This window comes from Pseudomonas sp. 9.3L (assembly GCF_058536285.1).
In genome coordinates this window covers 1696354-1811696 of sequence record NZ_JBZUBK010000001.1, presented here as the reverse complement: position 1 = coordinate 1811696, position 115343 = coordinate 1696354, and the positions used below count along the sequence as shown (strand labels likewise).

General features: G+C 61.6%; 89 protein-coding genes and 3 pseudogenes (1 of these 92 running past the window's edge). 48 read left to right on the top strand and 44 right to left on the bottom strand.

Translation table 11 applies throughout. From position 1 onward, the window contains the following. The 5 genes from AC4LE2_RS08215 to sdhC form a co-directional block, all read right to left on the bottom strand. Window positions 1-52 carry the start of a 2-oxoglutarate dehydrogenase E1 component gene (locus AC4LE2_RS08215; protein ID WP_491825286.1) on the bottom strand. It extends 2780 nt beyond the left edge of the window, so the window shows 52 of its 2832 coding nt (coding positions 1-52); it begins with the start codon at window positions 50-52; its stop codon lies off the left edge, out of view. A gap of 243 nt (window positions 53-295) precedes the next feature. Then, window positions 296-1000, bottom strand: a complete 705-nt coding sequence (locus AC4LE2_RS08210; RefSeq protein WP_491828089.1) for a succinate dehydrogenase iron-sulfur subunit — start codon at window positions 998-1000, stop codon at window positions 296-298. 14 nt (window positions 1001-1014) lie between these two features. Next, window positions 1015-2787, bottom strand: coding sequence for a succinate dehydrogenase flavoprotein subunit (sdhA, locus tag AC4LE2_RS08205; protein WP_491825285.1), 1773 nt, complete (start codon window positions 2785-2787; stop codon window positions 1015-1017). A gap of 3 nt (window positions 2788-2790) precedes the next feature. Further along, window positions 2791-3159 carry a succinate dehydrogenase, hydrophobic membrane anchor protein gene (sdhD, locus tag AC4LE2_RS08200; protein ID WP_491825284.1) on the bottom strand — a complete coding sequence of 123 codons (369 nt, stop codon included), beginning with the start codon at window positions 3157-3159 and terminating at the stop codon, window positions 2791-2793. Then, window positions 3153-3539: a succinate dehydrogenase, cytochrome b556 subunit gene (gene sdhC, locus AC4LE2_RS08195; protein WP_491825283.1), complete on the bottom strand. Its 387-nt coding sequence runs from the start codon at window positions 3537-3539 to the stop codon at window positions 3153-3155. Before sdhC ends, sdhD begins: the two co-directional genes overlap by 7 nt. Before the next feature lie 349 nt (window positions 3540-3888). On the opposite strand from sdhC, the gene gltA reads away from it, so the two are divergent. Then, a complete protein-coding gene (gene gltA, locus AC4LE2_RS08190; RefSeq protein ID WP_491825282.1) occupies window positions 3889-5175 on the top strand; it encodes a citrate synthase in 1287 nt (428 codons plus the stop codon). 73 nt (window positions 5176-5248) lie between these two features. On the opposite strand, the gene AC4LE2_RS08185 is transcribed toward gltA, so the two are convergent. The 6 genes from AC4LE2_RS08185 to AC4LE2_RS08160 form a co-directional block, all read right to left on the bottom strand. Then, the gene (locus AC4LE2_RS08185) at window positions 5249-5854 is read right to left on the bottom strand and encodes an START domain-containing protein (protein WP_491825281.1); all 606 of its coding nucleotides are present in this window, start codon (window positions 5852-5854) and stop codon (window positions 5249-5251) included. Window positions 5855-5884: 30 nt separating this feature from the next. After that, window positions 5885-6148: a YkgJ family cysteine cluster protein gene (locus AC4LE2_RS08180; RefSeq protein ID WP_491825280.1), complete on the bottom strand. Its 264-nt coding sequence runs from the start codon at window positions 6146-6148 to the stop codon at window positions 5885-5887. Window positions 6149-6261: 113 nt separating this feature from the next. Continuing rightward, on the bottom strand, window positions 6262-6837 hold the full coding sequence (locus AC4LE2_RS08175) for a translation initiation factor 2 (RefSeq protein WP_491825279.1): 576 nt from the start codon (window positions 6835-6837) through the stop codon (window positions 6262-6264). A gap of 86 nt (window positions 6838-6923) precedes the next feature. Further along, window positions 6924-8369 carry an aminotransferase-like domain-containing protein gene (locus AC4LE2_RS08170; protein ID WP_491825278.1) on the bottom strand — a complete coding sequence of 482 codons (1446 nt, stop codon included), beginning with the start codon at window positions 8367-8369 and terminating at the stop codon, window positions 6924-6926. A 154-nt stretch (window positions 8370-8523) separates the two neighbouring features. After that, window positions 8524-9339 (bottom strand): OmpA family protein, encoded by an 816-nt coding sequence (locus AC4LE2_RS08165; protein ID WP_491825277.1) that lies wholly within the window; start codon window positions 9337-9339, stop codon window positions 8524-8526. After that, entirely contained in the window at window positions 9336-9686 is a 351-nt protein-coding gene (locus tag AC4LE2_RS08160; protein ID WP_491825276.1) for a DUF4398 domain-containing protein, read from the bottom strand. The genes AC4LE2_RS08165 and AC4LE2_RS08160 overlap by 4 nt, the downstream gene beginning before the upstream one ends. 395 nt (window positions 9687-10081) lie before the next feature. Here AC4LE2_RS08160 and AC4LE2_RS08155 point away from each other — a divergent pair, with 395 nt between their 5' ends. From AC4LE2_RS08155 to AC4LE2_RS08125, 7 genes are read left to right on the top strand one after another with little or no spacing between them, the layout of a single operon-like run. After that, complete coding sequence (locus AC4LE2_RS08155; RefSeq protein ID WP_491825275.1) at window positions 10082-10819, top strand: FadR/GntR family transcriptional regulator; 738 nt, start codon at window positions 10082-10084, stop codon at window positions 10817-10819. After that, on the top strand, window positions 10816-11823 hold the full coding sequence (locus tag AC4LE2_RS08150) for an ABC transporter ATP-binding protein (RefSeq protein WP_491825274.1): 1008 nt from the start codon (window positions 10816-10818) through the stop codon (window positions 11821-11823). Before AC4LE2_RS08155 ends, AC4LE2_RS08150 begins: the two co-directional genes overlap by 4 nt. Beyond that, window positions 11820-12965 carry an ABC transporter ATP-binding protein gene (locus tag AC4LE2_RS08145; RefSeq protein WP_491825273.1) on the top strand — a complete coding sequence of 382 codons (1146 nt, stop codon included), beginning with the start codon at window positions 11820-11822 and terminating at the stop codon, window positions 12963-12965. Before AC4LE2_RS08150 ends, AC4LE2_RS08145 begins: the two co-directional genes overlap by 4 nt. Continuing rightward, window positions 12962-14461, top strand: a complete 1500-nt coding sequence (locus tag AC4LE2_RS08140; protein ID WP_491825272.1) for an ABC transporter substrate-binding protein — start codon at window positions 12962-12964, stop codon at window positions 14459-14461. The genes AC4LE2_RS08145 and AC4LE2_RS08140 overlap by 4 nt, the downstream gene beginning before the upstream one ends. Before the next feature lie 28 nt (window positions 14462-14489). Further along, window positions 14490-15434: an ABC transporter permease gene (locus tag AC4LE2_RS08135; protein WP_491825271.1), complete on the top strand. Its 945-nt coding sequence runs from the start codon at window positions 14490-14492 to the stop codon at window positions 15432-15434. After that, the gene (locus AC4LE2_RS08130) at window positions 15434-16318 is read left to right on the top strand and encodes an ABC transporter permease (RefSeq protein WP_491825270.1); all 885 of its coding nucleotides are present in this window, start codon (window positions 15434-15436) and stop codon (window positions 16316-16318) included. The genes AC4LE2_RS08135 and AC4LE2_RS08130 overlap by 1 nt, the downstream gene beginning before the upstream one ends. A 23-nt stretch (window positions 16319-16341) precedes the next feature. Then, on the top strand, window positions 16342-17937 hold the full coding sequence (locus AC4LE2_RS08125; RefSeq protein ID WP_491825269.1) for a gamma-glutamyltransferase family protein: 1596 nt from the start codon (window positions 16342-16344) through the stop codon (window positions 17935-17937). Here AC4LE2_RS08125 and AC4LE2_RS08120 read toward each other — a convergent pair. The 3 genes from AC4LE2_RS08120 to AC4LE2_RS08110 form a co-directional block, all read right to left on the bottom strand. Further along, a complete protein-coding gene (locus AC4LE2_RS08120; RefSeq protein WP_491825268.1) occupies window positions 17931-18743 on the bottom strand; it encodes a substrate-binding periplasmic protein in 813 nt (270 codons plus the stop codon). The genes AC4LE2_RS08125 and AC4LE2_RS08120 overlap by 7 nt on opposite strands. A gap of 91 nt (window positions 18744-18834) precedes the next feature. After that, the gene (locus AC4LE2_RS08115; RefSeq protein WP_491825267.1) at window positions 18835-19764 is read right to left on the bottom strand and encodes an electron transfer flavoprotein subunit alpha/FixB family protein; all 930 of its coding nucleotides are present in this window, start codon (window positions 19762-19764) and stop codon (window positions 18835-18837) included. Further along, window positions 19764-20513: an electron transfer flavoprotein subunit beta/FixA family protein gene (locus AC4LE2_RS08110; protein ID WP_491825266.1), complete on the bottom strand. Its 750-nt coding sequence runs from the start codon at window positions 20511-20513 to the stop codon at window positions 19764-19766. Before AC4LE2_RS08110 ends, AC4LE2_RS08115 begins: the two co-directional genes overlap by 1 nt. A gap of 486 nt (window positions 20514-20999) precedes the next feature. Here AC4LE2_RS08110 and AC4LE2_RS08105 point away from each other — a divergent pair, with 486 nt between their 5' ends. After that, on the top strand, window positions 21000-22655 hold the full coding sequence (locus AC4LE2_RS08105; protein ID WP_491825265.1) for an electron transfer flavoprotein-ubiquinone oxidoreductase: 1656 nt from the start codon (window positions 21000-21002) through the stop codon (window positions 22653-22655). Window positions 22656-22725: 70 nt separating this feature from the next. After that, window positions 22726-23868, top strand: a complete 1143-nt coding sequence (locus AC4LE2_RS08100) for a hypothetical protein (protein WP_491825264.1) — start codon at window positions 22726-22728, stop codon at window positions 23866-23868. 57 nt (window positions 23869-23925) lie between these two features. Here the strand turns inward: AC4LE2_RS08100 and AC4LE2_RS08095 are convergent, their stop codons facing one another. From AC4LE2_RS08095 to AC4LE2_RS08055, 9 genes are all read right to left on the bottom strand, one after another. After that, window positions 23926-26076, bottom strand: a complete 2151-nt coding sequence (locus tag AC4LE2_RS08095) for a TonB-dependent siderophore receptor (protein WP_491825263.1) — start codon at window positions 26074-26076, stop codon at window positions 23926-23928. A 159-nt stretch (window positions 26077-26235) separates the two neighbouring features. Continuing rightward, entirely contained in the window at window positions 26236-27969 is a 1734-nt protein-coding gene (locus AC4LE2_RS08090; RefSeq protein ID WP_491825262.1) for a S8/S53 family peptidase, read from the bottom strand. 49 nt (window positions 27970-28018) lie between these two features. Beyond that, window positions 28019-28795, bottom strand: coding sequence for an IclR family transcriptional regulator (locus AC4LE2_RS08085; protein WP_491828088.1), 777 nt, complete (start codon window positions 28793-28795; stop codon window positions 28019-28021). A gap of 69 nt (window positions 28796-28864) precedes the next feature. After that, window positions 28865-30178 carry an MFS transporter gene (locus AC4LE2_RS08080; RefSeq protein ID WP_491825261.1) on the bottom strand — a complete coding sequence of 438 codons (1314 nt, stop codon included), beginning with the start codon at window positions 30176-30178 and terminating at the stop codon, window positions 28865-28867. A 55-nt stretch (window positions 30179-30233) separates the two neighbouring features. Then, window positions 30234-31382 (bottom strand): galactonate dehydratase, encoded by a 1149-nt coding sequence (gene dgoD, locus AC4LE2_RS08075; protein WP_491825260.1) that lies wholly within the window; start codon window positions 31380-31382, stop codon window positions 30234-30236. 44 nt (window positions 31383-31426) lie between these two features. Then, window positions 31427-32047, bottom strand: coding sequence for a 2-dehydro-3-deoxy-6-phosphogalactonate aldolase (locus AC4LE2_RS08070; protein WP_491828087.1), 621 nt, complete (start codon window positions 32045-32047; stop codon window positions 31427-31429). Window positions 32048-32070: 23 nt separating this feature from the next. Beyond that, the gene (locus tag AC4LE2_RS08065; protein WP_491825259.1) at window positions 32071-33009 is read right to left on the bottom strand and encodes a 2-dehydro-3-deoxygalactonokinase; all 939 of its coding nucleotides are present in this window, start codon (window positions 33007-33009) and stop codon (window positions 32071-32073) included. A 109-nt stretch (window positions 33010-33118) separates the two neighbouring features. Beyond that, window positions 33119-34009: a 1-aminocyclopropane-1-carboxylate deaminase/D-cysteine desulfhydrase gene (locus tag AC4LE2_RS08060; RefSeq protein ID WP_491828086.1), complete on the bottom strand. Its 891-nt coding sequence runs from the start codon at window positions 34007-34009 to the stop codon at window positions 33119-33121. A gap of 5 nt (window positions 34010-34014) precedes the next feature. Further along, window positions 34015-36051, bottom strand: coding sequence for an FAD-dependent oxidoreductase (locus tag AC4LE2_RS08055; protein WP_491825258.1), 2037 nt, complete (start codon window positions 36049-36051; stop codon window positions 34015-34017). 169 nt (window positions 36052-36220) lie between these two features. Between AC4LE2_RS08055 and AC4LE2_RS08050 the strand changes: the two genes are divergently transcribed. Together AC4LE2_RS08050 and AC4LE2_RS08045 are read left to right on the top strand one after the other, a co-directional pair. Then, complete coding sequence (locus AC4LE2_RS08050; protein WP_491825257.1) at window positions 36221-37261, top strand: carbon-nitrogen hydrolase family protein; 1041 nt, start codon at window positions 36221-36223, stop codon at window positions 37259-37261. Then, on the top strand, window positions 37258-38322 hold the full coding sequence (locus tag AC4LE2_RS08045) for an AraC family transcriptional regulator (RefSeq protein WP_491825256.1): 1065 nt from the start codon (window positions 37258-37260) through the stop codon (window positions 38320-38322). The genes AC4LE2_RS08050 and AC4LE2_RS08045 overlap by 4 nt, the downstream gene beginning before the upstream one ends. A gap of 14 nt (window positions 38323-38336) precedes the next feature. On the opposite strand, the gene AC4LE2_RS08040 is transcribed toward AC4LE2_RS08045, so the two are convergent. Next, window positions 38337-39044, bottom strand: coding sequence for a DUF2242 domain-containing protein (locus AC4LE2_RS08040; RefSeq protein ID WP_491828085.1), 708 nt, complete (start codon window positions 39042-39044; stop codon window positions 38337-38339). 177 nt (window positions 39045-39221) lie between these two features. On the opposite strand from AC4LE2_RS08040, the gene gcvA reads away from it, so the two are divergent. Further along, on the top strand, window positions 39222-40121 hold the full coding sequence (gene gcvA / locus AC4LE2_RS08035) for a transcriptional regulator GcvA (RefSeq protein WP_491825255.1): 900 nt from the start codon (window positions 39222-39224) through the stop codon (window positions 40119-40121). 7 nt (window positions 40122-40128) lie between these two features. On the opposite strand, the gene AC4LE2_RS08030 is transcribed toward gcvA, so the two are convergent. Beyond that, window positions 40129-41175, bottom strand: a complete 1047-nt coding sequence (locus AC4LE2_RS08030; protein WP_491825254.1) for an SDR family oxidoreductase — start codon at window positions 41173-41175, stop codon at window positions 40129-40131. Window positions 41176-41335: 160 nt separating this feature from the next. On the opposite strand from AC4LE2_RS08030, the gene AC4LE2_RS08025 reads away from it, so the two are divergent. After that, window positions 41336-42391 carry a permease gene (locus tag AC4LE2_RS08025; RefSeq protein ID WP_491828084.1) on the top strand — a complete coding sequence of 352 codons (1056 nt, stop codon included), beginning with the start codon at window positions 41336-41338 and terminating at the stop codon, window positions 42389-42391. Window positions 42392-42417: 26 nt separating this feature from the next. Here the strand turns inward: AC4LE2_RS08025 and mnmH are convergent, their stop codons facing one another. Together mnmH and selD are read right to left on the bottom strand one after the other, a co-directional pair. Next, a complete protein-coding gene (gene mnmH / locus AC4LE2_RS08020; RefSeq protein ID WP_491825253.1) occupies window positions 42418-43518 on the bottom strand; it encodes a tRNA 2-selenouridine(34) synthase MnmH in 1101 nt (366 codons plus the stop codon). After that, window positions 43518-44552, bottom strand: a complete 1035-nt coding sequence (selD, locus tag AC4LE2_RS08015) for a selenide, water dikinase SelD (protein WP_491825252.1) — start codon at window positions 44550-44552, stop codon at window positions 43518-43520. Before selD ends, mnmH begins: the two co-directional genes overlap by 1 nt. 138 nt (window positions 44553-44690) lie before the next feature. On the opposite strand from selD, the gene AC4LE2_RS08010 reads away from it, so the two are divergent. The 3 genes from AC4LE2_RS08010 to AC4LE2_RS08000 are packed head-to-tail and all read left to right on the top strand — an operon-like array spanning window position 44691 to window position 47595. Then, window positions 44691-45509, top strand: coding sequence for a substrate-binding periplasmic protein (locus AC4LE2_RS08010; RefSeq protein WP_491825251.1), 819 nt, complete (start codon window positions 44691-44693; stop codon window positions 45507-45509). Then, window positions 45506-46846 carry a GGDEF domain-containing protein gene (locus AC4LE2_RS08005; RefSeq protein ID WP_491825250.1) on the top strand — a complete coding sequence of 447 codons (1341 nt, stop codon included), beginning with the start codon at window positions 45506-45508 and terminating at the stop codon, window positions 46844-46846. The genes AC4LE2_RS08010 and AC4LE2_RS08005 overlap by 4 nt, the downstream gene beginning before the upstream one ends. Next, on the top strand, window positions 46837-47595 hold the full coding sequence (locus AC4LE2_RS08000; protein ID WP_491825249.1) for a type 2 periplasmic-binding domain-containing protein: 759 nt from the start codon (window positions 46837-46839) through the stop codon (window positions 47593-47595). The genes AC4LE2_RS08005 and AC4LE2_RS08000 overlap by 10 nt, the downstream gene beginning before the upstream one ends. On the opposite strand, the gene AC4LE2_RS07995 is transcribed toward AC4LE2_RS08000, so the two are convergent. Further along, window positions 47592-47936, bottom strand: coding sequence for a hypothetical protein (locus AC4LE2_RS07995; protein ID WP_491825248.1), 345 nt, complete (start codon window positions 47934-47936; stop codon window positions 47592-47594). The two genes, AC4LE2_RS08000 and AC4LE2_RS07995, sit on opposite strands and share 4 nt — an antisense overlap. Window positions 47937-48027: 91 nt before the next feature. Here AC4LE2_RS07995 and gstA point away from each other — a divergent pair, with 91 nt between their 5' ends. Next, complete coding sequence (gene gstA / locus AC4LE2_RS07990; RefSeq protein ID WP_491825247.1) at window positions 48028-48639, top strand: glutathione transferase GstA; 612 nt, start codon at window positions 48028-48030, stop codon at window positions 48637-48639. A gap of 86 nt (window positions 48640-48725) precedes the next feature. Here the strand turns inward: gstA and AC4LE2_RS07985 are convergent, their stop codons facing one another. Further along, window positions 48726-49934, bottom strand: a complete 1209-nt coding sequence (locus tag AC4LE2_RS07985) for a sugar transporter (protein WP_491825246.1) — start codon at window positions 49932-49934, stop codon at window positions 48726-48728. 380 nt (window positions 49935-50314) lie between these two features. Here AC4LE2_RS07985 and AC4LE2_RS07980 point away from each other — a divergent pair, with 380 nt between their 5' ends. Both AC4LE2_RS07980 and AC4LE2_RS07975 read left to right on the top strand, forming a co-directional pair. Continuing rightward, window positions 50315-50620, top strand: a complete 306-nt coding sequence (locus AC4LE2_RS07980) for a hypothetical protein (protein WP_491825245.1) — start codon at window positions 50315-50317, stop codon at window positions 50618-50620. Window positions 50621-50782: 162 nt separating this feature from the next. Further along, complete coding sequence (locus tag AC4LE2_RS07975) at window positions 50783-51010, top strand: hypothetical protein (RefSeq protein WP_491825244.1); 228 nt, start codon at window positions 50783-50785, stop codon at window positions 51008-51010. Between the two features lie 37 nt (window positions 51011-51047). Here the strand turns inward: AC4LE2_RS07975 and AC4LE2_RS07970 are convergent, their stop codons facing one another. After that, the gene (locus tag AC4LE2_RS07970; protein ID WP_491825243.1) at window positions 51048-51557 is read right to left on the bottom strand and encodes a ferritin-like domain-containing protein; all 510 of its coding nucleotides are present in this window, start codon (window positions 51555-51557) and stop codon (window positions 51048-51050) included. 121 nt (window positions 51558-51678) lie between these two features. Next, window positions 51679-51903 carry a DUF2188 domain-containing protein gene (locus AC4LE2_RS07965; RefSeq protein ID WP_491825242.1) on the bottom strand — a complete coding sequence of 75 codons (225 nt, stop codon included), beginning with the start codon at window positions 51901-51903 and terminating at the stop codon, window positions 51679-51681. A 432-nt stretch (window positions 51904-52335) separates the two neighbouring features. Between AC4LE2_RS07965 and mqo the strand changes: the two genes are divergently transcribed. The 3 genes from mqo to AC4LE2_RS07950 all read left to right on the top strand — a co-directional run bounded on the left by mqo (window position 52336) and on the right by AC4LE2_RS07950 (window position 57706). Next, the gene (mqo, locus tag AC4LE2_RS07960) at window positions 52336-53973 is read left to right on the top strand and encodes a malate dehydrogenase (quinone) (protein ID WP_491825241.1); all 1638 of its coding nucleotides are present in this window, start codon (window positions 52336-52338) and stop codon (window positions 53971-53973) included. Between the two features lie 179 nt (window positions 53974-54152). Next, window positions 54153-55448: a Gfo/Idh/MocA family protein gene (locus tag AC4LE2_RS07955; RefSeq protein WP_491825240.1), complete on the top strand. Its 1296-nt coding sequence runs from the start codon at window positions 54153-54155 to the stop codon at window positions 55446-55448. Between the two features lie 182 nt (window positions 55449-55630). Then, entirely contained in the window at window positions 55631-57706 is a 2076-nt protein-coding gene (locus AC4LE2_RS07950; RefSeq protein WP_491825239.1) for a hybrid sensor histidine kinase/response regulator, read from the top strand. 157 nt (window positions 57707-57863) lie between these two features. Here AC4LE2_RS07950 and AC4LE2_RS07945 read toward each other — a convergent pair whose 3' ends face one another. Then, window positions 57864-58538, bottom strand: coding sequence for a polysaccharide lyase family 7 protein (locus AC4LE2_RS07945; RefSeq protein ID WP_491828083.1), 675 nt, complete (start codon window positions 58536-58538; stop codon window positions 57864-57866). Between the two features lie 635 nt (window positions 58539-59173). On the opposite strand from AC4LE2_RS07945, the gene AC4LE2_RS07940 reads away from it, so the two are divergent. Further along, entirely contained in the window at window positions 59174-59842 is a 669-nt protein-coding gene (locus tag AC4LE2_RS07940) for a polysaccharide lyase family 7 protein (protein ID WP_491825238.1), read from the top strand. Between the two features lie 333 nt (window positions 59843-60175). Then, window positions 60176-61063 carry a manganese catalase family protein gene (locus AC4LE2_RS07935; protein ID WP_491825237.1) on the top strand — a complete coding sequence of 296 codons (888 nt, stop codon included), beginning with the start codon at window positions 60176-60178 and terminating at the stop codon, window positions 61061-61063. A 135-nt stretch (window positions 61064-61198) separates the two neighbouring features. Here AC4LE2_RS07935 and AC4LE2_RS07930 read toward each other — a convergent pair whose 3' ends face one another. Further along, window positions 61199-61720 carry a CinA family protein gene (locus AC4LE2_RS07930; protein ID WP_491825236.1) on the bottom strand — a complete coding sequence of 174 codons (522 nt, stop codon included), beginning with the start codon at window positions 61718-61720 and terminating at the stop codon, window positions 61199-61201. A 264-nt stretch (window positions 61721-61984) separates the two neighbouring features. Between AC4LE2_RS07930 and AC4LE2_RS07925 the strand changes: the two genes are divergently transcribed. The 3 genes from AC4LE2_RS07925 to AC4LE2_RS07915 all read left to right on the top strand — a co-directional run bounded on the left by AC4LE2_RS07925 (window position 61985) and on the right by AC4LE2_RS07915 (window position 66786). Then, window positions 61985-63157, top strand: coding sequence for a zinc-dependent alcohol dehydrogenase (locus AC4LE2_RS07925; RefSeq protein WP_491825235.1), 1173 nt, complete (start codon window positions 61985-61987; stop codon window positions 63155-63157). A gap of 176 nt (window positions 63158-63333) precedes the next feature. Then, the gene (locus AC4LE2_RS07920) at window positions 63334-65145 is read left to right on the top strand and encodes an ABC transporter ATP-binding protein (RefSeq protein WP_491825234.1); all 1812 of its coding nucleotides are present in this window, start codon (window positions 63334-63336) and stop codon (window positions 65143-65145) included. Window positions 65146-65211: 66 nt separating this feature from the next. Next, window positions 65212-66786, top strand: a complete 1575-nt coding sequence (locus AC4LE2_RS07915; RefSeq protein WP_491825233.1) for a sensor domain-containing diguanylate cyclase — start codon at window positions 65212-65214, stop codon at window positions 66784-66786. Between the two features lie 19 nt (window positions 66787-66805). Here the strand turns inward: AC4LE2_RS07915 and AC4LE2_RS07910 are convergent, their stop codons facing one another. From AC4LE2_RS07910 to AC4LE2_RS07900, 3 genes are all read right to left on the bottom strand, one after another. Then, complete coding sequence (locus AC4LE2_RS07910; protein ID WP_491825232.1) at window positions 66806-69445, bottom strand: excinuclease ABC subunit UvrA; 2640 nt, start codon at window positions 69443-69445, stop codon at window positions 66806-66808. Window positions 69446-69541: 96 nt separating this feature from the next. Next, the gene (locus AC4LE2_RS07905) at window positions 69542-69805 is read right to left on the bottom strand and encodes a hypothetical protein (RefSeq protein ID WP_491825231.1); all 264 of its coding nucleotides are present in this window, start codon (window positions 69803-69805) and stop codon (window positions 69542-69544) included. Between the two features lie 301 nt (window positions 69806-70106). Next, complete coding sequence (locus AC4LE2_RS07900; protein WP_491825230.1) at window positions 70107-71552, bottom strand: FAD/NAD(P)-binding protein; 1446 nt, start codon at window positions 71550-71552, stop codon at window positions 70107-70109. Window positions 71553-71697: 145 nt separating this feature from the next. Between AC4LE2_RS07900 and pnuC the strand changes: the two genes are divergently transcribed. Further along, window positions 71698-72282 carry a nicotinamide riboside transporter PnuC gene (pnuC, locus tag AC4LE2_RS07895; protein WP_491825229.1) on the top strand — a complete coding sequence of 195 codons (585 nt, stop codon included), beginning with the start codon at window positions 71698-71700 and terminating at the stop codon, window positions 72280-72282. Here the strand turns inward: pnuC and AC4LE2_RS07890 are convergent. Genes AC4LE2_RS07890 through AC4LE2_RS07875 form a run of 4 tightly spaced genes read right to left on the bottom strand, consistent with a single transcriptional unit; the run spans window position 72279 to window position 77548 of the window. Next, on the bottom strand, window positions 72279-74024 hold the full coding sequence (locus AC4LE2_RS07890; protein WP_491825228.1) for an ABC transporter ATP-binding protein: 1746 nt from the start codon (window positions 74022-74024) through the stop codon (window positions 72279-72281). The two genes, pnuC and AC4LE2_RS07890, sit on opposite strands and share 4 nt — an antisense overlap. Continuing rightward, the gene (locus AC4LE2_RS07885; RefSeq protein WP_491825227.1) at window positions 74021-75193 is read right to left on the bottom strand and encodes a beta-glucosidase; all 1173 of its coding nucleotides are present in this window, start codon (window positions 75191-75193) and stop codon (window positions 74021-74023) included. The genes AC4LE2_RS07890 and AC4LE2_RS07885 overlap by 4 nt, the downstream gene beginning before the upstream one ends. After that, window positions 75180-76385: a UDP-galactopyranose mutase gene (gene glf, locus AC4LE2_RS07880; RefSeq protein WP_491825226.1), complete on the bottom strand. Its 1206-nt coding sequence runs from the start codon at window positions 76383-76385 to the stop codon at window positions 75180-75182. The genes AC4LE2_RS07885 and glf overlap by 14 nt, the downstream gene beginning before the upstream one ends. Then, entirely contained in the window at window positions 76373-77548 is a 1176-nt protein-coding gene (locus AC4LE2_RS07875; protein ID WP_491825225.1) for a glycosyltransferase family 1 protein, read from the bottom strand. The genes glf and AC4LE2_RS07875 overlap by 13 nt, the downstream gene beginning before the upstream one ends. A gap of 292 nt (window positions 77549-77840) precedes the next feature. Between AC4LE2_RS07875 and galE the strand changes: the two genes are divergently transcribed. From galE to AC4LE2_RS07840, 7 genes and pseudogenes are all read left to right on the top strand, one after another. After that, window positions 77841-78911 carry a UDP-glucose 4-epimerase GalE gene (galE, locus tag AC4LE2_RS07870; protein ID WP_491825224.1) on the top strand — a complete coding sequence of 357 codons (1071 nt, stop codon included), beginning with the start codon at window positions 77841-77843 and terminating at the stop codon, window positions 78909-78911. A gap of 140 nt (window positions 78912-79051) precedes the next feature. Further along, a pseudogene (locus tag AC4LE2_RS07865) lies at window positions 79052-79968 on the top strand (SLC5/6 family protein). An 83-nt stretch (window positions 79969-80051) separates the two neighbouring features. Further along, entirely contained in the window at window positions 80052-80543 is a 492-nt protein-coding gene (locus AC4LE2_RS07860; RefSeq protein WP_491825223.1) for a GNAT family N-acetyltransferase, read from the top strand. A 113-nt stretch (window positions 80544-80656) separates the two neighbouring features. Then, window positions 80657-82249: an ABC transporter substrate-binding protein gene (locus AC4LE2_RS07855; RefSeq protein ID WP_491825222.1), complete on the top strand. Its 1593-nt coding sequence runs from the start codon at window positions 80657-80659 to the stop codon at window positions 82247-82249. A 94-nt stretch (window positions 82250-82343) separates the two neighbouring features. Further along, on the top strand, window positions 82344-82586 hold the full coding sequence (locus AC4LE2_RS07850) for an AbrB/MazE/SpoVT family DNA-binding domain-containing protein (RefSeq protein WP_491825221.1): 243 nt from the start codon (window positions 82344-82346) through the stop codon (window positions 82584-82586). After that, window positions 82586-82924 (top strand): endoribonuclease MazF, encoded by a 339-nt coding sequence (gene mazF / locus AC4LE2_RS07845; protein WP_491825220.1) that lies wholly within the window; start codon window positions 82586-82588, stop codon window positions 82922-82924. The genes AC4LE2_RS07850 and mazF overlap by 1 nt, the downstream gene beginning before the upstream one ends. A 132-nt stretch (window positions 82925-83056) precedes the next feature. Next, on the top strand, window positions 83057-84355 hold the full coding sequence (locus tag AC4LE2_RS07840; RefSeq protein WP_491825219.1) for an APC family permease: 1299 nt from the start codon (window positions 83057-83059) through the stop codon (window positions 84353-84355). Here AC4LE2_RS07840 and arfB read toward each other — a convergent pair whose 3' ends face one another. Then, the gene (gene arfB / locus AC4LE2_RS07835; protein WP_491825218.1) at window positions 84356-84769 is read right to left on the bottom strand and encodes an alternative ribosome rescue aminoacyl-tRNA hydrolase ArfB; all 414 of its coding nucleotides are present in this window, start codon (window positions 84767-84769) and stop codon (window positions 84356-84358) included. Window positions 84770-85008: 239 nt separating this feature from the next. Here arfB and AC4LE2_RS07830 point away from each other — a divergent pair, with 239 nt between their 5' ends. From AC4LE2_RS07830 to AC4LE2_RS07815, 4 genes are all read left to right on the top strand, one after another. Next, window positions 85009-97563 carry a BapA/Bap/LapF family large adhesin gene (locus tag AC4LE2_RS07830; protein WP_491825217.1) on the top strand — a complete coding sequence of 4185 codons (12555 nt, stop codon included), beginning with the start codon at window positions 85009-85011 and terminating at the stop codon, window positions 97561-97563. 64 nt (window positions 97564-97627) lie between these two features. Continuing rightward, entirely contained in the window at window positions 97628-99061 is a 1434-nt protein-coding gene (locus AC4LE2_RS07825; protein ID WP_491825216.1) for a TolC family outer membrane protein, read from the top strand. Further along, the gene (locus AC4LE2_RS07820; protein ID WP_491825215.1) at window positions 99058-101217 is read left to right on the top strand and encodes a type I secretion system permease/ATPase; all 2160 of its coding nucleotides are present in this window, start codon (window positions 99058-99060) and stop codon (window positions 101215-101217) included. The genes AC4LE2_RS07825 and AC4LE2_RS07820 overlap by 4 nt, the downstream gene beginning before the upstream one ends. Continuing rightward, complete coding sequence (locus AC4LE2_RS07815; protein WP_491825214.1) at window positions 101214-102401, top strand: HlyD family type I secretion periplasmic adaptor subunit; 1188 nt, start codon at window positions 101214-101216, stop codon at window positions 102399-102401. The genes AC4LE2_RS07820 and AC4LE2_RS07815 overlap by 4 nt, the downstream gene beginning before the upstream one ends. 28 nt (window positions 102402-102429) lie before the next feature. On the opposite strand, the gene AC4LE2_RS07810 is transcribed toward AC4LE2_RS07815, so the two are convergent. Beyond that, window positions 102430-103083, bottom strand: a complete 654-nt coding sequence (locus tag AC4LE2_RS07810; RefSeq protein ID WP_491825213.1) for a S1 family serine peptidase — start codon at window positions 103081-103083, stop codon at window positions 102430-102432. Between the two features lie 479 nt (window positions 103084-103562). Here AC4LE2_RS07810 and AC4LE2_RS07805 point away from each other — a divergent pair, with 479 nt between their 5' ends. From AC4LE2_RS07805 to AC4LE2_RS07790, 4 genes are read left to right on the top strand one after another with little or no spacing between them, the layout of a single operon-like run. Continuing rightward, window positions 103563-104699, top strand: coding sequence for an efflux RND transporter periplasmic adaptor subunit (locus tag AC4LE2_RS07805; RefSeq protein WP_491828082.1), 1137 nt, complete (start codon window positions 103563-103565; stop codon window positions 104697-104699). After that, entirely contained in the window at window positions 104696-107788 is a 3093-nt protein-coding gene (locus tag AC4LE2_RS07800; RefSeq protein ID WP_491825212.1) for a multidrug efflux RND transporter permease subunit, read from the top strand. Before AC4LE2_RS07805 ends, AC4LE2_RS07800 begins: the two co-directional genes overlap by 4 nt. Window positions 107789-107821: 33 nt before the next feature. Then, on the top strand, window positions 107822-108883 hold the full coding sequence (locus AC4LE2_RS07795; RefSeq protein WP_491825211.1) for a M4 family metallopeptidase: 1062 nt from the start codon (window positions 107822-107824) through the stop codon (window positions 108881-108883). A 28-nt stretch (window positions 108884-108911) separates the two neighbouring features. Then, window positions 108912-109214 carry a protealysin inhibitor emfourin gene (locus tag AC4LE2_RS07790; protein WP_491825210.1) on the top strand — a complete coding sequence of 101 codons (303 nt, stop codon included), beginning with the start codon at window positions 108912-108914 and terminating at the stop codon, window positions 109212-109214. 42 nt (window positions 109215-109256) lie between these two features. Here AC4LE2_RS07790 and AC4LE2_RS07785 read toward each other — a convergent pair whose 3' ends face one another. Both AC4LE2_RS07785 and AC4LE2_RS07780 read right to left on the bottom strand, forming a co-directional pair. Beyond that, window positions 109257-110489: a hypothetical protein gene (locus AC4LE2_RS07785; RefSeq protein WP_491825209.1), complete on the bottom strand. Its 1233-nt coding sequence runs from the start codon at window positions 110487-110489 to the stop codon at window positions 109257-109259. A gap of 402 nt (window positions 110490-110891) precedes the next feature. Continuing rightward, the gene (locus tag AC4LE2_RS07780) at window positions 110892-112028 is read right to left on the bottom strand and encodes an MFS transporter (RefSeq protein ID WP_491825208.1); all 1137 of its coding nucleotides are present in this window, start codon (window positions 112026-112028) and stop codon (window positions 110892-110894) included. A gap of 215 nt (window positions 112029-112243) precedes the next feature. Here AC4LE2_RS07780 and AC4LE2_RS07775 point away from each other — a divergent pair. The 4 genes and pseudogenes from AC4LE2_RS07775 (at window position 112244) to AC4LE2_RS07760 (ending at window position 115175) form a co-directional block, all read left to right on the top strand. After that, a pseudogene (locus tag AC4LE2_RS07775) lies at window positions 112244-113211 on the top strand (IS30 family transposase). A gap of 26 nt (window positions 113212-113237) precedes the next feature. Continuing rightward, window positions 113238-113391 (top strand): annotated as a pseudogene (locus tag AC4LE2_RS07770) (GNAT family N-acetyltransferase); the annotation flags it as partial. 251 nt (window positions 113392-113642) lie between these two features. Further along, window positions 113643-114185, top strand: a complete 543-nt coding sequence (locus tag AC4LE2_RS07765) for a cysteine hydrolase family protein (protein WP_491825207.1) — start codon at window positions 113643-113645, stop codon at window positions 114183-114185. Between the two features lie 3 nt (window positions 114186-114188). After that, complete coding sequence (locus AC4LE2_RS07760; protein ID WP_491825206.1) at window positions 114189-115175, top strand: GlxA family transcriptional regulator; 987 nt, start codon at window positions 114189-114191, stop codon at window positions 115173-115175. Window positions 115176-115343 lie beyond the last annotated feature (168 nt).

Sequence of the window (115343 nt, the reverse complement as noted above, 5' to 3'; positions counted from 1 at the left end):
CACCTGAAAGGTGGGCGCTTTCCCACATGCGCTGCATCACGCTTTCTTGCATGCTTGGTCACCCTCGGTTAGGGGCCGCCATCAGCGCAAACCAGGGAAAGCATGGACAAGTCCGGTGCAGCGACTTGCACAAGCCACCAAAGGTCTCACAGATAGCCCGGGTACCAGCCCGGATGCCCCTGCTGGTCTCATTTCTTCAAATTAAAAGCTGTGACCTTGCGAGCCACCGCTCAAGTTGTCGTCAGGCCCGGCGACTGCTGTGCCAGGCCATGACGTTGCTCATGCATCAGGTGTATCAAATACCGCTTTGGAGCAGCATGTTACGTACATGACCGATTGCCTTCGTAGGATTCAGACCCTTGGGGCAGACGCTCACGCAGTTCATGATTCCACGGCAACGGAAGACGCTGAAGGGGTCATCCATGGCCGCCAGGCGCTCGCTGGTACGTGTATCCCGGCTGTCGGCCAGAAAACGGTAAGCCTGTAACAGCGCGGCGGGCCCGAGAAACTTGTCGGGGTTCCACCAGAACGAAGGGCACGACGTAGAGCAGCACGCGCACAGAATGCATTCGTACAAGCCGTCGAGTTTTTCCCGATCTTCCGGCGTTTGCAAACGCTCGATCGCTGGGGCCGGGGTGTCGTTCTGCAAGTACGGCTTCACCTTCTCGTATTGCTTATAGAAGATGCTCATGTCTACGACCAAGTCACGGATCACTGGCAAACCAGGCAAAGGGCGCAATACTAGCTTGTTGCCCTTGACTGCAGCGGACAGTGGCGTGATACAGGCCAGGCCGTTCTTGCCGTTGATGTTCATGCCATCGGAGCCACAGACGCCTTCACGGCACGAGCGACGGTACGAGAAGCCTTCGTCCTGCTCTTTGATCAGTGCCAGCACATCAAGCACCATCAGGTCCTTGCCGCCGGTGTCGACTTGGAAGTCGACCATCTTGGGGGCGGCGTCCTGGTCCGGGTTGTAACGATAAACACTGACTTGCAACATAGCGGTCATCACCCTTAGTAGGTCCGGACTTTAGGTTCGAAAGTCGGTACGGTTTTCGGCGCGAAGTTCACGGCACGCTTGGCGACACGCTTCTCACCCGGGAAGTACAGGGTGTGGCACAGCCAGTTCTCGTCGTCACGGTCTTCGTAGTCTTCGCGGGCATGGGCACCACGCGACTCCTTGCGCACCTCGGCTGCTACAGCGGTGGCCTCGGCGACTTCCAGCAGGTTCTGCAACTCCAGCGCTTCGATACGCGCAGTGTTGAAACCCTGGCTCTTGTCGTTGATCTTCACATTGGAAATTCGTTCACGCAGGGATGCCAGTTGGGCAATACCCTTCTGCATGTACTCACCGGTGCGGAACACACCGAAGTAGTTCTGCATGCAGTTCTGCAGCTCACGGCGCAGTGAAGCAACATCTTCGCCGCTGGTGCGCTCGTTCAAGCCGTTCAGGCGCGCCAGGGCCACTTCGACGTCGGTGCCGCTGGCATCGCGGTATTCGATACCGTCGCTCAGGGCCTTTTCGAGGTGCAAGCCTGCGGCACGCCCGAATACCACGAGGTCAAGCAAGGAGTTGCCACCCAGACGGTTTGCACCGTGCACGGACACACAGGCCACCTCACCCACCGCGAACAGGCCAGGGATGATGGTGTCCACGCCACTGGCGTCCTGAGTCATGGCCTGGCCATGAATGTTGGTCGCAACGCCACCCATCATGTAGTGGCAGGTAGGTACGACGGGCACGGGTGCAACCACGGGGTCGACGTGAGCGAAGGTCTTGGAGAGTTCGCAGATGCCGGGCAGACGGCTGTGCAGCACTTCTTCACCCAGGTGATCGAGCTTGAGCATCACGTGGTCACCGTCAGGGCCACAACCGTTGCCGGCAATGATTTCTTTCACCATGGAACGGGCCACGACGTCACGGCCGGCCAGGTCTTTGGCGTTGGGCGCATAACGCTCCATGAAACGCTCGCCATGCTTGTTGATCAGGTAGCCCCCTTCACCGCGGCACCCTTCGGTAACCAGTACACCTGCCCCGGCAATGCCCGTTGGGTGGAACTGCCACATCTCGATGTCTTGTACAGGCACACCAGCGCGCAACGCCATGCCTACGCCGTCGCCCGTATTGATCAAGGCGTTGGTGGTAGAGGCATAGATGCGGCCTGCACCACCCGTGGCCAATACAGTGGCCTTGGCGCGGATGTAGACAGTCTCGCCAGTCTCAATGCAAATGGCGATCACACCAACGAAGGCACCGTCCTGATTCTTGACAAGGTCTACGGCGTACCACTCGTTGAGGAAGGTCGTGCCTGCCTTGAGGTTGCCTTGGTACAAGGTGTGAAGTAGTGCATGGCCTGTACGGTCGGAAGCGGCGCATGTACGTGCAGCCTGGCCACCCTTGCCGAAGTCCTTGGACTGGCCACCGAATGGGCGCTGGTAAATGCGGCCGGTCTCGGTACGCGAGAACGGCAGGCCCATGTGGTCGAGTTCGAACACGGCCGCCGGGCCTTCCTGACACATGTATTCGATTGCGTCCTGGTCACCGATGTAGTCCGACCCCTTTACAGTGTCGTACATGTGCCAGCGCCAATCGTCGTTTGGGTCTGCAGAGGCAATGGCGCAGGTGATCCCACCCTGGGCAGATACGGTGTGGGAACGGGTTGGGAACACCTTGGTGACCACGGCGGTTTTATGGCCGCCCTGAGCCAGTTGCAGGGCTGCGCGCATGCCGGCACCGCCACCACCAATGATAATGGCGTCGTAATTGAGCGTACGTATGTTGGACATGGATCAAATACCCCAGAGAATCTGCACACCCCAGACGAAATAGGCGAACATCACGACGCCACATACCGCCTGGAAGAGGAAACGCACGACAGTCGCCGACTTGCCCAGCGCCATGGGCGTGAGGTAGTCGGTAGAGATGGTCCACATGCCAACCCAGGCGTGAGCGCTCAGGGCGACCAAGGACAGCAGGCTGAAGATGCGCATCCAGTTATTGGAGAACAGAGCATGCCATTGGGCGTATTCGAGGCCGGGGTGCACGACCAGGTAGCCGATCAGGAACAGAAAATATACCGCGAGCACAACGGCCGAAACACGCTGCGCCATCCAGTCGTACAAACCCGAACGGGACAGGTTAGTGACATTGGTTACCATATCCAGACTCCCGCCAGAACGATCAGCACTACAGAAACGACGATGACGATCTTGGAGCCCAGCTTGCCGCCCTCGAGCGTCTCGCCTACACCAGTGTCCATGATCAAGTGACGTACGCCCGCCACCAGATGATAAAGCAGAGCGGAAAGTAGGCCCCACATCACGAGCTTGGCCAGCGGGCTGGTCAGATACGCCTTCACCTCGCTGAAGCCTTCCTCGGAACCCAGCGACTTGCCCAAGGCGTACAACGCCACGGCAATACCGAGAAAGAGAATGACACCAGAAACGCGATGGAGAATGGACGTGTAAGCAGTGACTGGGAGTTTGATGGTCCTTAGGTCTAGGTTTACAGGTCGTTGGCTATTCACGGCTTTTTTCACACTGAAGAGCCCCCAGCAAGCAGGGCAAAAGTTGTAGGGAAGTGTACTGGTCAGGTACTCACCACCCGGGGAGTGACGACGACAGCGGAACGGCCCGAAAGCCCCTGACGGTCGGACGCCAAGTATAGACAGTTAGGCTACTAATGACAACGTAAAGGACTGTTCCGCAAACTGTATTGCAACCCCCTGCCAAAAGGCGTAAATGACACTGAAAAGAACCCTAAATGCAGCTACCACGTGGCCTGTACAGTCGGTTTTGGCAAATTGACTTTAGGATTTATCACACTATAGTGGTGCGGGCCCTGCGTGGGGGGCTGTCTGATGATTTGAAGCATTAATAGGAGGCCACATGGCTGACAAAAAAGCGCAGTTGATCATCGAGGGCGCAGCCCCCGTAGACCTGCCGATTTTAACCGGCACCGTTGGTCCCGAAGTAATCGATGTACGAAGCCTGACCACCACAGGTCGCTTTACCTTCGACCCGGGCTTCATGTCCACCGCCTCGTGCGAATCCAAGATTACCTATATCGATGGCGACCAGGGCATCCTGCTCCATCGCGGTTATCCTATCGAGCAACTGGCTGAAAAATCCGACTACCTCGAAACCTGCTACCTGCTGCTTAATGGCGAGCTGCCCAATGCCGAGCAAAAGGCAAAGTTCGTCAGCAACGTGAAAAACCACACCATGGTTCACGAGCAGCTGAAGACCTTCTTCAACGGCTTCCGTCGCGACGCGCACCCCATGGCGATCATGTGCGGCGTTGTCGGCGCTCTGTCGGCGTTTTACCACGATTCCCTGGACATCAAGAACCCGCAACACCGGGAGATCTCCGCGATTCGCTTGGTTGCCAAGATGCCGACATTGGCGGCAATGGTCTACAAGTACTCCATGGGCCAGCCCATGATGTACCCGCGCAATGACCTCTCCTACGCTGAAAACTTCCTGCACATGATGTTCAACACCCCGTGCGAGATCAAACCAATCAGCCCGGTGCTGGCACGCGCGATGGACCGGATCTTCATCCTCCACGCCGACCACGAGCAAAACGCATCCACCTCTACCGTGCGCTTGGCCGGCTCTTCAGGCGCCAACCCGTTCGCCTGCATCGCCGCCGGCATTGCAGCGCTCTGGGGCCCTGCCCACGGCGGGGCCAACGAAGCGGTGCTGGCCATGCTGGATGAAATCGGTGACGTTTCCAACATCGAGCAGTACATCGCAAAAGCCAAGGACAAGGATGACCCCTTCAAGCTGATGGGCTTTGGGCACCGGGTTTACAAAAACTTCGACCCACGCGCCACGGTAATGAAGCAAACCTGCGATGAAGTATTGGCTGAACTCGGGATTAAAAATGACCCGCAGTTGGAATTGGCCATGCGCCTTGATGAAATCGCTCGCAACGACCCCTACTTCAAGGAACGCAATCTCTATCCGAACGTAGACTTCTATTCAGGCATCATCTTGAAGGCTATCGGTATACCTACCAGCATGTTCACCGTTATCTTTGCACTGGCGCGAACTGTTGGCTGGATTTCTCATTGGAAAGAAATGCTTTCTAGCCCCTATAAGATTGGTCGCCCTCGCCAGTTGTATACCGGCGAAACTCAACGCGATGTAAAAGACCTCGAAACCCGTTAATCTTTACGGCTTAATCGGTTCAGTTACAACAAGGCCGCCTACTTGGGCGGCCTTGTTGCAATCAGTACATTTGTTAAGGTTGTTCTGCCTTCGCTTTCAAGTTTTTGAGCGTATAAAAGGGGGCATCTACGACAAACTTGTTCGCCACCATCGAAGGCACACTGCCTCCGGGCTCCGTGTGTACCTGGTAGGTTACGAGCGTGGTGTCTGGCCCCTGGGGCTCCAACTTCCAGAATCCGTCCACTTCGGTCACCCGCACGAACCCCTTCTCTTCAGGCACGTAGGTAGGCACCCCCTTGAGCTTGCGGGTGATGCTTCCATCTGGGCCCTCCATCGTGGTGATCTCCAGCACAGAATCTCGCGGGGTGACGGGCCAAGGTGTATTGAACTGTGAATAGGTCCAGGTCGAGGTGCCTTCGTGCTTGAGAAGCTTTTGCGACTTGCACTCATGAATCCAGGCGCAGGCACCGGCCACGTCTTCTTGCAGTACGCGTAGCTTTGCCAGGCTCGCGTGAATCGTAGCCACCCCTTTATAGGCCTTGTAGTCAGAGCCTGGGACTTTGCTCAGGGAGACCTCGATGCCGCCCTCGCTTTTGGCGACTTCCCAGTTGTCGGCCATTGCCTGCGCCGCGATCCAGGGCAGTACGCACACTGCAGCCACTCGATACATCGCTCTCATAGGGTTTCCTTATTATTCGCCAGGTACGGGTCACCTGCCCTGGCCACGGGTCTCCCCCTCAAGCCATGTGAGGATGCGTATCGCCTCAGCGTTATCGTTCCCACATACCGCGAGTTCGGCCTGAAATGAACCACACACGGCTGGCCGCTGTGGGTGGCCGAAGATCTGGCAGAGGTTATCGCCCCCTAACTGCACACACCGAACGCCTGCAGGCTTGCCCGCTGGCATGCCTGGAATGAACGATGAAATAGACGGGGCGATGCAACAGGCACCACAACCAGCACGGCATAACATGACAGGGGCCCCCAGCGGGCAAGCGATTGGATGGAGCCCACTGATACTACCGTCCTAAACGCGCGTTTGAAACTGCCGAATACTCGTACCTGGCTGTTAGGGAGGCGCACCCATCATTGCCGGAATTTGAAGTCCACGGCCGCGCCTTCGACATCGCGGCGGTTTTCGCTTCGCAGCTGAAGGTCCATTTCGTTGGTTAGCAAGCGCCCATTGAGCTCAAAGGGCTCCCCGCTGCCTTTAGGCGCAAACAGCGCAGGCAATAGCGGTTTGCCATCGGCCTGAGGGGCCTTGCCAATAGCCTGCGCAGGGGCAGGCTGCCCGGGTGCTTGCAGCTGATTGACCATGTCTTTGGGCAAGGTAAGGTCGATCTTCGCTTGCGGAAGATCCGTCGCGATCACATCTGACTTCTTGCGAGATTTACTCTTGGATGCAGGCTTGCCTACGCGCTTGCTCGCAGTGCTGGAGGCCACGGCTTTAACCTTCGGCTTTTTGGCTCCTGCCTCGACCTTGGGCTTGGCAGTGGGCTTGCCCTTAACTGGCTTAGCCGGTGGCACGGCAGGCAATGTACTGGGCGGTGAAACCTCAGCGCCCAGTGTGTACTGCTCAGGCGCAGCGAAGACCGTAGGCGACAACGTCGAACATGGCAATAAAATTACGAGAAGGTACAGCGTAGATTTCAAGCGCCTCATAACAGCTCACCGCCCCGGTCAGACACTTTATGCTCTGCCCTCTTTGCCAGGTTGACAAGAGGGAAACAGCCTAAAAAGTAGACTCGCTAATACCAGGCACCGTTCCCCGCATCTTCGCAAAGCTGCGTGGCCAGCACCCCAAGCGTCATCAGAGCCCTCTCCGCTTCCCGGTTCCACGGAATACTACAGTTGAGCCTGATGCAATGGTTGAACTGCTCTGTATTGCTGAAGATCATGCCGGGGGCAATGCTGATGCCTTGCTCCAATGCACGTACATGCAGATCCTGGGTATTGACCCGCCCGGGCAGGCTTACCCATAGAATGAACCCGCCCAACGGCCGAGTCATCTGCGTACCGGTCGGGAAATGCTGCTGCACGGCCAACTGATACGTACTGAGGTTTTTTCGATACTCCTGACGAATGTGCCGCAGGTGCCGGTCGTAGCCACCGTTTTCCAGGTAACTGGCGATCGCCATCTGCGTGACACTGCAGGCAGAGTGCGTACTGAATGTTTGCAGCCGCTGTATTTCGGCTTGGTGTTTACCGGCCAGCATCCAGCCGATGCGCACCCCAGGTGAAAGGGTCTTGGAGAAGCTTGAGCAATACAGTACCTGACCATGGCGGTCATAGGCCTTGAGCGCCTTGTGCTTGCCCTGGTCAAACATCAGCTCGCCGTGAATATCATCTTCAATCACTTGGATATCAAACTCACCGGCCAGGCGCAGCAATTGCTTTTGGCGCTCTTCCGGCACCACGCCCCCCAATGGGTTGCTCAACCGCGACGTCATCATCAAGGCCTTGATAGACCACTGATTGGCCGCCAACTGAAGCGCCTCCAGGCTGATTCCGGTAGCGGGGTCACTGGGGATTTCTATAACCTTCAGCCCCAGCAAGTCTGCCAATTGCAACAAGCCGTAATACGTGGGTGACTCTGCAGCGATCAGGTCACCGGGCCGAGTGATCACGCGAAGGGCCATTTGCAGCGCATCCACACACCCGTGGGTAATGACAACGTCAACTGGATCCACCACGACCCCAGCATCGCGCATGCGGATCGCAATCTGCCGGCGTAGCGGCTCGTAGCCAGGGCTGAACATGTAACTAAAGGCTCGGGGGCTTTGGAACCGCGTTACTTTGGCAATTTGCTGATGCAGCGCGCGCACGGGCAAGTAGTCCACGTGGGGTACGGCAGCGCCCAGGGCGAATACGCCATCGCGGCGAGATTCGTCCAGTACCTGCTGGATAATACTGCTGCGGGTGACTAACCCCGGGCGCTCTACCCGAGCGATATCGGGCGTAGGCGCGGTGAGCGCGGGGGTTTGGTGCACGTAGTAACCAGACTGCGGTCGCGCGCGGATCAGGCCCTGGTCTTCTAGGTTGGCGTAGGCTTGCAGCACAGTAGCGTGGCTTACATTGAGCTGGGCGCTCATCTTGCGCACCGAAGGCACGCGCTCGCCAGGCTGGTAGACGCCCTTTTGAATATCGGCGGCCAATTGCTTGGCGATGCGTTGATACAGCAACACGTTAGTCATTGGCACGACCGTTTCGGCAATGAGGCCCTGTAACAGTTTAGAACTGTATGGGAACAGTTCGCTCAGTTGCCGAAGAATAACCCGCTGCGCTAATCATTGCGACCAGCAAACGCCGGGCGCTGCCAGCACTCGGTATCAGCAGGGGAAGCTGCTATCAACGTGCCTGACCCAGCGCGCCGTTGCGGTCGGAGATCACGACTTCCACTCGACGGTTCAACGCCCTTCCCCGCTCGGTGGCATTTGCCTCGACCGGGTATTGGTCGCCATAGCCTTCTACCCCAACACGCCGCTCTTCTACCCCCAGGTCAACCAACAGGTCAGCCACTGCCTGGGCGCGGTCTCGGGAGAGCTTCAGGTTATCGGCCGCCACGCCGGTACTGTCGGTATAGCCCTCGATCCGGATACGCCGTTTAGGGTTGACCTGCAAAAACTGCACGAGCTTGAGCAACGTACGGTTGGCCGAGGGTTTGAGGTCTGACTCACCGGTGTCGAACAGCACGTCGCCTAGGGTAAGTACAAGGCCACGGTCGGCATCGGTAGTGGTTAGCGCCAGCAGCTGCTCTTCGAGCCACTGGCCTTGACGCTGCACACTGACAAGCTTGGACTCTCGCAGGGCCAACTGAAGACGCTCCCGTTCCAACGCTTGACGCTGAAGGGCTTCTTGATTGACCCCTGCTTCACTGTGCGCCTGAGCGATGTCGCTATAACGGCTGCTCAAGTATGCGTAATGAAGCACGTCCTCGTTAGCCCCCCAGTAGCCCGACAAGCGCTCCGCCCGCGACAGAGACTCGCCCGCGCGGATCACATCCTTTGGCGCAAAGCGAAGGACTTGAGTGTCCTCTCGCACGCTCTGAAAACGAGCCGACGCCTGGGCCAAGGCATCGTCGGTGGCATGACTGGCACAGCCCGACACCCCTACGGCCAAACCGGTACTGGCCAACAAGGCCAGGCAGGTGCGCGCACCCCTCATTGCGTGTCTCCCAACTGCTTATGTAAACGCTGAATACGCCCCTTCATCTGGGCCAGTTGCTCATGGGTCTTGCGGGTCAGCTCGTTGGCTTCGGCCAGGCGAGCGTCCAGTTCGGCCTGCTCAAGCGCCATGCGGGCGGCCTTATTATATTGGCTTGCCATGTCTGCCCGACCCTGCGCGGTTTTATTCAAGGCTTCGGCCAACGGCGAAACAGTATCAAGGGCACCCACCGCGCGGGCCTGCTCAATGGCCTGCTCGGTCAGCTGCAACTGCTCATCGGGCGAAGGCGCCGTGGCGCAGCCAGCCAAGGCCAGTAGCGCTCCTATACAGAGAACTCGTGTATTCACACCGCGTTTCCTACTGATAAATAATCAAAAACGTGAAAGATGATGCCACTTCAGCGTGGGTGCCACCAGCAGCAGGGCTTGACAAGGTTTAAACAGATGCGCGGTTGGGGTGCATAAAGGGGGCACTAGTGGTGGCGTGCACAAACACAGTGCCACAGCCGCTGAAATTGGTTCACCTGTGCGCGAACCAATCCATCAAGACAGTTGGATCCTGATCGGACCAATCATCCATTGGCCCAGCGCATTACCCATTCCTGCCCACTGCATGGCGGTCACTGGCTATTGATTACCCGGACCAATTGTAATTGGCATCCGTATTGCTACCTCCCTTGCATGATTGCCCGCAGGCGTAGCCCTGCATGGCCCTAGAGCATAAGTGCGTGGCGAGAGGGACAATGGAACGGTTCGAGACTGACACCCTGGCGGATACCACCTCCCGGTGGGCGCTGGATGCGCTACGCCAGATGGTGGCTCAGCATGCAGCGGCCCCTGAGCGACCACTGCCGACCGAGCGTGAGCTGGCAGCGACCTTTTCGGTTAGTCGGCGGGCGGTACGCCGCGCCCTGGCGGTGCTGGAAGCCGAAGGGCAGATTTGGCGCCGGCAAGGTAAAGGTACCTTCGTCGGGCCAACTCCACCCAGCGCAGCGATGAGCTTTGCCAAGCTATTGAGCCGCACCAATTTCAGTGAAGTGATGGAAGCTCGCCTTCACCTGGAGCCCGCCCTGGCGTCGCTCGCCGCCGTGCGGGCCAGTGGTGAACAGATGGCCATTTTGCGCCGCCTGACCGAGCGCACCACAGGCCAGCAAGGGGCGGCCCAGGTAGACCCCGACAGCCTGGAGCTCTGGGACAGCGCGCTGCACCGTGCCATCGCCGAGGCGGCAGGTAATCGGTTGTTACTGGACATCTTTGAAATGCTCGATGCGATTCGCCTTGACCCTGCATGGCGCCACCTGCGCCAGCGGGCGCGCAATACCGACCGCCTGAGCACCTACAGCCACGACCACGACGACATCATGCAGGCCATCGAGCAACGCGACCCGGTCAAGGCCGCCGCAGCGATGCGCGGGCATTTGCGCGCACTGCAACACGCGCTCGACAACGTTATTCACCAAGACCTGGAGGCCAGCGCATGAGCCAGCACCCCCCTACTCCCCAGCGGCCGGTTTTAAGCGTGAGCGACCTCAGTGTACGGTTCAAAGGCGCACCGGCGAATGTCGTCGACGGCGTATCGTTCTCCGTACAGCCCGGGCAAACCCTGGCCATCGTCGGCGAGTCAGGGTGTGGCAAAAGCGTGACCTCCATGGCGCTGATGGGCCTGCTTCCCGAGACCGCGCAGGTGAGTGCCAGCGCGTCCAGCCTGCTCGATGAATCTTTGCTAGGGATGTCGGCAGAGCGGCTGCTAAGCGTTCGCGGCAACCGTATGGCGATGATCTTCCAAGAGCCTATGACGTCCCTGAACCCGGTGTTCAGCATTGGCGAGCAAATTGCCGAAAGCGTCATGCGTCATCAGGGCCTGAGCAAAGCGGCTGCTCGCGCACGTGCTTTGGAAATGCTGGAAAAAGTGCGCGTGCCCGATGCAGCGCAGCGCCTGGACGCTTACCCCCACGAGCTGTCAGGTGGCATGCGTCAACGGGCAATGATTGCCATGGCCTTGGCCAATGACCCGACACTGATTATTGCCGATGAGCCCACCACCGCGCTGGACGTGACCATCCAGGCGCAGATCCTTGCCCTTGCAGGCACGCTCCAGGCCGAAACGGGCACTTCGATGATCCTCATCACCCACGACCTGGGCGTAGTGGCCGAAGTGGCCGATCAGGTAATGGTGATGTACGCCGGGCAGGTGGTTGAAAGCGGCTCGGTCAAGGCGCTGTTCGATGATCCTCAACACCCTTACACCATTGGGCTGATGGGCTCGATGCCGTCGATTGGGCCTCGTGAGGGCCGCCTGGCGACGATCCACGGGCGTGTGCCCACCCCCGCTGAGATGCCTAGTGGCTGCCGCTTCGCCGGGCGATGCCCGTTCGTAATCAGTGCCTGCCGAGAAGCACGACCGCCGTTGCTCGAAGTGTCGCCGGGGCATCACGCCGCGTGCATCCGGGCGCCGCTTGAACATCACGTGGGAGCCAGCGCATGAACCCGTCTGACCGCGCCATCCAGCCTGCTATGGACAGCTCGAAGCCCATCCTTGAAAGCATTGCCGTCAGTAAGCATTTTGGTACCGAACGCGGCTTTCTTCAGCGCAAAAAGCCCCCCGTGCAAGCCGTAAACGAGGTGTCTCTCGCCGTTCGCCGCGGCGAGACGCTGGCGCTGGTAGGCGAATCAGGCTCAGGCAAGTCGACGCTGGGCAGGCTACTGCTCAACCTGCTCAAACCTACTGCCGGCGATGTGATCTATGAAGGCCGCAACCTAGGCAACCTGGCACCAGAAAAACTGCGCCAGGTACGCCGGGACCTACAGATCATCTTTCAAGACCCGTTCGCCTCGCTCAACCCACGCATGAGCGTTGAGGCGATCATCGGCGAACCTATCTGGCTGCACCGCGACGACAGCCGCAGCGCGCGCCAGGACCGGGTGGCCGAGCTGTTACGGACCGTCGGCCTGGCGCCGGAGCATGGCGGCCGCTACCCCCATGAGTTCTCCGGGGGCCAGCGCCAGCGCATCGGCATCGCCCGCGCCCTGGCTTCGGAGCCGCGGTTGATTCTGGGCGATGAACCGGTGTCGGCGCTGGACGTCTCGGTGCAAGCGCAAGTGGTCAACCTGCTGGAAGACCTCAAACACCAGTTTGGCCTCACCCTGGTGATCGTGGCACACGGCCTGGCGGTCATCCGCCACATGAGCGACCGGGTGGCGGTGATGTACCTGGGCGAAATTGTCGAACTGGCGCCGGTCAATGCGCTGTTCGAGACGCCTTTGCACCCTTACACACAAGCACTGATGGCCGCCGTGCCAGTAAGCCACCCCGACCTGCGCCATCTTCGGCCCGTGCTTGGTGGGGACATGCCAAGCCCTAGCCAACCTCCGTCAGGGTGCCGTTTCCATACCCGTTGCCCTCATGCGCGTGCCTTGTGCCGGGAGGTTAAACCCCTGTTCGAGCGAGTGAGCACAGAGCCGGTAGACGGGCAGCCAGCCGAGCGCTCGGTTGCCTGCCATTTCTGGCGTGAGATCGCCAACGCCGGCGGCGATGCGCTGATCGTACCGACGCCGAGCGCGGCCTATACCCAACGCCTCAACCTATTCAAACGCCATCAAGCCCTAGCCTTGGAGAGTCAGCCATGAAAGTCGCCCACCTGATGACAGGAACGCTCCTGCTGCTGGCCGCGAACGCCGCCATCGCCGAGACCACGCTACGCATCGGCATTCAGGATGACCCGGACGTGCTTGACCCGCACCGCTCGCGCACCTACTCAGGCCGCCTGGTGTACACCGCCCTGTGCGACAAGCTGGTCGACGTCAGCCCGCAGCTTGAATACCTGCCGCAACTGGCCACGGCGTGGACCTGGAGCGAGGACGGCAAAACCCTGACCATGACCCTGCGTGAAGGCGTGACCTTCCATGATGGCGAGGCCTTCGACGCTGCGGCAGTGAAGTTCAACCTCGACCGCGCACGCACGTTGCCCGATTCACTGCGCAAGAGCGAGCTGGCCTCGGTGGAGAGCGTGGACGTGGTCGATCCCAAGACCGTGGCGATCAAGGTCAAACAACCCGATGCGACACTGATCTCGCAGCTGTCCGACCGTGCCGGGATGATGCTGGCGCCCAAGGCCTCGGCTACCGATGTGGCCTCCAAGCCGGTATGTTCGGGGCCTTACAAGTTCGTGCAACGGGTACAACAGGACCGTATCGTGCTGGAGCGTTTCGATAACTATTGGAACAAACAGGCCTATCACTTCGACAAGGTGATTTTCTTGCCGATTCCAGACACCTCGGTACGCTTGGCCAACCTGCGGTCCGGCGACCTGGACATCATCGAGCGCGTTGCCCCCACCGACGTCAAGACCGCCAAGGCCGACCGCAACGTACAGGTCTTCAATACGCCGGGGCTAGGCTATATGCAGCTGATGTATAACGTGGGTAACGGCGAGCGGGCCAAGACGCCCATGGGCCAGGACGCCCGGGTGCGCAAGGCGTTCGAGCTGGCCATTGACCGCGACGCTATCAACCAAGTGGTGTTCGAAGGCTTGTACGCCCCCAGTGCTCAACCCTTCCCTACCAGCAGCCCCTACTACGACAAATCCTTGCCGATCCCCGCCCGCGATGTCGAGCAGAGCAAGAAGTTACTGGCGCAAGCCGGGGTCAAGCCACCGCTTAGCATTGACCTTAAAGTTGCCAACAACCCCATCGCTCAGCAGGTTGGGCAAATCATCCAGGCAATGACCGAAGAAGCGGGCTTCAAGGTCAACCTGATCGCCACTGAATACGCCACCTTGCTCAGCGAGCAACAGGCCGGCAATTTCCAGATTGGCATGAGTGCCTGGTCCGGCCGGCCTGACCCAGACGGGGATATCCATCAGTTCGTGACCTGCAAAGGTGCACAAAACGATGGCCGCTTCTGTGACCCCAAGCTCGACGAACTGCTGAACAAGGCACGCACTGTCAACGATCAGGGGCAGCGTCAAGCCCTGTATTTCCAAGCCTTGCGCTTGCTGGCCAGCGACGTGCCTACCAGTTACCTGTATTTCGACCCACGCATCATTGCCATGAGCAGCAAGCTGACCGGCTTCGTACCTAACCCTGATGGCTTGATCCGGCTTGCCAACATGGCGTTCAAATGAACCGCGCATACCGTTTTGAGGAGTCACTATGCTGACATTTATCCTTCGACGGATGCTCAGCGCCATCCCGACGCTGATCCTGGTCTCACTGTTCGTGTTCACCCTGCAAAAGCTGCTACCGGGTGACCCGGTGCAGGCCATGGCAGGCGAAGAGCGCGACCCGGCAGTGATGGACTACTTGCGAGAGAAGTACCACCTCAACGACCCGGTACCCCTCCAGTACATCCACTGGGTAGGTAATGTGTTGCAGGGGGACTTCGGCACGTCGCTGCGCACCGAGCAGCCAGTAACCACCCTGCTCGCCTCCAAGCTGCCCGTTACCTTGGAACTGGCAGTGCTGGCCTTGATCGTGGCCTTACTGATCGGCATCCCGACCGGTGTGATTTCGGCAGTGCGCAAAGGCACTGCCGTGGATTACAGTGCGAACGTGCTGGCGTTATCGGGCATCTCCATCCCGCATTTTTGGCTGGGGATCCTGCTGATTCTGGTCTTCGCGGTGAAACTCCAGTGGCTGCCGGCCTCGGGGTTCGTGCCTTTGGGTGAGGATATCGGGCAGAACCTCAAAACCTTGATCCTGCCTGCCTTTGTACTCGGTGCCGGGCTCTCGGGGGTACTGATGCGCCATACCCGCAGCGCCATGCTTGAGGTGTTGCGCGCCGACTACGTTCGAACTGCCCGGGCCAAGGGGTTGCTTCCCCGCGCCGTGATCCTAAAGCACGCGCTGCGTAACGCCCTGATGCCCATCGTAACCCTTACCACGTTGTTATTCGGTGAACTCCTTGGCGGTGCGGTACTGACCGAACAGGTGTTCAGCATTCCCGGTTTCGGCAAGATGATCGTGGATGCGGTATTCAACCGGGACTATGCCGTGGTGCAAGGCGTTGTGCTGTGCGTGGCCATTGGGTTCCTGCTGCTGAACCTGCTGGCAGACGTGTTGTACCGGATGATCAACCCGCGCTTGAGGACGGCCTGATGACTGCGACGATGTCCCCCGCTGCAAGCGGCACTCAACTGGGCACCCTGCCACGTACGCGCTCACCCTTCGTGCGTAAGTTTCTGGCTAACAAAGGCGCGGTACTGGGCCTTGCGGTGTTGCTGGTGTTTATTCTTGCGGCCGTCTTTGCGCCCTGGATCGCGCCACATGACCCGCTCAAGGCGAACTTCCTGGCGGTGCGCAAGGCGCCGTCGATGCTGTATTGGCTGGGAACCGATGAGCTAGGGCGTGACCTGTTTTCCCGGTTGCTGTGGGGCGCGCGCAGCTCGCTGCTGGCAGGGGCCGTGTCGGTTGCGATTGCGATGGTTATTGGTGTGCCGCTGGGCCTGTTGGCGGGTTACTTTGGCGGCAAGCTGGACGCGGTGATCTCACGGGTCATGGAGGCTCTGCTGTCTTGCCCCTTTCTGGTACTGGCCATTGCCCTGGGAGCCTTTCTCGGCCCAAGCCTGACCAACGCGATGATTGCCATCGGCCTGTCGGCGATGCCCATCTTTGCGCGCCTTACCCGCGGCCAAGTGTTAGCCATCCGTCATGAGGATTACCTGGAAGGCGCCCGCGCGATCGGCCTGCCTGACCGCTGGATCATTTGGCGCTATGTACTCCCCAACGTGCTCTCGCCTTTGGTGGTGCAAGCCACGCTGACCATCGCTTCGGCGATCCTGGCCGAAGCCAGCCTGTCCTTTCTTGGCCTGGGGCAACAACCGCCCTCGCCCTCTTGGGGCTCGATGCTCAACACTGCAAAAAACTTCATGGAGCAGGCGCCTTGGATGTCAATTGCCCCAGGCGTGGCGATCTACATCACGGTACTGTGCTTCAACCTGTTGGGCGATGGCTTGCGCGACGCCCTAGACCCTAAAAGCTGACCTACTGCTAAAGAGACGACCGTATGTTCGATGATCTGGATTACCAGCAGCCCTACCCCTCGGCCCGCTCGCCGGTGATGGGCAACAACATGGTGGCGTGTTCCCAGCCGCTGGCTGCGCAGGCCGGCCTGGACATGCTGCGCCAGGGCGGTAATGCGGTGGACGCTGCCATCGCAGCCGCCATGGTGCTGACCGTGGTCGAACCCACCGGCTGCGGTATCGGGAGTGACGCCTTTGCCATCGTCTGGGACGGCAAGCAGTTGCAAGGCTTGAATGCCTCCGGGCGCTCACCCAAGGCCTGGACGGCAGACTACTTCGAAGGCCAGACCGAGATGCCTCAGCGGGGCTGGGGCGCAGTCACGGTGCCAGGTGCCGTGTCGGCCTGGGTGGCCCTGTCGGAGCGCTACGGAAAACTACCGTTCGAAACCCTTGCACAGCCCGCCATTGGCTATGCCCGCGAGGGTTACCAGGTGACCCCCATCATTGCCGAGCTATGGCGGCGCGGCGCTGCCTTGCTCAAGGACGAACCCGGCTTTGCCGAGTGTTTCCTGCCAGGCGGCCAGGCACCCAAGCCTGGCGAGAAAATCAAACTCGCTGACCATGCGCGCACTCTGGAATCCATCGCCAAGACCAAGGGCGATTCGTTTTATAAAGGCGAACTGGCACAGGCCATCATTGCCCATGCCCACCTTCACGGTAGCGTGATGATCCTGGATGACCTGGCCAGCCATCGCGTGGATTGGATCGACACCTTGTCTGTGCCCTACGCGGGCGCCGTGGTCCACGAGCTACCACCCAATGGCCAGGGCATTGCCACCTTGGCGGGCCTTACCCTGCTTGAAAACCTGGGCGTCGGAGAGCACCCAGTCGATAGCGTGGATACTGTGCACCTTGTGCTTGAGGCCATGAAGCTGGCGCTGGCCGACCTTAACGAGCACGTGACCGACGATGCGCACATGCGCCTGCAAGCACAGCACCTGCTGGCGCCCGACTACCTGGCCGAGCGGGCAGCACTGGTCAATGACCAAGCGGCCAACCCAGGCCATGGGTCGCCCAAGGCGGGCGGTACCGTGTACCTGTCAGCCGCAGATGAAAGCGGCATGATGGTGTCGTTCATTCAGTCCAATTACATGGGCTTTGGTTCAGGTGTCGTGGTGCCCGGCACTGGCATAAGCCTTCAGAATCGAGGCGCCGGGTTCACCCTTGACCCTCATCACGTCAATACCGTTGCACCTGGCAAACGCCCCTTCCATACCATCATTCCGGGCTTTGTGATGAATGCCGACGGCACCCCGCTGATGTCGTTCGGGTTGATGGGGGGTCCGATGCAGGCGCAGGGGCATTTGCAAATGATGATGCGGATCTTGCGCTATAAGCAGAACCCTCAAGCCGCTGCCGATGCGCCTCGCTGGAGGATTGAGTCCGGGCTCAAAGTCGCGGTAGAGCGCACGTTCGACCCTGCCGTGATAGAGGCGCTCAGGGCTAAAGGGCATGATCTGCAGGTGGAAGACCCCAGCGGCGTCTTCGCCTTCGGCGGCGCGCAAATCATACAGCGCACCGCGCATGGCTATGTAGGAGGCACTGACCCGCGCAAGGATGGTTTGGTAGCGGCCTACTGAGCCCCTGGCCCAGCCGCCTGCTGCTGCTGGAGTTTCCAGCGCTCGGCGTTGCGCTGAAGGATGGCCTGGATGCCCCCAGACGCTGCCAGCTCGGTCATTTTCTTGGCCAACTGGCCGCGTAGCCAACCATCGTTGCACGCCGAGTCTTGGGCGATGGCTACATAGACGCCCGGCCGGTCGACGGTCAAGGCGTGAGGCTGCAAGCGGTCGGTAAGCCCAAGCGCGGCCACGGCGGCCTCGCCTGCATAGCGTGGCGCAATGGCGTAATCGGCCTGGCCCAGTGCTAATTGCTTGAGGGTATGCGTCAGGTTGTCTGCTGTTGTGAGTTGAAGGTGCTCCGCGGCGAAGCGTGCAAACGCAGCCGTTGGGCGCGCTTTTGCCGATATCAAACCTGACTGCCCCGACAGGTCTGCCAGGGCCGTGTAGCGCGCGGGCGCGCCCTCGCGTGACCACACGAGGTAATCATTCAACGCCAACGGTGGGTAAACGTAATCCAGGTGGTCGAGGTCCGCGTCGATCAACACCGCATCCGCCAGGATATCCACCCGCCCCGTGCGCACCTCTTCCAACGCCTGGGCGCGTTTTCCGGTGTACAGCACATCGAGCTTAACACCCAGCTCACTGGCGATAGTTACGAGCACCTCCACACTGGCACCAATCAGCCGATGAGGGTCGGCTGGGTCACGCCAGGCATAAGGCGGCGCATCAGGGCTGGCAGTCACCACAAGGCGCTCACAGCTGCCCGCCCCAAACGCCAGGGAGGGCAGCAGCGCTACACCCGAAAGCCAGCGGAGGGGGACAGGCATATGAAAAGCGCTCCAGAGAGACCCAAGGCCGCGTGCTGCGGTGACGCCGGTAGCAGCCTAGCTTGCTAGCGACCCGCCGCTGCGTTTTCGATCACACTAGCTTTTCAAGCTCCGGCAGAATCTCGAACAAGTCACCTACCAGGCCGTAGTCTGCTACCTGGAAGATCGGCGCTTCTTCGTCCTTGTTGATCGCCACGATCACCTTGGAATCCTTCATTCCCGCCAGGTGCTGGATCGCCCCGGAAATACCCACGGCAATGTAGAGCTGCGGCGCGACGATCTTGCCGGTTTGCCCAACCTGCATGTCGTTAGGCACGAAACCTGCGTCAACGGCGGCGCGCGAAGCACCTACTGCGGCGCCCAGTTTGTCCGCCAGGCTGTAAAGATGCTTGAAGTTGTCGCCGTTCTGCATCCCACGGCCACCGGAAACCACAACCTTGGCGGCCGTAAGCTCTGGCCGGTCAGAGGTGGCGAGAGCTTCGTTCACGAACGAAGAAAGGCCTGCGTCCTGAACGTCACCCACGGCCTCCACGGCAGCAGCACCACCCTCGGCGGCAACTGGATCGAAACCCGTGGTGCGCACGGTGATAACTTTGACTGCTGCGTTGGACTGCACGGTAGCGATAGCGTTACCGGCATAAATAGGCCGTTTGAAGGTATCCGGGTTTTCGACGGCAATGATTTCGGACAGTTGATCCACGTCCAGCAGCGCAGCGACCCGCGGCATGAAGTTCTTGCCGTTAGTGGTCGCCGGCGCCAGTACATGGCTGTACCCCGAGGCCAAGCCCACAATCAGCGGTGCGACGTTTTCAGGAAGCTGGTGAGCATAGGCGGCGTTGTCTGCTACCAGTACCTTAGCCACGCCAGCGACCTTGGCAGCTGCATCGGCAACGGCGCTTAAGCCCTGCCCGGCTACCAGTACATGCACGTCCCCGCCAATTTGCTGAGCGGCGGCAACGGCATTGAGGGTGGCGCCTGCCAGTGCGCCGTCTTCGTGTTCAGCGATAACCAGGATTGCCATCAGATTACCTTCGCCTCATTTTTCAGTTTTTCGACCAGTTCAGCCACCGACTTGACCTTGATCCCCGCACCCCGAACCGCAGGGGCTTCGACCTTGAGGGTTTTGCTTGTAGAGGTGGTTGAAACGCCCAGTGCCTCCGGGGTGAAGCTTTCGAGGGGCTTCTTCTTGGCCTTCATGATGTTAGGCAACGACGCGTAGCGCGGTTCGTTTAGGCGCAGGTCGGTGGTCACGATGGCCGGTAGCTTGAGAGCAACGGTTTGCAGACCGCCGTCGATTTCACGGGTGACGTTGACCGTATCGCCCGTGACTTCAACCTTCGAAGCAAAGGTGCCTTGGGCGTAACCAGTGAGGGCGGCGAGCATTTGGCCGGTCTGGTTGTTATCACTGTCGATCGCCTGCTTGCCCAGGATGACCAACTGAGGCTGTTCTTTATCGACCACGGCCTTGAGCGCCTTGGCAATGGCCAGCGAGCCCAGCTCCTCAGTGGTTTCTACCAGTACGGCGCGGTCGGCACCCAGTGCCAGGGCGGTGCGCAATTGTTCTTGAGCCGTGGTGGGCCCCACGGTGACCACGATGACTTCGGTGGCCACGCCTTTTTCCTTCAAGCGCACCGCTTCTTCAACAGCGATTTCGCAGAACGGGTTCATGCTCATCTTGACGTTGGCAAGATCGACCCCGGAGTTGTCCGCCTTGACGCGGACCTTGACGTTGTAATCGACCACTCGTTTGACAGCTACAAGAACCTTCATGGATTCCTCGTTACTCTCCGGTGAATAAAATGTCGCAGGGCAAGCCTTGCGAACGCTGTGGGCCCGCCTTGGCGTCGAGCCTTTGCACGGCGGGCGCCAGGTAGCGCGGCAGGATAGGCCTGCCCCTAAGCCTTGGGCCCGGAAGCCACCACACGGCGCGAAACCAGTTGTTATAGACAACAGCTGGCCAGAAACCGCTCGTATCTTGACCGTATAGGAAAACTCGGTCAATACGCGGAACCGCACGGTCACACTGCAGGAAGGCCCGGCCAGGAAGGCCCGGCTTATTGACGTCTAGCAAATTCAAACAAACGTTTGATTTGGACCAGCCTGTTGGTGTAGATATAATGCGCCACCGGGACAACGGCTCGCGCCGCGCTTGCGCTGCCTTGCGTATCATCTTATCGAGTGCCCGTTACAGGTTTGGCCAGCGTGCCGCCTACCCTATTAGAAGAACCGTACCTGCCTGTGTTTAGGAGATAACCTGTGGAACGCGAATGCATGGAATTCGACGTGGTCATTGTCGGTGCTGGCCCTGCCGGCCTGTCCGCTGCCTGCCGTATCAAGCAGAAGGCCGCCGAAGCCGGTCAGGACATCAGCGTCTGCGTGGTTGAAAAAGGCTCCGAGGTGGGTGCTCATATCTTGTCCGGTGCCGTGTTCGAACCCCGCGCGCTGACTGAACTGTTCCCTGACTGGAAGGCCATGGGCGCGCCGCTCAATACACCTGTCACGCGCGATGACGTTTACGTGCTGAAAACGTCGGAGCACGCTCGCAAGATCCCTGACGCATTGGTACCCAAGACCATGCACAACCAGGGCAACTATATTATCTCGCTGGGTAACCTCTGCCGCTGGCTGGCGCAGCAGGCAGAAAACCTGGGCGTGGAAGTGTACCCAGGCTTCGCGGCACAGCAAGCCTTGATAGACGAGCAAGGTACGGTGCGTGGCATCCTCACCGGTGACATGGGCGTAGACCGCGAAGGCAACCCCAAGGGCGGCATGTATACACCGGGAATGGAGCTGCGTGGCAAGTACACGCTCTTCGCCGAAGGTTGCCGAGGCCATATCGGCAAACAGCTGATCAAGCAGTACAACCTGGACAGCGAGGCCGACACCCAGCACTACGCCATCGGCCTGAAAGAAATCTGGGACGTTGAGCCGGGGCGTCATGAGCAAGGCCTGGTGATGCACACGGCAGGCTGGCCCCTGGACGATGCGAACCCAGGGGGTTCCTTCCTTTATCACCTGGAGAACAATCAGGTGGTGGTGGGGTTGATCGTCGATCTGTCGTACAGCAACCCGTACCTCTCCCCGTTCGACGAGTTTCAGCGTTACAAGCACCACCCCGTGGTCAAGCAATACCTGGAAGGCGGCAAGCGGGTGTCCTACGGCGCGCGAGCGATCACAAAAGGAGGCTTGAACGCACTGCCGAAAATGGTCTTCGCTGGTGGCGCATTGATCGGCTGTGATTTGGGGACACTGAATTTTGCCAAGATCAAGGGCAGCCACACAGCGATGAAATCCGGCATGCTGGCCGCTGATGCGGTAGTTGATCGCCTGATGGCGGGCAGCGAGGGGGGTGATGTGCTCACCGCCTACCCAGAAGCCTTCAAGGCAAGCTGGGTGTACGACGAGCTCTTCACCAGCCGCAACTTCGGGGCCGCTATTCACAAGTGGGGCGCGATCAAGGGCAACGCGTTCAACTTCGTAGACCAGAACCTCTTCGGTGGCAAGCTACCCTTCACCCTGCGTGATAAAACTCCAGACTATGCCTGCCTTAAGCTGGCTAAGGACTCGAAGAAAATCGAGTACCCGCGCCCTGATGGAAAGCTCAGCTTCGACAAGCTCAGCTCGGTGTTCTTATCGGGTACCAACCACGAAGAAGAGCAGCCGTGCCACCTCAAGCTCAGGGACCCGAGCATACCCATCGCCAAAAACCTGCCCCTTTACGACGAGCCCGCACAGCGCTATTGCCCAGCCGGCGTGTACGAAGTGGTCACCCAGGAAAACGGCGACAAGCGCTTCCAAATCAACGCCCAAAACTGCGTGCATTGCAAAACCTGCGATATCAAGGACCCGGCGCAGAACATTACTTGGGTGGCGCCCGAAGGCTCAGGCGGGCCTACCTACCCCAATATGTAAGAACGCGTTAGTGACGTGCCTCGATACTTGCCAGTGCTCACACAGCCTGGCGGGTAACACCCTGTATAGAATGAAGGCTTTCCCCGCATTCAGCGCGCGTTATTATTCCTGCCACTTATCAGGAGGCCAGACTTATGGCCTGTACACCCTATTAACGGCTGTGGATCTTATGCGCGCCCTTCTTTCCTGCTGTCTCCTCCTTGGGCTGTTCGCCCCCTCACTTGCCGCACTGGCGGCGCCTCAACATTATATTTATTTCCCTCACCGGGAGCCCGGCGGGCAGAACATTCGAAACAACACGTCGCTGCATGACCCTCGCTTTAGTGGGGCACAGGTTGTTTACACTTGGCGCAGCCTGGAGCCCATCGAGGGCCATTATGACTTCAGCGCAATTCAGGCTGATATCAACTACTTGAACGCCGTTGGCAAAAAGCTTTGGATACAACTCCAGGAAAAGTCATTCACGCCGCGCAAGAACGTTCCGGACTATATCGTTACTGGCCTGCGGTACAAGGGTGGCGTGGTGAAGCAAAGCATGCTGAGCGCGCCTGAGCGCGACCCAAACAAACCGCCCAGCGACGATGAATATGGCTGGTCCGCCAAGATGTGGGAAGCGCCGGTCAGGGACCGTTATCAGGCACTGATAGCGCAGCTTGGGCGTGCGTTTGACGGGAAAATCGAAGGCATCAATTTCAGTGAAAGCTCCATCGAGATTGGTACTGAAGATGCCAACGGGCATACGCGCTTTCCTGAGGATTTCGACCCGCAGGTGTATGTCGATGCGATCAAAAGCAACATGCACGCGCTGGCCACAGCTTTCAAACACTCTACCCCCATGGTCTACCTCAACTTCTTACCGGGCGAGTGGCTACCGTGGGAGGACAAAGGTTACATGGCGAGCTTATTCGCGCAGGCTCAAAAGCTGAAGATGGGTGTGGGTGGGCCCGACTTGATGCCTTACCGTAAGAGCCACATGGCGCAAACGTATGGATTTTTCAAAAACTATCCAGAGTCTTTAGTGAAAGGCATGGCCGTGCAGGAAGGCAACTTACGGCAAATCAACCCGAAGACTGGCCAGAAGAATACCGTAGCGGACCTACTGGCATTTGCCGAACACCCACTTGGCTTGAACTACATCTTCTGGTTCGAAGATGAACCCTACTTTACCAATGAAGTGCTTCAGCAATTGCGTGACAGCAACGCCAACGCATAGAGAGGGAGCGGCGACCAACTTGAAACGTTAGTCGCGCGCGCTCTTACTCAACAGCGCTTAGAGAGTCCACTTCAGCGAGAACATTAGGTTCCGTGGGTCGCCGTAAACGCCACTGCCCGAACCTGTAGGGATGCCTTGGAAGTAGCGCTGATCGAACAGGTTATTGACGTTAACGCGCCCATCCCAGTGCTCGTCGAACTTATAACCCGCCATCAAGCCTACTACGGCGTAAGCGTCCTGGTGAGCATTCGCTGTGGTGCTTACTTGTTCAAAGGTTTTGCTCTGAGCAAACATGTCCGCCCCTATCCGTACTTTGCTCAGATCGCCTGTCAAGTGGTAGGTAGTGGCCGCCTTGAACAGGTGCTTGGGCTGATTCGGCGCGAACAACCGCCCTTCATTGCGCTCGTTAGGGTCTTCGGATACCTGGCTGAGCACGTAGGTATAAGACGCCGAGAACTGCCAATCTGGTGTCAATGCACCCGTCAGCTCCGCGTCGATACCCTGGCTACGTACTTCTCCCGCTGCTTGGTTGCAGGTCCTGTTTTGCTGTCTACAAATATCTGGTTGAGGCGCCAGGCGATAAGCGCGGTTTTCTTGGGTCATATCAAACAGGGCTACGGATGCATTCAAGGCGCCGTCGAAGTACTCGCCTTTGATGCCGATCTCATAGCTCTCCCCGGTCATAGGGTCCAGCGCCGCCCCGGTAATGTCCTGCTCGCTCTGGGGCTTGAAGATTTCCGTGTAGCTGGCGTACACCGAGTAGGTGTCGTTGAGGCCATAAATCACACCGGCGTAGGGGGTCACTTCCCGCGTCACGCTGTAGTCGTTCTTGCTGGCCACGCGGTCCTCATAATCGAACCAGGACACCCGGCTGCCCACGATCACGTGAAGCGGGTCGATAGGGTTGAACCGCGCTACGGCGTACACGCTTTTCTCAGTATTGGTGGTTCGGCCCGAGTAAGGCTTGCGGTCGGCAGGATTGGGTTTGGCGATGACGCCGGGGTTGAAGTTATAGGGGTCAATGAGCGTGCCCTGTGTCCAGTAGCCGCCCCATTGGTCAAACTTTTCCTGCCGCCGGCTGGCGCCAACGCTCAGCTCATGCTCGCGACCGAACAATTGAACGGGCCCGCTCAGCGACGCATCCAGGTTGGTTTGTACATCTTCGTCTTTGTACTTGCCTGAATACTGGTAAAGGTCGCTACCGGTGTAGCTGAGGTAGTTCGAGAAGGTGTCAGCCTTTGCCCAGATTTTCGACCCTGCCACGCGGGCCGTCCAGCCGTTGTCGAAGTGATGGGTCACGTCCGTGAACAGCGAATAGTTGTCTTTGTCCCAATACGCCCAATCGTTGCTCAAAAAGCTTGAGCGCTTGAGGTGCAGGTCCTCGCCGTTGGGGCCGCTGGGCAGGCCACCCCAGTCCGAAACGTTGTCATCGCGCTGCTTGGAAGCGCCCAGCGTCCAGGTGGTGGCGTCGCTCAGGTCCGCCTCGATCACCCCGTAAAAGGTCTGGCGCTGGTTGTCTTTCTGGTCGGTAAAGCTGTTGCCGTCCTGGTAAGCGCCCACCACGCGACCCCGCAGGGTGCCAGCTTCGTTGAGCTTGTTGGAGGCGTCCACTTCAGTGCGGTAGCGGTCCCAGCTGCCAGCGCTGGTGGTTACGCTTACCTGAGGTATCGCCGTAGGGCGCTTGCGTACCAGGTTCAAGGTAGCGGAAGGGCTGCCAGCGCCGGTCATCAGCCCGGTGGCGCCGCGGACCACTTCGATACGGTCGTACATTGCCAGGTCAGCCGAAGAAATTACGTCTTGGGTGTAGGTGTTGATGCTAGTGGGCAGCCCGTCGTACATGATGTTGTCGATCTTGAACCCACGGGACAAGAACGACTGCCGGTCCCCACCGTACTTACGCAATGTTACCCCTGGCGCGTACTTCACCAAGTCGTTGAGGTCGTTCATGCCTTGGTCATCCATGCGCTGACGCGTCATCACGCTCACCGACTGCGGGGTTTCCCGAATGGACAAGGGCAGCCCGGTGGCCGTACTCATCGCCCCAGTGGTGTACGACTGAGTACCTTCGGTGGTGCTGGCGCCCTTGAGGGTCGCCTCGGCATTGACGTTGACCGTGCCCAGGGTTACCGGGGCGTCTTCAGCATGGGCGGGGCCATACAAGCCGAACGAGATCGCAATAGTCAGGGCGGGAAGAGCGGGACGGAGCATCTTGTGATTCCTGTGATAGGCAAAATGCACGTATCACCCTGCTGCACCCTGGGCCTTCGACAGCCCGGCAGGTAGCAAAGGGCTACGTGGGGGCCGCAAAGTAACAAAAAGTTTATGTTCGTGTAAATAAGAACGATTCGCTCTCTTGTTTTAATTAACTCATCGCCGCCTTTCCCGACTTTTTACGGTTAATTCCAGGGCTTTTTGCATATCCAGCCTGGCCGAGCGGCCAACGTCAGGGTGATGCAGGTCGAAATTGCGCTCAGAAGGTAGGATCGGCGCAGTGAGGTCTTCACCGTCCACTCGCTCGAAATCGTCGTCGCCCCCCACAGGCAGGGCACTGCGGCGCAGTAAGATGCGCAGCTGGCGTGGGCTCAGGTGAGGGTTGATGGACAGCATGGCGGCTACGGTCCCGCTCACCATGGGCGTGGCAAAGGAGGTGCCGCAATGCACGGTTCCCTGCTCGTCCATGCCGGGGTCAACCCCATGAGTACAGGCTGCGGCGGCGATGTCTACACGTCGGTCCAGATTCGAAGAGGCGCGCCGGGTCGCGTAGTCGGGGCGCTCAATCGCAATGCCGGGTTGATCGCTACGCTGATGCCCTCCAACTACCAGCAACTGGTCAGTGGTAAAGGATGAAGGCAGGCGGTACTCATCCAGGCCAGCGGCCGCGGCTGCGTTACCGGCCGAATTGATCACCACCACGTCAGGGTGCTTGTCCCGGAGCCAGCGGAAGAACTCTTCTAGCAGCTCTTCATAGCCCGCCATGGCCAGCCCGGAGCGCACCTGGGTGTCGGCAGCCTCGCCCGCTACCGTACGCGTGCCGATACGGTGCAGCCCCCAGCTCCAATTGAGCACCCGTGCGCCGTCTTCCACCAAGTTGACAGAGGCTGCCACGTTGGCGGTGACGCCCGCATCGGAGTCACGTTCTACGATCACTTCGAAGCCTTTGCTTACACCCTCCAAGCCTCGCAGAAACCCGGTATTGCCGCCTTTTTGCCAGTGGGCCATGAGCACTCCGGCCACGGTTGAGCCGTGGGCTTGAGGCGTAAGTGCATCCCGTGCATACAAGCAGGTACGGGGCAACGCGCACGCACCGAGGTATTCAGCAAAATCCGGCGAATCGAAATCCACATTGCGCTCGATGATGCCAATTTTGATGGCCGTAGGGGCGACTTCCGCGCCGCGGGCAGCGACCCGGCGGCGGTAATAGTTAACAGCGTCGGCAAAGCGGTTAGCGGCCCATTCATCGCCACCGGTGGGTACCTTGGGCGCTTCGTGCTCAGCGTCCTCGGCGGAGGTTTCCTCCACGACAACGGCATCCACGCTCAGCTCATGGCTCAGGCGCAGTAGCAATGCGTCTCGCTCGATCAAGGTCTTGACGGGCAAGCGCAGTTGCCAGGTGTTGAGTGCAGGAATTCCCCCCACCACGTTGGCACCGTACTGTTCGGCCAATTGGCGTGCCTGTTTGAGGCCAGCGTAACGCTCTTCGATCACTACGCTGACGAGGTTCAGGTAGGTGTCCAGACCCTCAGCATTGGTGACCACTTCGTTGGGTTTGGCTGCAATCACATGGTTGCCTGCCATGCTCAACCACACGTTGTTGCTGGCGCGGCCGCTTTGCTCTAGCCGCAACGGGCCGCTAGTGTCCTTGCCGGTTTGCAGCGTAAGCCGCAAGTGGTCGCCGTCGCGCTCCACGGCCTTCATTGCGTTACCCACCCACAGGGTGAGGGGCCCGTCGTCGAGGCCTCGCGCCTTGAGGCAAAACACCTGACGTTGAGTGTCCAGCAGGTCACCGCAGCGTTCGAGCTGCTCCAGACGCAACGGGGTATCGGCCTGCGCATCTGCCGCGATGGCACTGAGGGTTAAAAAAAACAGCCAACGTCGTTCCATGAGAGGCCTTCTTCGTTTGCTGGTGTGACCGTACGCCACGTAGCTTGGTTCAGCCTCCCAGCTCACGGCTAAGCCCATGCGCCGTGGCCTGCACGGTGGTAACGAGGGCCTGCATACGCGCCAGGGGCATGTAGGGCACGGTACTGGCCACGCTGATCGCAGCCACGATGCGCTGGCTGGCATCACGCACCGGCGCCGCAACGCAACGGATTGAGGGCTCGTTGTCTTCGAGGTCAAACGCATACTGCGCGGCCACGTAGCCCTGCATCCGTTGGAGGAACGCCGGCCAGCCCGGCTCTACCCGCCCCGCCCACACCGCAGAAGGCGCCGGTTGCTCCTCGAACAGGCGTTGCCATTCCGCCTCGGGGCTGTCCAACAACAGCGCCTTGCCGATACCTGTCCGGGTCAACGGCATGCGCAGCCCTACCCTGGAGCGCATTTCCGGGCCGTTACGCCCAGGGTTTTTGTGCAGGTACAGCACCTGGTCGCCTTCGCGCACTGCCAGGTGCACCGTATCCCCGGTCAAGGCAGACAGTTCGTTCAGCCAGGGTGCTGCCAGTGTTGGCAGGGGCAGGTCGTCACGGGCCTGAAAGCCCAGCTCGATCAGCTTCGGCCCCAGGCGGTAACCATTGACCGCGCTCAGGCGCAGGTAGCGTTCGTCTACCAGGGCGCTGGCCAGCCGGTGCGTGGTGCTGCGCGTGGTACCCACGCAGGCGGCGATAGCCCTGAGGTCATGGGCGCCGGCGGCTACCGCCTGGATAACTGCAAGCCCCCGGAGCAGGGTCTGGGTGCCGCTGGGCACGGCCTTGGGAGTATCGCTGGACATCATGAGTAGGCCCTGGCCTGAAAAGCAGCGCGCATTATCGGCGGCACGCCACGCACCGTCACCTGTGCCCTAGGCGCGGATACGCTCCACCTTACCTACTAGCACCACGTAGCACAGCGCACCCACCAGGGCCGTACAGGCCACGTAGGTGATCGCGGGGGCGAAGGATGCACCCGTGGCCAGCAGGCCAATGACCACCGGCGTGACGATGGCTGACAGGTTACCGATGAAGTTGAACATGCCACCGGTAAGCCCCAACAGCCGTTCGGGGGCCAGCGTGGATACCAGGGACCACGTAATGGACGCTAGGCCATTACCGAAGAAAGCCAGCGCCAGGCACGCGATGACCATAGGCGTGGAGTCGAACCAGTTGGCTCCGATGATGCTGGTAGAGATCAGCAGGCCGGCAATGATCGGCAGCTTGCGCGCCAGGCCGATACTTGCGCCCCGCCGAATCAACCAGTCGGAAAACAAGCCAGAGCACAGCACCCCAAAGAAGGCGGCGAGGAAGGGCACACCGGCCAGCCAGCCGGACTTGAGAAAATCCATGCCCCGGTATTTCACCAAGTAGGTGGGGAACCAGGTCAGGAAGAACCACAGGGTGGAATTCAGGCAAAACTGGCCGAGGTAAATGCCCCATAGTTTGCGCTGGGTCAGGACGATCTTCAGGTCACCCAGGTCGATCCCGCGCGCCTTGGGCGTGCGGGCCATGTCTACCAGGCCGCCGCCCTCTTTGATAAGGGCCACTTCGGCAGCATTCGCGCCGCGAAACTCCTGAGGCTCACGGTAAAGGACGTACCAGGCAAGCGCCCATACGATGCCCACGCCCCCGGTCATCACGAACACCATGTGCCAGCCATAGGCTTGCTGCAACCAGGCCAGCACCGGCGTCAGAAATGCAAGCCCTACAAACTGCCCGGAGGTGTACACGCCGATGGCCGTGGCCCGCTCCCGCTCTGGAAACCAGGTAGTGACCACGCGGCTGTTGATCGGGTACGCCGGGGCTTCCAGCGCGCCTACCGCCATGCGCAGCACGAACAACGCGATAAAGCTGCCCACAAACCCCAGTGCTACCGTGGCCACCGACCACAGCAGCAAGGCCACGCTGTACAGAATGCGCGGCGGTACCCGGTCCACCAGCCACCCGCCGGGGATTTGCATGGCGGCGTAGGTCCAGCCGAACGCCGAGAACACCAGGCCCACGTGGGCCGGGTCCAGGCCTAACTCGGCGGTCAGTGCGGGCGCTGCGATGGACAGGTTTGAGCGGTCCAGGTAATTGATAACCACGGTGATGAATAACAACACCATGATAAAAAACCGCTTGCGGCTGGGGCGTGCCAGGGCGGTGCTGGCCCCCAGGGGGCGTGCTGCCTGGGTCTGCATGGGCGAAGCCTCTTGTTGTTGTGGGGCTCAGGTCATCGAGTTGTGCGGGCGCCGCTTACCATTCAGCGAAGCTACCGTCGGCGTGACGCCAGATCGGGTTACGCCAGCGGTGGCCGATGGCGGCACGCTCTCGCACGTAGGCTTCGTTGATCTCGATGCCCAGGCCCGGCCCGTTGGGGATCTTCACAAAGCCCTTGTCGTAGTCGAACACCTCCGGCTTGTGCACGTAGTCCAACAGGTCGTTGCTTTCGTTGTAATGAATGCCCAGGCTCTGCTCCTGGATGAAAGCGTTGTAGCAGACGGCGTCCAGTTGCAGGCAGGCCGACAAGGCAATGGGGCCCAGTGGGCAGTGCAGCGCCAGGGCGACATCGTAAGCTTCGGCCATGGCGGCGATCTTGCGGGTTTCGGTGATCCCACCGGCGTGTGAGGCGTCGGGCTGAATGATGTCTACATAGCCTTCACTGAGAATGCGCTTGAAGTCCCAGCGCGAGTACAACCGCTCACCCAGGGCGATGGGCGTGCTGGTGAGCGGCGCCAGCTCTTTGAGGGCTTCATAGTTCTCGCTGAGCACCGGCTCTTCGATGAACATCAGCTTGTAGGGGTCGAGTTCCTTGATAAGCACTTTGGCCATGGGCTTGTGGACCCGACCGTGAAAGTCCACACCGATGCCCACATTCGGCCCCACGGCATCGCGCACGGCCGCCACGCTGGCCAGGGCGCGGTCTACTTTCTCGAAACTGTCAACGAACTGCATCTCCTCGGTGCCGTTCATCTTCACCGCTGTAAACCCGCGGGCCACGGCTTCTTGAGCCGCCTTGGCGGTTTCGGCAGGGCGATCGCCGCCAATCCAGGAGTACACACGGATCCTGTCGCGTACCGGGCCACCCAGCAGGTCGCTCACTGAAACGCCCAAGGCCTTGCCTTTGATGTCCCACAGGGCCTGGTCAATACCTGCCAGGGCGCTCATGTGTATCGCCCCGCCCCGGTAGAAGCCGCCTCGGTACAGCACCTGCCAGTGGTCCTCGATATGGCGAGGGTCTTTGCCCACGAGGTAGTCGGCCAATTCCTCGACCGCGGCGGCCACGGTATGGGCGCGGCCCTCTACCACCGGCTCGCCCCAGCCGCAGATGCCCTCGTCGGTTTCGATTTTCAGGAACAACCAACGGGGAGGGACGATAAAGGTGCTCAGTCGGGTGATTTTCATCGCGAATCTCTTGTTATCAGAAAAAATGACCAGGCAGCGATGGCTTAGCGCGTCGATCGCCAGCCCTGCGTGTAGGCATCGGCACGCAGGCGCACCTCTGCTGCGGACAGGCCCGGCTTGAACAAGCCCGAACCCAGCCCGAACCCCGCTACCCCTGCCGCCAGGAAAGGGCCCATGTTGTCGGCTGTGATGCCGCCTACGGGTATCAGCGGCGTGCCTTTGGGCAGCACCGCCAGCAGGGCGCGCACCACCGCAGGTGTCAGGGCTTCGGCAGGGAACAGCTTGAGAGCGTCCGCCCCCTCCTCCAAAGCGGCGAAGGCCTCCGTGGGGGTCATCACGCCTGGGGCCAATTGCAGACCCGCGGCCTTGGCGGCGCGCAGCACCTTGCGATCACTGTGCGGCATCACGATCAGTTGCCCCCCGGCATCACGCACGGCCAGTACGTCTTGCTCGGTGAGCACCGTACCGGCGCCAATCAGGCAGTCGGCGGGCAACCCGTCGCGCAGCGCGTGGATACTTGCCAGTGGCTGGGGAGAGTTAAGCGGCACCTCGATCACCCGCAGGCCACTGGCGTATAACTGTTCCCCCACCGCAAGGGCTTCCTCGGGGCGCAGGCCACGTAGGATCGCGATCAAGCCGTTTATGGCCATGGCGTCTTTAAGCAACATGCCTTATTCCTCTTGAAGGGTTAAACCAGGCCGGCGGCGGCGGCCAGCAACCACAGGCCGCGCTCGGTCGCCTGGGCCGCAAGGCTGACGTCGTCGACCCCGCAGGCGCGAAGTGCCCGTTCATACCGCTGGCAAAGGGCAGGGTTGCCCACTAAAACGATCCGCCCGCCCGGCTGCGATAACGCAGGCGTGCGGGCATACAGCGCACCGGTTTCGTGGCCAATCATCAGCCCTGAAAGGTAGTCGGCCTGTTCGGTGGGTGCGAGCGCCCCCGTCAACCCGAGGGTGCGCGCGCTGAAGAGTGTAGAGAGCACGCCCAATTGGCCCGCCGCTGAAAGCGCTACGGCCACACCTCGGTCAAAGGCCTGAGCCTCAAAGCCTTGGGCCGGGCGCTGTGTGCGCGCCAGGATGGTATGCGCACAGGCAGCTGCATACAGCTCGCCGGTCATGAAGGTATCGAAATGCTGGATGGCGCCCTGCGTGGCCTGTACCCACTTGCTATGGGTACCCGGCAAGCCGATCAGCGTAGGCAGCGCATGGTTGCCCTGCGCCAGAGCATCGAGCAGCCCAAGCACCTGGGTTTCTTCGCCTCGCATCACATTGGGCAGAACGCCCTGCTGCAACACGCCGGGAATGATATGCAGCTGCCCGCCGTCACTGAGCGGGATGGCCACCAGGTGCTGCGACAATCCCCCTGCATCGGCAGGTGCGGGGCAGTACGGGGCTTCACGCCAGCCTTGGGCGCTGCCAATCATGCCGCAACCGATCAAGGGCACGGCCGGGGCGGTGCTGCGCCAATCACCGCAGGCCTGGGCGAGTGCTTCGTCAAACCGCTGGCCTTCGACCTGCATGATGCCCAAGGGTAGCGCTCGTTCATCCAGCACCTTACCGCGCTCGCCGAAGCGATACGCCCTGAGCGAAGAAGTGCCCCAGTCCAGCCCGATCAATATGGTTTGCATCGGTTTACCTATTGTTCTTATGCGCCGCGAATAGTCTGACTATATACGCGCCTACGCCTAAATCTCAATATGTAATTCCAAATCCCACATTATGGGAATTCTGCCGACGCTAGCAGTTGAAACCACGCCGCCCTTGCAAGCCACCGGTATGAACGAACACGAGTCGCGTGCCGCGCTTAATCTGCCCTGCCTCAACGGCCTCTCGTAATGCAAACAACGCCTTGGCGGTATAGAGGGGTTCAAGCGGTACCCCACTCCAGCACTCGCAGTCATGCATGAAGGCAATCAGGGTGTCATCGGCCTTGCCAAAGCCTCCACGGCTAGCGGGGTGCCACTGAACACCCTGTTCGCCCACCAGGGCCGCAACATTGGCCTCGGCGCCATGACCTTCCGGCACCGCAAGCGCGCCGTGCACAGGCCGCCTGCCTGCCTCACCTTTCACCAGCCCTGCCAGCGTGGTGCCGGTGCCTGCCGCCAGCCACCAGGCATCGAACCCTGCCCAGCCCAGCGTAGGGAGTTGTGCCTCAGCCAGTGCCACGAGGCCGGCGCAGCTGTCCAGGCTGCGTGAACAGGCGCCGCCTTCAGGAATGGCCAGCATGCCGGGATAACGCGCCAGCCACGGTGCCCAAAAGCCCGGAGCGTGGCGCGCTCGATAGCCGCCATAGCCCAGCCAGTGCACCGTCATGCCCCAGGTAAGCAGGTCGTCCAGGGTGGCGGTAGGCGTAGGGTTGCCGCGCAGCAGGCCTACGGTGCGAAGGCCTTCCCGCTGGCCAGCCGCCGCCAGCGCGTGCAGGTGATTAGACCAGGCCCCGCCCAGGCTGATCAGGCCGGGAGCGCCGGTTGCCCGGGCGTCGTCCAACCAGGGGCGCAGCTTGAACCACTTGTTGCCACTCACCAGCGGGTCGATCAGGTCCAGGCGCAGGATCGCGGCCTGAATGCCCGCGTCGCTTAGCCATGGCAGGCACAAGGGCTGCAGCGGTGGCAGCAGCCTGCCAGAGATAACGGTCACAGCGCTGCCGCCAGCCGTGCCCCCTGGTTGATGGCGCGCTTGGCATCCAGCTCGGCCGCGACGTCCGCGCCACCGATCAAGTGCACGGGCAGGCCCGCTTCGCGCAAGCCTTGCTCCAGGTCACGTAACGGATCCTGCCCGGCGCAGATCACCACGTTGTCCACCTCAAGGCACCGCGGCTCACCACCAGCCACGCGGATGTGCAAACCCTGGTCGTCTACCTTCAGGTACTCCACCGCGTTAAGCAGGGTGACCTGCTTACTTTTAAGGCCAGCCCGGTGAATCCAGCCCGTGGTCTTGCCCAGGCTGTCGCCGACCTTGGTGGCCTTGCGTTGCATCAGCCAGACCTGCCGTGCAGGCGCGCCTACCTCAGGCGCTATCCCCGCCACACCCCCGCGGGCGCGCAAGGAAGGGTCGATCCCCCATTCACGCCAAAAGGCCTCCGGGCTCAGGCTGCTGGCTGCGCCCTGATGTACCAGAAACTCGCTGATATCGAAGCCGATACCGCCGGCGCCAATCACCGCTACCCGCTTGCCAACCGGCCGGCGACCGAGCACCACGTCGAGGTAATTCATCACCATGGGGTGATCCACCCCCTCGAGGAGCGGCACGCGCGGCACGATGCCCGTTGCCAGAATCACTTCATCGAACCCGCCTGCTAGCAGGGCTGCCACCGTCACGCGATGGCCCAGCTTGACGGTAACCCCGGTGGTACTCAGCTTGCGGTCGAAGTAACGAAGGGTCTCGGCAAACTCCTCCTTGCCTGGGATACGCCGCGCTACATTGAACTGCCCGCCGATGTGGTCAGCCGCCTCGAACAGGGTGACCTCATGCCCACGCTCCGCCGCCACCGTGGCTGCGGACAGCCCCGCCGGCCCGGCGCCCACCACCGCGATGCGGCGGGCCGCCTGGGTGGGCAGGTAGAGCAACTCTGTTTCGTGGCAGGCCCGTGGGTTGACCAGGCAACTGGTGAGCTTGCCCGCAAAGGTATGGTCCAGGCAGGCCTGGTTACAGGCGATACAGGTGTTGATTTCGTCGGCGCGACCCAGGGCGGCCTTGGCCACGAAGGCGGGGTCGGCCAGAAACGGCCGTGCCATCGAAACCATGTCTGCATTGCCCTCAGCCAGCACCCGCTCTGCCACATCCGGGGTATTGATGCGGTTGGTCGTAATCAAGGGCACCTTCACCGCACCGCGCAGCTTGGCAGTCACCTGCGCGAACGCAGCGCGGGGCACTTTGGTGGCAATGGTGGGGATGCGTGCTTCATGCCAGCCGATCCCAGTATTAATCAGCGTGGCCCCAGCGGCTTCCACGGCCTGGGCCAGCGCTACCACTTCAGGCCAGTCGCTCCCGCCTTCAACCAAGTCAAGCATGGACAGGCGGAAGATGATGATGAACGCCTCGCCCACTGCCTCCCGCACCTGACGCACCACCTCTACGGCCAGGCGCATGCGATTGGCATAGCTGCCGCCCCAGCCGTCGGTGCGCTGGTTAGTACAAGCGGCCAGGAACTGATTGATGAAGTAACCTTCCGACCCCATGATCTCTACGCCATCGTAGCCTGCACGCTGGGCCAGGCGCGCGCAGTTGACGAAGTCGGCAATCTGCTTTTGAACACCCGCTTCGTCTAGCGCGTGAGGCATGAAGGGGTTGATCGGGGCCTGTAGGGCGCTCGGCGCGACCAGGCTTGGGCTGTAGGCGTAACGCCCGGCGTGCAGAATTTGCAAGCAGATCTTGCCGCCCTCGGCATGCACCGCATCGGTCACCACGCGGTGCCGCTCGGCCTCCTCGGCCGTGGAGAGTTTGGCCGCGCCCTTGTACACCCCGCCCTCCTCATTGGGCGCAATGCCACCGGTGACCATCAGCCCCACCCCGCCCCGAGCGCGTTCTGCGAAGTACACGGCCATGCGCTCGAAACCGCCTTTCACTTCTTCAAGGCCGGTGTGCATAGAACCCATCAGGGTGCGGTTACGTAAGGTGGTGAACCCCAGGTCGAGCGGGGCCAATAAATGAGGATAGTGTTCCGTGGTCATGGTAGCTCCAGCAGCAGGCGCGGGGTGGCTCAACGCGGCCCCTCCGGTTATGGCAGCGACAGTAAAGAGCGCACGGCCCACACTCAATGACCGAAACTAACAAGTCATTGATCCAAATAAACAGGGTGATACCCTATGGGTCACTGTTTTCTGCTGTGTCTGGCCTGATATGCGCAAACTCGTTGTACTCGTCTGCCTTACTACCCTGTTAGTGGGGGGCGCGGCATACGCCTGGTGGGCCGCCCAACGCCCGGTGGCCCATTACCTGTCTGACCTGCGTATCGAGCTATTGAGCGATCAGGGGCAGGCCCGTGATCGGGGCAATGTACTGGGGCTGCAACCTCGCATGGCACCGGCCGACTATCAGAGCGCGCACCGCCTGCAGGTAAAGTTCGAGGCTTACCTGCGCCAGGCGCGTGCCCAGGGCCTGCTCACTTCCAAGACCATCGTGGTGCTGCCCGAACATGTAGGCACTTGGTTATGGTTGAGCGGCGAAAAAGACCAGGTGTACCAGGCAGACCACCTAGAGGCTGCCAGCGGGTGGCTGACCCTGAGCAACCCCCTGCCGTTTCTTCAGGCGTGGCTCAAAAGCCATGGCCACCATCGCTTCCCCGAAGCCCAGTTGCGGATGAAAGCCCAGCGCATGGCCGAGGACTACCAGCGGGTCTTCGGAGGCTTGGCGCACCAGTTCGGCATTACGTTGATAGCCGGCTCCATCATCCTGCCCGAGCCGCAGTTGAAGGCCGGCCGGCTCATCGTAGGGGATGGCGCGTTGTACAACGTGGCGGTCAGCTTTGGGCCTGATGGCAAACCCTTGGCAGCGCCGTTGCGACAGCACCAAGTGCGCTTTCGCAGGTTTTTGAGCGCAGGGCCTGCGCTGGCGGTACAGCAAGTGCAGACACCGGCAGGCCCAGTGGCCGTGGCGTTGGGTGAAGACGCCTGGGCGCCCGAAGTGCAGGCCTGGGTGCACCAGGCGAACGTCAGCGCATTGGCAGTGCCCGCATTCCTGGCAGGCCAGGTGGGGCAGACGCCTGCGCCGGGTGGATTGCCGTCACTGACCAGCGCAGCGCCAGCCGGCATGGTGGTGTACCTGCACGGGCGGTTCTGGAGCCGGGTGGGTGCCGGTGAGGGGTACAGCTGGCGGGCAGCGGAGCACGCCCACCCCAGCCAGGCGGCCATGGGTGCGGGCATGTTGAACCTGTGGCTGTGAGTACAGCCCAGGTGCGCTTAGGGGATATCTCGGTAGGCTTTCTTCAGGCCCTGGCAGCGGCGGTCCGCCAGCATGGCCTGGACCCTGAGCCCTTGTTGCATCGTTACGGCTTTGACCATGCCCGCCTGGCACAGCCGGGGGCCAGGCTGTCCATCGCGCGGTATATGCGCCTGGGGCATGCCGCGATCCAGCTGACCGCTAACACGGCCTTGGGCCTAACGATGGGGGGCGCAGCGCGCCTGGCCCATGCAGGGCTTGCCGGCATTACGGCCGCCCAGGCGCCCACGGTACGGGAAGCCGCACGCGCGCTGATCCGCTTCGAGCCGTTGTACGGCGTGAACTACCGTGGGCAGTCCAGCTTTGAGGAGGACGCACAGGGGGCATGGTTGAACTTCTACTCCATCAGCCCCTACAACACGTACAACCGCTTCGTGGTCGATTCCGTGCTCAGCGGCTGGTTGCGCCAACTGGAAACCGTGGCCGGCTGCCCACTGCGGGCGCAGCGTATCGACATCGAGTGTACGGCGCCCGCCTATGCCGCCCTGTACGAGCCGTTGAGCGAGACGCCTGTGCAGTTTGCCGCAAGCACCAATCGCCTGCGCCTTGGCCACGCGGCGCTAGGCCTGAGAAACCTTGAGCACTGCCCCAGCACCTGGCATCAGTTGCTGCGTTTGTGCGAGGAGGCCCTGGCCCGGCAAACCCGCGCCCGCAGCCTGACCGAGCGGGTGGCGAGTTTGCTTGGGCCGCTGCTGGAGGGGCGGCGGGAGCCCGACCTGGAGCATGTAGCGGCACGTTTGAAACTTCCGGCCTGGACCTTGCGCCGCAAGCTTGCCGAAGAAGGCACAGGGTTTCGAGACATCCTCAACCAGACTCGCCGCGACTTGGCGATGGCCTACATCCGTGACACCGAGCTGAGCCTGGGGGAAATAACCTACCTGCTGGGGTTTACCTCTACCGAAGCCTTTCAGCGCGCCTTCAGGCGCTGGTCTGGGCAGCCGCCAGGTGCGTATCGGCGAGCCTGCAAGGCCGAGCGCGCAGGGGAGGCACCGCCTGGCGCATGACCTGTGTCATCGCTTTAAGGGGCAGGCTCGGGGCTGATTGGCGCCGGCTCGGCTGGAGGCGCCAGCGGCTCTGGCGCTTCGCTTGGCGCGATCACCGTGGGGGCTGGCGCCTCCGGGGCCGGGGCGCTGGTGGCGGGCTCTGGTACACCGAGTTCGGGCTCGACCTTTGCAGGCGCAGGTTGTGCGTCCCTCGCTGCCTTGGGCAGGAAGCTTTCTACCAGGCCGAAATAGCGTTCGTAAAACTGAGTGGCCGAGACGGTTTCACTGGCCACCTTCACCATGGAGTCGTCCGTAGAGCCAATAGGCATGGACACCGAGCCCAGTACCCCTACCCCCAGGCTTGCAGAGTTGTTCACCTTCTTGAGCGCGTAACGGTCCTGCAAAGCGTTGGCAAACATGGTGGAACGGTGGCCGCTGTCGCTGTCTGGGGCGCAGACCACGTTGAAGGAGATCTCCAGGTGCGTATCGCCGTTTTGCTGGAAACTCTTGTGCCCGCTCACCAGCTTGGGGTCGCTGCTGGTGATGATGTACCCCTGGCTCAGTAGCGCTCGACGCGCCGCTTCGCAGGAGGCCACGTCGCTGACCGGATAGGTGCGCGAAAACGTTCCGGAGTCGTCGAAGTGTTCATGCTCATAGATCGCTTGTTTGGGCGAGGCGCAGCCTGTAGCGGCGACCAGGATCATAGCCAGTACGGCCTCTCTGAACGGGAGGGCGTTGGCGATGGTGTTGAACATTGGCTTAACCTGTTGGGCAATCAACGGGCGAGAAGCGTGCCATACGGCAGCGGCCCCGACCGTGAATCTGAAATGAAAGACGGCGATTTTACTACAGCCCAGGCAGCGGTAGCACCCAGGCGGCGAGCGGTATCGTATAGTGCCCCTTTTTCTGGAGGACCGGCCATGTCCCGCCGACTGATGCCGTCGATCACCGCCCTGCAGTGTTTCGAAGCGGCCGCTCGGCACTTGAGCTTCACGCGGGCGGCTCAAGAGCTTCACCTGACACAAAGCGCCGTCAGCAAACAGGTGGCGCAGCTGGAAGAGATGTTGCGCCACCACCTGTTCCAGCGCGTGCGCAGGCGCCTGCAGCTAACTCCGGCAGGGTCGCTGTACCTGGCCGAGGTGAACAAGATCCTCACCCAGATCGACATGTCCAGCCGCTATATCCTGTCCTACGGCGCGGAAACCGAGGTGCTGCGTATAGCCACCCAACCCACCTTCGGCGCTCGCTGGCTGATACCCGCCCTCAAAGGCTTTGGCAAGCGCTACCCGCAGATTCACCTGGAGATCAGCAACGCACTGGAGCCTTTCGATGTGTCCCAGTCGCGGGCAGACGTGGCTTTCTTCTTCGGCCAGGGCACGTGGCCAGGCGCGACATGCCTGCCTTTATTTCAGGAGGAAGTGGTGCCGGTCTGCGCACCCGACCTGCTAGCCGAACACCCACTCGCGCAGGCATCGGATTTGGCAAGCGTGGTGCTGTTGCAATGCACCTCTCGTCCTGAAGCCTGGCACGAATGGTTCCTTGCCCTGCACCTGCATTCGCCCAACAGTTACCACGGGCCACGCTTCGACACCTTCTATATGTGCATTCATGCCGCAGTGGCCGGCTGCGGTGTAGCGCTGGTGCCCCGTTACCTTGTGGACGATGAACTGGCCTCAGGCAAGCTGGTAATTCCGGTCGATGCCGCCATGCCCAGCAACGGCGCGCATTTCATTGCCTATGCCGAGCATGCGGCGGACGTGCCCAAAGTGCGGCACTTCGTCGACTGGATCGTTGCGCGAACCCCAGCACAAGGCGCCTAAACGCCAATCAAGGCTGCCCTTTCCCGCCTGACGCACCGAACACCTGGCCGGTGACATAACTTGCCTCGGTGGACGCCAAAGTCACATACAACGGCGCGATTTCTGCCGGTTGGCCGGGCCGTTTAAGAGGGGTTTCTGCGCCAAATTTCTTGAGATTTTCCTGGGTTTGCCCGCCGCACACCTGCAAAGGCGTCCAGAACGGCCCGGGGGCTACGGCATTGACCCGGATGCCCTTGTCGATCAATTGCTTGGCCAGCCCCTTGGTGAAGTTAGCGATGCCCGCCTTGGTCATCGCGTAATCCAACAGGTTGGCGGAAGGGTCATACGCGTTAACCGATGCGGTAGTAATGATCGCGCTGCCCGCTGGCAAGTGCGGCACGGCCGCCTTGGTTAGCCAGAACATGGCGTACAGGTTGGTTTTAACGACCCAGTCAAAGTCTTCGTCTGAGATATCCAGAATGGACTCGTTGCTGTGCTGACGCGCCGCGTTACTCACCAGGATGTCCAGCCCGCCCAAGCCTTTGACCGTTTGGTCCACAAGACTGCGGCAGAATGCAGCGTCGCGCAGGTCGCCTGGAATGGCCAGTGCCTTGCGGCCGGCGTCTCGAATCAGCTTGACCACCTCTTGCGCGTCCGGCTCTTCGTCCGGGAGGTAATTGATGGCAACGTCCGCGCCTTCGCGCGCAAAGGCAATGGCCACGGCCCGGCCCAGCCCTGAATCGCCACCGGTGATCAAGGCTTTGCGCCCCAGTAAGCGGTTGCTGCCCCGGTAGCTGGTTTCGCCATGGTCGGGGCGTGGGTCCATCTTCCCGGCCAGCCCCGGCCAGGGCTGGGTCTGTGCCTTGAACGGCGGCTTGGGGTAAGCACCCTGCGGATTCGCCAAGGGTGCGGGTGCGCCTGCCGCTGCACTCGCGCCCTGGGCGACGTTAGGCAGTACAAGGCCCGCAGTGACCGCAGTCACCGCAGCCCCCTGCAACAGCCGTCGCCGCGAAGCGTCAAGGGTTTCTACCGCAGGGGTTTCAGATTGACCACGCGGGGCCTTGGGGTCGCTCATAGGGTTGCCTCCTCTGATGATTACAATGGAGACGGTCGCACCGGGCGAGGGTTCCACGGCACTGATCGCCGTACTTAGGTGACGAGGCGTGCGATATCGAACGGTGCTTCGCGTCAAGGAAGCCAGTATCATGCGGGCAGTTCTCCTTCGGACGCCTGCCATGCACCCCATCGCCTCCTCTCCCGAGTCACGCGGCTTCGCTTTCTGGTGGAAGCCTGCGCTGTTCCTGTTGGTCGCTGCGCTAGGGCTGTACTACGTGAAGTGGTCGCCCTACTACCTGAAGTCGTTCGTAGCCGCACAGAACCACAGCATTGGGGCATCCATCATCAACGACAACCCGGCGGCGCCCGTGGCGGCGGCGCTGGCCTATGCCCAGGTGTACTTCCTGGCGATCTGGAAAGCCGCAGTGCTGGCGGTGATGCTGGGGTCATTGCTGCAAGTACTGGTGCCACGGGACTGGCTGCTGCGGTTGTTCGGCAAGGCGGGCCTGGCGTCTACCGTCAGAGGCGGCCTGTTTGCCCTCCCCGGCATGATGTGCAGTTGCTGCGCGGCGCCGGTGGCCGTTGGCATGCGCAAGCAGCAGGTCTCAGTAGGCGCGGCGCTGGCGTTCTGGATCGCCAACCCGGTGCTCAACCCCGCCACGCTGGTGTTCATGGGCTTTGTGCTGGGTTGGCAGTTCGCGGCCTTGCGCTTGCTGGGCGGCGTGATGCTGGTGTTGGGGGTGGCGTTGCTGGCTCAGCGCATGTCACAGCCTGAAACCGTACCTGAGCCTGCAGTGGAGGCAGTGGAGGCAGCCTCTGCCCAACCAGAGGGTAGCCTGCTGCGGCGCTGGGGTATAAGCCTGTGGCAGCTGTTCTGGAATACCATCCCGGTGTACGTACTGGCGGTGATGCTGCTGGGTGCAGCCAGGGTGTGGCTGTTCCCTCACGTAGAAGGCGGCTTTGGCGACGGCCTCGCCTGGCTGATCCCCATGGCTATCGTGGGCACGCTGTTCGTGATCCCGACCGCCGCCGAAATCCCCATCGTTCAAACCCTGATGGCCTTGGGGCTGAGCACGGCGCCAGCGATGGCCTTGCTCATGACCTTGCCCAGCGTCAGCCTGCCGTCCTTGTTGATGCTGCGCAATGTCTTCGATGCCAAGGTGCTGTGGGCGGCCGGCGGGCTGGTGATGGCCTTTGGCGTGGTGTGGGGCCTGGTGGCCATGCTCTTTATTTAGCCGCCTACAGGCCCGGACGCGTGCCGTTATCCAGCGGCACGCTCGCGCAGGTACTGGATGACGGCGCCCCGCTCCCCTGCAAACTCGATGCGCCCGGCTTTGGCGTCCCGCTGATAGGCATAGATAGGGTCGTAGTATTCCACCAGTAAGCCCTCGATCCAGCCGCGGTGCTCCTCCACCGTGGCGTGTTGGGCCTGCACCTCCAAGGCGTGGTCCATGATCGCTGCCAGGCGCTGGTAGCGTTCACCCCCCAGGCGCTTGGCGATCCCGGCCAGGCTCTGGCGTAGCCGTTCAGCGAACGCGCTCCACCCTGCCTGGGGCCCGTACAGCGCGGTGAACTCGGCGCACAGGTCGACGACGTAATCCGAAAGAATCCGCGACACCCGTGCATCGAAACTGTCCACCAGCCACACGATGGGGCTGTGTTGCATGTGCCGGTATAGCGATAAGGGCAACGCACAGCTGCCGATCATGCGGCTTTCATCCTCGACCACGAACGCCTGCTGGCCACGGGCGCGACGGGTGAGCAACTCGATGGCCAGCGCATTCTCAAACGAAATGGGCGAAGGTTGTGGCGTGGCCCGCTTGCCGAAGCCCGACCCCCGGTGATTGGCCAGGGCTTCCAGATCCACCGCGTTATTCAGTTCGGCCAGCACTTCGGTTTTCCCGGTGCCGGTCATTCCGCCGAGGCAGACGAAATCACACGCTTCCAACGCAGCCTCGGTCTGCTCCATCAAATAGGTGCGCAAGGCTTTGTAGCCACCTTCCACTCGCGGGTAATCAATGCCCGCCTCGGCCTTGAGCCATTGTTGGGTGATCTGGGACCGTAGGCCGCCCCGGAAGCAATACAGGTAGCCGTTGGGGTTGGCCGTGGCAAAGTCCGCCCAGGCCTGCAACCGCGCCTGCTTCACCTCGCCGCGTACCAGTGCATGGCCCAGTTCGACCGCCGCTGCCTGACCATGCTGCTTGTAGGCGGTGCCCACGCGCTCGCGCTCGCGGTCGTCCATCAACGGCAGGTTGAGGGTGGCGGGAAACGCGCCCTTGCTGAATTCGATTGGCGCGCGCACATCCATCAGCGGGGCGCCTTCCAGAAACAACCGCTGGAAGTCAGTGGCGTTTTCCCGCATTACACAACCTCGACTGCGTAGCGCCCACGCGGGGTCATCTCACCGATAGGCTGCAGGGCAAGGCCCAGCTCGCCTGCGCAGGCCAGAAAGGCTTCCACGCCCTCCGGCGCAACGGCCACCAGCAGGCCGCCGCTGGTTTGGGGATCACACAATAGCTGACGGGTAGGCTCATCCAGAGGGCTGACACCCTCCCCGTAGCTCTCGAAGTTACGCTGAGTGCCGCCAGGGGCGCAGCCGAGGGCCAGGTAATGCGCTACTCCCTGCAAACGAGGTACCGCATCGGCCACAAGGCGCGCGGTGAGGCTGGCGCCATCGGCCATTTCACGCAGATGGCCAAGCAGGCCGAAGCCGGTCACGTCGGTCATCGCCGTAACCCCTGGCAGGCGGGCGAAATGGCTGCCTGGCGTATTGAGCTGGCACATCAAGTCCCGGGCCAGCCCCTGATCGGCGTCGCGCAGCACGCCCTTTTTCTCGGCAGTGGTCAGGATGCCAATGCCCAACGGCTTGGTCAGGTACAGCTGAGCGCCAGGAGTAGCAGTGTCGTTACGCTTGAGGTGGGCCTTTTCAACCAGGCCGGTCACGGCCAGGCCGAAGATAGGTTCGGGGGCATCGATCGAGTGGCCGCCTGCCAAGGGAATACCCGCCGCGTCGCACACCGCGCGCCCGCCTCTGATTACCTCACGGGCGATTTCAGGCGCGAGCACATTCACCGGCCAGCCTAAAATCGCGATCGCCATCAAGGGGGTGCCGCCCATGGCGTAAATGTCGCTGATGGCGTTGGTGGCGGCGATGCGGCCGAAGTCGAAGGGGTCATCCACGATCGGCATGAAAAAGTCGGTCGTCGATACCACACCACGCTCGGCATCGAGGCCATACACGGCGGCATCGTCACGCGAGGTGTTACCTACCCAAAGGGCGGGATCGAGGTTTTGCGCGCCGCTGCCTGCCAGTATGACTTCCAGCACGTGCGGCGAAATTTTACAGCCACAGCCAGCGCCGTGGCTGTATTGGGTGAGGCGAACAGGTTCGGTCATGGCACAGCCTCTGAAGAGCGATGGTGGCGAGTTTACCATCCATGGCGGAGCGAGTGCCGGGGTGGTGCAGAGTCAAGTTGGTTGGGGGGTTGCCGATAACCTATGCACCTACCTTCTATCCGGTAACGGAGAGTGCCTATGCCCCATGCCTGGCCCATGAGCCGTCGATACGTCGGGCGTCGATACGCCGGGCGTCGATACGCCGGGCGTGCGGCTGCGGTGCTATTGGCCTATTTGGGCACCCCGTTGATCGCTCACGCCCTAGCCCCCTTGCGGGTGGTGACCGAGGAGCTTGCACCCTACAACATGACCGTGGGCGGGAAGGTCACTGGCCTCAGCACCGAGGTGGTCGAGGCCGTCCTCAAGGACATGGATATGCCGTCGCGCATTCAGGCGATGCCCTGGGCGCGGGCCTACGACCTCGCCCTGCACGCAGACAACGTGCTGATCTATTCGATTGTGCGTACCCCTGAGCGTGAGGCCTTGTTCCAATGGGCCGGGCCTATCGCGGCGGCGCACTGGTTTCTGTTTTCCACTCAGGCACGCCCGGTACCCCTTAACAGCCTGCAAGAGGCCTTGGACAAGCGCTATCAGATTGCAACGGTCAATCAAGATGCAGGCGAGCAGTACCTCAAAGGCCATGCGTTCAAGATTGGCCAGACCTTACAACACAGTAACCAGTACCTCTTCAACTATGAAAAGCTCAAGCAAGGCCATGTGGCGCTGTGGATTTCCGATGAACTCAACGCAGCCTACCTGGTGCGCACACAAGGTAAGAACCCGCAGACAACCCTCTACCGCAGCCTCGCGTTGCCCGACCTCGGAAACGGCGCCTTCAGTGTGGCGTTCAGCCTCAATACCCCCGCACACACCGTGCAGCGTTTTCGTGACGGCCTGCAGAAGCTCTACGGTGATGGCCGGTACGAGGCCATCTCACGTCGGTGGCTAGGCCGGTGAAACACGTCAATTACGACGACCCTACCCACGCCACCATGCAAGGCGAGCGCCCCCTTGCCCATCGGCTGGTCGTGGCCACCCTGGCGTTCTGCCTGGCCTTCACAGTCGCCACGGTGAGCGTGCGCACCTGGTTTGCCTGGACCAATGGCGTTCAGGCCGAAACCCGTGAGCTAGAGCTGATTGACCAGGTGTTCCAGGGGTCGTTGTCCAAGGCCATCTGGGAAATGGACCGTGACAGCCTCGAAGCGCAACTGCAGAGCGTGGTCCAGGCCCCTCCCGTGGGCCGGGTGACCTTGCGCATCCCTCGACCAGAGCAGACCGAGGAAGTGCTCATACGTCAGCGCGAGGGGTTCTTAGGCGCAGGGCCAGCGCCTTCGATCAGCCGCGCCCTGACGATATCGCCCTATCCCGGCACGGTGCAGGCCGTAGGCAGCGTGCTGATCGAAGGCGATCCTGAGCTATTGCGTGAACGCCTGTGGAAGGAAGTATGGGCGATCATGCTGACTCAGCTGATTCAGGCCCTGGCCCTGGCAGGCATCACCATGTTCATGTTCAACGGCCTGGTCACGGTGCATGTCCGTCATATCGCGCGGCACCTGGAGCGCCTGACCCCGGCGACCCTGACAGAACGCTTGCGCCTGGGCCGCCTGGGTATACGCAACGATGAGCTGGACCTGCTCACCACGCGTATCAACGACTTGCAAGACAACATGGCGCAGTACCTGGAGCGCCAGTACGACGCTGAAGCGGCCCTGGCCGCCAGCCGGGACTCCTTGGCCCTGGAGGTGGAGCAACGGACCGCCGAGCTGGTGCGTGCCAACGCCCAGCTGCAGGATCTGTCACGCCTGGACCCCTTGACTGGCTTGGCCAACCGTAGGTATTTCGATCAACTCAAGGACGTTGAATTCAACCGAGCCCTGCGCAGCGACCGCCCGCTTGCCGTGCTGATGTGCGACGTGGACTACTTCAAGCGCTACAACGATACCCATGGCCATGCGGGCGGGGACCGCTGCCTGCAGGCAGTGGCTGCCATCATGAAAGGGCTGTTCTTGCGCAGCGGCGAAGCGATTGCGCGCCTGGGTGGCGAGGAGTTCGCGGTGCTGCTTCCCGAACATAATATCTGTCAGGCGCGCCTGGCAGCTGAACGGTTGCGCCAAGCGCTGGCGGCGACCTGTTTGGTGCACGGAGCCTCACCGCTTTCGCCGTACCTGACGGTCAGTATCGGCATTGCAGAGCTAGAGCCGCACGCCATGACGACCTTCGACCAGCTGTTGCATCGCGCAGACGAAGCGCTTTATCGCGCAAAGAATGGGGGAAGGAACCGCGTATGCGTGTAAACCTTGTGGCACATGGCCTTCGCCACAGCCTGATTGGCCTGGGTCTGGTGCTTTCTACTCTGCTGTGCCCCTCTGCGCTGGCCGTGAATATCGAGGCCGTGACGGAGGAGTCTTCATACAGCTTCGTAGAAAACGGGCAGGTGGCAGGCCCTGCAACCGAAGTGGTGATCGCGACCCTGGAGCGGGCTGGCCTGAAGGACTACCACGTGGGCCTCTACCCTTGGGCCCGCGCGTACGATGTAGCCCTTGCCGAGCCGAACATCCTGATCTTTCCCATTATCCGCACCCAAGAGCGCGAGGCGTTATTCAAGTGGGTAGGCGAATTCGAGCAGATCACCACCGTGCTGTACAAGCTGCGCAGCCGGGTAGACCTTCATGTGAATCAACTTGAGGACGCGAAAGGCTTAAATACCGGTGTCGTGCGCGACGACCTGCGTCATACCTTTCTGCGTAACGCAGGCTTCACTCGGTTGGTCATGTCGGCATACCCCATGGACAACCTCCGCAAATTGCTGGCAGGCCAGATCGACGTGATGCCACTCTCACCCCGTGATGCACGTTACTTCTGCGACATTCTTGGTGAGCAGCCTGACGTGCTTGAGCCTATCATCGCCCTCGACACCGTCACGACGCATGCCTACCTTGCGTTCAGCCGTAGTACCCCGGATGAGGTGGTCGGCCGCGCCGTAAAGGCCTTTGAACAGCTTAAACGCGAAGGCGTGATCAAACGCCTACTCAGCCCGCCTTAGTGTTCATCGGCTTCAGCAGGGAAAAACTCGCCGTGCAGCTGTTGTTCACTGAGGCGTTGTTCCAAGGCGGGTCGCAAACGCTCTGCCGTGGCGGTTGCTTCAGGCTCGGCCACCCGTACCCAAATACGCCTCACGTTCTGCTCGTGCGTCCCTTCGCTGAGCATTTCATGGCTAACCGCAGGCCTACCTCGCCACCAGCACAGCCCTTCAGGGTGGGCACCTTTTTGCGACTCGGCGTCAAGGGGCACCAGCCACACCTCGACCGCGCCTCGCAGGTCCAGGGTGCTGATGTCTGCTTCCTGTTTAACGCTATTCTCTGCTTCGTGTTCATCGCTATTCATAGAACTCCACACGCTTAACCAGGGTCTCGTTAATACGAGCTTACGCCCCGTCATCGGTTCATTCCTTCGCACACCTGGAGCACGTAACACCATGATGAAACTTTTTTACCTGCCTGGCGCCTGCTCCCTGGCCCCTCATATCATCGCCCGCGAAGCAGGCGCGCCGGTTAAGGCGGTCAAAGTCGACCGCCATACCAAGCAGACGGAAACCGGGAAAACCTTCGAGTCCATTAACCCCAAGGGCTATGTACCGGCCCTGCAACTGGAAGACGGCACGGTGTTAACCGAAGCCCAGGTAGTGCTGCAATACCTGGCCGATCAATACCCGGATAAAGGTTTGGCGCCAGCTGCGGGTACTGCAGAGCGCTACATACTTCAGGAATGGTTGAGCTTTGTGTCCACCGAGCTGCACAAGACGATCGGCTCGTTCTTCAACCCCAAGCAGACGCCCGAATCTGAATGGCGCCAAGCCATGACTGAAACCCTGAAAAAGCGCCTCACGTGGCTGGACGCGCGTTTGAAAGACCGTGAGTTTGTGCTAGACCGCTTTAGCGTTGTCGACGCGTACCTCTTCACCGTGCTGAACTGGACCACTCGGGTCAATTTCAGCCTGGCTGACTGGCCTGTCGTGCAGGCGTACCACCAGCGTCTGAGCCAGCGCCCCTCGGTGCAGCAAGCCCTCGAAGAAGAAGGCCTGCTCTGACTACACTGAGCACCTTCACCCTCTAACATATTGATCGCATTCCGCCCAAGCACACCCAGGCTTGGGCGTAGCGCGTCCCCACCTCATCAATGCATCGCTACCGGCACCGCCCCAGGTGCTTGTACCGGCACGCCGTGGCGGCGTGTTGACCATCCACATAAGGCCAGGCCCGCCAGCGCCAATACGCCCCCTACCCAGCCCACGTGGCCAACACCGAGCTGGCTGGTGACGACACTCCCCAGCAGAGCGCCCCCGCCGATACCGATGTTGTAGATACCTGAATGCAGCGCCATGGCCACATCGGTGGCATCGGGCGCAAGGTTAAGCACACGGGCCTGCAATACCAGCCCAAAGCACATGATGAAGATGCCCCACAGCCCGCTTTGTAACGCCAGGCCTGCTAACGATCCTGCCACAGGGGTCATTACCAGCAGGCAGCCCGCCAAACCACCGATTACCACTAGAAGCAATCCTTTGGGGTAACGGTTGTTGTAGCGACTGAACAGCACCGACCCTAGAATTCCAGCCCCCCCGAATACCAGCAGCAGGCCGGTGGTGGTCTCACCGCGCAGGTTGGCCACCAGGGCGACGAAAGGCTCGATATAGGTGTAGGCCGTAAAGTGCGCGGTCACGACTAATGCGGTTAGCACGTATTGCAGCATCAGCGCAGGGCGCTTGAACAATACCGGCAGGCTGCGCAGCGACCCGGAATTCTGGCTGGGCAGCGCTGGCAGCGCACGAACCAGCACCACCAGCGTGGCGCAGGCCGCCACGCCGATTGCAGCGAAGGTCACGCGCCAGCCAAAGGCTTCGCCTAGCACGCGGCCCAGGGGTATGCCCAGCACCATGGCCAGCGAGGTACCCGTTGCCAGCAAGCCCAGTGCTTGTACTTGCCGCCCGGGCGGCGCCACGCGCACGGCCAGCGAGGCGGTGATGGACCAGAACACGGAATGGGCGAAGGCAATGCCAATTCTGCACGCCAGCAGTAGCGCAAAACTGCTCGCGAAGGCCGAGAGCAGGTGGCAGACCACGAACACCAAAAAGATGATCACCAGTAACCGGCGACGCTCAATGTTACGGGTCAGCAGCATGATAGGCAGGGAAATCACCGTCACTACCCAGGCATAGACGGTGAGCATCAAGCCCACCTGTGCACTGGTCATATCAAAACTGGCGGCGATGGCCGACAGCAACCCCACTGGCACGAACTCGGTGGTATTGAAGATAAAGGCGCCCAATGCCAGGGCAATGACCCCAAGCCAGCTTTCGGTACCGGGGGCGGTAGATGTCGTCATAGGTCGTACTCAAATCAAGGCCCGACAGCGGTACTGATACGGGCGGTGGAACACCATCACCCCGGCGCTGGGCACGCGCGTGCGGCCATGGCCATGAGCCGAGGCAGATGAGCCGCTTGATTATTATGAGAGGGCGTCGCGAGGGGTGCTTTGCCCGTGATCCTACGCTGCGAGGCTTAAGGGGGCAATCAAGAAGGCGTCGCGCTGACGTAGCGCTCTGCCGGTCTGCAGGCAAAACCCTGTGATGCCGTTCACAGCTCTGAACACCCAACCGTGAAGTTGTCGAAAAACCCGCGCGGCAATGGCAAGTGACCCGCTTCGGCTACACAGGCGGAGGGCACCGGCGCCCCAGCTTTCTGCCGGACGTCTGGGTTACCCCCATGGACGACCCTTTGGGGCACGCCGTCTGCACGATCGGCTATGCCTGCCTGGATGCGCGCTTCGAAGGGCTGTTTCTCGATGGCCTTGAGCCGTGCATGCGATTGGTGCCCAGCGTGCGCGCCCACGCACGCCTGGCCCACGGTTGGGACGCGGTCTGCGCCTATTTTGGTTTGGATGAATGCACCGCCCGGAAACTATTCGGTACAGAGCAATCGCCCGCGTCGCTGGCCGCGGTCCGTGATGGCTTAAAGGCGTTTCTGGCGAGCGCTCATACCCTGCCTGTACACCACCAGGCAGCAGGGTAAATCACCTTTCCCTTCGCATTTGTGACAAAGCACGCGTTAAACCCTCTCCAACGCGCTCAAGGCCGGCCCCCCAAAGCCGATAGCGTTTACGAGCCCAGCGTAGAAGCCGCCTGTTCAAGGCAGCGACCTGGGTTGTGATCATCGCATCGCCGGAGGGCGCGTATGGAACACAATAATGAGGTTGGGTCTTACACCGTGGCGCACAAAGGTTTGATGGGCTTGCTCACCGACAGCGTCATGGCCAGGCTCACCGCCCCGCCCGAAAAAGAAGACACCCTCGAGCTTAGCGATCAGCCTCTGGATCTCTCTGGGGTGGACAGCTTTTTCTTCCGCGGCCGCGGCAAGCGCTGCAGTTGCGCGCAGTGCAAGGCCGTTAGAGCAGCGATGTAGCGAACAGGGCACCGGCTGGGTGCCCTGGCCCACTGCCTCAGCGCTTGGCTGTGAGGTCGGGGTGCTTAGAGCGGCCGAGGAATTGTTGAGTGGTTGGGCCCAAGTGTTCGAGAATCCACAGCGCCATGGCTTTTTCCTGCTCCAGGATTTTCTCGCATACGCTGGCCGTTTCGGTATCGTCTACCGCCCTGGCTGCAGTGATGATTACGGTATACATGGCTATTTCAAGGTTTTCGAATACATAGCCGCTCATAGAGCCCTTGATGACTTCGTCCGACATCATAGAGCCCGCTGCGCCTTGGGCGAAGGCCATGAACTTGCCTGTTATGTCCTTTAACGTTGACGTGCTGCCGCCCAGCCGCGTGATCGCTGCCTCGACCTGGGCCTGTTGCCACTGGGTTTCTTCGATGTGCTGAACAATGCGTTGCTTGAGGTCTGGGTAATTTTCCAGACGCTCGGCTTGAGCCTTGAGCATGGTTTCTGCTTGCTGCTCCATGGCGTGTGCGTCTTTGAGCCAATCAAGCAGGTTGTCATGTACCGTTGCCATGGAAATGTCCTCCAGTGATAGCGTTAGCGATCAGGCCAAGTGCCTGATAGTGGGATGCCAGTGGCCCCGAGGTGCTGCGTCAAATTGGCCTTTGCCAGACCAATGGTACGCCCTGCTCCCCTCAACCCTTGGATTGACGCGGGTCCGCACTACGAGGGTAGGTACGCTCCTCCTGAATGGTCCCGTCGGTTTTGTGAATCTTCACCGAAGCAGTCTTCCCCTCCATGAACGCCGTCATTTTTTCGAGCAATTCATCCTTGGTCGGTGCCGTGAGCGAAGCGTGGGTAGCGCCCTGTTTCTTCAGCGCCCAGTGACCGTTAGCGTGGGTGATGTGGTAATTATCCATGGTGCTCTCCTGATGGCCGGGCTTATATGCCCTGTACTTGTAGATAGAGGCCCTGAACCGGTCGTGGTTCGATATAACCGCTTGTGCGCCCTCCGTATCGGCTGCATGGGCGCGACGCCCCCCGCTGTGGTGAGCGTACCCGCTCATTCCGGAGCCGCATCGTCAGCGCACGCACGATTTGTTCATCGCTGAAGTGGTGAGCGCATGCCCGTTCACACGGTAGGCTTTCCCTGGTCTGCTGCTACCCAGGTTGGCTACCTTTTGAGCAAATTCTGCGCACACGCTTTCGCGTTCAGGTAGAATCCTGCCGTGCTATACCGTTTCAGCCAGCCCGGTACTGCCACCGGGCGTATTCATTGCATAAACCACATTTAATGCCAACATCGGCCCCGTCGCGTACGGATGGCCCGCTTTCCAGATGGGAAAACCAACATGTTCAAAAGGGTCAATACAGCCCTCCTTGGGATAACTGTGGCCGTCTCGATGGTCTCGGCTCACGCTGAGGAAGTGAAGAAGGTCGACGTACTGCTGATTGGCGGTGGCGTCATGAGCGCTACACTGGGCACCCTGCTCACCGAGCTCGAGCCTACCTGGTCGCTGGAGATGGTCGAGCGGCTTGATGGCGTGGCCGAAGAAAGCTCCAATGGCTGGAACAACGCCGGTACGGGTCACTCTGCTCTGGCCGAACTGAACTACACCCCCGAAGACAAAGACGGCAAGGTGCAGATCGCCAAGGCCATCGAGATCAACGAAGCGTTCCAGATCTCTCGGCAGTTCTGGTCGCACCAGGTTAAGCAAGGCGTATTGAAGAACCCCCGTTCCTTCATCAACTCCACACCACATATGAGCTTCGTGTGGGGCGATGACAACATCAAGTTCCTGCGCAAGCGCTATGAGGCCCTGCAGGCTAGCCCTTTGTTCAGTGGCATGCAGTATTCCGAAGACCCTGCACAGATCAAGCAATGGGTGCCGCTGATGATGGAAGGCCGGGACCCGGCGCAGAAAATTGCCGCCACCTGGACACCGATTGGCACCGACGTGAACTTCGGTGAAATCACCCGGCAGTTCGTCGCCAACCTGCAGACCAAATCCAATTTCTCGCTGAAGTTGTCCAGCGAAGTCAATGGCATCCACCACAACGATGACGGCACCTGGCGGGTAAGCTACAAGAACCTGAAAACCGGTGACGAGACCAAAGCCGACACCAAGTTCCTGTTCATTGGCGCCGGTGGCGCGGCGCTGCACCTGCTTCAAGAGTCGGGCATCCCGGAAGCCAAAGAATACGGCGGCTTCCCGGTGGGTGGCTCGTTCCTGGTCACAGAAAACGTCGACGTTGCCAAGCAGCACCTGGCCAAGGCCTACGGCATTGCGTCCACCGGCGCGCCGCCCATGTCGGTGCCCCACCTGGACACCCGTGTACTGGACGGCAAGCGCGTCATCCTGTTTGGCCCCTTCGCGACCTTCTCCACGAAGTTCCTGAAGAACGGCTCTTATCTGGACCTGCTCGCCAGCACCACGACGCATAACGTATGGCCCATGACCAAAGTAGGTGTGGACGAGTTTCCGTTAGTGCAGTACCTCGCCGGCCAACTGATGATGTCCGACGATGATCGCTTCGCAGCGCTGCAAGCGTACTTCCCCCACGCCAAGAAAGAAGACTGGCGCTTGTGGCAAGCCGGCCAGCGTGTGCAGATCATCAAACGTGACGAGGCCAAAGGTGGTGTGCTGAAGCTGGGCACCGAAGTGGTGACCTCCAAGGACGGCTCCATCGCAGGCCTGCTGGGTGCGTCCCCGGGTGCTTCCACGGCAGCCCCGATCATGATCAACGTGGTCGAAAAGGTCTTCAAGGACAAGGTCGCCAGCCCTGCATGGCAAGCCAAGCTCAAGGAGATCGTTCCAAGCTATGGCACCAAGCTCAACGACAATCCCGATGCAGTTGCTCAGGAATGGGCCTACACCGCCGGCGTGTTGCAGCTGACTACCCCGCCTGAAGTCAATCGCGCCAAGCCTACCCCGGCGGCGTCGCAAAAACCGGTAGGCCCTAAGGCCGACGCTGACCTGGCGCTCTAACCGTCAATCGGTAACCGTTAAAACCAACGCCCTGGAGCCCCCTATGCTCCAGGGCGCTGTTAACGCGCTGCCCCTGCATTGCCTCCCCCCGCGCTTGAACGCGCCCGCCTCCCCTGATGTCCCCCCTGTAATGCGTGATCACGCGCTCCAGCATCCGCGACCAGCCACGGGGACCGTCAATGACATCCGACTCTGCTCATCTCAATCGCCGCGCGCTTTGCAAGCTTATTGCCGCAAGTGCTACTGCCGCTGCTGTAGCACCTCATGCCATGGCTGGGCCGTTCGTGCCGCCAAGCCCGGTAGACACGGGCAGTGTGGAAAACGGCGCAGTGAAATTTCCCCCCTGGCGGGGCCCCGCTGACACGCCCTCCTCGCCCCCTCCCGCACCGCTACCGCCCGACCGGCGCGTAGGCTTCGCAATCGTAGGCCTTGGGCGGCTTGCGCTGGAGGAAGTGTTGCCCGCCTTTGCTCAGTCCTTGAAGGCCAAGCCCGTGGCACTCGTGTCTGGAAGCCCCGAAAAGTGCGCCACCGTGGCAAAGCAGTACGGCATCAGGCCACAAGCCTGCTACAGCTATGAAGACTTTGATCGCATCCGCGAGAATCCGGAGATCAACGCCGTGTACATCGTGCTGCCCAACGCCATGCACCGATCGTTCTGTGAGCGCGCGGCCAAAGCCGGTAAACACGTACTCACCGAAAAGCCGATGTCGGTCAGCTCCAGCGACGGCCAGGCCATGGTCGAGGCCTGCAAGGCCGCCGGGGTGAAACTGATGGTGGCGTACCGCATTCAGTACGAACCCTACAACCACTGGGCCATGCAGGCGGTACGCAGCCAGCACTATGGCCGGCTCCTGGCCTATACCGGCGTCAACACCCAAACCGTGGCCCAAGACGGGGACCGTCAGTGGCGGCATAAAAAGGCCATGGCCGGCGGTGGCTCGCTTGTCGACATTGGCCTGTACTGCCTGAACACCGCACGCTACCTCACCGGCGAAGAACCGGTGGAGGTGTTCGCCACGACCTATTCGCCCGCCGGGGACCCTCGCTATGCCGAGGTAGAAGAAACCGTGCAGTTCATGCTGCGGTTTCCCTCGCACGCCGTCGCGAACTGCGTGACCAGCTACGGGGGGCGTGACGATAAGTACCAGCGGCTGAACCTGGCATCGGCGGCCATCGACATGCCTAACGCCTTTCTCTACAGGGGGCAGAGAATGGCCGTGATCGAGCGCGACCAGCAAGCCACTCGCACGGGCGAACTCACCCTCACCCCCAAAAACCAGTTCACCCAGGAAATCGACCACATGGCCGAGTGCATACTTACCAATGCCACGCCCTGGACACCTGGCGAGGAAGGGGTTCAGGACCACAAGCTGATGGAAGCTATTTATGAAAGCGCCCGCACCGGCCAGCCGGTTCGGCTGGCTGCGGTTGAGGGCGTGGACAGGTTCCGGGGCGATCCGCGCAAGCAGGGCTAGTACGGTCTGGGCGCGCAGTGCACCAGGGCGGCTTTGCCTGTGCGCTAACAACCCTCATACTGTGCGCCTACTCCCCCTGTATATGCCCTTCAAAGAGGCCTTGATGGCTGAAATACCCTGTAGCGTTGTGAACCTCTACAGCGCGCCGCGTGCCTGCGCCTGGCCTGCGGCGGGGCGCGCCCATGCTTGACCCGCTGCAGCCCTCGCGGGCACTGATGATCCTTGCAACAAGTGAGGCCGATCGCGCCAAGCTGAGCGCCCTGTTGTCACCGATCTATCCGGTGCGGCTGTTTGCGGACGCACACGCGCTGGGCATGGCCTTGGGCCCCGCTACAGGGCTGGTGGTGTTTTCGGAAGACGCCTTGAGCCAGGACCTGGCCCTCCTGGACACCGCGTTGCGCACGCAGCCTGAGTGGTCGGATATTCCGCTTCTGCTGTTGGCCACCCGTGAAGGCGGGCAAATAACGAGTGGGCAACCCAGCCTGCCTTCTTCGGCCAGTAACCTGGTGGTTCTGGAGCAGCCGCTCAGCGCAGCGTCGCTGCTCAGCGCTGTCGCGGCTGCCTGGCGCTCGCGGGGAAAACAGTTCGAAATGCGTGACCGGCTGGCTGAGCTTGCCGAGGAACGAGGCCGCTTGCGCACCTTGCTGGAAAACATTCCCGTCGGGGTGTGCTTCATGGACCGAAAAGGCAAGGCGCTGATTAGCAACCCGCTCTACCGTCAGTACATTCCAGACGGTTCCATCCCTTCCACCAGCGCTGCCTATGGCAGCCGTTGGCAAGGGTACGATGCCCACGGCAACGTACTGAAGCCGCACATGTTCCCAGGCGCCAGGGCGCTGCGCGGCGATCCGGTCAAGGACGTCGAGTTTACCCACCAGGGTGATAACGGTGAGCAAGCGTGGATGCGGGTCAGCGTTGTGCCCCTGTACGGCGAGCCCACCACTGTCGTTGGGGCAACAGCCGTGCTGGTAGACATCAGCGAGCAAAAGCAGTCGGAGCTGGCACTGCGGCGCTTCAACGATGCACTGGAGGCGCAGGTACAGGCGCGCACCCAGGCGTTGAATACTGCCTTACAGCAACTCAAGGATGAAAGCGAAGAACGCGGGCGCGCCGAAGAACAGTTGCGCCAGTCGTTAAAAATGGAGGCCGTGGGCCAGCTCACCGGCGGGATCGCTCATGATTTCAACAACATGCTCACAGGCGTGATCAGCGCTCTGGAACTCAGCAAACGGCGCCTGGACAAGGGGCGCATTGAGGGTGTGAGCACCTACATGGACGCTGCGCTGGTGTCGGCGCAACGCGCCGCTTCACTGACCCAGCGCCTGCTGGCGTTTTCCAGGCGACAGTCCCTGGATGCCAAACCGGTGAACGTGAACCCTTTGATCCAGGCATTGCATGAACTGCTGCAACGCTCCGTGAGCGAGCAGATCCAAGTGCGCTTGGCGCTCAGCGAGGACGCACCCTGGATTTGCGTTGATGCCAATCAACTGGAAAACGCCCTGCTGAACCTAGTCATCAATAGCCGGGACGCCATGCCCGATGGCGGCACGTTAACGGTGGCTACCCGTATTGAGGCCACTGAATACGCACCTGGCGATACCGAACTGGGCCCGCAGCACGTGGCCATCGAGGTGCGCGACACCGGTGTGGGCATCCCCGAGCGCCTGCTGGATAAAATTACCGAACCCTTCTTTACCACCAAACCGATAGGCCAAGGCACTGGCCTGGGCCTGTCGATGGTCTACGGGTTTGCGCAGCAAAGCGGCGGTAGGTTGCAGGTGACCAGTACCGAGGGCGAAGGCACTGCAGTGTCATTGCACCTGCCGCTGTACGCGCCGTCCGCCAACGCTGAGCCGGTGGCAAAGGCATACGCTCCGGTGGGTAAGGGGCAGGTCATCCTGCTGGTGGAGGACGATAGCTCGGTACGGTTCATCAACCAGGCGTTGTTGCAGGAGTTTGGCTACGACGTGCTGGTCGCCAACGATGCGTTCGAAGCGCTCAGGTTCGAAGATTGCCTGCACCAGGTGGACCTATTGCTCACGGATGTGGGCCTGCCTGGGATGAACGGGCGGCAGCTTGCCGAACGCCTGCAAGCGCTCAAACCCGGCCTGCCGGTGTTGTTTCTCACCGGCTACGCCGAGGGTGCGCAGCGCAGGGCCGATTTTCTGGGCGAGAACATGCATTTGATGACCAAACCCTTCGCCTCGGAGGTACTGCTCAACACGGTTGCCGCCCTGTTGCAAGGCAACCCCCCTTAGCCTTCTCGTTCGCCTCTTGTGGCTAAGCGCAGCCTGGCTGCCTCCAGCGCTTGGGTTATCTGTTAATTCACCGTAGAAACAGGCACTAGCAGCGGTTGCACCCGAATTCACGCGCCCTGGTACTGCGGTGTCGTCAAGCCGACACCGCGTGCCGCCGTCAGCTCTTATGTTTATGAGACACCGACAGGTTCTCGAAAATGACCCGCCCGCCCTCAGTGGTGTAGCCCGTGTGGTCCTGGGTGTACACCCCCGCCTTGAAGTACAGCGGCTTTTCTTTCCATTTGGAGCTCAGCTCGGTATTCCAGCCAAAGTCAGCTGCAGACACTGAGAGTTTTCCACCCTTGGTCAACGTAATCACGTAAGAAAACGGCTTATTGAGCGGGACCTTTTCAGCAATGGTAATGACGGTGGGATCGTTCTGGCTGGGGGTTTTACGGAGCTTGGCGACGATGCTCCCAAGGCGGCTGCTGTCCATCCACTGATACTCAATCTTGAGCAAGGGATCATTGCTGTTGTACTGGTGAATCTGGCCAATAACTACACGGCCGCTGGAGGGGACTTCACTGACTTTCAATTTGGCGCGTAGGTAATTATCCGCCTCCGTGTACTTCCAATTGCGCAGTGAACCGTCCGTGTAGGTTTCCCTTAACTCGCTACGGGGATACTTCGCACTCTCCGTGGTAGACCCAGTGACCGGTGCCCAAAAATAAAGCCGGCTGCCATCTTTTCGAAAGTATTTGTCCTTGTAACCTTTCACCAGTACAGGCGTATCGATGGTTTTGGCTTCAGCGCCAACCGGAACACTCAGATTCCAAATAGAAAGATCGATCATGTCAGGTGTTACCTGTTGTTCGGCAGGCATCGACGTGCCTGTACCGAGTGCGGATAAAACCTAGCACCGTCCGGAGCTAAGCGAGGCGCGGGTTTTATATACGCAACTAACTAACTTGTTAATGATGGCACGCCATAGCTTTGGCGCCGTCAAAATGACTTCACCTGTAAAGCCAGCGTGTACAGGGGATTACGTCGCATTACCGTTAGTCGGGAAATTTGCACGATCCAGAAAAGTAGCACTTGGCTATTACTTAATTCTCCACCGGAAGGACCTCATCGCGCGCCAGAGATACGGTCCTGTCTCGCCCAAAACTCCATTTCAGCCCGCTTTCTATCAACCGTTCATCGGGAAAAAAACAGGGGAAAAAGGAGGGGCTGCGGCCGGAAATCAAATTGAGTCAATTAGTCGACGCCATTATTACAGCGCAAGGCCTTGTGGCGCACGGGTGCCACTACTCAGCCATCAATGCATGGCGTAGTAGCACTGCGACATCAATTTGTTGGGATTGACGATTTTCTGGCGAAAGCCCCGCAAACACGGGCCTTCAGGGCTAGCAACAGGTGCCGAAAACAGGAGTAACCAAATGGTGAGCAGCCTGCTTGCCGGCCCCTACTAAGTCCCTGGAGTTCACCATGATCGACCTCGACAACTGGAACCTGAGCATTCCTGTCGGCAGCCCGGCCGTCACCATCGATACCCCTAAATTGGCTTCCGGTTACGCCGACGGCTTCTTCAAATCCGGCGACACGTTATTCTTCTGGGCACCTGTCACTGGCAGTACTACCAAGAGTGCCAAGTACCCACGTACCGAACTTCGTGAAACCAAGCCAGACGGCAGCCTCTATAACTGGAAATACAGCGCAGCCGACAATATGTTGCGTGCTGCGGTTGCAGTAAACCAAGTGCCTTCAAGCGGTAAGATCGTCATCGGTCAAATTCACTGCAACCAAAGCACTGAACCCATGCTGAAGTTGGAATACCAGTGGATGGATGCCAAACGCCTGGGCAATATCGTTGCCAAGTTCCGCCTCACGCCTACTTCAGAACCACAAGTTGTCATAGTGGCTCAAAAGGTGCCGATGAATCAGCGTTTCACCTACACTATTCACTTAACCCCTGCCGGTAACCTGACCGTCAACGCGGCGAATTTCCAGTGGGGCAGTAAGGTGGACAACAAGTGGGCCTCTGAGGCGCTCTACTTCAAGGCCGGCGTTTACACCCAGGACAACAGCGGTTATGCCACCGAAGGCGGCGCTGCAACCTTCTACAAGCTGGCAATCGAGCACAACCCCAAGGGTTAAACGCTTCGCATTATTGAACATCTCCTTCAGCCTGTCCTCGGACAGGCTTTTTTTGCCCTAAATTCTTCATACAACCCCACCGCTGCGTGTTATTGATTCACGCAATAAGCGTGATAGGTTTTTTAAATGAACCATCTTCCTCCCCCGCTCCCTATATCACTGTAACCGAGAGAAAGTTGCTCGGTTGATAAGTCGGCAGCAGTAATCACCGGCACGCTAAATAATTGCATAGCACTACAGGATTAATTCGCTGGTGTGTTTTAAGCCACGTCAGACGACTCAGGCGACGACCTGTACTACATCCTTAAACCCGTGATAACCGAGGACGACCGTATGTTCATACATAACAAGCGTCTGCAGTACACCGTACGTGTTGCAGCACCTAACCCAGGCCTTGCCAACCTGATGCTCGAGCAGTTCGGTGGCGCCCAGGGCGAGCTGGCTGCAGCCATGCGTTACTTTACCCAAGCGGTCACCGAAGGCGATCCAGGGCGTAAGGACATGCTCTACGATATTGCTACCGAAGAACTGAGCCACTTGGAAATTATTGGTTCGATCATCGTGATGCTAAACCAAGGCGGCCGTGGCCAATTGGCTGAAGGCGTTCAGGAAGAAGGTGAGCTGTATCGCTCGTTGACTGGCGCAGGCAATGACTCCCACATCACCAGCCTGCTGTACGGCGGTGGCGCGGCACTGGTGAACTCTGCCGGTGTACCTTGGACCGCTGCGTATATCGATACCATCGGTGAGCCTACCGCCGACCTGCGCTCCAACATCGCTGCTGAAGCACGGGCCAAGATGGTGTACGAGCGCTTGATCAACGTCACTGACGATCCAGGCATCAAGGACGCACTGGGCTTCCTGATGACCCGCGAGATCGCTCACCAGATGTCGTTCGAAAAAGCCTTGCACTCGATCAACCCTAACTTCCCACAGGGTAAGATCCCACCCGTGCCTGAGTTCACTAACGTGTACTACAACATGTCGACTGGCGATGACATGAAGGGGCCGTGGAATGAAGGTGAGAACCCTATGGGTACCTGGGACTTCCAAGAAGCCACCGCAGCGGTCGATGGGGGTGATGGCATGGCAACCGTAAACTTGCCGCCACAAGACCTGGAAAATTTCGAAGCCATGAAGCTGCGTACCAAGTCCAACCCTGAAGCAGAGCCAATGACTGGCGCTGACTTGGGCAAGCTCGGCGGCCCTGACACCCTGTAATAGCGTGTCTGCCACCGTTTAAGTGTCATAAGATCCGAGGCCCTGACGGGCTTCGGATTTTTTTAGCAGGCAACTTACCCCGCATGCTGCGACAAGCGCCCAATTGGCGAGGCGCCTGGCAGCGCGCTGGTAGCGTCAACGGCGTTGATTCTCCAGCGCCTTACGGTGGTGGCGTGCGATACCCGCCAGCGCGTAATGCGCCGCTTGATGGATGACGGCCTGACGGTCTCCGTCGAAGTGCTCGGTGCAGGTAAAGGTTTCGCGCTGCCCTTCTATATCGAATGCCCATGAAAAGCACACCGTTCCTGGCGGTATGTCGTCCATCGGCTCTGGGCCTGCAACCCCGGTAGTGGCGACTGCAACATTGGCTTCGCTGTCGAGCAGCGCACCGGTAGCCATTTCTAAGGCGACTTGCTCGCTCGTTAATCCATGCTGTTCGATCGTTGCGTACTCCACGCCAAGTAAACGGTGCTTGGCCTGCGGAGAATAAACGACGTAACCACTTTCCATGATTTGGCCACCTCCTTGAACAGTACCCAGCGCGGCAGCGATCAGCCCCGCCGTGCAGGATTCCGCCGTGGCCAGGTACAAGGCATGGTCCTTCAAGTAAGTGATGACTGTTTCCAACTCTTCCAATGCTGCTTCAGGCACGTCCATAGGTAAAAGCTCTGTCTGAATTTTAACTAAACGCAACGCCTCACGGCTTGACTCCTATGAGGTTAGAGCATGCCTAAAGCCACCTGTTTCATGGCCCAAACAATGTGCAGCCCTTACCGCTTCGTTGCCGTCTATCGCTTTGCGTAACCGAGCGTGAAGATGCGTTGAACTCACTAACGTTTCGATTACACGAATACACGTGCAGGTGGTTACCACGCACTTGCGTGCAGCAACTATCCCCGCCCTTATGCAGGAGGTTGAACGATGAAAGCGTTACGCTGGCACGGAAAAAAAGACATCCGCTGTGACGATCATTTACCTGACCCAACCATTGAAGACCCGCGCGACGCCATTATCAAGGTAACAAGCTGCGCCATCTGCGGTTCGGACTTACACCTCTATGACGGTTTTATGCCCGGCATGAGCCATGGCGATATCATGGGCCACGAGTTCATGGGCGAAGTGGTGGAAGTGGGCTCTGCTAATAAAAAGCTGAAGATCGGCGACCGTGTAGTCGTGCCCTTTACCATTTGTTGTGGCGAATGCCACCAGTGCCGCCGGGGCAACTTTTCGGTGTGCGAGCGCAGTAACCGTAACAAAGACCTCGCAGACAAAGCCTTTGGTCATAGCACTGCTGGTTTGTACGGCTACACCGCCCTCACCGGGGGTTATCCAGGCGGCCAGGCGGAGTATGTACGCGTACCCTTCGCGGACTTCTCTCCCGTCATCATTCCCAATGGCCTGACCGACGAGCAGGTGTTGTTCCTGGGCGATATTTTCCCAACGGGCTGGCAGGCGGCGGTGCAGTGCGACATCCAGCCAACCGATACCGTGGCCATCTGGGGTGCAGGCCCGGTGGGCCAGTTCACGGTTCGCAGTGCGGTGATCCTAGGCGCACAGCAAGTGGTGTGTATCGACAACGTGCCCGAGCGCTTGGCCATGGCTCGGGCGGGTGGCGCCATTACTATCAACTTCGATGAAGAAAGCGTGGTAGAGCGCCTCAATGAACTGACTAAGGGCCGGGGCCCTGAGAAGTGCATCGACGCAGTAGGGATGGAGGCCCATGTTACCGGCTCGCTGGACTCCATGTACGACCGGGTCAAACAAGCCGTCATGCTCGAATCGGACCGCCCTCATGTGCTCCGCGAAATGATGTACGTGTGTCAGCCCGCTGGCACGCTGTCCATTCCAGGGGTATATGGCGGATTGATCGACAAGGTGCCTTTCGGCGCGGCCATGAACAAAGGGCTGACCATCAAGATGGGCCAGACCCACGTCAACCGCTGGACCGACGACCTGCTCAACCGTATTCAGGAGGGCCAGATCGACCCCAGTTTCGTGATTACCCACACCGTTAGCCTGGAAGAAGGCCCAGAGATGTACAAAACGTTCCGGGATAAACACGACGGCTGTATCAAGGTCGTTATCAAGCCCTGACCCCCTGCCCGCCTGGCCCTTGCGAGGACGACGGCGGGCTGTCCTCCTACACAACAGCTTCAGTCCACAACAGCTTCAGTCATCCGTACAGACCTTCCCCTCAACGAAGCGGTCCAAATTCGCGCGCCGGCACCTGACCGGCCACTATCGTTGAACAGCCTGCGGAGCCTTACCCCATGCAGCTAGCCCATCGCCTGTTCTCATTTCTGAGCCAGGGCCGTTACGCCGTGGCGCTGGTCTGGCAAACATCGCGTGGGCTATTCATTGGGCTGGTCATCGCCACGCTGATGGCCGGGCTGCTGCCTGCGCTGGCCGCGTGGCTGGGTCAGCGCATCGTCGATGCCGTGCTTGAGGCCATTGACCTGCATGCGCGGCTTGGGCAGGCACCGCTCTGGCCGGTGCTGCGCTATGTACTGGCAGAAGCCGGCGTACTGGCATTACTGGCGGCGGCGCAGCGGGGGCTGTCGGTGCAGCAGGCGCTGCTCAGGGTACAGTTGGGGCAGAAGGTCAACCTGTTGATCCTGGAAAAAGCCCAAACCTTATCGTTGCTTCAGTTCGAGGACTCAGACTTCTACGACAAACTGGTGCGGGTACGCCGTGACGCCTCTACACGGCCGCTGGGCTTGGTCAGCAAAAGCCTGGGGCTGATCCAGAACCTAGTGGCGTTGATGAGCTTTGCGGTGTTGCTGGTTCATTTCTCGCCATGGGCGTTGGCGATTCTGGTGGTGGCAGCGTTACCCGTATTTTTTTCCGAGACGCATTTTTCGGGAGATGCGTTTCGGCTATTTAGCCGCCGCGCGCCTGAGACACGTGGGCAAAATTACATTGAAGCGCTTTTGTCCCAAGAGGCGCACATCAAGGAAGTTCGCCTGTTTGGCCTGGCGCCCTTGCTCTTGCAGCGCTATCGGAACACCTTCACCCGCCTATACGCCGAGGACCGACGGCTAACGCTGCGTCGAGACGGTTGGGGCTTTGCCCTGGGGCTGCTGGGCACGCTAGGGTTTTACCTGGCCTATGCCTGGGTCGTCATGGACACCATCGACGGGCATACCACACTGGGGCAGATGACCATGTACCTGGTGCTGTTCAAGCAGGGCCAGGCGGCGATCAGCTCCAGCCTCAGCGCCATCGGCGGCCTTTACGAGGATGGTTTGTACCTCACCCACCTTCACGATTATCTGGCGCAACCGGTGCCAGCGCCTTCTGGCCACGTGACCGAGGGCGTTCATCCTGGCGATGGCGTTCGCTTCGAAGGGGTAGGCTTCACCTACCCAGGGGCTTCGCACCCTGCACTCGATGCCATCGACCTGCACCTGGCGCCGGGGCGTAGCCTGGCGCTGGTCGGTGAGAACGGCTCAGGCAAAACCACGCTCATTAAGCTACTGACTCGGCTGTACAACCCTACCCAAGGGCGAATCCTGCTGGACGGCAGTGACCTGCAAGCCTGGGACAGCCATGCCCTGCACCGCCGCATCGGGGTCATTTTCCAGGACTACCTGCGCTACCAGATGACGGTGGGGGAAAACTTGGGGGTTGGCGACGTGACGGCCTTCGACGACCCAACACGGTGGCGCGAGGCAGCCACCCAGGGTATGGCTGCGGAGTTTATCGAACGCCTGGGCCAGGGGTATCAGACGCAATTGGGCCGCTGGTTCATGGGCGGGCAAGAATTGTCTGGTGGGCAGTGGCAGAAAATAGCCCTGTCACGGGCGTATATGCGCCAAGATGCCGACATCTTGATCTTGGACGAACCTACCGCGGCCCTGGACGCTGCAGCCGAAGCCGCGGTGTTCGAGCATTTTCGCGCCTACGCACGCGGGCGCATGAGCCTGTTGATTTCTCATCGGTTTTCCAGCGTCCGTGCGGCTGAGCACATCGTGGTGCTGGACCAAGGGCGGATCCTGGAGCAAGGCGACCACGCGACCCTGGTGGCCCAGGGTGGGCGCTACGCCCGGTTGTTCGACCTGCAGGCGCGGGGCTACCGCTAGCTGGACGCTCGGCACAAGGGCTGCCAGACTGTGCCGAAACGCATGGTATTGATGCTACGAGGCCACATGGCGCCCCCGCACCTTGATTTGAGCGCGCTCGACGCCGCCGATTCGCTAGACCTCACACGCTCAACCCGTGTGATACGGCTTACCTTGGCCTTCACCCTAAGCATCATCGCCATCATCGTGGCCTTGGAAGGGGCGCGCTTATGGCATGAATACCAGCGCGCCATCGACGACGCCACCGCGAGTGCCGCCAACTTGGCGCGCGCTACCGCGCAACATGCCGAAAGCGCGATACGCCAGGTGGATTCCATGACCGGTGGCATCACCGAGCGTATCGAGGGCGACGGCCTGCCCAACCTCAACCCTCCTCGCCTGCATGCGTTGCTCAAGCGCCAGGTTCAATTATTGCCCCAGCTGCATGGGCTGTTTATCTACGGTGCCAACGGGGAATGGCTGGTCACCGATAAGGACGAGGTGCCAGCCCAGGCCAACAACGCAGACCGCGAGTACTTTACCTACCACCGTGCTCATCCTGACAGCGGTCTGCACATCGGGCCGGTGATCATCAGCCGCTCCACGGGCGAGCAGGTGATACCGGTGTCTCGCCGAATCAACAACCCTGATGGCACCTTTGCAGGCGTGTTCCTGGCCACATTGCAGCTCAGCTACTTCGAACGCTATTACGCAGGTTTCCAGATCGACGACCACGGGGTGTTTCTGCTCACGCTCGCCGATGGCACCTTATTGGCGCGCCGTCCACTGCTGCCGAATATGGTGGGCGTGAGCATTGCGCGTGGTGAGTTGTTCACCCGCTACCTACCTCGCATGGATAGCGGCGTGGGGGATATCACCTCCAGCTTGGACGGCGATCGGCGCTTTTTCGGCTTCACGCGAATAGACGGCTACCCACTGGTGGCGGGCGCAGCCCTGTCCCGTCACTCGGTGATGCAGCCACGCGTGGTAGACCTGATAAAAACCTTGCTCGTTTTAGCCGTGCTCGGCGCAGGCATTGGCTGCTTTGGCGCAGGCCTGATGCGCCAATTCCGCCAACGCTTGCGGGTTGAGGAAGAACTGCGCGCGGCTCAGCGCGGCCTTAGCCAGATGGCCTTCCACGACGGGCTCACCGGGCTGGCCAACCGCCGCAAGCTGGACATCGCCTTGATTGATGAGCTTAGCCGTGCCCGACGGCTTAATTACCCGGTCACGATGATCATGCTGGACCTGGATCGGTTCAAGCGCTTCAACGACCGTTATGGCCACCCGGCCGGCGACGAATGCTTGAGGGCGGTAGCAAGCGTGCTGTCGGCTACCGTTCACCGCACCAGTGACCTGGCGGTGCGCTATGGCGGTGAAGAAATGGCCCTTTTGCTGCCCAATACACCGTTCGAAGGCGCCTGCAAGGTGGCCGACGATGTGCTTCAAGGCATCCGCGCCTTGGGGATTGTCCACGAAGACAACGAACAAGGCGTGGTCTCCGCTAGCCTTGGCGTGTACGTGTGCGAGCCGGGCAGCCAGGAGGTTGCGCCTGCCGCCTTGATAAAAGCGGCGGACGCGCTGCTGTACGCGGCCAAACATTCAGGCCGCAATTGCTGGCGCGCCATGGGCCCAGAGGTGTGCAGCCGGAGCCAGGTGTAAACCGGCCCCTGCCCGCTCGCTAGCCCAGCGCTTGCTTGAGGAAAGGCGCCGTCTTACTGATTTTGCACGCGGCCACCTGCTCAGGCGGCCCGCACACCACCACCTGGCCTCCGGCGGCACCTGCACCGGGCCCAATGTCGATGACCCAGTCGCTGGCGGCCACCACGCGCATGTCGTGCTCTACCACGATCACGCTGTGCCCTGCCTCGATCAGCCGATTGAGCTGCACCAGCAGCCGGTCCACATCCTGGGGGTGCAAGCCAGTGGTGGGTTCGTCAAGCACGTACAGGGTCGCGCCCCGGGCGCTGCGTTGAAGCTCGGTCGCCAGCTTAATGCGCTGCGCCTCGCCACCGGACAATTCAGTGGCGGGCTGGCCCAGGCGCAGATACCCCAGGCCAATATCCCGCAACACTTCCAGCGAGCGGCGCACGGCAGGCTCCTCGGCAAATAAGTCCAGCGCCTGTTCGACCGTCAAGCGCAACACGTCCGCGATAGACAACCCTTGCCAGGTGATCGCCAGGGTCTGTGGGTTGTAGCGGTCACCGTGGCAGGTAGGGCATGGCGCATACACGCTGGGCATGAACAGCAGTTCAACGCTGACGAACCCCTCGCCTTCGCACGTAGGGCAGCGACCTTTGGCCACATTGAAGGAAAACTGCCCGGCATCGAACCCCTGCTTCGTGGCCTCTGGCGTGGCGGCAAAGCACTTGCGCACGTGGTCGAACAGCCCGGTGTAGGTAGCCAGGTTGGAACGAGGGGTCCGCCCGATAGGCTTCTGGTCCACCGGCACCAACCGACGTACCTGCTCCAACCCTTCCGTGATGCGGCCCTCGCTGACGAGTGCAGGCGCGTCCTCCAGTGCGTGCTCGTCAGGCTCAGCAACCGGTGCCTGACCCAGTTGCTCGCCTACCAACTCCAGCAGGGCCTGACTCACCAGGCTGGATTTGCCAGAGCCTGAAATGCCAGTAACTGCCGTCAGGCAGCCTAGGGGGAAGGCAACATCCACCTGTTTGAGGTTGTTGCGAGTGATGCCTTCGAGCTTAAGCCAGTGTTCGGCGGGCCGTGGGGTGCGCCGTGTGGTGTCGGGCGGCGCGAACAGGTACGCGCCGGTGCGTGACCGGCTAACCTCGGCCAAGCCCTGCGGCGGGCCGCTGTACAGCACCTCGCCACCGCGCTCGCCCGCGTCTGGGCCTACGTCTACCAGCCAGTCGGCGCGGCGCAAGGTGTCCATGTCATGTTCCACCACGAACACCGAGTTGCCTGACGCTTTCAAGCGCAAGAGGGCCTCGAACAAGGCCTGGCTGTCGGCGGGGTGAAGGCCTGCAGAAGGTTCGTCCAGCACATAGATAACGCCAAACAACTGAGCGTTGAGCTGCGTGGCCAGGCGCAACCGCTGTAGCTCACCGGACGACAAGCTGGGCGTGGCGCGTTCCAGGTCAAGGTAGCCCAGCCCCAAGTCGATGAGCGCCACTAGCCGTTCTAAGAGTTCGTTGGCGATGCGTTGCGCGGCCAGCCGTTTTTCGATGGACAGGTTGGGCGTGAACCGAACCTCTTTGCCACTGGCATGAGCGCTACCGCCAGCGGCTACCCGCGCAGCCATTGCCTGCTGTGCAGCCTCGGGGGACAGCACACCAGCTTCTGGGTCCTCACCTGCCGTCAGGTAGGCGCTGTCAGCCACCTCCTTGAGCAGCATCACCAATTCGTTAAGCGGCAGCCGCGACAGGGCGACGATGTCCAGCCCAGCGAAGCGCACGGTCAAGGCCTCAGGCTTAAGCCGCTTTCCTTCGCAGGCCGGGCACGGGCTGGCACGCATGAACTGCCCTACCCGCTTGCGCATCATTGCGCTCTGGCTCGTGCTGAAGGTATGCAGCACGTACTGCCTCGCCCCAGTGAAGGTGCCCTGGTAGCTAGGTTCGAGTTTGCGCCGCAGCGCTGCCTGGGTCTGCTCAGGGGTAAGCCCGGCGTACACCGGCACAGTGGGCGTTTCTTCGGTGAAGAGAATCCAGTCCCGATCAGCCTTGGGCAGGTCACGCCACGGGGTATCGACGTCATAGCCCAGGGTGACCAGGATGTCGCGCAAGTTCTGCCCCTGCCATGCCTTGGGCCAGGCGGCGATGGCGCGCTCACGGATGGTCAGCGATGGGTCGGGTACCATCGAGGCTTCGTTGACATCGAATACCCTGCCGATCCCGTGACAATGGGTACAGGCGCCTTGCGGGGTGTTGGCCGAAAAATCCTCGGCGTACAGCATGGGCTGCCCTGGCGGATAGCTCCCGGCACGTGAATACAACATGCGGATCAGACTCGACAGAGTGGTAACGCTCCCTACCGAGGAGCGTGCGTTAGGCGTGCCGCGTTGTTGCTGCAAAGCCACCGCAGGCGGCAAGCCTTCAATGCTGTCTACATCCGGCACACCCGCCTGGTCTATCAAGCGCCGCGCATAGGGTGCCACGGACTCGAAATAGCGGCGTTGCGCCTCAGCGTACAGGGTGGCAAAGGCCAGGGAGGATTTACCCGAACCGGAGACGCCACTGAACACCACCAAAGCATTACGCGGAACGTCCACGTCAACGTTTTTAAGGTTGTGCTCACGAGCGCCGCGCACCCGCACAAAGCCGTTACCGGGATTAGCCCCCGGCGCGTCAGGCGTGGAAGTCATCAAGGTATTCCTGCTGTTTTAGACCCCTGTTCGAGCCTTGTCGCTCGGTAATCGTTCAGCAGGGTCTGCCAAGGCCTTGCGCCTTGGCCGCTCAGATCAAGGCTTGATCCGAGGTGCCTCTAGCACTGGCGTTGTCGAGGTGGCAGTAGTCGCCAGGTGAGACTTGGTAGCGCGGCGATCTTCACTGACCATGTACTGAGAGGTGGCCACGCAGTGGTACTTCACGCCTCTGGCGCTGGGCATGGTCGCGACCGACTCCATACATTCAGCCCGAGAGGCATAGGCGGTGGGGCGGCGCTCTTGCAAACAGCCTTCAGCCGGTGAACACAAATTCATTACAACTACAAAAACACTCATCATTTGCCAACACTCCTGTGCGAGGCCAGACGGACTTCGTTAAGAAAACTGCGCGATTCTGCACAGCCGCTCAACGCAAAACAATGGCACATGGCTACCGTCTGTCGGTAACGTGGCGCTAATCAGGAGTATAGATTTTTATTATTTTAAATATTTGTTTTATAAGAAGTTTTCAAAGTGCCACTAATCGAAAATCTTTTGCATTAAACACTGTAATGATCAAACGTCGTCGTCAAATATCCGGCAATGGCCATTTGCACGACTTTACGTGTCCGGTTCTTGTCTTTAGGCAGCGGCTCAAGCCTCAATTCATCAGAGGCGCACTAACCTCCCTGGCGGTCACTAGCCGCGCCGCCAGGGCCTTGGCTTGCGCTGCCACGTCGGTCACGGCAGTGCTTTCCCACCACACCCCACGCAAAGGTGGCCCGAGCGCGAATATCACCTCAGAGACCTCGCCGGTGGCGCTCACCGTCGCCCCGCCAGGGTGTGCATCGATGCCCAATGCTAACGGCCCTGGGCGTACAAGCCCGCGTGTCAGCAGTTGTCGCGGCAGGGGCCTGTCCACGCGGCGCCAGTCGTATTCGATTCCACTGGAATCCACGAAACCCGCCACCTCTGAAGTGACGGTTAGTGCCTGGCCCCGCTCGCGCAGGCTCAACCGCATGCCCTCCGGGCTGCGCTGCGCATCAAGCAGCGTGGCTGCCCGCACCTGTAGCCGCCCGCGTTCTATCAAAGCAGCCAGCAGCGCGGCACCCTGCGGGGGTGAGCGATGGTGATGGCTTTCCCACCAAGGCCGCAGGTGACGCACGAACTGGCGCCGCTGCACCTCGCTGGCCTGGTACCACAGCCTGCCCACATGGGCACGCACAGTGTCCAGGGGTGCCTGCCAGTCGATGCCTTGCGCCGCCGCAAGCCGGCACTGCTCACGCAGCGCCCGGCACAGCTCAAGCGGGCTACGTAGCTGTGGGGCCTGAGCCAGGAAGTCAGGCCAGGCCGGTGGCTGGCGACGGGGCTGGGGCAGCAGCCCATGGCGCGAGATCACCTCGATAGGCCCTTGGTGCCCGGCTTCACGCAGCGACACCAGTGCATCGATCATGGTCAGGCCCGCCCCTACGATCACGACTGGCGCGTGGGTCGGCAGCGCGCGCAGGGCTGCTACATCCCATGGGCCGATGCCTGTCGCCCTACGAAAGGCGCCTGCACCCACGCGCGGGGTACGCGAGGCCGCGAATACCCCAGTGGCGATCACCGCCTGCGCGCCCTGCCAGCGGCAGCCGTTTGACGTCTGAAGGCACACGCCGCCCTCGTTGGGAAACAGGTCTACGACCTCTTCACGCACATGCTGCAGCCGTGAGCCAGGCGCGGCCGCTACGGCTTCGTCGAGCCGCTGGGCCGCATAACGCCCAAACAATGCCCTGGGCGGAAATAACTGCGCCACCGGCACCGATTGCGCGGCCGCGTCTGGCCATTCACCTGCCTTTAACTGCGCGGTAAGCCACAGGGTAAGGTCGTCGGGGGCATCAGGGTCAACGCTCATGCGGGCAGCGTTAGCGTTCAGGGTATGCCCCAGTTCAGTGGCGCTGTAGGCCTCGCCCCGGCCCAATTCGGCGCGTGGCTCAAACACTGCAATGCGCCTGTTACCGGGCAGGCGCAGCAATTGCATCGCCAGCAAGGCGCCGCTTAGCCCCCCACCTACGATCAGCACGTCGGCCTGGTGAATATCGGGGCGGGGCGCAGGGCTGTCGTTCATGGGGCGTTCTCGAGTCGGGCCGCAGCGGTGCGCGCCTGCGCGTGTTGAAATGTGCCGCAATGGTACACCGCCCTGCACGCTACGGCCCTGGCCGGGGCATACTGTGCCCTGCAACCGCACCTATTAATAAAGAAGGAAGTTTTCAGTGTCGGGCCTTGAAATCATTGCAGTACTGGTCAATGTGCTGGGCGTCTGGCTCACAGCACGCCGCACGCCTTGGTGCTGGCCCGTCAATGTAATTGCAGTGCTGTTGTACGTATGGATTTTCTACGACGTCAAACTCTACTCAGACATGCTGCTGCAATTGGCCTTTGTGGGCATGCAGGGGTATGGCTGGTGGCGGTGGCAGGCGGGTGTGGTTGATCACGGGCGGGTGCAAGTTGGGCGGCTGCCCGTGCTTATAGGGTGTGTAAGCCTGGCCATGGGGGCAATAATTGCGCTGGCCCTGGGCGCTGGCATGGCCCACTTCACCGACGCTGCCGTGCCTTGGCTGGACGCTACCTTGACGGCCTATAGTTTGGTTGCCAGTTATTGGGCAGCTCGAAAATACATCGCAAGCTGGGGGCTATGGATCGTCCTCGACGCCGTATACACCGGGCTTTACTACCATAAGGCCTTGCCGCTGACCGCCGTGCTGTACGCCGGTTTCATCGTACTGGCAGTGTATGGCCTCCAGGCCTGGCGGCGGGCACTTGCAGCACAGCCGGGCCACTCACACCCGGCCTGTTAAGCCTGCGGCATGGTTTGGGCCTGCCACAGGGCCTCGAACAATCCACCGCTGCGACGCAAGTGGTCTGGGTGGCCGTCCTCTACGATACTACCCGCCCGCATCACCAGTATTCGGTCAAAGTGCGCCACCGTGGCCAACCGGTGCGCCACGGCCAGCACCGTGCGCCCCTGCATCAGGTCGGTAAGTGCCGCCTGGATCACGGCCTCTGACCGTGAGTCCAGCGCGGCAGTGGCTTCATCGAGGATAAGAATCGGCGCGTCTTTGAGAAAGGCCCTGGCGATACCCAGCCGCTGCCGCTGCCCGCCCGACAACATCACCCCGCGTTCGCCCACGGGCGTGTCATACCCTTGCGGCAACTGCTCGATGAAATCGTGGCAGTAGGCGTTGCGGGCGGCGGCATACACCTCTTCAGGCGTGGCTTCTGGCCGGCCGTACCGGATGTTTTCATAAATGGTGCGGTTGAACAGGGCCGGCTCCTGGGGCACCACCGCGATTTGCCGTCGCAGGCTGTCTTGATTGATCTGACGGATGTCACGCCCATTGATGCGGATCGCCCCGGCAGTGACATCATCCAGGCGCTGAATCAAGCCAATCAGCGTACTTTTGCCCGCACCGGACGGGCCCACGACGCCCACCCGCTGACCAGGGTCTATCCGTACCTGAAGGTTATCCACCACCACCGCGCCTCCCGGGTAGGCGTAACCCACCTGCTCAAGCTCGATGGCCCCTTGCTGCACCGGCCAGTCCTCGTGGTGGTCTGGTAGCGAATGGGGCTGGGCGATGATGCCCAGGGTTTCGCTGATGGCGCCCATGTGCTGGCTGGTGTCCACCAGAGCCAAGGCGAGGTCTCGCGAGCCATGCAGGATGCGGAAGGTCAATGCGCTCACCAGCACTACATCGCCTGCCGTTACCCCACCCTCAGACCATAACCCGATGGCCCAGGCCAACATGCCGCCTGCCATCAGCGCCAGGCAAACGTCGTGAAACACCCGGGCTTTTTCAAGGTACATCCAGCTGCTCCGTTGGGCCCGGGCCTCTACCTGGATCTTCTGGTCGAGCCGCTCGCGCTCCCGTTCACGCGCCGAAAACGCCTTGATGGCCCAGACGTTCGACACCAGGTCCACCAGTTCGCCCCCTACCGTGGCCGCCTGGGCGGCGAAGCGCTGGTGCTTGCCGCGCCCGCGAATACCAAAATAAGTAATGATCGCGGCCACCAGCAGCACGCATAGCACCAATGCAAAAGCCATTTCCAACCGCACGGTAGCCAACACCACAATGGCGCCAATAAAGTCGACGCAGGGCGGTGTGATTCTCCAGATCAACGCGCCATATACGGCGCCGGCGGCACCGCCGGTTGCAGAGATTCGACTGCCCAGGGCCCCGGCGAAGTGCTCTGCAAAGTAGCCCATAGGGTGGCCGGTCAAGTGGCTGAACAGGTCAACCCGCATTTCGGCGCAGCTAGCCACCACGGTGCGGCACCCGAGCCACCCGCCGAGCCGCCAGAACAGGTTTTCGAGGGCAATCAGCCCTATGAACAGGCTAAAGGGCAGCCACACCTGGCCGCTGCCGGGGCCAGACTCGCTCATGGTGTCCACCAGCAGCTTCATGCCGTACTGCACTGCAACTGCACAGCTTGCGCCGCTGATGATGAACGCCACCAACACGCTGTAAGCCAAGGGCCGCCGCCGCACGTAGTGCCACAGAAAACGCCCAGCACTGCGCGGCGGTACGGCACGGTTCATAACACCTCCAGGTTCCCACTGCGAGTGTCGAGGGGTTGAGCGGGGTGTGCAGTGCCTTGCCCGCACTGCTCAGCAATCCTGCGAAGCGCCACGGCGGTGTCCGTGTGAACGGCCCTGACGCCTTGGGGGTCAGCGAAGCCTAAAAGGCCGGTAGGGCAATGACGGTCGTCGTCCCAGCCGGGGTAATCCAGTACGGGGTACAAGCAGACACCTTCCAGAGGAATATTGGACTTCAACGCCAGCGCGGCTTGATCGCCGATGTACGACAACCACTGCGCCCTCTGTACGCCCTCGGCACCTGTTTCAGTGATCGCCAGGGGCCTGCCGTAACGGGCGTGCGCTTCTTTGAGCATGCCGGCCAGCGAACGGAAATGCGGGTCCCCCAACGCAATGCGCTCGCCGTTGTAGTACCACTGGTTCTGCGCATAGAAGTTGACCCCAAGGATATCCAGGTATTCCGGCCGCCCACCCAGCCCTGGCCACGCCCTGCCGGTGAGCAGGTCCCATGACTCGAACTGGGCCAAGCGATAGCGCTCGGCCGCCTCCCCGTCTCCGGGCCGCTGAGGCATTGCACGCACATGGATCAAAGGGTCGACTTGCACAAAGCGCGCACGTGCATCGACGCCTCTGATCGCGTCGATGCCCGCGATGGAGGCCCGTATCAACTGGTGCTTGAGTTCCATTGCACGGTGAGAGGCATGGGGGTTGAAATAGGCCACTTCCCCCCCAGCCCATGCCCAGAAGGAGATTTCATTGATCGGGCAGTAGAACGGCACGCTGTCGCCGCGCTCACGAACATGGGAGGCGACCGCCGCCGCGAACCGTGCGAAGCGCTCTACGAACGCCGGCTGCCAGATGTCCAGCCCGTCTGGGTAACCGTAGTGGCAAATGTCCCAGATCACCTGGGTCCCCGCCGCGCTAGCGGCGTCCAGTAATGCATCGAAGCTGCGCCAGTCGTAGATGCCCGGCTGACGCTCTATCAGGTGCCAGCGCAATCCATCGCGCACGGTGCGCAGCCCGTGGGCCTGGAGCGCATGGTAATCGCGCTCCGCCCAGCGGTCATGACCCGTACCCGCCAGCAGGTCGAGCCTGCGCCCGTCCCGCCGGCGGCAACTGGAACACTCAAACCCCCCCATCAAAAAGCTGGAGAAGGTCTCAGGCCTGTGCATGGGCTTGCGCCTCAGTGTCCACGTGGCCCGGTTCGGCTGCTTCGAGCTTTTGATACAAGGCCAATGCCTGCCCTACAACCTGGTCCATGTTGTAGTACTTGTAAGTCCCCAACCGCCCCAGGAAGGTGACCCCCACAGTGTCGTCGGCCAGGGCTTTGTACTGTTGGTACAAGGCGGCGTTTTCCGGCGCAGGCACGGGGTAGTAAGGGTCGCCCTCGGCGCTGGGGTACTCGTAGGTCAGGCTGGTGTGATCGTGTACCTGGCCGGTGAGGTACTTGTACTCGGTGATACGCGTGTACGGGACCTCCTCGTTCGGGTAGTTGACCACCGAGACCGGCTGGAACTGCTCTTGAGGGAGGGTTTTGTGCTCAAAGCGCAACGAGCGGTAAGGCAAGCGGCCAAGCTTGAAGCCGAAATACTCATCCACCGGGCCGCAGTACACCAAATGACCCCGGCTGAGTTCACCGCCGACCTCGGCGAAATCAGTGCTCAACAGGATGTCGATGTTGGGGTGGTCGAGCATGCGCTCGAACATCTTCGTGTAGCCCTCGAGCGGCATGATCTGGAAGGTATCGGTGAAGTAGCGATCGTCGGTGTTGGTACGGGTCGGCACGCGGGCGGTCACCGAGCGATCCAACTCGGACGGGTCCCTGCCCCACTGCTTGCGGGTATAGCCGCGGAAGAACAACTCGTACAACTCGCGGCCCACTTGCCCCACGACCACGTCTTCGGAGGTACGAATCGGGTCCACGGCTTCGGCACGCTCGGCCAGGAATGCCTGCGCGCCCGCTTCGTCCAGGTCCAGCCCATACAAGGTGTTCAAGGTGGTGAGGTTGATCGGCACGGGCACTTGCTTGCCACGCACGTCGGCCAGCACACGGTGTTCGTAGGGGCGCCACTCGGTGAAGCGGGAGAGGTAATCCACGATGCGCTGTGCATTGGTGTGGAAGATATGCGGCCCGTAACGGTGAACCATCACCCCGGCTTCGTTCAGGTGATCGTAGGCGTTGCCGCCCACATGGTCACGCCGGTCTACCAACAACACCCGTTTGCCGAGGCCTGCGGCCAGCCGCTCGGCCAACACGCTGCCCGCGAACCCTGCGCCCACGATCAGGTAGTCATAAAAAGGCTGGCCGCTTGCGCTGCTTGAGGCGGCATTGGCGCGGGCTTGCTCAAGGGTTACGCGAGGCATTTGATCTGCTCCATCATTGCATTCCAGGTGGTGTCCCACGACATGCCGTGCAGGGCCTTGTCAGCCTCTGCCAGCAGGTGCTCAGGGTGCTGTCGCTGTGCCAGGGCCTGCTCCACCGCTGCGATGAAGGCCGCCGGCTCATCGGCGATGTGCACCACCTCGCTGTGCCCGTAGGTGCGTACCACGTCCGTGATGGACGTGGACACCACAGGGCAGCCACCTGCCAGGTATTCAGGGGTCTTGGTGGGGCTGATAAACCGAGTGGCTTCGTTGCGGGCGAAGGGCATCGTGGCCACGTCCCAACCGCCCAGGTAGGCCGGCAACTGGTCGTAACCTTTGCCGCCCAAGTAATGGATATTGGGCAGCACTGGCAGGCTGGCAGGGTCGATCTTGACCACCGGGCCAAGGATTACCCATTGCCAGTCAGGGCGTTGGCGCGCCACGGCTTCCATCAGCTCGGCATCGAAGCGCTCATCGATTACCCCAAAAAAGCCTAAGCGAGGGTGGGCGATGGCCGCTTGATCCAGCGGCTCAGGCAGGCCGGTGCGCGCTGCACCAAAGTGCTGGATATCCACGCTGCTGGGCATGGCATGGGCGTTAGGGTGCTGGTTCTTCTTGGCCTCCCAAATGCTGACCCCTCCGGTAAACACAACATCGGCCTTGGCCAACAGCTGCTTTTCGCGAGTGATCAGCTCTGGTGGTGCCCCGTGAAATGCAGACAGCTCGTCCATGCAGTCGTAGATAGTGACGTTTGGCGTAAGGTGCTCGCTGAAGGTCAGGCTCATGGGCGTGAAATACCACAGCATCAGCTGGGCATGGGCATGGCTGGCCAGGTAGTCATCCAGCAAGGTGCGTAGCGCGGCATCAGTGCCGGCGGCATCCAGGCCGTGGGGCAAACGCGGTGTAAGTACCGTTACACCACTGGGCTGAGGGAAGGCCTCCACATACGGGGCAGACGTTTCTCCTGGCAGCGGCTCTTCGAAGAACACCACATCGAATTCGCGGGCCATTCTGGACATCAGGTGTTGAGGGCGCTGGTACACAAAACCCCAGCGTAGGTGTGAAAGGCACACCAGTAGAGGGCGAGCGGCCAGGGCGGCGCCCTGACGTGGAACCTGTTCTTCGGCTACTGCAGCCTTTAATGGGCGTGGCGTTGTTGTCATTCGTGGGGATCCTGGTGGTCGTTGCGCATCATCGGCACACAGCAAAGCCCCCTCTGCCACACGACAGGATTACGAAGGCTGCGGCTCACCGACAGCCACTTAAGTGGATACTCACCCTACCTGTGTCGTTCACCCGCATAAGCGGTCAAGCGACGAACGACACCACCGTTCGCATCTCGGGTTGAACCACGCGTCCAAGCGGCCGCTCCGTATTAGAGCGAGCTGACAGGGGCTCGTCCTCTTAGAGCAAAAGGCTCACCCCCCTTTACTGTACGTATGCAAAGGACTATTCATGATTCTAGTGACTGGAGGAACGGGCTACATCGGTGCTCATGCGGTTTTGGCGTTGCTGGAAGCAGGCGAAGAGGTAGTTGTACTGGATAACCTGTGCAACAGCAGCCGCGAATCCCTTGCCCGTGTGGAACGGCTGTGTGGTCGCCGGGCCGAGCTAGTGGTCGGTGACATCCGCAACAGAGGCACGCTGGATAAGCTGTTTGCCCGCTACCCCATTGAAGCGGTGATGCACTTTGCAGGCCTCAAGGCCGTAGGCGAAAGCGTCCGTGAGCCTTTGCGTTATTACGATACCAACGTAGTAGGCAGCATTAACCTGTGTCAGGCCATGGCCTATGCCGGGGTGTTCACCTTGGTGTTCAGCTCATCGGCTACGGTCTACGGCGATTGCGCCCAAATGCCTATCAGCGAAGAGGCTGAATGCGTCACAGCCACTAACCCCTATGGGCACTCAAAACTGGTCACTGAGCAGGTGCTGGCCAACCTGGCCAAGGCCGATGACCGCTGGCGCATTGGCTTGCTGCGTTACTTCAACCCCGTCGGCGCCCACCCGTCAGGGCTACTGGGTGAATCCCCGCGGGCAACGCCCAACAATCTGCTGCCCTATCTGCTGAGAGTAGCCAGCGGTCATTTGCCGGCCCTTCCACTCTACGGAAACGACTACCCCACGCCTGATGGAACAGGGGTGAGGGACTATATCCATGTCGTCGACCTTGCGGCGGGCCACCTCAATACCCTGAATTATCTGCGCGATCACGCCGGGCTGCGTGCTTGGAACCTGGGCACAGGGCTTGGGTATTCGGTGCTTGAACTGGTCCACGCCTTCGAACGCGTGAGCGGCGCACCTCTTGCGGTGGATCTACAACCCCGCCGCTCTGGCGACGTGGCTCAATGCTGGGCAGACCCTTCCCGCGCTCTGGACGAACTGGGCTGGGTTGCTCAGCACGACCTCGATACCATGCTGCGCGATGCGTGGCGTTGGCAGCAGGCCAACCCGTTGGGCTACACCGAGAGCACACGCCTGGAAACGGCCATGGTGTCCCCAGCTTCGGGCACTGAACGCACCGGGTAACTGGCGTATCTCTATTGTCGGGCTTTGCAAGCGGCGTTAAACCTTTCACAATCACGCCCCTTTTTTACGGGCGCCGCTCTACCTTCAGGCCTAGGCCTGTGGCGGCGACCTTGTACAAAGCCTTACTAACGGAGTCGCCCATGAATGAGCACGCCTCACGTGCCGGGGCATGCCCCGTCACTGCTGCCACTGATACCGGATGGGGGCACGCAGACACCACCTGGATGCTCGGGTTGTTCGGCACCGCCATCGGCGCTGGCACCTTGTTTTTGCCGATCAACGCAGGCATCGGCGGCTTCTGGCCACTGATCGTGCTGTCGCTGCTGGCCTTTCCCATGACCTTCTATGCCCACCGCGGGCTTACGCGCTTTGTGTTGTCCGGCCGCGAAGGTCAGCGCTGATCCATACGCTGTGGCTGGCCATTCCGGTGATGGTGTTCTCGTTCAATCACTCGCCGATCATTTCGGCCTTTGCGGTGGACCGAAAGCGCGCCTGGGGAGAGACCGCCGAGCCGCGTTGCAGCCGGGTGCTGGCCCGCGCTCACGCCCTGATGGTGATCACCGTATTGTTCTTCGTGTTCAGTTGCGTACTCGTGCTTTCCCCGGCGCAACTGGCCGACGCCAAGGCGCAAAACCTGTCGATCCTGTCCTACCTGGCCAACCACTTCAACAACCCTACCATCGCCTTTGCAGCGCCCATCATCGCCGTAGTGGCCATCGCCAAGTCGTTCCTGGGCCACTACATCGGTGCCAGTGAAGGCCTGCGCGGCTTGCTGAACAAGGCGCGCAGGAGCAGTGGCACTACGGCACGTCAAGACCGGCTGGTGGCGGCCGCCATGGCTGGGGTGTGCTGGGCGGTGGCAACGCTGAACCCGAGCATCCTGGGCATGATCGAGACCCTGGGTGGCCCGGTGATCGCCGCTATTTTATTCCTGATGCCGATGTACGCTGTACGGCGGGTTCCAGCGCTGCACCGCTATGCCGGGGAATGGTCAAACACCTTCGTGGTTGTGGTAGGGCTGGTGGCGATCTCGGCGCTGGTGTACTCGCTGGTGTAAACACACCACGCGTCCAGCGGCGCTCTCGAGTGCGCTAGACTGCGCCCCTGGCGCGCCTGGCGCCTTATCGCAACGGAGCCCTCATGCACGCCCAGCCTATCGAGGTTGTACAGGCCGAGTACACCAACCCGGTGCACGCCCACGCCTTGACACACCTGCTGAACCTCTACGCCCAGGACCCGATGGGCGGGGGCGAGGCACTGCCTGAGTCAGTGCTGGGCACGCTGGCCAGCGCACTGGCCAAGCGCCCGGACGCCTTCAGCCTGCTGGCCTTTGCTGGCGCCACACCCGTGGGCCTGGTGAACTGCTTCGAGGGGTTTTCCACCTTTGCTTGCCGACCCTTGGTCAACATCCACGACGTGGTGGTGATCGAAGGCTACCGAGGGCAAGGCATCAGCCAACAGATGCTGACCGCCGCTGAAGCCATCGCGCGCCAACGCGGCTGCTGCAAAATGACCCTGGAAGTGCTCGAAGGTAACGCAACGGCCCAGGCCGCCTACCGCAAGCTGGGTTACGGCGCGTTCGAGCTGGACCCTGCCATGGGCAAGGCGCTGTTCTGGCAAAAGGCGCTATAGGCGTAGCCGCTACGTTGGCGGCCTGCGCTGCACTAAGCCGGCGTGCGTTGGTCAGAGGCAAAGACGCTGTGCCCTCCTCTGCGTCATTCATTCAACTGGATGGAGCCTCTTGCATGCGTTTCCCTCACACCCTTTCCTTACTCGCGGCAGGCCTCTTGGCGGCGGCCCCCGCAGCCCATGCCTCTACCCTGATTTACTGCTCTGAGGCCAGCCCGGCAGGCTTTGACCCCGCTCAGTACACCTCTGGGACCGAGTTCGATGCCGCGGCCGAGACCGTGTTCAACCGCTTGGTACAGTTCAAGCGAGGCAGCACCGAACTGGAGCCTGGCCTGGCGAGGCGCTGGGATGTGAGCCCCGACGGCAAGACCTATACCTTCCACCTGCGCGAGGGGGTAGCCTTCCACACCACGGATGACTTCACCCCCAGCCGAAACTTCAACGCCGATGACGTGCTGTTCACCTTCGAACGCATGAGGAACAAGCAACAGCCCTTCCGTCAGGCCTACCCCAGTGAATTCCCCTACTTCACTGACATGGGCCTGGACGAAAACATCACCGCGCTGAACAAGCAGGATGACCAGACGGTGGTGTTCGTGCTCAAGCACGCCGATGCCGCCTTCGCTGCCGACCTTGCCATGAGTTTTGCGTCGATCCAGTCTGCCGAATATGCAGCGCAGTTGCTCAAGGCAGGCCACCCGGAACGCCTTAACCAGAAGCCCGTGGGCACAGGGCCTTTCGTGTTCACCCGTTATCAAAAAGATGCGGTGATTCGTTACAAAGGCAACAGCCATTATTGGAAGCCTGAGGACGTCAAGCTGGACGAGCTGATTTTCGCCATCACCCCGGACGCTGCTACCCGAATGCAAAAGCTCAAGGCGGGCGAATGCCAGGTCAGCAGCTATGCGCGGCCGGCTGACGTGGTGGAGATGAAAAAAGACCCCAACCTTCAAGTGCTCGAACAACCCGGCTTCAACGTAGGGTTTTTGGCCTACAACACCCAGCACCCTCCCCTGGATAAACCGGAGGTGCGTCGCGCCTTGGACATGGCCATTAACAAGCAAGCCATCGTTAGCACGGTGTTCCAGGAGGCTGGCCAGGTGGCCGAGAACGTGATGCCGCCTACGCAATGGTCCTATGACACCACTATCAAGGGCGCGCCCTACGACCCGGAAAAAGCCCGCCAGTTGTTAAGCGCAGCGGGCGTGAAGCCTGGTACGGAAATCGCCCTGTGGGCCATGACCGTACAGCGCTCGTCCAACCCCAACGCCCGGCAATCGGCGCAGATGATTCAGCAGGATTGGGCCAAGGTCGGGATCAAGGCGAAGATCATCAGTTACGAATGGGGCGAATACATCAAGCGCGCTAAGGCCGGCGAACATGACGTGCTCACCTACGGCTGGACCGGCGACAACGGCGACCCCGACAACTGGCTGGGCGTGCTGTACGGGTGCAGCGCCATCGGCGGCAGCAATTACGCCCGCTGGTGCAACAAGGAGGTAGACGGGTTGATCCAGAAGGCCAAGACCCTCACCGATCGCAACGAGCGCAGCCGCCTGTACAGCCAGGCCCAGCAGATCATCCACCAGCAGGTGCCGGTCAGCCCCATGGCCCACTCCACCGTGTCCCAGCCGATGAGCAAAAACGTCGAGGGCTTCAAGATCAACCCCTTCGGCGTGACTGGGTTTTATGGGGTGAGTGTGAAATAAAAAACAGGCGCCCTGAGCGTATCGACAAGGTTGATACTGGAAAGGTCGCGTGCTAGCGTATCGTCCTTGTCGATACACCCTCGGAGTTCTATTTATGCAAGTCACTATCAAGAAATGGGGCAACAGCCCTTCGGTCAGAATTCCATCTTCGGTCATGAAGCTGGCAAAACTGTCTTTAGACGCGGTGGTGGACGTTCGCGTCGAAGAAGGACGAGTCATTATCGAGCCGGTGCATACCAAAGAGGTCAACGTGGACGCCCTGATTGCCGCGATTAGCGCGGATAACCTGCACTCTGCAGTTGATTTCGACTACCCGGTGGGTAGGGAAACCTTCTGATGGTGCGTCGGTACGTTCCGGAGGCCGGCGATATCGTTTGGCTTTATTTCGACCCACAGGCAGGTCATGAACAGGCCGGCCATCGCCCGGCCGTTGTCCTTAGCCCTGCGTCGTATAACCATAAAACCGGCTTGATGTTGTGTTGCCCCCTCACTACACACATCAAGGGTTATCCCTTCGAAGTGGAGGTAGCCGGTGAACGTTCGAGCGCTGTGCTGGCGGATCAGGTGAAAAGCCTGGATTGGAAAGCACGCAAGGCCGAGTTCAAGGGCTCAATCTCTGCCTCAGAATTAAGTGCCGTCCGCCTCATGGCGACTTCGTTGATAGGTAAGCCTTAAGCGAGTCTTATGAGGCAGGGATGAAATAGCGTAGTGCCGCTAACCCAGCGCCCGCTATAGAACCTTGAACCCCACCCGGCGCTCTGATCTTGCACTACGGCATGATGCCGCCTTAAAGACGAGCGCCTTCTTATGACGACAGCCACCGCGCCAGGTGCATTGCACCGGGTAGTAAACACCCCGCTTTTGATCCTGTTCATCCTCGGCGATGTGTTGGGCGCCGGTGTGTATGCACTGGCGGGGACCATCGCCGGTCAAGTGGGCGGGGCCATTTGGGCGCCCTTGTTGATTGCGTTGTTTTTCGCCCTGCTGACTGCCGCCTCCTATGCCGAACTGGTCACTAAATACCCCAAGGCCGGCGGCGCTGCGGTGTTCGCCGAGCGGGCGTTTGGGAAGCCTTTGTTATCGTTCCTGGTGGGGTTTTCGATGCTGGCCGCAGGCGTAACCAGCGCCGCAGGCCTTGCGGTGGCGTTCGCGGGGGATTACCTCGGGGCGTTCGTGCAATGGCCTTCGGGGTGGGTCGCCGCAGGCTTTCTCATCGTGGTGGGGCTGCTCAATGCCCGAGGCATCAAAGAATCCTTAAGCGCTAACCTGGTCATGACATTGATAGAGTTAAGCGGTCTGGTGATGGTGGTGGTGGCTGCCGCGTGGTACACCGCCAGCGGCCATGCGGTGCCGGCGCGCCTGGTCGAGGTGGACGCCCAGGCCCCGGCGGCGGCCATCCTTGGCGCTTCATTGCTTGCCTTCTACTCCTTCGTAGGCTTCGAGACCTCGGCCAACCTGGCCGAAGAGGTGCAGGACGTGAGCCGCGTGTACCCCAAAGCGCTGTTCAGTGCATTGCTGATTGCCGGTGCCATGTACCTGCTCGTGGGAGCCGGGGCGGCGCTGGTGTTGCCGGTGGAACAACTCAAGGCCTCCAGCGCACCGCTGATGGAGGTGATCAGCGCGTCCGGCTTGGGTATTCCACGCCAGTGGTTCGCCGTCATTGCGTTGATTGCCGTGGCCAACGGTGCGTTGCTGACCATGATCATGGCCAGCCGGCTCGCCTACGGCATGGCGCGCGAAGGGCTGTTGCCTGCCGCGCTTGGCCGTGTACTGCTCCGCCGTGGCACACCCGGCTGGGCCACTCTGGCCACCACCCTGGTGGCGATCGCGCTGACCTTTACCAGCACGCTTGAGGTGCTGGCACAAACTGTGGTGCTGTTGCTGTTGTTCGTGTTTCTCAGCACCAACGTGGCAGTGCTGGTGCTCAAACGCGACAAGGTCACCACGCCGCACTTCAGCGTGCATTGGGTATTTCCGGTGCTGGCGGTGCTGTCGTGCCTGTTGCTGCTGGCGCAGCAAGGGCCGGCCACCTGGCTGCGTGCCGGCGTGATGCTGGGCGTGGGCCTGTTGCTCTATGGCGCAAACCGGGCCCTGAGCCGCCGCTAATTAAAACTCCACCTTGCCCCTGCCCGCCTTGATGGACCCGCGCTTGCCCTTGGCGTCCAGCCGGCGGGTTTTTGAGGCGCGGGTGGGCTTGGTGGGCCGACGCGCCTTTTCCACCTGGCCTGCCTCAAGGATCAGCGCCTTCAACCGCTCCAGGGCGTCGGCGCGGTTTTGCTCCTGCGTCCGGTACTGCTGGGCCTTGATGACCACTACCCCTTCGCTGGTGATACGGCTATCGCGCCTGGAGAGCAGCCGTTCTTTGTAAAACACCGGCAGCGACGAGGCCAGGATATCGAAGCGAAGGTGCATGGCGCTCGACACCTTGTTGACATTTTGCCCCCCCGCCCCTTGGGCACGGATGGCCGTGAGTTCGACCTCGCTGTCGTGTAAGTGCACAGCATTTGAAATTTCCAGCATGGGCCAGCCTGAACTGCGGTTATAGGCCGCCACCATGCCTTTGTTCGATAACAAGGGCAACTGGCTAACACTGTTTAAAAACCCAATATCCGCCGCACAAAAAGCCGTTAGGGCCCTTAGCATTTTTCCGACATTCTGCTATAACTCACAGAAACTTATTGGATTGGATCCGGTCATCCCGCTCTAGTAGGCACTCTGGCGCGCGTTGCCCGTACAAGGTTTAGATAAGGCAGGATGAGATGGACAACATTGTAGTCGCCGACAAATCTACTTCCGAACTTACCGCGCGCGAATGGGGGGACCTACAGCTTGCCCGCCCGGGCGTGGTGCAAATGCCGGTAGCGCCCGGCCAAGTCGCCACGGTGGCCCGCAGCGGGCAAGACGCCATTGTCACCTTGAAAAGTGGCGAACAGGTGACCGTGGGCAACTTCTTCAACGCCACCGCGGAGGGCCTGCGCAGTGACATGGTGTTCCAAGGCGAAGACGGGGCGCTGTGGCAAGCCCAGTACAGCGCTGAAGCCTTCAATGGCTTCAGCTTCACCGAATTATCCTCCCTCGATACCCTGCTGACCGGTGCGGGCGTGGTGGGCAGTGCAACGCCGGAGTGGGCGATTGCCGGCCTGGGCGCCCTGGGTGCGGGAGGTGCTGGTGTTGCCGCGAGCCAGGCGGCGAACAGTGGTGGTGGAGGCGGTGGCGGTGCTGCCACGCCGCTCGACACCCTGGCCCCGGATGCCCCCACCGGCCTGGTATTGGGCACGGATGGCTTGAGCCTGAGTGGCCTCGGGGAAGCCGGCGCCACGGTGAATGTATTCGACACGCTCGGCAACCCCCTGGGTAGCGGGCTGGTGGCAGCAGATGGGCGCTTTGCTTTCAGCCTGACCCGCGCTCAGCTCAATGGCGAAACCCTCTCGGTGGTACAAACCGACGTGGCGGGCAACCTCTCCCCGGCTGCCAGCCTGATCGCGGCAGACGTCACGGCCCCCGCTGCTCCGGCCGACCTGGTGCTGGACGTCACCGCAGGCGTACTGACCGGCACCGCCGAAGCGGGTGCGCAGGTGACCGTGCGCGCGGCCAACGGCACGGCGCTGGGCAGTGCCGTTGCAGCGGCCGATGGCCGTTTCAGCCTTGCCCTGAACGCCTCAACCCTTGCAGGCACCGCCCTGGCGGTCACCGCTACGGACGCCGCCGGCAATGCGTCGGCTGATGCGCGCCTGGACGTACCGGCGCTGCCACTGCCGCCCCCTGCGCCCATCCTTGACGAGACTCCACCCGCAGTGCCGGTAGACCTGGCCGTCAGCGGTGACGGTAGTGTCCTCAGCGGCCGGGGCGAAGTGGGCGCAGTGGTCACCTTGTATGACGCCGTTGGCAACGTGCTGACCACCGGCGTGGTCGCCAGTAACGGCGTGTTCACACTGGCGGTGGTGCCGGGTGTGATCAGCGGCCAGCTGTTGCAACTGACCCTCACTGACGCGGCCGGTAATGTGTCGCTCAACGTACCGATTCAAGCACCAGACCTGACCCAGCCGCCCGCCCCTACCAACCTGACCATCAGCGCCGACGGCCTGGCGCTGACCGGCTTTGCCCGTGCGGGCACGCGGCTATTGGTACGCAACCTCAGTGGCCGTGTGGTCGGTGCAGGTCGCGCCACTGCCGACGGCAGTTTCACCATCGCCCTTGATGTGGCCTACCACAACGGGCAGGTCTTCGACGTTACCGCCACCGATGCCAATGGCAACAGCTCGCTGCAAGCGCTGGTCACGGCACCTGATACCACCGCGCCTGTAGCCATCACCGGGCTTGCCGTCAGCGCCGATGGCCTGGCGCTGTCCGGTCAGGGTGAAGCCGGTGCCAGCGTTCGGGTACTCAATGCCAGCGGTAGCCTGATCGCCACCGGCAGCGTGGCGGCCAATGGCACCTTCGTTGTAGCGCTCACCCCTGCGGTGGTGCCGAGCACCGGCCTGGTGGTGGTGCAGGCAGACGCCGCAGGCAATCTCTCCCAAGGCAGCAATATTAGCGTGCCCGCCAGCGCACCGGCAGCAGCGACAGGCTTTGCCCTCGCTGCAAACGGGCTGGCCTTGACTGGCACGGCCGCCAGTGGCGCCACCGTGCAGGTCCGTGCGGCCGACGGTACCCTGCTCGGCACGGCGGTCGCCGGCACGGATGGCGCCTTCACCGTTGCCCTTAGCGCGGCTCAGCAAAACGGAGAGCTGCTGGATGTCACCGTGCAGGTGGGCAGCGGCACGTCGGTGATAGCAGTGGTGACCGCACCTGATGCGACCGCACCCGCCCTGCCCACCGACCTTGTGGTGAACCCCAACGGCGCCCTGCTCAGCGGCCGTGGCGAAGTGGGCGCGCAGGTCACAGTGCGTAACGCCGCAGGCGCTGTGCTGGCAGTGGGCAGCGTGGCGGCCACGGGTGCGTTTGCCGTATTGCTCAACCCGCCTCAAGTGGATGGTCAGGCCCTGCAGGTGAGCCTGTCCGATGCCACAGGCAACGCCACGGTGGCTGTGCCCATTACCGCGCCGGACATCAACGGCACGCTCTTGCCTCAAGGGTTGGCCCTGGATATTGCAGGCACCTTAATGACCGGTGTGAGCGAAGTGGGCGCTACCGTTACCGTACGCGATGCCACTGGTACGGTCCTGGGTACTGGCCTGGTAGCGGCTGACGGCAGCTTCAGTGTGGTAATGAGCACCCCTCAAGCCAACGGTCAGGCCCTGCGGGTAGAGGCTGTTAATGCGGCAGGCACCACCGCCACAACCCTGCCCTTCACGGCCCCGGACGTACAACCCCCAGCCGCCGTAAGCAACCTGCTGATGGACGCCCAAGGCCTTGTGCTGACGGGTATCGGCGAGCCTGCGAGCCAGGTCACCGTGCTGGACATCAACGGCGCCTCGCTAGGTACCGGGCAAGTAGGCACCGACGGCACCTTCAGCATCACCTTGAGTTCGCCTCAAATACGCGCTGAGTCCTTGCAGGTGATCGCGGTCGATGGCGCTGGCAACCTCAGCGCCCCGGTTACCCTTACCGCACAAGACCTGGTGGCGCCGGATGCGCCAACCGACCTGGCGCTTTCCGCCAACGGGCTTATCGTCAGCGGGACCGGTGAACCGGGCGCCACGGTCACCGTTACCAACGCCGCTGGCACGGTGCTGGGAACGGCCTTGGTGGGCGGTAATAGTCGCTTCGAGGCCACCCTGACGCAAGCACAGGTCAACGGCCAAACCTTGACCGTGATCCAGGCAGACGCCGCGGGCAATAGCGCCACCGGCCCTGCGCTGGTAGCCAGCGACATCCAGGCCCCAGCGGCGCTGAGCGGCCTTCAGGTGATCAACGGAGGCGCTACCCTCACCGGCTTTGGCGAAGCCTTGGCCACCGTCAGCGTGCGCAGCCTCGACGGCACCCCGCTGGGTCAGGCCACGGTAAACCCTGACGGCACGTTCAGCCTGTTACTCACCCGCCTGCAACTCAACGGCGAGTCGCTGCAAGTAATACAGGCCGACGCCCAAGGCAACCTGTCCCCCTTGGCCAGCGTCACCGCCCCCGACACCTCAGCCCCGGCTGCAGTTGATAACCTGCTGCTCAGCGGCAACGGCGCCGGGCTCACCGGCACCGGTGAGCCCGGCGCCACGGTGACGGTACGCGGCGAGGCCAATGCCGTGTTGGGCACGGCTCAAGTCGATGTGAATGGCAACTTCAGCGTGGTGTTGGCAACGCCTCAGCTCAACGGTCAAGCCTTGAGCGTGGATCAGGTCGACAGCGGGGGCAACACCTCCACGGCTATTGGCCTGACCGCCCGCGACGTCAGCGCACCCGCCGCCCCAACCGCCCTCGCCCTCGATGCAACCGGCCTGGTACTCAGCGGCACCACCGAAGCCAACGCGCACGTCGAGGTGCGTGACGCCAGCGGCGCGGTGATAGGCCGCGCCAACGCGGGGGCCGACGGCAGCCTTGCGGTAACCTTGAGCAGCGCCCAGCTCAACGGGCAAACCTTGCAGGTCAGCGTGACCGACGCGGCGGGCAACCTGTCGCAACCCGCGGCTGTGGTCGCACAGGACACCACTGCGCCCGCCGAGGTGCGCGACCTGGTCATCAGCCCGGACGGCACCGCCGTGTCCGGCACGGGTGAAGCGGGCGCGCAGGTCACCGTTACCAACGCGGCGGGCGGGGTGTTGGGCACGGCAACGGTAAGCCCGGACGGTACCTTCAACCTGACCCTGACCACCCCCGCGCTCAGTACCGACGTCTTGTCGGTGGTCACCCTCGACCCAACTGGCAACAGCTCAAGCCCCGTGACGCTGCTCGGCCCGGACGGCACCCAGGTACTTACGCCCACCAACCTGGTGCTGTCTGCCGATGGTTATACCTTGACCGGTACCGGGCAAACCGGCACCCGTGTCAGCGTCACCACGATCAACGTCGCCGATGCCAGCGGCACCCTGCTGGGCACGGCTCAGGTAGGCAGCGATGGCAGCTTCCGGGTGCTGTTGCAGACACCTCAGCTCAATGGCCAACTGCTGCACGTGATCGCCACCGACAGCACCGGCACGGTCTCGGTATCGGCCAGCCTGTTGGCGGTCGACGCCACCGCCCCGGACGCCCCGGTGGACCTGGCCACGGCCAACGGTGGCAGCCTATTGACCGGGCGAGGCGAAGCCGGTGCCACGGTCACGGTTACCGATGCCACCTCAACGGTGCTGGGTACAGGCGTGGTTGCGGCCAATGGCACCTTCTCGGTCGTGCTGACCCCGCCCCAGCTCAATGGCCAGGCACTCACTGCAGTACAAACCGACACCTCAGGTAACCCGTCACTTCCCACTACGCTGGTGGTGCCAGACCTCGAAGGCCCCGCTTCGCCAACGGGCCTTGCCATCAACACCTTTGGCACCGTGGTCAGCGGCCTGGGCGAAGCCGGCGCGCTGGTGACCGTGCGTGATGCCACCGGCGCAGCGCTGGCCAGCGGCACCGTGAACCAGAGCGGCGTGTTCCAGATCACTTTGCCCGTGGCCCAGAACACCGGCGCGGCGCTCTCGGTACAACTGGCGGATGCCGCAGGCAACAGCTCGCCCAGCGCCAGCGTCGGCACCCCCGACTACACGGCGCCCGCGCCCGTCAGCGGGCTCCTGATTACCCCGCTCGGCACTAATCTGTCAGGCCTGGGGGAGCCCGGCGCGACGGTGAACGTGCGCAACGCCGCCGGCACCCTGCTGGGCACCGGCACCGTGGACGTGAACGGCGTGTTCAACCTGGTGTTGAGCCCGCCCCCGGTCAACGGCGAAGCCCTGGACATTACCCAGACAGACGGGGCCGGCAACACCTCGGTGGCATTAGGCCTTACTGCGCCAGACATCAGCCCACCGGCGGTACTCAGCGGCGTGGTGATCAACGCCGACGGCGTCACCGTGGCCGGCCAGGGCGAGCCTGGCGCCACGGTGTACGTGCGCGGCCTGGACGGCGTCGTGTTGGGCTCTGGCCTGGTGGCCGGCAATGGCGCCTTCAGCCTGGCCTTGAGTACGCCCCAGTTAAATGCGCAATTGCTCACGGTTAACCAGGAAGACCCGCCGGGCAACGAAGGCCCTGCGTTGAACATTACGGCCCCTGATACGCAGCCACCGGCAAGCCCCAGCGACCTGGCGATCAACCCCGGCGGCGTGCAGGTGACGGGCCTGGCTGAGGCCGGCTCGCAGGTGACCCTCAGAGACGCCCAAGGCAACGTATTAGGCAGCGCAGTCACCGCCGACAACGGCACCTTCGTGGTGGCCTTGAATGCACCGCAGCTCAATGGCCAAGCCCTGAGCGCGATCGCCAGCGACGCTGCGGGTAATCTCTCGGCGGCTGCGCTGCTGACGGTTCCGGACCTTACCCCGCCTGCCAGCGCGAGCAACCTGGCGGTGTCTGCCGATGGCGCCACCCTCACCGGCTTGGGCGAGGCAGGTTCCACAGTCACTGCCACCGCAGTGGATGGGCGGGTACTGGGTACGGCGACCGTCGATGCCCAAGGGGGGTTCAACCTGGCATTAACCCCGGCAGCAGCGGCCGGTGACCTCCTTTCGGTCGTCGCCAGCGACGCGGCGGGCAATGCCGCGTCAGGCGTAGCAGTGACCGCGCCGGGCTTCCTGGCGCCTAGCGAGGCCAGCAACCTGGCACTGGCCACCGACGGGCTGACCCTGGCCGGCAACGCCGACGCCGGCAACCTGGTACGGGTGTACAACGCCACCGGGCAATTGCTGGGCACGGCCTTGACCGCCAGCGACGGCACCTTCTCGGTATTTTTATCAAGCGCTCAGCTCAACGGCCAAGCCTTGAGCGTGGTCGCGACCTCCACCGATGGCATCAACGCCCAGGCCGTGTCGCTGGTAGCGGCTGACGTAACCGCCCCGGTGGCCCTGAGCACCTTCTATCTGGCCAGTGACGGCGCCAGCCTCAGTGGGCTTGGAGAGCCAGGCGCCACGGTGCGGGTATTGGCCCAGGGCGGGTTGATTCTAGGCACTGCCCTAGTGGGCGCCGACGGCACGTTCGCGCTGACCCTGGCGCCTGCCCAACTGGCTGGCCAAGCCTTGACCCTCACTCAAGTAGACGCCGCTGGTAATGAATCCCCCCTTGCCGCGCTCACTGCCCCTGATTTTGAGGCCCCGGCCGCGCCAACCGGCTTAAGCCTGAGCCTGGATGGGCGTTTGCTGTCTGGCCTGGGCGAAGCCGGGGCAACCGTGACGGTACACGATGCTAGCGGCGCGGTGCTCGGCACCGGGATTGTTCGACTGGATGGGACCTTTGAGCTGGCGGTAACACCGGCCCAGGCCAATGGCCAGGCGCTGTCGGTCGCTCTAGCGGACGCAGCAGGCAATACGTCGCTCCCAGGCGCCGTGCTGGCGGCGGATTCCACCGCGCCCACCGCCTTGACCGACCTTGCCGTGGGGGCCGACGGCGCCAGCCTCAGCGGCCGAGGCGAGGCCGGCGCCACCGTGACCGTCGCGAATGATCAAGGCACTGTACTGGGCACGGCATTGGTGGGCGCGACCGGTGCCTTCAGCCTGGTACTGAGCACGCCCCTGCTCAACGCCGAAGTACTGACCTTCACCCAGGCAGACCTCGCGGGCAATGTGTCGCCCGCGGCCATCCTGCTCAGCCCAGATCTCACGGCACCCGACCCGCTCGATAACGTGGTGATCAACGCTGCGGGTGCGGTGGTGAGCGGTGCGGGTGAAGCCGGTGCCACCGTTACGGTGCGCGATGCCACCGGCGCCTTGCTCGGCAGCACGGTGGTGCTCGCCAACGGCAGCTTCAGCGTGGCCCTGACCACCCCGCAGATCAACCTGCAAGTGCTGACGGTGCAGCAGGCCGACCCGCCTGGCAACATCAGCCAGCCGGTGCAAGTGATCGCGCCGGACCTTACCCCGCCCGCCCAGCCCGCCAACCTGGTGCTCAACGTCACGGGCGATCAGCTCAGCGGTACGGGCGAAGCGGGCACCCTGGTGCAGGTGTCCACCGGCGGTACCGTGATAGGCAACGGCACCGTTGGCACGAACGGCACCTTTCTGATCGCGTTGGACACGCCTGCCGCCAATGGCCAGGCAGTGTGGGTGAGCCTCACTGACAGCAAGAACAACGTTTCCCCGCTTGGCTCGCTAACCGCCCCGGACATTACCCCGCCCGCCGCCGTCACTGACCTTGGCCTGGATACCTCCGGCCAAGTACTGACCGGCAAGGGCGAGGCCGGCGCCAGGCTGGTGGTGACCAATGCCAGTGGCGACACCCTTGCCCTGGGCAATGTGGGCAGCGATGGCACCTTTGCCATTGCGCTGACCCCGCCTCAGCTCAACGCCCAAGTGCTCAGCGTGGTCCAGCAGGACGCCACCGGTAACCCCTCCAGCGCGGCACAGATCACCGCGCCGGACCTTACGCCGCCCGCCGCCCCGCTGATCGACGCGCTTGCCAGTAACCAGGTGACACTGACCGGCACCGGCGAGGCCGGGGCTAGGGTCCAGGTACGCTCAGCCACTAACCCCAATCTGGGCACGGCGACCGTGGGCGTCGACGGCACCTGGACCTTGAACCTGACCACGCCTCAGCGCAATGGCCAGGTACTGACGCTCACTCAGACTGACGCAGAGGGCAATACCTCGGCCGGCGTACTCTACCAAGCCGCCGACACCACCGCGCCGGACCCTGTGAGCAACCTGCAAGTGAGCGCCGACGGCCTGATACTGACCGGTACCGGGGAAGCAGGCGCCCAGGTGAACGTGAGTGACAACGCAGGCGCCGTTTTGGGCACTGCGGTGGTCAGCGCCGATGGCACCTTCAGCCTCAGCCTGAATGCCGCTCAGCTCAATGGCCAGCGCTTGACGGTTACTCAAACGGACCTGGCCAACAACACCTCGCCCGACGCCATCGCGACCGCAAGCGACCGCACGGCCCCCGACGCACCTACCGTCACTAGCCTGACCGTGGGAGGCACGCTGCTCAGCGGCAGCGCCGAGGCCCTGAGCACCGTGACTGTGCTCACAGCCAACGGTGCCGTGATCGGTACGGGCCAGGCAGACAACAATGGCCTGTATTCGCTCACCCTAGACCGTGCGCAGGCCAACGGAGAACTGCTCAACCTGGTGGCCACAGATGCGGCCGGCAACGCGTCCGCCGCGCTTGCCTACGCTGCGCCGGACATCACCGCGCCTGACGCCGTTACTGACCTTGCAGTGAGCAGCGACTACAGCACCCTGGCCGGGCGTGGCGAAGCGGGCGCTCTGGTGAATGTCAGCCTGAACGGGCAATCCGTGGGCGCTGCCACCGTGGCCGGCGACGGCACCTTTGTAGTTGCCCTTAACGGGCAGGTGTCAGCCGCCGATGTGCTCAGCGTTACCCAGGCCGACGCCGCAGGTAACCTGTCACCGACTCAAGACTTGACCGTGCCCCAGCAACCGCCACCGGACGCCCCCTCAGCCCTGGTGCTGAGTGCCGATGGCCAGGCGCTGAGTGGGCTCGCCGTGGCGGGCAGCACCGTGCGGGTATACTCAGACGGCCGGCGCCTGCTGGGCACCACCACGGCGGCGAGCGATGGAACCTTCACCGTGGCGCTGTCTAGCCCACAAACCAACGGCGAGGTCTTGACGACCACTGCCACCACGGCAGCAGGCGGCGAGTCCATCCCTACCCCGCTAGTGGCGCCCGACACGACGGCACCGGGGCCCCTGACCGATCTGGCGATCAATGCCACCGGCACCCTGATTACCGCGCGTGGTGAGGTAGGCGCCACGGTGACCGTTCGCGCAGCAGACGGTACCGTGCTGGGCACTGCCGTGGTCGGTACCGGCGGCACCGTCAGTGTTGGCCTGCTGACTGCCCAGGCCAACGGCCAACGGCTGACCGCGACGCAAGCGGACGTCGCAGGCAATACGTCTGGTGCTCTTGGCGTCACAGCGCCGGACATCACCCCGCCGCTGGCTCCCGTTGCCCTGGCGCTGGACAACACCGGGCGTGTGCTAAGCGGCCGTGGCGAGGTAGGCGCCCTCGCTCAAGCAAGGGACACCGCAGGCAACCTGCTAGGCAGCGCCACCGTCGCCAGCGACGGCACCTTTACCCTGAGCCTGCCCAGCGCTCAGCTAAACGGGCAGGCCCTGGGCGTGACGCTCACGGATGGCGCGGGCAACGTGTCGGCCATCACCCCGTTCAGCGCTGTGGATACCACGCCGCCCGCCCTCAACAACCTGCTGTTGAGCGCCAGTGGGCTGCAACTCACCGGTAGGGGCGAAGCCGGGAGTACGGTGAGCGTCACCAGCGCGGCGGGTACGCTGCTGGGCACGGCGCTGGTGAATGCCGCCGGGTTGTTCAGCGTGCAGTTGAGCGCCGCTCAGCTCAACGGCGAGGTGTTGACGGTGCGGGAGGCCGATGCCGCCAATAACGGTACCAGCACCACCCTGACCGCGCCGGATCTTACCGCCCCCAGCGCGCCCTTGAGCGTGGTGGTGGCCACGGACGGTAGCACGGTGACGGGCACCGGTGAGGTAGGCAGCGTGGCCAGTGTCTACAGTGCCACCGGCGCCTTGCTGGGCACCGCCACGGTAGGCAGCGCTGGGGCCTTTTCGGTCACGCTTAACCAAGCCCAGGCGGACGGCCAGGTGTTGAGCGTGCGCTTGACCGACGCCGCCGGTAACGCCTCGCCCCTGACCAATGCCACCGCACCCGACATCACGCCGCCGCCCGCCCCTGTGACACCGGTGATCAGCAGCGGCGGGACCCAGGCCAGCGGAAGTGGGGTCGCGGGCGCCCGGATTTTCGTTCGAAACGCGTTGGGCGTGCTATTGGGCAGCGCCACCGTGGCGGCCAACGGCACCTGGGCGGCCACGCTGAACCCACCGCAGATCGACAGCCAGACCTTGAGCGTGGTGCAGGTGGACGCCGCCGGGAACGAGTCGGCCGCCGCCGGGGTAGTGGCGCCTGACCTCACCCCACCTGCTGCGGCCACGGCCTTGCTGGTGGCAGGCGACGGCAGCAGCCTCAGCGGCGTGGGCGAAGCGGGAGCCACGGTGACCATCCGCGCGGCCAGCGGCGCGGTGCTGGGTACTGGCACCGTGGCGGCCAACGGCACCTTCGCCGTGGCACTGAGCAGTGCGCAGATCAACGGCGAAGTGCTCAGTGTGAGCCTTGCCGACGCCCGCGGTAACCTCTCGGTAGCCAGCGTGGTGACGGCGCCGGACATCGACGTGAACCTGCCAGTGATCGCCAGCGATAACCTGGCCACCGCCAGCGTGGCCCTCTCGCCCGTCACCACCACCCGCAACTACACGGACAGCTTTAGCACCGCACTGGCGGGCTTTAGCAAGGCGTTCAATTTCACGGTGGCCAGCGGCACAAGTGTCGACCCTCTACTCACCCTGAACACCGGCAGTGCCCTGGCCCTGTACAACAACGCCACTTTTACCCTGCAAGTGCAGGATGCCAACGGCAATTGGGTCACCCTGGGCGCAGGGCCCAGCGGCAGCCTGCTTAATGTGTTGTTGCTGGCGGGCCAAGGGGTGCAGGTGGACATCGGCACCTTGCTGGGCGGCAACTACCGGGTGCTGGTGGCCAGCAACGGCATTGGCGTGCTGAGTACGGTCACCAGCAACCTGCAGCTGGACATTACCGCACTTAACCAATTCAGCGGCACGGCGGGGGCCGTGCTCAACGGCAATGTGGTCACGGACGTGGGCGTGGACGGCACGCGCGACATCACCGGCCCGGACAACGGCGCCGCTGTGCAGGTGCTGCGCAATGGCGCCTTTGTCAGCACCGCAGGCGGGGTATCGGTGCAAGGCCAATACGGCGTCCTCACCCTCGATGCACAAGGCAATTACACCTACACCGCCAACGGCAGCACGGCCAGCGTGGGCAAGGTGGACGTGTTCACCTATCAGTTGGTGCACCCTAATGGCCTGAGCGACACCGCTAACCTGTACGTGCGCATCGACAGCCCTCAGGCCACTGAAGTGTGGGACAGCGGCAACCTGGCGGCACCCGCCACCGTGGTCGATGCCACCTTCGATGTGGCCAATACCGCGCTGAGCCTCACCAACCGGGTGACCACCACCACCAGCGCCCTGGGCAGCGTGCCCGTTCAGCTCAACGGCGGGTCTGGCAGTTTCACCTTCAACGTGGCGGCAGGCACCGTCAGCGACCTCACCATCAGCCTGTCTGCTACCAGCCTGCTCTCGCTGTTGAATGCCTCGACCCTGGGCCTGTACAAGCTCAATACCGCCACGGGTCAGTACACCCTGGTGGGCACCTGGGGCGGCAACACGCTGCTGAGTTTGGGCGGAGGCGCCGTGGGGATTACGGTTGATGACCAGACCGCGGGCACCTACCAGGTACGGCTGAGCGTAGGGGGCGTGGGCCTCCTGACCACGATAAACATCGGCCTGACCAACGTGGCGACCTACAACAACCAGTTCACCGTCAGCAGCTATACGCCCGTAGCGGGCAACCTGTTGACCGACCCTGCGGGGGGCGGGCCGGATGTGCTGGGCTCGGCCTACACCCTGCTCAGCGTGCTGGCCGCTGGCAACTACGTGGTGCCCGGCTACAACGGCACCACGCTGGCGGGCACCTACGGCACCTTGCTGGTCAAAGCCGACGGCAGCTACACCTACACCCTCAATCCAGGGCTGAGCGATGCCGCCATTGGCCATCAGGACGTGTTCACCTATGCCCTTACCCACCCCAACGGCACGGTGGACACCGCCACCCTCACGGTCAACCTGAACGCGGTCGGCGTTACTGCGGCCCTGCGGGCCTTTGCGCCGCTGAGCAGCGCCAGCCTGGTGGACGACCACAGCGTGGCAGCGGCTGGCACTGACGCTATTACCCTGCACGGCACGGCTGGCAATGACACCCTCGATGGCAGCCAGGGCGGTGCGGTCACGCTGCTGGGCGGTGCGGGTGACGACACCCTGATCGTGGTCGACCAACACTTTGCCTCCGTGGACGGCGGCAGCGGCACCGACACCCTGCTGTGGGCAGGGGGTGCAGCCACCATCGACCTGGGCAACCTTCAGGGGCGCATTCATAACATCGAGGTGATCGACCTCAACACCACCGCGCCGGTGAACCTGACCCTGGGCCTGTCAGACCTGATCAGCGTGCTTTCACCCCAGAGCAGCACCCTGCTGATCAAGGGCGGCCATGAAGACAGCGTACACATTGAAGGGGCCTGGCACGCAGACGGCGCCCACACACTCGCTGGCGTGGACTACCTTCAATACAGCCCACAGGAGGACCCCAGCCATCATTTGTGGGTGCAGAACGGTATTCAGATGGTGTGAGCGTCAAGCAACACAGCCTAACCGCCTGGCCATGCGCTGAACGCGTCATCAGTAAGGGATAGCAGTGAATCGAAGGATAAAAGGATGTTCGCGCCCGTCAGCTTTGCTGGCGTTGGCGCTGCTGGTCACGCAGTACCCTGCCCAGGCGGCGCCACCTGAGGTTGACCCCGCGTTGCTGCGTATCAGCCCTCACCCGGACCGCCAGGGCAGCCAAGTGCCACGCCCTGGCCTGGCGCTGCGCTCGCCCATCACCGAGCCTACCTTTGACCTGACCGAAGCCGTGCGCCTGGCCGTGGAGTGGCACCCCAGCATCGCGCAAGCGGTGGGCCAGCTCTACCAACAGGGCGAAGCCATCAATGTGGCCGAAGCCGGCTACCGGCCTCAAGTCAGTGGTGGCCTGAAGGCCGGGGTGGACAGCGGCTATAACGGCGAACGCGGCAGCCAGTCCCTGAGCCTGTCGCTCAAGCAGATGCTCTATGACTTCGGCAAGGTGCGCAGCGCGGTAGACACGGCCCGTGCCAGGGCGGCCCAGGCACAAGCGCAACTGTTGCTGACGCTTGACCAGGTGGCCCGCGATACCGCCTACGCCTACCTCGAAATGCACCGCTACCGGGCGCTTCAGGCCATTGCCGAAGACCAGGTACAAGGGCTGGGGCGCATTGTGGAGCTGGCCCAACAACGCAGTGACATGGGCGCCAGTACCCGCTCGGACGTGGTGCAAGCGCAGTCCAGGGTAGACGGTGGCCGCGCCACCTTGCAGGAGTACCGCGCCGCGTATGCGCGCTGGCAAACCACCCTGGCCAACCTGCTGGGCCGTGCCACCACCCCCGACGGCAGCGACGCCTACCCGCTGGCCCTGCGCGACGCTTGCCAGGTAAGCGAGCCCGCCGGCGACACCCTGCCTGCGGTACTGGCCGCGTTCGCGCAACGCAACCAGGCTCAGGCGGAGCTGGCCCAGGCGCGCGCCCAAGCGTTCCCTACGGTATCGCTGGAGCCTACGCTCAACCATTACCTGGACAACGGCTACAACGAAAACAACCCCTACCTGGACCGCACCCAGGCCGGCATCTACCTCAACGTTGAAGTGCCTATTTATCAAGGCGGCGCTACCAGCGCGCGCAGCCGTGGCGCGGCCTATGCCTTGACCGCCGCCGATGCCGCCGAGGACGCGGCCCGGTTGCAGGCGCGCCAGGGCATGGCCGAAGCCCGCGTGCAAACCCTAAGCCTGGGCAATCGCCTGGCCGCGCTGGAGCAGCGGCAGGTCAATATTTCCCAGGCGCGCGAGCTGTACGGCCACCAATACCTGGAGCTGGGCACCCGGCCCCTGTTGGATTTGCTCAACGCCGAGCAAGAGATTTACCAGGCGCGCTTCGACCTCACCAATACCCACGCCGACCTGCGTCGGCTCCAGGTGGACTGCCTGTACAACAGCGGCGGCATGCGCCGCGCCTTTGGCCTGGAAGGCCGTAACGTACAAGGGGTGCAGGTGCTGCCATGACCGACGTAAACCCGATGGCCCCCGCCGCCACAGGCACCCCGCCGCCCTTGGACTACACCCCCTGGGCAGACGCCATTTTGCTGGTGGCCCGGCATTACCGGCTGGATGTATCGCCCGAGAGCGTGCGCCTGGCCTCGCTTTACCGGGACCAGCCGTTGGAGCAGGTGGTACGGCAGATGGCCCGACAGGCCGGCCTCACCGCCAAATTCAGCGCCGTGGATGTGCGCCTGCTCAGCCGGTGGCGCCTCCCCTTGGTGGTGGAGCTTAACGACGGCCAGGTCGGCGTGGCCCTGAGTCTTGGCGCGGAGGGTGAAGTGGCCGTGGCCTTCAGTGGCGATCAAGGCCTGCAAAGCCGCTTGGCCCTGGCCGACTTACCGGGCGAGGTACGCCGCCTGCTGGTGTTGCGGCCCAGCCGACCGCTGGCGGACGCCCGTACCGACGAGCATGTGCCGCCTTACGACGAACACTGGTTTCGCCGGGTCGTGTTGCGCGATCTGCGGCCTTACGGCCAAGTCATGCTGGCGTCGCTGGTGGCCAACGTGCTGGGCATGGCCGGGGTGCTGTTCTCCATGCAGGTGTACGACCGGGTGATTCCCGCTGAGTCCTTGCCCACCCTGTACGTGCTGTTCAGCGGCGTGATGCTGGCGGTGACCTTTGATTTCGTGATGCGGCTGATGCGCCTGCGGATCACCGACCTGCTCGGCAAGCGTGCAGACTTGCGGGTCTCGGACCTGGTGTACAGCCACGCCCTGCGCCTGCGCAACTCGGTGCGCCCGCGCTCCACCGGTTCGTTCATCGCGCAGTTGCGTGAGCTGGAACAGATTCGCGACCTGATCACCTCCAGCACCGCGACGGCCTTGGCCGATGTGCCGTTTTTCTTCCTGTTCGCAGGGGTGTTCTTCTTCATCGGCGGGCCCTTGGTGGCCATTCCGCTGGTAGCCTTGCTGGCCATGGTGATTCCCGGTGTGCTGTGTCAGCGTCGCCTGGCACGGCTGGCCAATGCCAACCTGCGCGAGGCAGCGCTGCGCAATGCGATGCTGGTAGAGAGCATCCAGGGGCTGGACGACCTCAAGGGCTTGCAGGCCGAGCAGCGTTTCGAACAGCAATGGAATCGCTATAACGCCGCCTCTGCGCAAAGCAGCCTGCAACTGCGCGGGCTCACCAACAGCCTGGTGACCTGGACCCAGAACGTACAGAACGCGGTGTTCGCGGTGGTGATCGTGGTAGGCGCGCCCATGGTCATAGGCGGCGACATCACCACCGGTAGCCTGGTGGCCTTGTCGATGCTGGCCTCGCGCATGATGGCGCCCATGGCGCAGCTCACCCATGTGCTCACCCGCTGGCAACAGGCCAAGGTGGCCCTGCAAGGGCTAGACCGCCTGATGCGCCTGCCGACCGACCACCCCGAAGGCAGCAGCCGGGTTCACGTGGCGGCGATCCGCGGGGACTATCACCTGGCACAGGCCAGTTTTCGCTACAGCCCTGAGGCCCCCGTGGCCTTGACGGTGGATCAGCTGCACATCCGCCCCGGTGAACGCATCGCTATCCTGGGCCGCAACGGTGCGGGTAAGTCCACCCTGCTGCACGCCCTGGCAGGCAACATGGACATTGCCACCGGCGACCTCACCCTCGACGGCATTGCCCTCGCCCACTTGGACCCGGCCGACCTGCGGCGCGACGTAGGCCTGTTGCTGCAACAGGCTCGGCTGTTTCACGGCACGCTGCGCGAGAACCTCACCCTGGGTGCGGCCTTGGCCACGGATCAGGAGCTGATTGCCGCGCTGGCCGCCACGGGTGCCCTGGAGTTCGTACGCCAGTTGCCCAAAGGCCTGGATCACCTGTTACATGAGGGCGGGTTGGGGCTCAGCGGCGGCCAACGGCAGAGCCTGTTGCTGGCCCGGCTGCTGATTCGCCAGCCGCAGGTGCTGTTGCTGGACGAACCCACCGCCGCCCTGGATGACGTAACCGAACGCAAATTGCTGGACGACCTGGCCAACTGGAGCCGAGGCCGTACCCTGGTGGTGGCGACCCATCGCGCCAGCGTGCTGCAACTCGTGGAACGGGTGATCGTGGTGGACAACGGCCGCATTCTGCTAGACGACGCACGTGACGCCGCCCTCGCCCGGCTGCGCCACACCGGAGGGCCGCAGGCATGAAACTCTTGACCCCTGCTACACCCGCGTACCTGGACGGCACCGACGACCGCGCCCTCGTCCGCGCCAGCCGCGTGGTGGCCGTCACTGCCGTGATGCTCGCGGCCTTCATTGCCTGGGCGGCCACCTTCGAGGTGGTGGAAGTGTCCAACGGCACCGGCAAAGTAGTGCCCAGCTCACGCGAGCAAGTGATTCAGTCGCTAGAAGGCGGGATCATCGCCAGCTTGAACGTGGCTGAGGGCGACGTCGTAGAGCGTGGCGATGTGCTCGCCCAACTGGACCCCACTAAAAATGAATCCAACGTAGGCGAAAGCGAGGCGCGCTACCGGGCCGCCACGGCCAGCATGGCCCGGCTGCGCGCCGAGGCCAGTGACCAGCCGCTGAGTTTTCCAGCGGCGCTGGACGGCTCACCCGACCTGATTCGTAGGGAAACCCAACTGTACACCAGCCGCAGACGGGGCCTGGAGGCTACCCTCAACGGCATCAATGATTCACTGAAACTGGTGCGTAGCGAACTGGCCATTACCGAAAACCTGGCCAAGATCGGTGCCTCCAGCCGGGTGGAAGTCATCCGCCTCAACCGCCAACGCTCGGAGCTTGAGCTTAAGGCCAGCGAAGCCCGCTCCGAGTACGTGGTGCGGGCGCGGGAAGAATTGGCCAAGGCCAGTGCCGAGGCTGACAGCCTGGCCCAGGTGATCCGTGGGCGTGCCGACTCGTTGGCGCGCCTGACCCTGCGCTCGCCGGTGCGCGGCGTGGTCAAGGACATCAAGGTCACTACCTTGGGTGGCGTGGTACCCCCCAATGGCCAGTTGATGCAGATTGTGCCGATGGACGACCGCCTGTTAATCGAGACGCGGGTCGCGCCCCGCGACATTGCATTCATCCACCCAGGTCAAGCCGCCAAGGTGAAGATCACCGCCTATGACTACGCGATTTACGGCAGCCTGGACGGCACTGTGGTCAATATTTCCCCCGATACCCTCCAAGACGAAGCCAAACCCGAGGTCTTCTATTACCGCGTGTACATCCGCACCGCCCATGACGCCTTACTCAACAAGGCGGGCAAAACCTTCCCGATCGTGCCTGGGATGATCGCCAGCGTGGACATCCGTACCGGCGCCAAGACGGTGCTGGCCTATCTGCTCAAGCCCTTGAACCGGGCCGGTGAGGCACTCAGAGAGCGCTAGGGCTAACCTGTGGCGGGCTCGTAGGCCTTTACTTGACTGCCAATTGCGCGATGGGCTTCTCCAGCCCTTGCTGAGCCTGGAAACGCTGCCATTCCTGGGCGATCTCCCTGTAGGGCATAAAGATGCTCACCCTCGGTTGGCTTGCCAGGTCGGGGCGCTTGAGGCCCTCAAGGTCACCTCGGGTGAGGTAAGCCACGTTGATACCCACGGCATCACCGTCTGCCGCAAACACGGGCCCGCCCGACATGCCTTTGCCTGTGGGGCCGGTATGGGTGGCATACAGCACGTTGTCGGTCGTGCTGAGGCGCACCATGGCAGGCAGCGCCTGGCCTGTGCCCGCGATGGGCACGTACAACGAGTTGTAGCCAACAGCGGTGAGGGTCTCACCGGGTACGTATTGGCGCCACAGTGGTGCGCGGTCAGCCTTGTGACGGAAAAACTGCACATCGCCCCGCCCCTGGTACACCGCATTGGGCAAATAAGGCACATGCTTGACGGTTACGGCGTAGTCATCGTTCCACTGCACCGCGCTGCCCATCAGCATCAAGGGCAGTGGGCCGCCGGAATGCACCACGAAGGCATGGTCGTACACGGGGTCGTTAAGGTAGGCGGTAGGGATGCCGTTGCACCCGCTAAGCAACACACAAGCGGTGAGGAAAGAAACGATCTTATAGATAAACATAATTGATGCCAGATGATTGATTGATAAGATGGTGGCGAATATGTCAGTACGCCATCACTTCCACCAGCACCGGCGGTCTGGATCCAGCCGCACTAAATTATGGATCCCTATATTTTTTGAATGTTATTTTTTAGCGCGCTAATAAACACGCTGCAACCCTTGATTTAGAGCGCTTTAGAGCGAAACTACAAAATTGCTTAATGGATCCAGCAAATAAGAGGATGATCGTTTTTTATTCGGATCCAGCCGAACGGTCATGGGCAACCCGTAGGTTTTACGTGTTAACTCCGGCCTGTGCGCCGCTTCAGCCTCACCGCCTGGTGATGTTCTTCCCTATGCGGCGTAGTGACGCTCGATTACCATCGCGCTTACTTCGGTCACTGGCGATATAGCCAGGCCATTACCGCGTAGCCTTTTTCGTAGCCCAACTCATGCCCCTGAGCTTGCGTTTGCCCCGTCAGAAGTCCACTCGGCTCTCCATGGCCGGCGCCGTCGTGCTAGTGCTCGTTGCGACAGCCGCCTGGTTGGCCCGCCCCGCCCCGGTTCCAGCAGCCATGACCAAGAGCGGCCCGGTACCGGTGAGGGTCGTACAGGTGGCCGTTGCCGATGTACCACAGCAGTTGACGGCCATCGGTACCGTGACGCCGTGGCAAAGCGTTACCGTGCGTGCGCAGGTAGACGGCATCCTTACCCGGCTCTGGGTCAAGGAGGGGCAGTTCGTGGAAAAAGGCCAACTGCTGGCGAGCATCGATGACCGCGCCCTTCGTGCCAGCCTCGCCCAGGCCACTGCCATGGCGGCACACACCCGCGCCCAACTCAAAGGCGCGGGCATCGACCTCAAGCGCTACACCACCTTGGCAGAGGATCGCAGCATCTCTCGTCAGCAATTGGACCAGCAACAAGCCCTGCGCGACCAACTGCAGGCCACTTTGCAGGGCAACGAGGCTGCGGTGGAGGCTGCCCAGGTAGCGCTTTCTTATACGCAGATCCGCTCGCCGCTCTCCGGCCGGGTTGGCATTCGTGCCGTGGACGAGGGCAACCTGTTACGGGTAAGCGACGCCCAAGGCCTGTTCAGCGTGACCCAGATCGACCCCATCGCTGTGCAGTTCGCGGTACCTCAAGCGCAACTGCCGCTGCTGCAAAGGTTACTCAAAGGCGCCAACCCGGCGCCGGTGGTGGCCTACGCCGGGGGTGACCTGGAGGGTCGCGAGCCCTTGAGCGAGGGGCACTTGAGCCTGATTGATAACCACGTGTCCAGCACCACCGGCACCGTGAAGGTGAAGGCGCGGTTCAGCAACGGCGATCAACGCCTGTGGCCTGGGCAACTGGTTAACGTACGGCTGCAAACCCTGCTGCGGCATGGCGCCTTGGTGGTTCCCAACGCCGTGGTGCAGCGCGGGCTGGAGGGCACGTTTGTGTATCGGGTGCGCGATGGCCGGGCGCAGAGCGTGCCGGTGAAGGTGGTGGACCACACCTCAACCCATAGCGTGCTAGAAGGGGTGGCCGCCAATGACACGCTGGTCAGCGACGGTCAGTCCCGGCTCACCCCAGGCACTACCGTAGAGGTGCTTGCGCCGGAGCCCCGTGCCCAGGCCGCCGAGGGCGCACAACCATGAAGGCCGGGCGCGGGCCGTCAGCGTGGTGTATCGACCACCCCATCGCCACCCTCCTGTTAATGTTCGCCTTGGTGCTGCTAGGCGTCATGGCGTTTACACGCCTGCCCGTGGCGCCGCTGCCGCAAGCGGAATTCCCGACCATCCAGGTGATGGCGCAGTTGCCCGGCGCCAGCCCCGACACCATGGCGTCATCGGTCGCCACGCCGTTGGAGGTCCAATTCAGCGCCATCCCTGGCATCAGCCAGATGACCTCCACCAGTGCCCTGGGCTCGACCATCCTCACCTTGATGTTCACCCTGGACAAGAACATCGACAGCGCCGCCCAAGAGGTACAGGCCGCCATCAATACGGCCGCTGGCCGCTTGCCCCAGGACCTGCCCAACCTGCCCACTTGGCGCAAGGTCAACCCAGCCGACAGCCCGGTGTTGATTCTAGGGATCAGCTCCACCCAGCTCACCGGGCCGGAGCTGAGCGATCAGGTAGAAACCCTCCTGGCGCGGCAGATCAGCCAGATCGATGGCGTGGGCCAGGTGAACATCACCGGTCAGCAGCGTCCGGCCGTGCGCGTGCAGGCCCAGGCAGACACACTCGCGGCCTTGGGCATCACCCTGGCCGACCTGCGCCAGGCGCTGCAGGCCAGCAGCCTTAACCTGGCCAAAGGGGCGTTGTACGGCGACACGCAGATTTCCACCCTCTCCGCCAATGACCAACTGTTCACGCCGGAGGGCTATGCAGACTTGATCGTGGCTTACCGGGACGGCGCTCCGGTGCGCGTGAAGGACGTGGCCAACGTGGTGGCTGGCGCCGAAAACGATTACGTGCAGGCCTGGTCGGAAGACCGCCCCGGCGTAAACCTGTCCATCGCCCGCCAGCCAGGCGCCAATATCGTCGACACCGTAGAACGTATCCAGGCCGCCCTGCCCGGCCTCCAAGCGCTGTTACCCGCCTCCGTCCAGGTCACCGTGCTCAATGACCGCACGCAGACAATCCGGGCCTCGTTACATGAAGTGGAGCTGACGCTGCTGATCGCTATCGCCTTGGTGATCGCGGTCATGGCGCTGTTCCTGCGCCAGGTGTCCGCCACCTTGATCGTGTGCGCGGTACTGGGCGTATCGCTGGTGGCAAGCTTTGCGGTGATGTACCTGCTGGGCTTTAGCCTCAACAACCTCACCTTGGTGGCGATCGTCATTGCCGTGGGGTTCGTGGTGGACGATGCCATCGTGGTGGTCGAGAACATTCACCGCTACCTGGAGCAAGGCCTGGCCCGCCGCGAGGCTGCGATCAAGGGCAGCGCCGAGATCGGTTTCACGGTGGTGTCCATCAGCTTTTCGCTGATCGCCGCGTTCATTCCCCTGCTGTTCATGGGGGGCGTGGTGGGCCGCCTGTTCAAAGAGTTCGCCCTCACCGCCACCGCGACCATCCTGCTGTCGGTGGTGGTGTCCCTGACCTTGGCACCTACCCTGGCGGCCTTGTTCATGAACGCGCCCAAGCACCCCGAGCCCGGCAAACGCAACATTGCCGACCGCCTTCAGGCCGGCTATGACCGCTGGTTGCGCAAGGCGCTGGACCACCAAGGGCTGATGCTGGGGGTGTTCGGGGTGTCGCTGGCCCTGGCCATTGCAGGCTACGTGTTTATCCCCAAAGGGTTTTTCCCGGTGCAGGACACAGGCTTCGTGGGCGGTACCAGCGAAGCGGCGGCCGACACCTCCTATGGGGACATGGTCGCCAAGCACCTGGCGCTGGCCAAGATCATCGCGGCCGACCCTGCGGTGCGTACCTACTCACATTCGGTAGGGGTCAGCGGCAGTAATCAGACTGTGGCCAACGGCCGCTTCTGGATCTCCCTCAAGCCACGGGAAGACCGCGATGTGGACGTGAGCCAGTTCATCGACCGGATTCGCCCACAGTTGGCGAAGGTGCCCGGCGTGGTGCTGTACCTGCGTGCCGGCCAGGACATCAACTTAAGCTCCGGGCCCAGCCGCAGCCAGTATCAGTACGTACTCAAGAGCAACGATGGCGACGCGCTCAACCTGTGGGCGCAGCGCCTGACCGATGCGCTACGTGGCCAGCCGGCCTTCCGTGACCTCTCCAATGACCTGCAGCTGGGCGGCAGCATTACCCCCATCGACATCGACCGGGCGGCGGCGGCGCGCTTCGGGGTGACCGCCAACGATGTGGACCAGGCGCTGTATGACGCCTTCGGTCAGCGTCAGGTCAATGAATTCCAGACCAGTACCAACCAATACAAAGTCATCCTTGAGCTGGACGCCGCGCAGCGGGGCAAGGCGCAGAGCCTGGACTACTTCTACCTGCGCTCACCCTTGACTGCAGAGATGATTCCACTGGCCGCACTGGCCCATGTAGGCGCGCCAAAAAGCGGGCCCTTGTCTATTGCCCATGACGGTATGTTCCCGGCGGCCAACCTCTCCTTCAACCTGGCCCGCGGCGTAGCGCTTGGCGACGCAGTGGCCCTGCTGGAGCGCACCGAGCGCGACATTGGCATGCCCGCCAGCCTTACCGGCACCTTCCAAGGCGCGGCGCAGGCGTTCCGAAGCTCCCTGGCGAGCCAGCCATGGCTGATCCTCGCAGCGCTGGTGGCGGTGTACATCATCCTGGGGGTGCTGTACGAAAGCCTGGTACATCCGCTGACGATCATTTCCACCCTGCCCTCCGCAGGCCTGGGCGCGCTGGTACTGCTATGGGCCTGCGGCCAGAGCTTTTCGATCATGGCGCTTATCGGCTTGGTGCTGCTGATCGGCATCGTGAAGAAAAACGGCATTCTGCTCATCGACTTCGCCCTGGACGCCCAGCGCAACCAGGGCCTTAGCCCGCGTGAGGCGATTCATCAGGCGTGCCTGGCCCGGCTCCGGCCTATCGTGATGACTACCCTGGCGGCGCTGCTGGGCGCGGTGCCGTTGATGATCGGCTATGGCGCCGGTGCCGAGTTGCGCCAACCCCTGGGGATCGCGGTGGTGGGCGGGTTGATGGTGAGCCAGGTACTGACGCTGTTCACCACGCCGATCATCTACTTGCAGCTTGAGCGGCTGTTTCATCGCCGCCGCGCCAGCGCGAATCAGGTGATGGTCTAGACTCTCTAGGATGCACCTTAGCGGAGAGCCCTTATGTGTGAGCGCCACCCACGTCACCCCATCTTCTGCCTGATTCCGCCGTACCTGCTCGATCAGATCGTGCGCCACGGCACCGCACAGCAACGCGAAGCGGCTTTGCGCACGCGGGCCAAGGACAGCACCTTCCGCTCACTGCGCATGACCGCGCGCGCCAGCCGCCCCGCTGCGCCGTTGACGGCCACTGGGGTGGTGGGCAAACGGCGCTCGATCTACACCGCCGATGGCAGCGAAGTATTGCCCGGCACCTTGGTGCGCGGCGAAGGCCAGCCGGTCAGCGGCGACCCCGCAGTGGACGAAGCCTACGACGGGCTGGGGGCCACGTTCGATTTCTTTGCCGAGGTGTTCGACCGTAACTCCATCGACGACGCGGGCATGGCATTGGACGCGACCGTTCATTTTGGCAAGGGCTACAACAATGCCTTCTGGAACTCCGCACAGATGGTGTTCGGGGACGGCGACGGGCAGTTGTTCAACCGCTTCACCATTGCTCTGGACGTGATCGGCCATGAACTGGCCCATGGCGTGACCGAAGACGAAGCCAAATTGATGTATTTCAACCAGTCCGGCGCGCTCAACGAATCCATGTCCGATGTGTTCGGTTCGCTCATTAAGCAATACGCCACCCAGCAAACCGCTGAAGATGCCGACTGGCTCATCGGCAAGGGTCTGTTTACCAAAAAGATCAAGGGCGTGGCGTTGCGCTCCATGAAGGCCCCTGGCACGGCCTTCGATGACGCCGTGCTGGGCAAAGACCCCCAGCCGGGCCATATGGACGACTTTGTGCACACCTTCGATGACAACGGCGGCGTACACATCAATTCGGGCATTCCCAACCATGCCTTCTACCAGGTCGCCACGCGCATCGGCGGGTACGCCTGGGAACAGGCGGGGCGCATCTGGTACGAAGCGCTACGTGATTCCAGGCTGCGGCCCAACACCGGTTTTTTGCGGTTTGCCCGCATCACCCACGATGTGGCCGGGCGCCTGTATGGCACCGGGGATAAGGCCCAGAAGGCGGTCAAAGCCGGCTGGGCGGCGGTGGGCATTAAGGTATGATGGCTTCCTTCTGACTGAGGGCTTCAGCATGCGCATCTCCTACTGCGAAACCGGCGGCGTGGCGTTCTTCCCCGGCTTGAGCAAACCCCGTACGCTGGAAGTCAACAGCCTCCCCGCTCCCGACCAGCAGGAGTTGCGTCAATTGGTGGAGGCGTCACGCTTCTTTGCGCTGCCTGCCACCCAGCAGCCGCCACGCAGTGCGCGCGGTGCCCAGCATTACACCCTCACCGTGAGCGAAGGCGAGCGTGAACACACTGTATGCGTGCCTGCGCCGGTGGAGGGCCCGCTGCAGGGGTTGGTGCAGTGTGTAAGGCGGCACGTTACCGGCTAACGGGCTCTGTGGCGTCAGGGCGCTCAGGCCCTACCGCCACCCCTACATCGAATTTCTACGTGGATTCACGGCCAGCGCTTCGAAGTGGCCGCCCATGTCGACCATAAAGCTTTCCTTGGCGTCCGGGTGTTTCGAGCCCACCACCTCGTCGGTCACATGACCCGCCGACACTTGAATCACATGAATGCGAATCTGCTCATGGGGCGGCTTACCGTAATTGAGGTTATCCACGAACCGTTTAGCCAGCGTGCCGCTCGCTAGCACCATTTGGTCTGGCTTCTCTTCGCCCTCCTCCCTGGCAATGCGGAAGCTTTCGATGACTGCTGCATCGGGTATGCCCTGAGCGCTACCCGTAGCCGCCATGTGTGCAATTTGCTGAGCAGAAATGAAAAAGCAGTTGTTCTTTTGGTGAGGGGTTTTGCCGTCGTTCTCCAGCCGTTGGAAATCCCTGCCAAAGGCCTCGTCATACTGCCGCCGCGTCGCGGTTTGGGCCTGGGTGAGTGCGGTTAGCTGTTCGAGCGTACTGCCCACGCCTTCAGCCGGTGTAGAGGATAGATGCTTTTGTAAATTGCGCTGTAGCCGCTGCGCGAGTTGCCTTAGACGTGGCGTGGCCCGCTGGTAGGCCACTGCGGCCACGCCCTTATTACGTGCCAAAGGCGCGGTAGGTAGGGGCTGGGGCGCGAACGTTGGGGCACCCAACGGCAGTGACATCGACCGAACAGGTGCCTGGGGTCTGAAGCTGGCAGGCGCAGGAGAAACAGGGCGCTGAGGCACGTGAGTGCCTGTGTTTGCATGGTTGGGATTAGCCCACGATGCCCCGGTCGACGTCAATGGAACGCTGTTACGGCGTGGTGGTAGAGGGGGCAGCGTTTCTTCGCTACTAGCCTGCCTGGCCTGCGTCGGCACTGTGCTAGGCCCCTTAGCGTTGGGGGCAGACGCCCAGGGATAGTAGCCCTTGGAGCCTTCCATCTCGACGCTGTGCAAGTCGAGGTCGTCGTTGTGCCCTCGCTGGAAGTTCAAGACGGGCTTGTGGGTCTCTCCTCGCTCCATGAATGCTGGCATACCGAACCTGTCGCGGCCCAGCGCGAACAGCTTGTCATCCGCGATGCTAGAGAGAATGTGCTTACCCACTGAAGACGCGGTATCACTGAGCCATTTTAGTGACTGCGTATTGATCTGATGCTGGGAGGCCGACGTGCGAATCTTGTTTACGGCTTGAGAACCCGTGGTTAGCAGGTTGCCCAACCCTAATTTGGTCAGTCGACTAATAGACATTCCACACCTCTTGGCCCATGCCTCAAGGGGGATGAGTGGTGTGGGGCGGGAAAGGGTTCCAAGCGCTAGGCTCTATACGAATGGATTGGCACTCTAGGGTGCTGCGTTAAAACCGGCGTGGGCGGTTAGCCACGGCCAGTCACGCACGGAATCCCCATTTACGACCACCAGTAAGCTGGGTCGCCAGCCCGGTGGGTCGCCAGCCCGGTGGGTCGCCAGCCCGGTGGGTCGCCAGCCCGGTGGTTCGCCAGCCCAGTAAAGTCTGCTGCAAGTTGAAAGATCAACCGGCATCAACTGAAGCAGCAGAAATTGATATCAACCCCAAGGGCCAACGAACTAGGCAGTGGCACTAAAGCTGGAGGGCTAGTCTCACCATGACAAATACCAAAATTATGCAAAACACTACACCTTAGCTTTATTCCTTACGACACGAGCGTCAATAAAGCACAGAACAGTGCTTGTGATTAACAATACCCCAAAAATAAAAGACAATAGCCCGTAGTTTTGCCTCTCAAGAATATATGCTGACACGGGAAAAACGAGAAGTATTACAACATTATTAAGGGTTTCAGCAAAAGATAAAACCTCGCCTTTACTCTGCCCGGATCGCCGAACCAAGATAGAAGTGCTACAGGGCGCTCCAGCTCCTAGTCCGGCTCCCCAAAAAAACAGCATTAGCAATGAAAAATATACTGATGATAGCGATGCAAAAAACAAGCAAACTGAAAGAAGCAAGGTGATGGATAGCAAAACCAATACACTTTCTTCATCGGAAAAGAGCTTCTGAAGAAACGGAGCCAATAGATTACCCGCACCAAGCCCCAAGCCAAATACCGTTATCACGACTCCTGTATAAGCGACGCCCAAACCATAATTTTCTTGAAGCGTCTGCCCCACCAGTAGAAAACCAGCGACCCCACTTCCATTCCAGATACCTTTTGCTAGCAACGGCCTTAAAACCATGACATTGCTATACCAGTCCCGTTTAAAAAGCACATTAGCGCCATCCTCGAGCTCAAGGATTTTATAGTTAATTGGAATACAAGACCTTACAAATGTGAATGCACATATGCAGCCTAACGCCACAACTACAAAAGGCGCTCTCCAACTGCTCAACTCTGTTAATGTGCCTGCTATAGCTGGACCTAAAGCAATACCAAAAGTCATGCCTAGCATAACCAAACCCATTGATTTGGCGTGAGCTTCCTTGGGAGTGAGCTCCGATACTAATGCGAATGCGTTTGGAATAATTATAGCGGAAGCAACACCGCCAAATACGCGCAATATGATAGCGATATATAAATTAGGCGCAAACGCTATAGCAAGAGCATCGACACAAAATGCAATCAATGAAACAAGCAACATTGTTCGACGATTAGACCTGTCAGCGAGATATCCACAAATTGGCGCTGCGATGGAATATGCTAATGCATAGCTAAACACTAACCACGATACTGCAACTGTTGAAGCCTCGTAAGCTTTAGCCAGAGTTCCAAGCATCGCAGATAGCATGAACTCACTGGCTCCGACAAAAAACACAGTTGCTGCCAGTGCCCATAAAAAATAGCGAGACTGTCCGTTTTATATCATTTCAAAGCCTGATTGTTTATTCAAAACCACCCCCAAAATTAGAAAAAAATCGTAAGAGTTCTAGTAAAGACCGGCGGTCTCAGTGACCAAGTGCAACACCTAAGGTAAGGTGCTGCATAACTACTCATTACACCCATTTGACCGTTGAAGAGCGCGTCACCCTCATGATCATGCGTTTGCAAGGCTCCTCGCTGCGCACCATAGCCACCTTACTGGGACGCCATCCCAGCACACTCAGCCGAGAAGTGCGTCGTCAGCCTCAGGGTTACTACGATGCCAGCGCTGCCGGGGCAAGGCACGTGCCTTGAAGCATGTACCTCGACGCAAGAAAATTCTCGCCCCTGATTGCGAGTTGTTCCAAGTCGTGCGCAGCCTATTAGCCAAGGGCTGGTCTCCAGAACAGATTGCCGCCAAACTCAAGGACTACTGGCCTGATAATCCCGAGCGGCATGTGAGTCACGAAACCATTTACCTGACGATTTATGCGTACCCGCGTGGCGAACTCAAACGGCAACTCATTGGTTATTTGCGCCAAGGCAAGGGTAAACGGCGTACGCGAGCCAACAGCCCGACACGGCGCGAACGCTATCCTGCAGAGCAAAATATTCGCCATCGCCCTGAAGAGGTTGAAGGCCGCCAGGTGCCGGGGCACTGGGAAAGCGATCTGATCATGGGCGCGAACAATCGCTCGGCCGTGGCCACGATGGTGGAGCGCACCAGTCGGTTTGTGATTTTGGCCAAGCTCGATGCGCCTACGGCAGATGCTGCGCTCGAAACGATGACGCGAGAACTGTCTCGTATGGCGCCAGCGCTGCTCAAGACCATGACGCATGACCAGGGTAGCGAAATGGCCAGACACGCAGAGCTAATGGCGCGTACCGGGATGACCATCTATTTCGCTGACCCGCACAGCCCTTGGCAGCGTGGCAGCAACGAAAATACGAATGGGCTGCTACGCCAGTACTTGCCCAAGGGCACTGACCTTTCGCAGGCCACTCAGGCGCGCCTGGATGAAATTGCAGATCTGCTAAATACTCGGCGACGGCAAACGCTGGGATGGAAATTCCCTGTAGAGGTGCTGACGGAGCATTTACAGCTGCTGGCGACGAATCGGCTGAACACAGTTAACTGACTGTTGCATTTGGAACCTGAGGCCGCCAAGCCCATGACCGCGGATGTCGTTCCGCAGTGCTTTACACCATAAGTTTCCAAGCGCCTGGATTTTATTAAAAAAAATGGTTGGGTGCGTTTCGGTGAGGTGGCTTGCGATCCGGAAGGCGTCAGCCGAGTATTTATGTCTAAAAAGCTTTGATGGCTTATAGGAAAGGTGAGCCCGAATTAGGATAGGAAAGACCACAAGTGATTTAACGAAAGCCCGGCGGGCCGCCAGTGAACCTGGCTGTACCGGTGTGGCGCCGCTGATAGTAGCCCGGTTTGTCACCAACAGGCGATGCAATGTCCGAAAACGTCCTGAGTGTGTCTGTCTGCGTGCTGTTGGGCCAGCCTGCTTCCCGGTTAAGCTATGCCCTGCGATAGTTCTCCAACCACTGACCAGGACCTGCCATGACGCTTAGCGCGCTACTTGTGATCGATGCTCAAACCTCCTTTCGTCACGCGCCTTATTGGTCTGCAGCAGACCTGCCCGTCTACCTGGAACAGCAGCAGTCGCTAATCGACGGTTGCGCACGGCAAGGCATTCCTGTAGTGCGTATTTTCCATGTGAGCGAGCAGGGTCATTTTTCTCTGGCTTCTGGCCATGTGCAAACGCTGGATGAGCTGACCCTCGACCCGGCGGTGACCTTTCACAAGCACTATCACAGCGCACTGGCCAGCACGCCCCTGGCTGCCTGGCTGACCCAACGAGGAATTTCCCGGCTGATCGTCAGCGGCATCCGTACCGAGCAATGCTGCGAGACCACTACCCGGCACGCGTCCGACAGCGGCTGGGCGGTGGATTACGTAAGCGAAGCGACCTTAACCTTCCCCATGACCCACAAGGGGACCGGCCGCGTATACAGCCCCGCGGAGATTCGCGAGCGCACCGAGCTGGTGCTAGAGGGGCGGTTTGCCCGTATCTTGACCGTGGCCCAGGCCCTGGAAGGCTAAGTCATGGCCACGCCGGTGTATTTCGTGATGTTGCCTCAAGTGCTAATGCTCGACCTCGTGGGGCCTGCGGAAGTGCTGCGCCTGGCCTCACGTCTGGCCTGGGATACCGGCCAGGGCGAGCTGGGCTTCGAGTTGCATTACCTGTGCCCGCTACCTGATGTGCAGAGCTCGATTGGTCTGCCACTGGCGGGCCTGGCGCCTCTGCCGGGTGGCCTGCCGGCAGGCAGCCTGGTGGTGCTGGTAGGGTCTACCCGGCCCGAGAATGTTGAACAGGGGGCGGCTTATGATGCGGCCAGCGCGCTGCTGACACCCTGGCTGCAAAAGGTAGTAGCCCCTGCGAATCTGCAGGTGATCTGCGTGTGCAGCGGCGCATTGAGCGCGGCCCGGGCGGGTTTGCTCGACGGTCGCCACTGCACCACCCACCATGGCCTGTATCTACAGTTACAAGCGCTGGCGCCCACGGCCACGGTGCTGGAAAACCGCTTGTACGTCACCGATGGTTGCATCAGCAGCAGCGCTGGCGTGACCGCTGGCCTCGACCTGATGCTGCACGTGCTGGCGCAGCTGCGGGGTGCGCAGGTGGCATGCGCCGTGGCCAGAGATCTGGTGGTGTATATGCGCAGGGCGGGGAATGACCCGCAGTTATCCCCTTGGCTGAGCGGCCGCAACCACCTGCACCAGGCCTTGCATCGGGTGCAGGATGCGGTAGCGGCCGACCCCGCCGGGGACTGGACCGTGCAGCGTATGGCGGCCTTGGCCTTCACCAGCGCCAGGCACCTGGGCCGGCTGTTCAACGAACAAGCGGGGATCAGCCCTCTGGATTACCTCAACCGGCTGCGGGTAGCCTTGGCACGGGAGCTGCTCAGCCACCCTGGCCTGGACATGGAAAGCGTTGCTCAGCGGGCAGGCTTTGGCTCGGCCCGCCACCTGCGGCGCATCTGGGCCAAATATGAAGCAGCGCCGCCGTCGAGAAGCCGAAGCCTGGCCTGAGCGCCAAAACCGGCTGACCGGTTCGAGGCTGTACACGCCTGGGTTACTTCAGCTTGAAGCGGCGTACGATGGCGATCAGTGTCTCGTTGGAAGCTGCTAGCGCGGCGGTACTCCGCTCTGGCACTACCGGCTACCAATTCCTCAACGATATGCTGCACCGCGACCCAT

Coding starts and splice junctions, on each gene's coding strand:
- AC4LE2_RS07885 (WP_491825227.1), bottom strand. CDS start 75,193: ATGCACAGGCCTGAGACCTTCTCCAGCTTTTTGATGGGGGGGTTTGAG.
- AC4LE2_RS08175 (WP_491825279.1), bottom strand. CDS start 6,837: ATGAGGCGCTTGAAATCTACGCTGTACCTTCTCGTAATTTTATTGCCA.
- AC4LE2_RS08080 (WP_491825261.1), bottom strand. CDS start 30,178: ATGCAGACCCAGGCAGCACGCCCCCTGGGGGCCAGCACCGCCCTGGCA.
- arfB (WP_491825218.1), bottom strand. CDS start 84,769: ATGCTGGAAATTTCAAATGCTGTGCACTTACACGACAGCGAGGTCGAA.
- AC4LE2_RS08065 (WP_491825259.1), bottom strand. CDS start 33,009: ATGCAAACCATATTGATCGGGCTGGACTGGGGCACTTCTTCGCTCAGG.
- AC4LE2_RS08100 (WP_491825264.1), top strand. CDS start 22,726: ATGAAGGCTTTCCCCGCATTCAGCGCGCGTTATTATTCCTGCCACTTA.
- AC4LE2_RS07980 (WP_491825245.1), top strand. CDS start 50,315: ATGGACGACCCTTTGGGGCACGCCGTCTGCACGATCGGCTATGCCTGC.
- sdhD (WP_491825284.1), bottom strand. CDS start 3,159: ATGGTAACCAATGTCACTAACCTGTCCCGTTCGGGTTTGTACGACTGG.
- AC4LE2_RS07975 (WP_491825244.1), top strand. CDS start 50,783: ATGGAACACAATAATGAGGTTGGGTCTTACACCGTGGCGCACAAAGGT.
- mqo (WP_491825241.1), top strand. CDS start 52,336: ATGTTCAAAAGGGTCAATACAGCCCTCCTTGGGATAACTGTGGCCGTC.
- AC4LE2_RS08090 (WP_491825262.1), bottom strand. CDS start 27,969: ATGGAACGACGTTGGCTGTTTTTTTTAACCCTCAGTGCCATCGCGGCA.
- AC4LE2_RS08055 (WP_491825258.1), bottom strand. CDS start 36,051: ATGACCACGGAACACTATCCTCATTTATTGGCCCCGCTCGACCTGGGG.
- AC4LE2_RS07915 (WP_491825233.1), top strand. CDS start 65,212: ATGGCGCCCCCGCACCTTGATTTGAGCGCGCTCGACGCCGCCGATTCG.
- AC4LE2_RS08185 (WP_491825281.1), bottom strand. CDS start 5,854: ATGAGAGCGATGTATCGAGTGGCTGCAGTGTGCGTACTGCCCTGGATC.
- AC4LE2_RS07850 (WP_491825221.1), top strand. CDS start 82,344: ATGCAAGTCACTATCAAGAAATGGGGCAACAGCCCTTCGGTCAGAATT.
- AC4LE2_RS08030 (WP_491825254.1), bottom strand. CDS start 41,175: ATGAGCGACCCCAAGGCCCCGCGTGGTCAATCTGAAACCCCTGCGGTA.
- AC4LE2_RS08135 (WP_491825271.1), top strand. CDS start 14,490: ATGCTGACATTTATCCTTCGACGGATGCTCAGCGCCATCCCGACGCTG.
- AC4LE2_RS07985 (WP_491825246.1), bottom strand. CDS start 49,934: ATGACGACATCTACCGCCCCCGGTACCGAAAGCTGGCTTGGGGTCATT.
- AC4LE2_RS07875 (WP_491825225.1), bottom strand. CDS start 77,548: ATGACAACAACGCCACGCCCATTAAAGGCTGCAGTAGCCGAAGAACAG.
- selD (WP_491825252.1), bottom strand. CDS start 44,552: ATGACCGAACCTGTTCGCCTCACCCAATACAGCCACGGCGCTGGCTGT.
- AC4LE2_RS07935 (WP_491825237.1), top strand. CDS start 60,176: ATGTTCATACATAACAAGCGTCTGCAGTACACCGTACGTGTTGCAGCA.
- AC4LE2_RS07800 (WP_491825212.1), top strand. CDS start 104,696: ATGAAGGCCGGGCGCGGGCCGTCAGCGTGGTGTATCGACCACCCCATC.
- galE (WP_491825224.1), top strand. CDS start 77,841: ATGATTCTAGTGACTGGAGGAACGGGCTACATCGGTGCTCATGCGGTT.
- AC4LE2_RS08170 (WP_491825278.1), bottom strand. CDS start 8,369: ATGACTAACGTGTTGCTGTATCAACGCATCGCCAAGCAATTGGCCGCC.
- AC4LE2_RS07900 (WP_491825230.1), bottom strand. CDS start 71,552: ATGAACGACAGCCCTGCGCCCCGCCCCGATATTCACCAGGCCGACGTG.
- AC4LE2_RS07920 (WP_491825234.1), top strand. CDS start 63,334: ATGCAGCTAGCCCATCGCCTGTTCTCATTTCTGAGCCAGGGCCGTTAC.
- AC4LE2_RS07945 (WP_491828083.1), bottom strand. CDS start 58,538: ATGATCGATCTTTCTATTTGGAATCTGAGTGTTCCGGTTGGCGCTGAA.
- AC4LE2_RS07970 (WP_491825243.1), bottom strand. CDS start 51,557: ATGGCAACGGTACATGACAACCTGCTTGATTGGCTCAAAGACGCACAC.
- glf (WP_491825226.1), bottom strand. CDS start 76,385: ATGCCTCGCGTAACCCTTGAGCAAGCCCGCGCCAATGCCGCCTCAAGC.
- AC4LE2_RS08050 (WP_491825257.1), top strand. CDS start 36,221: ATGCGCAAACTCGTTGTACTCGTCTGCCTTACTACCCTGTTAGTGGGG.
- AC4LE2_RS07790 (WP_491825210.1), top strand. CDS start 108,912: ATGCGCATCTCCTACTGCGAAACCGGCGGCGTGGCGTTCTTCCCCGGC.
- AC4LE2_RS07810 (WP_491825213.1), bottom strand. CDS start 103,083: ATGTTTATCTATAAGATCGTTTCTTTCCTCACCGCTTGTGTGTTGCTT.
- AC4LE2_RS08095 (WP_491825263.1), bottom strand. CDS start 26,076: ATGCTCCGTCCCGCTCTTCCCGCCCTGACTATTGCGATCTCGTTCGGC.
- AC4LE2_RS07815 (WP_491825214.1), top strand. CDS start 101,214: ATGAAACTCTTGACCCCTGCTACACCCGCGTACCTGGACGGCACCGAC.
- AC4LE2_RS07955 (WP_491825240.1), top strand. CDS start 54,153: ATGACATCCGACTCTGCTCATCTCAATCGCCGCGCGCTTTGCAAGCTT.
- AC4LE2_RS07925 (WP_491825235.1), top strand. CDS start 61,985: ATGAAAGCGTTACGCTGGCACGGAAAAAAAGACATCCGCTGTGACGAT.
- AC4LE2_RS07830 (WP_491825217.1), top strand. CDS start 85,009: ATGGACAACATTGTAGTCGCCGACAAATCTACTTCCGAACTTACCGCG.
- AC4LE2_RS08130 (WP_491825270.1), top strand. CDS start 15,434: ATGACTGCGACGATGTCCCCCGCTGCAAGCGGCACTCAACTGGGCACC.
- mazF (WP_491825220.1), top strand. CDS start 82,586: ATGGTGCGTCGGTACGTTCCGGAGGCCGGCGATATCGTTTGGCTTTAT.
- AC4LE2_RS07930 (WP_491825236.1), bottom strand. CDS start 61,720: ATGGACGTGCCTGAAGCAGCATTGGAAGAGTTGGAAACAGTCATCACT.
- AC4LE2_RS08165 (WP_491825277.1), bottom strand. CDS start 9,339: ATGAGGGGTGCGCGCACCTGCCTGGCCTTGTTGGCCAGTACCGGTTTG.
- AC4LE2_RS08115 (WP_491825267.1), bottom strand. CDS start 19,764: ATGGCAATCCTGGTTATCGCTGAACACGAAGACGGCGCACTGGCAGGC.
- AC4LE2_RS08120 (WP_491825268.1), bottom strand. CDS start 18,743: ATGCCTGTCCCCCTCCGCTGGCTTTCGGGTGTAGCGCTGCTGCCCTCC.
- AC4LE2_RS08150 (WP_491825274.1), top strand. CDS start 10,816: ATGAGCCAGCACCCCCCTACTCCCCAGCGGCCGGTTTTAAGCGTGAGC.
- mnmH (WP_491825253.1), bottom strand. CDS start 43,518: ATGCGGGAAAACGCCACTGACTTCCAGCGGTTGTTTCTGGAAGGCGCC.
- AC4LE2_RS08155 (WP_491825275.1), top strand. CDS start 10,082: ATGGAACGGTTCGAGACTGACACCCTGGCGGATACCACCTCCCGGTGG.
- AC4LE2_RS07950 (WP_491825239.1), top strand. CDS start 55,631: ATGCTTGACCCGCTGCAGCCCTCGCGGGCACTGATGATCCTTGCAACA.
- AC4LE2_RS08210 (WP_491828089.1), bottom strand. CDS start 1,000: ATGTTGCAAGTCAGTGTTTATCGTTACAACCCGGACCAGGACGCCGCC.
- AC4LE2_RS07910 (WP_491825232.1), bottom strand. CDS start 69,445: ATGACTTCCACGCCTGACGCGCCGGGGGCTAATCCCGGTAACGGCTTT.
- AC4LE2_RS08145 (WP_491825273.1), top strand. CDS start 11,820: ATGAACCCGTCTGACCGCGCCATCCAGCCTGCTATGGACAGCTCGAAG.
- gcvA (WP_491825255.1), top strand. CDS start 39,222: ATGTCCCGCCGACTGATGCCGTCGATCACCGCCCTGCAGTGTTTCGAA.
- AC4LE2_RS07860 (WP_491825223.1), top strand. CDS start 80,052: ATGCACGCCCAGCCTATCGAGGTTGTACAGGCCGAGTACACCAACCCG.
- AC4LE2_RS07840 (WP_491825219.1), top strand. CDS start 83,057: ATGACGACAGCCACCGCGCCAGGTGCATTGCACCGGGTAGTAAACACC.
- AC4LE2_RS07760 (WP_491825206.1), top strand. CDS start 114,189: ATGGCCACGCCGGTGTATTTCGTGATGTTGCCTCAAGTGCTAATGCTC.
- AC4LE2_RS08125 (WP_491825269.1), top strand. CDS start 16,342: ATGTTCGATGATCTGGATTACCAGCAGCCCTACCCCTCGGCCCGCTCG.
- AC4LE2_RS08110 (WP_491825266.1), bottom strand. CDS start 20,513: ATGAAGGTTCTTGTAGCTGTCAAACGAGTGGTCGATTACAACGTCAAG.
- AC4LE2_RS07795 (WP_491825211.1), top strand. CDS start 107,822: ATGTGTGAGCGCCACCCACGTCACCCCATCTTCTGCCTGATTCCGCCG.
- sdhA (WP_491825285.1), bottom strand. CDS start 2,787: ATGTCCAACATACGTACGCTCAATTACGACGCCATTATCATTGGTGGT.
- AC4LE2_RS08010 (WP_491825251.1), top strand. CDS start 44,691: ATGCCCCATGCCTGGCCCATGAGCCGTCGATACGTCGGGCGTCGATAC.
- AC4LE2_RS07820 (WP_491825215.1), top strand. CDS start 99,058: ATGACCGACGTAAACCCGATGGCCCCCGCCGCCACAGGCACCCCGCCG.
- AC4LE2_RS08180 (WP_491825280.1), bottom strand. CDS start 6,148: ATGTTATGCCGTGCTGGTTGTGGTGCCTGTTGCATCGCCCCGTCTATT.
- AC4LE2_RS08000 (WP_491825249.1), top strand. CDS start 46,837: ATGCGTGTAAACCTTGTGGCACATGGCCTTCGCCACAGCCTGATTGGC.
- AC4LE2_RS07890 (WP_491825228.1), bottom strand. CDS start 74,024: ATGAACCGTGCCGTACCGCCGCGCAGTGCTGGGCGTTTTCTGTGGCAC.
- AC4LE2_RS07785 (WP_491825209.1), bottom strand. CDS start 110,489: ATGTCTATTAGTCGACTGACCAAATTAGGGTTGGGCAACCTGCTAACC.
- AC4LE2_RS07855 (WP_491825222.1), top strand. CDS start 80,657: ATGCGTTTCCCTCACACCCTTTCCTTACTCGCGGCAGGCCTCTTGGCG.
- AC4LE2_RS07940 (WP_491825238.1), top strand. CDS start 59,174: ATGATCGACCTCGACAACTGGAACCTGAGCATTCCTGTCGGCAGCCCG.
- AC4LE2_RS08140 (WP_491825272.1), top strand. CDS start 12,962: ATGAAAGTCGCCCACCTGATGACAGGAACGCTCCTGCTGCTGGCCGCG.
- gstA (WP_491825247.1), top strand. CDS start 48,028: ATGATGAAACTTTTTTACCTGCCTGGCGCCTGCTCCCTGGCCCCTCAT.
- gltA (WP_491825282.1), top strand. CDS start 3,889: ATGGCTGACAAAAAAGCGCAGTTGATCATCGAGGGCGCAGCCCCCGTA.
- AC4LE2_RS07905 (WP_491825231.1), bottom strand. CDS start 69,805: ATGATGAGTGTTTTTGTAGTTGTAATGAATTTGTGTTCACCGGCTGAA.
- AC4LE2_RS07965 (WP_491825242.1), bottom strand. CDS start 51,903: ATGGATAATTACCACATCACCCACGCTAACGGTCACTGGGCGCTGAAG.
- dgoD (WP_491825260.1), bottom strand. CDS start 31,382: ATGAAAATCACCCGACTGAGCACCTTTATCGTCCCTCCCCGTTGGTTG.
- AC4LE2_RS08025 (WP_491828084.1), top strand. CDS start 41,336: ATGCACCCCATCGCCTCCTCTCCCGAGTCACGCGGCTTCGCTTTCTGG.
- AC4LE2_RS07765 (WP_491825207.1), top strand. CDS start 113,643: ATGACGCTTAGCGCGCTACTTGTGATCGATGCTCAAACCTCCTTTCGT.
- AC4LE2_RS07805 (WP_491828082.1), top strand. CDS start 103,563: ATGGCCGGCGCCGTCGTGCTAGTGCTCGTTGCGACAGCCGCCTGGTTG.
- AC4LE2_RS07995 (WP_491825248.1), bottom strand. CDS start 47,936: ATGAATAGCGATGAACACGAAGCAGAGAATAGCGTTAAACAGGAAGCA.
- AC4LE2_RS08085 (WP_491828088.1), bottom strand. CDS start 28,795: ATGTCCAGCGATACTCCCAAGGCCGTGCCCAGCGGCACCCAGACCCTG.